We start from the raw sequence: 115,343 nt of genomic DNA, 5'->3' as shown, positions 1-115,343 counted from the left end.
AATTTTTACTGATTTTATTTGCTTGAATTAGCATGATCTCACTCCTTGAGACCACTCAAAAAGGCCATGGAAATCCATGGCCTGCGTTATTTTTATCTGATGTTGTTCGAGATAAACACCTTGAGATGGCCATTGATTTTACGAATATTCAACTGTTTTAGACAGACTCGTCCCTAAAACGGTTTTTGTAAAACCAATTGCATGGCTAAATGCGATATGGTAACGCTGATAGTTGACGTTACATGTTATTTTAGTCATGCGCATCATGGTGTTTCCTCCTTTTGCTTATTTGCCAATAGTGTACCGCAAGTGACCTTACTTTGCAATTAGTCAGTTAGTTTTTTCTTGACTGGAACAATTTCAGAAAGGTTACTTGCCTTCGGTTGCCCAATCACTAATGGAACGGTCTCATGGACCACGTCACTGTAAGTGAGTCCAAACCAACGTTCCGGAGAAATAGTATGCCGTTTGATAAAGAGTTTGGTTAACATTACTTGCCGCTCCCATCGGGTTAATGAGGTGACATTCGACAACTCTTCTTCGATCAGAACAAACTGGAAGTCGCCAACTTGACGTCCCGGGGTCAATGAGTATTTTTGCGGCTGTTTTGGTAAGCGACCATCCTTCATCAATTCTTGAATGATTTGTCGGATGTAGACATTGACTTCTTGAGAAACCCGAAAGCCCAAGTAGAGTTTCAATTTTACGATGAAATCTGTCTCAGCCATCGAGACTTCGTACTGTTTTGTATAAGGTTCATCTGTGACTTCCACATTTACAAACCAATACACTTTGGCGCGTTTCGGCCGTTTATCAAGGATCGAATAAATAAACTGACGGCCAATCGTATTTCCTTGCAGTTTTGGAACTAAAAAGACGACATTGGTCTGAGAAAATGGCAATGTCTCATCATTCCGCAATTCCTGTAGTTGGGGAATGTATTCGGTCAAGTCAACTTCTTCGGCAGCTTGTTCTTGAATGTGGTTGCCCCATTCCCAAATGAGCATGATGGCGATAATCAAAGCGGCCATCAAAACCGCAACGAACCCACCGTGGAAAAATTTTGCGGCACTCGAGATGAAGAAGATGCCTTCGATAGCTGCAAAAAATAAGGTAATAAATGGAGCGATAAATCGCGCTTTTTTGAATTGACGCAAAAAGAAATATAACAAGACTGTGGTCATCAGCATAGTTACTGTAATCGCTAAACCATAAGCGGCCTCCATTCGCGTGGATGTCCGGAATAAGAGAACGACACCGGAACAAGCGATCCACAGCATCAGGTTAAGCGCGGGGATATACATTTGTCCGATGGAAGAACCAGGATACATGATCTGCATCCGCGGCAACAAACGCAACTTGATTGCTTCCGAAACTAACGTGAAAGATCCGGAAAGTAAAGCTTGGGAGGCAATGATTGCAGCCAACGCAGAAAAGCCGACGCCAAAAACGGTCCAACCTTGAGGCAAAGCCTGGAAAAAAGGGTTTAGGTTTTCAATCTGTTGATAGGCAGGATCTTGATAAACCTTTAATAACCAAGCAGCTTGACCTAAGTAATTAAGCATCAAACAGATTTTGATGTAAGGCCAGCTGGCATAAATATTCTTTTTGCCCACATGTCCTAAATCGGAATATAGTGCTTCAGCACCAGTGGTTGCCAGAAAGATATTCCCGAGAATGAACAAACCTGAGGTGTTATCAGGGCTAAACAGTAGCCCGATGGCATAACGGGGATCCAACGCACGAATGACAGACAGATCACCGGAAAAGTTGATCAAACCGACGATCCCCAAAAAAGTAAACCAACCAAGCATGATCGGTCCAAATGCTTTACCAACGAATTCTGTCCCAAAGCGTTGCAGGCTAAAAAGAACGAAAAGGATCGTTAATGTAATCCAAACAATAATGGATTGATCATTCCCAAAATGATCATAAAACATCGGAATGCCCCGCAACCCTTCAATGGCTGTCGTGACAGTGACGGCAGGAGTTAGTACACCATCTGCCAATAACGCAGCGCCACCAATGATTGCCGGAATGATCAAGTAGCGGCTTTGCTTACGAACAAGTGTGTATAAGGAAAAAATTCCGCCCTCACCGTGATTATCAGCGTTCAAAGCGATTAAGACGTACTTAATCGTGGTAAGCAGAGTCAGAGTCCAAAAAACGAGGGAGACACTTCCCAATACAAAGTCCGGGGAGAGTGTTTTCAACCCGCCGTTGTCTTCAACGATTGCTTTCATCACATAGAGTGGGCTGGTCCCGATATCTCCATAGACCACACCCATGGCGACCAAAAGGCCTCCCGCGGTTAATTTTTTCATTTTACTCATAGATTTTCCCTCCAAATTGAACTGCAAAAAGACCCAAGAGGCCCTTTGCCACTTAGGTCTTGCAAGAAACATCATAGACCAGCGGATTCCCGCTTGCTGTTGATCTATGATCATGGAAAAACCCATGTGCTACTCCCCTAAATTGCTATAATTATCTTTGTTTTGCTGATTCCTGTCAACTTTTTTCATTTAAAATGTAAATAAACATTTTAAATTTTCTGTTTATTCACGTAAAATTACGTTAAGTCTTATTTCTAAGGGGGATAGTAAATGATTGAATTGAAACATGTAAGTAAAACGTACGGAACAAAAAGAGCATTGAAGGACCTTTCTTTGACGATTCAGCAAGGTGAGATCTTTGGTTTTTTAGGACATAATGGTGCGGGAAAATCAACGACCATCAAGAGTCTAGTTAGTATTTTACAGCCGACGAGTGGCGAAATCGTTTTTGATGGCAAAGCATTAGCCCAATACCGAGAAGAAATAAAAAAACAGATTGCTTATGTCCCGGATTCACCGGACATGTTTTTGCAGTTGACCGCCGGAGAATATTGGGATTTGATCGCAGCTGCTTATGAAGTACCGGGAACCCAAAAAAAGGTACGCTTAAATGAACTGGGCCAGTTATTTGATATGACGACGCATGCAGAAGAAACGCTAGCCAGTTTTTCCCATGGTATGCGGCAAAAAACCATTCTAATTGGAGCATTACTGCCGGATCCGGATATTTGGATCTTAGATGAGCCTTTGCAGGGATTAGACCCGCAGGCAGCGTTTGATCTAAAAGAAATGATGAAAGCACATGCTGCGAAAGGCAAAACGGTTATTTTCTCGACGCATGTCTTGGATACTGCCCAACAGCTTTGTGATCAGTTAGCTATTTTGAAAAAAGGCGAATTGCTTTATAACGGTTCTGTCGATGAATTGCTTGCACAAAATCCAGATCTTTCTTTGGAAGCGATCTATTTAAAAATGACAGGTAGAGGCGCGGAAGAGCCATCGTTGACAGAAAATGGAGGCGAGTTCAGATGAACAAGCGACAGTTATTGACGTTGACAAGCGTCAATCTTCGGTACGCCAATCCGCAAGTCACAGACAAAGCCCGTAAAAAAGGAAAAAGCGGGACACAATTGACTCGTTATTTGATCCAACAATATGTATTATCAGGTTTCGTTTTTTTAGTGATTTACGGCCTAACAATGATCGCACTGGATTTCAGCCGTTTGCCAGGTTTTTTCACTTATTATGTTGCTCTTTTTGGCGTTCTAGGATTTTCTCAAGGAATCTCATCCATTTTTAATGTCTTCTTTGAGAGTCAAGACTTGCCTGCATATTTGCCATTGCCTTTCCGGCAAGCAGAAATTTTCACCGCCAAGATTCTTGTTGTCTTTTTAACAGTGGCACCATTTGTTTTTCCGTTATTTGTCTTATTTCTTTTAACGGGAATGCGTTCACAGGTCTTTATTCTGCTCACGCTTTTGTTAGCGATTGTGCTCTTTTTATTATTTCTGGTGATTGTTTTTAGTATTTGTAGTTTGATCGTTTTTGGATTGGCTCGAACAAAATTGTTTCGTGAACATAAAAAAATGATGACCAGCTTGTTGTTGGGAATTTCTATGATCGTAGTAGTGGTAGGGATCTTGATGATGAATCAAACCAGTTCCTACGATACACAGATCATGGATCGCGGGGCCATTGCCTTTTTACTGCCATTTTTCTATATCATGCACAGTCCCTTTGCAGTTGCAGGAATCGGGAGCTTTGCTATTGTTCTAGTGGTTTGTTTGTTGCTGCTAGGAGCGATTCGGTTCTTTATTTTACCGAAGTTTTATGATCAGGTGGCGATGGCTGTGCCCGACCATGGAAGCGTGCGACGGAAGCAGAAATCCGGGCAAGGATTGTCGCAGATGTTATTCAGTTATAATTCCCAGCTGGTTCGTGATCCCAACTTGATTATGCAAGTATTGTCCACTTCACTGATGACACCGATCATTTTTATTGTGACATTTGCATTGAGCGGTACGTTTGATCTAGGACAAATGGATGCTCGTTTTTGCGGAGTGTTCTTTTTGGCAGGTATCGCATTAGCTGTGATGATGGTCAATCCAACTTCTTTTATCAGTACCTTGATTTCATTGGATCAGCAAAATTTTCTGTTTGTTCGTTCATTGCCGTTGTCTATGAAAAAATATTTACAAGCAAAATTCCGATTTGGCCTAATGCTTCAAATGGTTTTGACTGGCGGGATTGCCTTATTGGCGATTTTGCTCTTTAAGATGCCGATCCTATTGGCAACGACTTTCTTTCTAGGTACGTTACTTGGTTGTTACTTGCTATGCTTAAAATATTTTGCTCGTGATTATCGCTTGCTTTTGCTTGATTGGACCAATGTCAGTCAATTGTTTACCCGGGGTGCCGGAAGTGTGGGAATGATCGTCGGCATGATGGTGGCACTTCTCCTTAGTATTCTGTTACTCGTCGGTTACGGTTTTGCAGCAACGATGATTCCATTTTGGCTCTTGAATGGTCCAGTCTTGCTGGTTCTGTTGATTGGTAGCGTGCTATGGCACAACTACTATCAAAGAAAATTTTGGCAGTTGATTCACTGAGTCTAGTCGCCATCAATAGCGCATAGAAAAAGAAATAGATTTAATCAGAAAATTCAGAAAAAAGACTTTACAAGTATTCAGAAACATGATTAGATAATAAATAACCTATTACTTTGCTTTCATTTTTTGCTGGCAAGCTTGCTCCACAGGCTTGTTGCAAGAGACTGTGCCAAATGTCAGAGTTATTGATCAGAAGGAACCAGAAGTTGTCCGCTTCAAGAAAGACAGCTAGGTCATTTTGAGCTGAGACGGATGGCGCAGTTTTTTTAATGGCTAAAACTAACAAATCGTGAAAAATAGAAAAAAAACACTCTGACAAGCACCTTTTTGTCAGAGTGTTTTTGTTTTTGATTTGAGTATGTGTTGGTTCATTCAGAGATTATGCTTCCTCTTTTTCGTTGGTTGTTGGCAGATGATTGTCAAGGTCTGTCCGTACGACCAATACGTCACAAGAGGCATGACGGATTACATACTCAGAGACTGAACCAATAAAAATTCGTTCGACGGCATTGAGACCAGTAGCGCCGATCATGATTAAATCGATTTGATTATCTTCTGGTAATTGTTTCGCAATGATTGGTTTTGGCGAACCGTATTCGATGACAGTCTTTACTGCAGTTACTTGGTTCTTACGGGCATAGTCTTCATAATCTTTCAATGTTTGCTTAGCCATTTCAGTCGCTTGCTCAGCCAACATGCCATCAAAGGAAGAAACAGTTTGAAAGGCACGGGTATCGATTACATGGGCTAGTACCAGTTCAGAATTGTTCCGTTGGGCCACATTGACCGCTTTTTTAAAAGCTAATTCTGACTCACTTGAGCCATCGACTGCAACCATGATTCGTTGATATTGTTGTAACATATGAAACACTCCTCTCAGATAACTTCATCTTTATTGTAAAACTTTTTGACTAAAAAGAAAAACCTAATTATCTGTTTTTTTCATCTTACGGGCAAACAGCAAACTGAATGAGGCAGAAGTAATCATTAACACTGCTAAATAAACGAGGGCAATCAACTTTTTGTCTAAAAAAGCAACGATGATCGCAAGAATACCTAAAATACCATGAAGATAGCCATAAATGGTCAAAAAAGTTTGATTTTTAGTATTTTCAGGAATAAGGGAAAAGAAAATGGCATGTTTTGTTAACAGTAAGTAGCAGACGCCAAACAACAAAACAGCAGCAATCAAAAATAATAGAAAAATCATCCGTGAAATCCGTCCTTCTCTTATAAGATAGTTTTAGTATAGCGAAGTGCTAAAGGAATAGCAAAAAGCACAAAAAAGCCACCTGTCTAAAACAGATGGCACATTCAATAAAGAATGGGTAATATCCGTAGATGCCGTTCTTTTTCCCGTAGTATTGATCCCGCAAATTCTAGCAGGTGGGTTCCACGGTCTAAGCATCGAACTACCAAATGAAAAGGCATGTTACCAGCTTTGACACAAGACGGATCCCAATATATCAATAAAAATGTTCGGTCAACACACAGATGGGACAACTCGTACATCACAGAATTCCCACCTTCATAGTAGCATAGGACAACAAAAGTAGCAATAAAGAAGATTGAAAACGGTGACAAAAATCTTTCTCGCTTCCATGAAGCGGCTGCTGAGGGTTAGGTCTGTTTTTTTCGTTGCTGCAATTGTTGATATCTTTGACCCAGAGCTTGCTCGTATTTTCCGGTAGCCTTTGGCTGATAATAGTGAGCTTGCTTGATTTTATCGGGTAAGTATTGCTGATCGACCCACGCATCATCAAAGTTGTGCGGGTATTGATAACCGACGCCTCGGTTCAAGGCTTCAGCTCCTTTGTAATGACTGTCTCTTAGATGATCAGGGACATCCCCGGCATTGCCTGCACGAATATCTGCGATGGCAGCGTCTAGTGCCATATAAGCCGAGTTGGACTTAGGGGATAGACAAAGGTCGACCACAGTATCTGCTAAAGGGATCCTCGCCTCAGGTAAGCCTAATCGTTCCGCTGCTAAGACAGCATTGACTGTTCGAGCAGCTGCCGCTGGATTGGCCAACCCGATATCTTCATAACCGATCACCATCAAACGCCGGCAGATGATTGCCAAGTCTCCTGCTTCTACCAGACGACCCAGATAATGGAGTGCCGCATCAACATCACTGCCGCGGATCGATTTTTGAAAAGCAGAGATGACATCGTAATGGGCATCGCCATCTTTGTCATGGGTCAATGCTTTGCGCTGAACACACTCTTCAATAATTGGCAAAGTCAAATGGATTTTCCCATCAGAACTTGGCGGCGTGGAGCGAGCAGCGAGTTCTAATCCATTGAGTGCACTGCGGAGATCCCCATTGGTCGCTCGTGAAAGATGGAGACGAGCTTCTTCTGTCAACTGGATCGATTCTGTTCCCAAGCCACGTTCTTTATCAGCTAAAGCCGCATCAATGGCGGCTAAAATATCTGATTCTTGCAATGGTTTTACTTCAAAAATCTGTGTACGACTACGGATGGCTGGGTTGATAGTGATATAAGGATTTTCAGTTGTGGCCCCGATCATAATGATTTTTCCGCTTTCTAAATGAGGCAGTAAGAAATCTTGCTTTGTTTTATCCAGACGATGGACTTCATCCAAAAGTAAAATGACTGTGCCGCTCATTTTGGCTTCTTCGGCGACGATTTGAAGGTCTTTTTTCGTATCAGTCGCAGCATTCAGCATGCGGAATGCGTAACGTGTCGAACCGGCGATTGCACTAGCGATACTTGTTTTTCCGGTCCCTGGTGGACCATACAGGATCATGGAAGAGAGCATCTTGGCCTCAACCATCCGGTGAATGATCTTTCCGGGTCCAACTAAATGCTGTTGACCTACGACTTCATCAAGGTTGCGGGGACGCATGCGGTACGCAAGTGGTTGCTGCATAATAAGCTCCTTTCTTTTTTCTTTAGTATATCATAAGAACGTATATTCCCATAAGGAAGCGGGTATTTTGCTATTGAAACTAGTCAGTGGCGATAGAAAGGTCAAACAATTGATAAGATGGTCGTAATCAATAGTAAGTTCCTTGAGAATTGTGTAAAATAAAGAAGGTGAAGAAAATGAATGAAATTGAACAATTATTTGCACAACAATCAACAACAGCGATTGCCCGGCAATTATTAGGGATGTATCTGGAACATGAGACGCCCAGTGGGAAATTAGGCGGTTATATCGTCGACTGTGAAGCTTATTTAGGACCAGAAGATCTGGCTGCTCATAGTTTCGGGATGCGTAACACGCCACGAGTTCGAGCAATGTATGAAAAGCCGGGAACGATTTATTTATATACGATGCATACTCATTTGATTTTGAATTTTATCACACAGCCTGAAGGCATTCCCCAAGGGATCATGATCCGCGGCGTGGAGCCCGTCGAAGGAATCGCACAAATGGAGATAAATCGCGGTAAATCCGGTCCTGATCTCTCGAACGGACCTGGAAAGCTCGTGAAAGCTTTGGGAATTACGCCTGATTATTATGGCCATTCAATTTTTACAAGTCCACTGCATCTTGTCAACGAGAAACGGCGAACACCGAAAGAAATACTCGCTGTTCCCAGAATCGGTATCCCGAATAAAGGGGAGTGGACCCATAAGCCGCTGCGGTTTGTCGTAGCAGGTAACCCATATATTACCAACAGCAGAAAATCTGCTGTTCAGCCAGATCACGGCTGGCAATAGGAAAGAAGGAACGTATAATGGCTAAAGAAACAATGCTGACTTATTTGGACAGACAATTAACAAAAAAAATCCCTGAGTACGATGTTGCCCTTGATTGGGATGCAAGAAACCATACCATCGAACTTGTTTTACGCTTATTTGCAGAGAACCCGAATCATTTGCAGGTAGATGATGCCCAAGGAGTAGCCTCTGAAGAAGAGATCATCGAATTTGAAGACGGTATCTTATTGTTTGATCCCCAAAAGTCTTCCTTTGCAGAAGAGGACTTTTTGGCAGTCATTCCCTACGCAGGCAAAAAAGGAATCCAAAAAGCGTTGCTGGATGCTTTGGTTGATTACATCAAAGAGATTCTGACGGAGGGAGAAAGTGATTTACTAGATTTTCTAAACGATGAGAGTGAAGAAGCGGTCTTCGAACTAGTTTTCGATCAAGATCAGTTGTTAGACCGTATGAATACTTACCAAGAAAGCGATGGGGAATCGTATATTCCTTATCCAAGTTATTAAGGAGCAGATAGATGAAATGGAATGAAGTGAAAGTAGCTACTGCAAGTGAAGCAGTTGAAGCGGTCGCCAACATTTTGATGGAACAAGGGGCCAGTGGTGTAGCAATCGAAGATGTTCTTGACATTGAAAACTTTAAAAGCGATGCCTATGGTGAAGTGTTAGACAAAGAAACCTATACAACGCTGGATGAAGGCGCCCAGGTAACGGCTTATTTCCCCGAGACTATCTTTTTACCTGAAATTTTGCCATTTATTGAGGCGGCGATCGCTCGTTTACCGGAATATGGGTTAGCAATCGGCAAAAATGAGATTACCTCCAGTGAAGTAGTAGAGGAAGAGTGGGCGACTGCTTGGAAGAAATATTATCATCCAGTACGGATCACTCGCTATTTGACGATTGTTCCCAGCTGGGAACTATATGAAACGACGGACCCTGCCGAGAAAATCATTACGCTAGATCCAGGAATGGCTTTCGGAACTGGTACCCATCCGACGACGCGCTTGACGTTACAGGCGTTAGAAATGTATTTACGAGGCGAGGAAACGGTCCTGGATGTTGGAACCGGATCAGGGGTTTTAAGTATTGCCAGCCGCCACTTAGGGGCCAATCAAGTATATGCCTATGACCTTGACGAGGTGGCTGTTCGGGCGGCAAAAGAAAATATGGCACTAAACCCAGTTGCCGAAGCAGTGAATGTTGCTGCCAATGACCTTTTAACAGGTATTGAAATCGAAGCAGACATTATTGTAGCGAATATTTTAGCTGATATCATCTTACTGATGATCCCAGATGCTTGGCGGTTGCTGAAGCCTACCGGAACATTAATTGTTTCTGGAATCATCGAAGCGAAAAAACAACTTGTGATTGATGCCATGACAGAGCAAGGATTTGTTGTTGACCAAATCTTGAATCAAAAAGATTGGTATGCGATCGCACTAAAAAAACCAGAGTAGGGAATGTCATATGCAGCGATATTTTTTGAATGAGGATTATGAGGCGAAGCCTGTTTATGTAGTAGAGGGAGAACCGTTTCATCACATGGTACGTGTGATGCGGATGGTTCCGGATGATTGTGTCTACTTGGTCTTTCAAGACCAAGTAGCGATCCTCGCGAAAATCCAGCAGATCGATGAACAAGCGGTTCATTTGATTGAAGTAGAAAAGGAACAGCAAGACAAAGAATTACCGATTCATGTTACGATCGCCAGCGGGTATCCTAAAGGAGATAAATTGGAATTGATCGTCCAAAAAGGGACAGAATTGGGTGCCGCTAAATTTATCGGTTTTCCCGCCCAATCCTCGGTAGTTAAGTGGGACCATAAGAAACTCCAAAAGAAACAGCAGCGGCTGCAAAAAATTGCCCAAGAGGCTGCTGAACAAGCGCAGCGGCAACGAGCACCGATCATCCAACTGGCTGCTTCGGACAAAGAGTTGTGGGATAGTCTTTCAAACTATGACTATGTGATCGTTGCTTATGAGGAATCTGCTAAAAGCGGCGAGAATGCCAAACTGATCGATATTTTGTCCAAAGCAGCGCCCGGCAGCAAAATCTTAGCAATTTTCGGACCCGAAGGTGGGCTGACACCTGCTGAAATCACTCGTGCTGAATCTCAAGGTGCTGTGATCTGTGGGTTAGGGCCACGTATTTTGCGAACCGAAACCGCCCCATTTTATTTTTTGAGTGCTGTCAGCGTACTAACTGAATTAGTAAGGAAGTGATCAAGTGACGCAATTCAAAGACAAGCTTAGTTTTCGATTTTTACAAGCTGGACTGACGGATTGGTTGTTAAAAGATACGTTTACTGAATTTAACACACTTGGTGTCCAAGAAGTCATCGTGTTGCCTAGTGATTTGCGCAGAGCGAAGCAGTTAACTGAAGGCTCCGAGATCCAAGTCGGCTGTGCAGTTGATTTTCCCTTGGCACAAGGAACAATCGCTAAGAAAGCTTTTGAGATCGGTCATTCCTTTATGGATGGCGCTGATTTTTTAGAAGTCTGGCTACCAGCGGCTTTGTTGGTGGAAAAAGAGCGGACGGCTGATCTGGCGGAGTTAATGGAGACAAGCCGGTCACTGGCTTTGTCTGGTGGTGAGATCCGCTGGGCTGTCAATACTTCACTTATGAATGAGTTGACAAAGATCCAAGTAGCACAGCGTTTGAAAGCATGGGACTGGCCTAGTATTACTCTTGGTCAGCAGTTAACTGTTTCAGATGCGTTGCATGATGTCTCGATTTTTGCTCTAGATGGAGGACCGCAACTGACGATCCAAGTCAACACGGCAGCGTCTGTTACGGATCAGAAATCACTTGCAGAACTTTTACAGGCAGGGGCGGCAAAAATCGGCGTGCCCTTTACAGAGTCAGCGTTACTGTTGAATGAATAAACCGGTATTTTGTCTCGCTTAACCAGAATAGAGAGAATTGAAAAAAACAAGAAAAATTTGTATAATGACACTAATCATAAAAGAAGATGGCCAGGCAGAAGCGCATTGCTTCAAGAGTTCTGCTATTCAGAGAGTTGGGGATAGCAGAATTCTTTAGAAGCGGCTTCTGTCTTGCTTTTTGAAAATAGGAAAAAAGGAGGCGCGTTTCATGGCAAAAGAAGTGATATTATCCGGACCTGGTGTGATCAAGCTCGTGGCCCATTATATGAGTGAAGAACATGTTGCATTTGTACAGAAAGCTTTAGATTATGCGACAGAAGCCCACAAAGATCAGTTTCGCAAGTCCGGCGAGCCTTACATCATCCATCCTATTCAAGTAGCAGGGATTTTAGCGGAACTACAAATGGATCCTCATACAGTCGCCACTGGTTTTTTACATGATGTGGTAGAAGATACGGAAGTGACCCTAGCAGATCTAAAAGAAGTCTTTGGTGCAGATGTAGCGATGCTGGTCGATGGTGTGACAAAATTAGGGAAAATCAAATACAAATCCCATGAAGAACAGCTAGCAGAGAATCATCGCAAAATGCTGATCGCGATGGCTCAAGATTTGCGCGTGATCATGGTCAAATTAGCGGACCGCTTACATAATATGCGTACATTGAAACACCTGCGGGAAGACAAACAACGGCGAATCGCCCAAGAAACGATGGAGATTTATGCACCATTGGCGCATCGTTTAGGGATCAGCCGTATCAAGTGGGAGCTAGAAGATATTTCACTACGTTATTTGAATCCACAACAATATTATCGGATCGTTCACTTGATGCAAACCAAGCGGGAAGAACGGGAAGCTTATGTGTCGGAAACCGTTGAACAGATTCGACTTGCAACTGAAGAACTAGATATTTTTGCTGAGATCTATGGTCGTCCGAAACATATTTACTCCATTTACCGCAAAATGAAAGACCAGAAGAAACAATTCAATGAAATCTATGATCTTTTGGCTATTCGGGTAATCGTTGATTCAATCAAAGATTGTTATGCTGTTTTAGGAACGATCCACACAAAATGGAAACCAATGCCAGGTCGATTTAAAGATTACATTGCGATGCCTAAAGCGAATATGTATCAGTCACTACATACGACAGTGATCGGTCCCAAAGGCAATCCAGTAGAAATCCAGATTCGTACCCATGAGATGCATGAGATTGCTGAATTCGGGGTTGCTGCTCACTGGGCATATAAAGAGGGTAGAACCGAGAAAGTCAAAGCAGACAAAATGACCCAGCAAGTCGGTTGGTTCCGCGAAATTTTGGAACTGCAGGATGAAAGCTACGATGCTTCTGAATTTATGGAAGGTGTCAAAGGGGATATTTTCAGTGACAAAGTATATGTATTCACACCGAAAGGCGATGTCACAGAATTGCCTCAAGGTTCAAGTCCGCTGGATTTTGCCTACAGTATTCATACCGATATCGGGAACAAAACCACTGGTGCAAAAGTGAATGGCAAGATGGTCCAGTTGGATTACAAATTGAAAAATGGCGATATCATTGAAATTTTGACATCACCAAATTCATTCGGACCAAGCCGCGACTGGATCAAGCTTGTAGCTACCAGCAAAGCTAAAAACAAGATCAAACGTTTTTTCAAGGCCCAAGATCGTGACGAAAACATCATCAAAGGGCACGAAGCAGTGGTCAAAACATTGCAAGACATGGGCTTTGTACCAAAAGAATTTTTAACGAAAAGCAAGATGGCAGAAGCCTGCGAACGATTTAATTATCAAACAGAAGATGATTTATTTGCTTCTGTCGGTTTTGGCGAAGTGAGTCCAACTACACTGGCCAATCGTTTGACGGAAGAAGAACGCCGTGAGAAGCAGATCGAAAAACAAAAACAACAAGTACAAGACATGATCAATCAGCCAGCGAAGAAAGAACCAGAGAAAATGAAAGTTCGCCATGAAGGCGGGATCGTGATCGAAGGCGTGGACAACTTACTGATCCGAATCTCTCGTTGCTGTAATCCAGTTCCTGGTGATGCCATTGTCGGGTATATCACGAAGGGCCGCGGCATCTCGATCCATCGCAGTGACTGTCCGAATGTCCAAAGCAAAGAGATCGTCAATCGTCTAATCGATGTCGAGTGGGAAGATACTTCTAACAGCGGCAAAGAATACGATGCAGATCTGGAAATCTATGGTTATGATCGTTCCGGATTGTTGAATGATGTCTTGCAAACAGTCAACGCTGTTACTAAACGATTGGTCAGTGTGGAAGCGAAAACCAACAAAGACAAAATGGCCACGATTAGAATCACGGTCTCAATCCAGAACCTAACACATCTTAAGTCAATCGTGGACAAAATCAAACAAATCCCAGAAGTATATAGTGTCAGAAGAACAAAGGGGTGAGACGCGAGACATGCGAGCAGTCATTCAACGTGTAAGTGAAGCCAGTGTTGCAATCGATGGAACTACTGTAGGAGCAATCCAAAAAGGTTTTTTAGTTCTCTTGGGAATCACTCATGAAGATAGCCAAGAAGATGTGGATTACTTGGTTCGAAAAATCAAAAATTTGCGGGTGTTTGAAGATGAAGCGGGAAAAATGAATCAATCGATTGAAGCAATCGAAGGTGCTATTTTGAGTATCTCGCAATTCACATTGTATGGCGAGACCAAAAAAGGAAACCGTCCAAGCTTTATTCAAGCTGCCAGACCTGAAGTGGCTACACCATTGTACGAAGCTTTCAATGCGGGTCTGCACGCTGCAGGTATCGAAGTGGCTACGGGTCGCTTTGGCGCAGACATGCAAGTGTCATTAATCAATGACGGTCCTGTAACGATCCTGATCGATACGAAGGAAAAATAGGCTGCGTTCACAACGACTGCCTATCCAACATGCCAAAAGAACCAAAGCAAATAGTTTAAAGAGGACTGCCAACATGCAAGTTGGTAGTCTTTTTTAGTGGAAATAAGTCCATCTTGTAGCACTTCTGGTACCAACCCTTTTGTCTTTGGACTATCTTACAAAACTGTAAGATAGTTCTTTCTGATCAGAAATAGTTATTTAAGAGCTGAATCTATTCCTTTTCGTAATGGTAGCAGTTACAAAAAAGTTATTTATTTTTATCCATCTCTAAAAAACTTTCAATAAATTAGATTGTCCTTAAAGCGCAAATGTGAAATAATAGTTAAAAAATAATGTCACTGGAGGAAATGACAATGAATTTTTGGCAGCGTGCATTAAAAAGTGTTACTCGCAGGAAAGGGAAGTCGTTTATTTTATTTTTAGTCATCTTTATTTTAGGTAACGTGATCGCAGGTGCGGTAGCTGTGCAGCAGTCTACTATGAATGTGGAACGGGAAACGAAAAAGAAAATGGGCAACGTTGCTACAGTCGAGTTTGATTATGAGCAGTTTGAGAAAGACAATTCAGGAAAATCAGATGAGGAAGTTTATTCTGAAGAAAATAGTCCGAAAACGCCAAAAACGGCGGACTATGACAAAGTGGGAGAATTAGATTACGTCAAATATTACGACTATACCATGATGGGTTGGTTAGAGACCAAGAAATTCAAAGCCTATACACCAGAAGATGAATCTTTTGGCATGGCGGGCGGCAATTATTTTAATTTAAAGGGCGGCAATCGACCACAGCCATTAGATATGGAAGAAGGCAACATCAAGCTGATCGATGGAGAAGTGTTTAGTGAAAAAGACTTGTCAGAAACCACTAACTCGATTTTGATTAGTAAAGAAGTCGCTGAAAAAAATAATTTGTCGGTTGGCGATCAATTTGTTTGGGATATGTATAGTGAAGTCCCTCAAGATCCGATGGGTGACAGTGATGATAGTACGGCTACTTCAGATGATGAAGATGCAGAGAGTGAAAGTGCAGAAATCCAAACAAAAGTTGTCACAGCTGATTATCCTGTCAAAATTGCAGGGATTTTTAGTGTAGTTAAAAAGGAATCGGCCAATAGTAATCCTTCGCAAGAAGAAAAATCCAATCAAATCTGGCAAGCTGTTGAACAGATCAATACGATTTATGCTGCCAATCAGTTGGTGAAAGATTTTAGTAAATTCCAAAACGAAAAATTGTGGGGAGATACGGTAATGGCCGAAGATACGGAGGCCGAACCGGAAGAGTATTATCAAGCGATGTATGTTTTGAACTCTACCGACGATGTTGAAGCATTCAAACAAGAAGCCAATCCATTATTACCGGATTACTATCATGTGGTAGCTTCCACAGATCAATACGATCAGATTGCCGGAGGAATGAATCGTCTGGGAACGATTTCCCGCTATATCGTGATTGTTGCTGCTATTGCTACGGTCTTTATCATTTCATTAGTCGTTCTATTGTTTTTGCGAGACCGCAAGCAGGAATTAGGGATCTATCTATCTTTAGGAGAAGGCCGTGGGAAAGTGATTGGGCAAATCGTTATTGAAGTGGTGCTCGTCAGCTTAGTCGCTCTAATCTGCTCATTGGTGACGGGAAATTTATTAGGAAGTGCGGTTTCTCAAACATTGATGCAAAGTGACTGGATGACGAATCTGTCCCAAACGGATACCTATTCCATTTCAAGCACAATGATGACAAATACTCTCAGCTATGCGGATGTCCAAAGTGCTTATAAAGTCACTTTTTCTATGGGGTATGTCATCACCTATCTTTTATTGGGATTAGGTACAGTCTTATTGTCTGCAATCTTGCCGTTGTTGTATATTCTACGGCTGAATCCAAAGAAAATCATGATGTAGGGGGAAGAAAAAATGGCTTTGTTGGAAACAAAAGAAGTAGATTACTATTATCAAGATGGCGATCAGCGGCGCTATATTTTGAAAGAAACATCGGTGGCGTTTGAAAAAGGCAAGTTTTATGCCATTTTAGGACAGTCAGGGTCAGGAAAAACCACATTTCTCTCTTTGATCAGTGCGTTGGATACACCTAAAAGTGGCGCTGTTTTCTTTAATGGAGAAGATATTCAAAAAATCGGACATGAGAAATATCGCCGAGACGATATCAGTATCATCTTTCAAAGTTACAATTTGATTCCGTACCTGTCTGCGGTAGAAAATGTTCTAGTCCCAATGTCGATCACGGATAATCAATTGCCGGAGAACCAGCGGGAAGTCGCATACAATTTATTGGACTATATTGGGATCACGAAAGAAAAAGCAGATCGTTTAGTCAATCAGTTGTCTGGTGGGGAACAGCAACGGGTGGCAATAGCTCGTGCACTGGCGACGAATGTTGATATTATTTTGGCAGACGAACCAACGGGAAATTTAGATGAAGAAATGGAACAGGAAATCATCGATATTTTTAAAGATTTGGCTCATATGCATAACAAATGTGTGATTGTTGTGACCCATGCGAATGAAATCGCCCAACAAGCAGACGAAGTACTCTATTTGCGTAAAGGTGTGTTGAATAAAGATGAGTGATTTTTTATCAAATTTCAGTCCTGGTAATTACGATGGCAAGAAACAAAGCTCTCCTAAAGAAACTGAGTTTGACGAAAAAACAGAGCGTAAAGCAGAACCAATTCCAGATTCTCAGACATCTGATCAGGGCGCAGGAGAGAGTAAAGCTGCAGCAGCATCGGATCCGAAGGAAATGAAGCGAAGAACGCGCAAGGAAACTAGCTCTTCTCAACCGGTCAGTCGGTTCGGAAAAGAAGAGACAGAGTTTGATCCAACTTATCGCAAGCGGCAGCGTAAAAAATACGCGCTGATCGCTGGTGCTGTCATTGTGCTGATTGCCATCAGCAGTGTGGTGTATTATCAATTGACTCATGTGAAGGTTCCTGATTTTGCTAAGAAAGATTTATCCGAAGCCCGAACATGGGGCATGGAAGAAGGCGTGGCGATCAAAGTCGATCAAGTGTATGATTTTGAGGTAGAGACCAATCGAATCGTTAGTCAAAGTGTTGCTGCAGATCAGAAGATCAAAAAAGGCAAGACTTTGACAGTCAAAGCAAGCCTAGGTCCTGACCCAGAAGAAATGATCGAGCTGCCCGACTTTTCGTCACTGACTACCGAAGCGGCAAAAGAATGGATCGAGAAACAAAAGGCAGAAAATATCTCGTTGATCGAACAGTATGACGACAAAGTCGAAGCAGGTGTATTCATCAAACAAGAAGCAGCAAATAAAGAGCAAGATCTCAAAGCTTATAAGCGCAAAGATCGCTTAAGCATCTATTATTCAAAAGGAAAAGAAGTCTTCGAGAAGAACATCGAAGTTCCTGATTTTACAGGGAAAAACAAAGGTGAAGCTCAAGAGTGGGCTAAGAAAAATGAATTGAAGTACAAAGAAGAAGCTGTTTTTTCTGATACAGTTGCTTTAGACGTCGTGGTTTCCCAAGAACCAGTCAAAGGCAGCAAATTGGCCAAAAAGGATCAATTTCTTGTCAAAGTTTCTAAAGGGAAAGCATTAGTTGTTCCTGATTTCTCACAGTATACCATCGAGCAAGCAGAGGGGCTAGAATCGAAGATACCGATTCAAGTCAAGACAGTTTATTCTGATCAAATCGGTTATGGCAATTTCATCAATCAGTCGGAAGAGGCGGGCAAAGAATATAGTGACAGCGATACATTGCCAACAGTGAAAGTGGTTTATTCACTGGGGCAACCGTATTTGAAGGATATCCGGCACCAAGCAACGGAAGGCGATCTGCCAAAAATGTTCTTTGATGAGTACAAATCGAAAGGTGCTTCTGTATATTATGATGTCTATTATGTAGATTCAGCAGAACCAAAAGGAACAGTTGTGGAGATGAGCCGTTATGGTGAATTTATTCCATTGGAAGTATCGATCACCATCGGGATTAGTCGCGGAAATCTGCAAGGCGAGACCGAATCATTACCGGTCAGTCCTGAGACAGAAAATGTAAAGGATCCGCTAGAAACAGTCAACAGTGCCACTACCGAATGAGACATTTAGCAATCGGGCCCGTAACAAAGCTACAGAACCCAAGCAATAAGTAAGTGAACTATCTAAATGAAGTGTGTCTTCTGTTTGTCGACAATGACAGACTGAAACAGAAGGATCTACCTACATTTAGATAGTTTTTCTGTTTTTTTACTTGGATTTTGAAAAATGGAGAGAGGTTTTTTGTTATCAAGTAATCACAGGTTTTCAAGCATGCATGCTTGAAAACCTTTTATCGATACGGTACAGTTGAATTGATAACTAGTCAATAAGCAGTATTTTACATAGAGAAGGGACGAAAGAAATGATCAAAAAATTACTAGCAAATGTTGGCGATTATAAAAAAGCCAGCCTATTGACACCGGTCTATGTTGCCGGCGAAGTGGCGCTAGATGTCATTATGCCACTGATCATGGCAATGATGATCGACCAAGGAATTGAAAAAGGACACGCGGGCGTCATTTTGCGCTATGGCGGTCTGCTTTTTTTGTGCTCATTATTGGCACTGATGCTAGGAACTTTAGGAGGACGAACAGCTGCGATTGCTTCTGCCGGTTTTGCTCGAAATCTTCGCCACAACCTTTTTAGCAAGATTCAGGATTTTTCTTTTTCCAATATCGACCGTTTTTCTTCCTCTAGTTTGATCACGAGAATGACCACCGATGTGACTAATGTGCAAAATGCTTACCAAATGATTATCCGAATCTTGGTGCGCAGTCCATTGATTCTGGTTTTCTCACTGATCATGGTTAGCACGATCAGTCCAGAATTGATGCTGGTTTACCTAGTCGTCTTGCCAATTCTAGCCATCGGACTCGCTTTAGTGATTCGCTTTGCTCATCCGCTTTTCTTGAAAGTATTTCGGATCTATGACCGTTTGAACAACGTAGTCCAAGAAAATCTTCAAGGAATCCGTGTGGTCAAGTCCTACGTCAGAGAAGAGCAGCAAGAAGAACTTTTTGACGAGGTGTCAAATGATGTCTACCGCAACTTTACGCTAGCACAACGAATCGTCTCGTTCAATATGCCTTTGATGCAATTCTCGATCTATAGCTGTATGTTGCTGTTGTCTTGGTTCGGTGCCCAACTGATCGTTGAGCACAGCAGCTTGACGACAGGGGAACTGGTTAGCATGTTCAACTATACTATGCAGATCTTGATGAGTTTGATGATGATGTCAATGGCTTTTGTTCAGATTCTGATTGCTCGTACTTCCGCACAGCGGGTGGTGGAAGTTTTGGATGAAGAAAGCGACTTGAAAAATCCGGCATCGCCATTGACAGAAGTCAAAGATGGTTCAATTGTCTTTGAAAATGCTTGTTTCAGTTACGCAAATGATCAAACGAAATTGGCATTGGAAAATGTTAACTTACGAATTGAATCCGGAGAGGTAATCGGGATCATCGGCGGAACCGGAAGTGCAAAATCAACGCTGGTCCAATTGATCCCCCGTTTGTACGATGTAATTGACGGTCGTGTTCTCGTTGGGGGACAAGATGTTCGTGCCTATGATTTGGCAGCATTGAGGGATCAAGTCAGTATGGTTTTGCAAAACAATGTCCTTTTTAGCGGGACGATCAGTGAGAATCTTCGCTGGGGAAACGCGGAAGCAACGGATGAAGAGATTCAGCGGGTAGCAAAAATTGCCCAAGCGGATCCTTTTATCCAAGAATTTCCTGATAAATATGACACGTTGATCTCTCAAGGAGGAAATAATGTCTCCGGTGGACAAAAGCAGCGGTTAACGATCGCGCGAGCGCTGTTAAAAAGACCGAAAATTCTGATTCTAGATGACTCTACTAGTGCTGTTGATACAAAGACAGACCGTAGTATTCGAGCAGGATTGAAACAAGAAATCCCGGGAACGACAACGATCATCATTTCCCAAAGGATCAATTCGATCGAAGATGCCGATCGAATCATTGTGATGGATGATGGGAAAATCAACGGAATCGGAACCCATGAAGAATTATTAACTAGCAATGAAATTTATCGTGAAGTCTACGACTCGCAGCAGAAAGGATTTGGTGAAGGTGAAGAATAGACAAGCAGCAAATCCCCAGAGAACCTTGAAACGGCTGCTGGCGACTATGTTTGGCGATTACAAACTGCAGTTGATTATCGTATTGTTCATGATCTTGTTAAGTGCTTTTGCCAATGTTCGCGGCTCACTTTTTTTGCAAGTGGTGATCGATGACCATATAACTCCGCTGCTGGGACAAAGCAATCCTAACTTCAGCGGTCTGCTGGCAGCTATTATTCAGATGGCAATTATTTATTTAATTGGGATCATTGCTGGTTTGACTTACAACTTTATGATGGTCAAAATCAGTGAGGGCACTCAGAAAAAAATCCGCGATCAGATGTTCAAACATATGCAAAAATTACCGATTGGTTATTTTGATGGCCATTCTGATGGTGATATGATGAGTCATTTCACCAACGATACGGATACATTACGGCAAATGATTTCTCAAAGTATTCCCAATTTGATGATGGCTGCCGTCACATTTTGCTCGGTTTTCATTGCGATGTTTTCCATTAGTATCCCATTGACTTGCTTTGTACTGGTTTCGGTCATTTTGATGCTGAATGTGATTCGGATCATCTCCCGCAAAAGCGGCCGCTTCTTTGGCGCACAGCAACGGGATCTAGGCGCAGTCAATGGCTATATTGAAGAAATGATGCATGGACAGAAAGTTGTCAAGATCTTTAACCATGAACACGTTGTCATGCAGGAATTTGATGCTTTGAATGACCAGTTGCAATCCAGTGCTACAAAGGCCAATGTCAATGCCAATACATTGATGCCGATCATGATGAACTTGCTGAATGTTCAATACGTGCTGATCGCAATTATCGGCGGGCTCTTTGCCATCAATGGTGTCTCGGGACTAACCGTAGGGATGATTGCTTCTTTCTTACAGCTTAGCCGTTCGCTGAATGGACCGATCAGCCAAATTTCACAGCAGATCAACTTTGTGATCATGGCTTTGGCAGGTGCAGAACGTATTTTTCATTTGTTGGATGAGACCCCAGAGATTGATACAGGGTATGTCACGCTAGTCAATGCCAAATGGGAATCTGGCCATTTAGTGGAAACAACAAATCGTACAGGACTCTGGGCTTGGAAACATCCTCACGAAGATGGAACTGTTACGTACACAGAATTGACTGGAGATGTTCGTTTTGAAGCAGTTGATTTTGGGTATGTGGATCATCAAATGGTTCTGCATGACATCAATCTTTTTGCTGAACCGGGACAGAAAGTTGCTTTTGTGGGAGCAACGGGAGCCGGTAAGACGACCATCACTAACTTGATCAATCGTTTTTACAATATTCAAGAGGGAAAGATCCGTTATGATGGCATCAATATTCAAAAGATCCAACTAGAATCTCTGCGGCGCTCATTAGGGATCGTCTTGCAAGATACACATTTATTCACAGGAACGATTCGAGAAAATATTCGTTTTGGTAAACTGGATGCCACGGATGAGGAAGTAGAAGCGGCAGCAAAACTGGCGAATGCGGATATGTTCATCAATCATTTACCTGAGAAGTACGATACCGTAATCACGGGGGATGGCGAAGGGCTGTCACAAGGACAGCGACAGCTACTAGCAATTGCCAGAGCGGCGATCGCCGATCCGCCTGTTATGATTTTAGATGAAGCGACTTCCAGCATTGATACGCGAACAGAGCGGATCGTCCAGTCTGGAATGGACCGGCTGATGCAAGGACGGACAGTTTTCGTGATCGCTCACCGTCTTTCGACGATTCAGAATTCAGATGTGATCATGGTGATGGATCATGGTCGAATCATTGAACGAGGTACTCATGATACGTTATTAGCAGAGAAGGGGACCTATTACCAACTGTATACAGGAAAAATTGAGTTAGACTGATTTTTTCCCAGGAAACGAAGACCGGATTTAAGGGTCTTCGTTTTTTTTCTTGCTGCTGTGCTATACTAAAGAAAAACTATGAGGAGTAAGTGGATAGATAGGAGGAAATAGGATGCATTTAACGGTTTCACAGATCCAATTGAATGAGGAAATGTATGAACTGGGTGTCACTAATCAGGGGGCAGCTTATTTTGGTCGTTTAGCAGAACATGCAGAGTTGGCTCTTTTTTTCCCATATGCAGAAATTCGTGAATGTTCTCAGACACCAGAAAGGTATGCAAAGCCGCTGAAAGCCTATTTCGCCGGGGAGCCAGTAGCCTTCGATTTTCCTTTTGACTTTGTCGGTACACCGTTCCAACAAACTGTTTGGCAAGCGTTAACTGAAGTCCCTTATGGAACGACTGTCAGCTATAGTGAATTAGCGGCGAGAATCCAACGTCCTAGTGCCGTCCGAGCGGTTGCCAATGCTGTCGGACGCAATCCGATGATGATTATTGTCCCTTGCCATCGTGTCCTGGGAAAAAATGGTCGATTGACTGGTTATCGGGGAGGTTTGCCGATCAAGCGGAAACTATTACAGCTGGAAGGGATTCCTTTCAAGGACTGAGCGCATTTTTTCTGCAAAAATTTACTAGGTCTTCTTCTCGAATTTAGTGCTTCATAAATTGTTTGTTTAAAAGTAAAAAATACTAAAAAGGCGTTTCTTTTTATGCTACCTTTGATATAATGGAGTTGTTTCCGTTTACAAAAAAGGAGTGGAGAAGATGAAGCGAATGAAGTTGCAAAATGGTTCAGATATCCGTGGAATCGCGCTTTCGACAGCAGATCTTACAGCGGATTTAACAGAAGATGCAGTGAAAGAAATTGCTTCAGGTCTGCGGACCTGGTTGCTGCAGCGATATACGGAACCCTTAAAAGTGGCAGTTGGTCGTGATAGTCGTTTAAGTGGTGAAACGCTGCAGCAGGCGTTTATGAACCAATTGCGAATAGAAGGGATTACGGTTATTGATTGTGGGCTGGCTACAACACCCGCGCTATTTATGAGTACCCAGTTTGCTGATTTTGATTGTGATGCCGGTGTGATGCTGACAGCCAGTCATTTGCCCTATTACTTTAATGGAATCAAGATTTTTAGTAAATCTGGTGGTGCAGAAAAAGAAGATATCTCGTTTATCTTAGCACATCCTGAAGCTCATCCAGCTGACCAACTCGGCGAGTATTACCAACGAGACTTACTTACTCCCTATGCAGCAGATATGGTGACGAAAATTCGTCATGGGATGCAGACAGAAGAAGAACAGCCATTGGCTGGAATGAAAATCATTGTGGATGCTGGAAATGGCGCAGGTGGTTTTTTTGCAGAGCAAGTTTTAGTGCCGTTAGGGGCAGATACGAATGGTTCACAGTTTCTGGAGCCAGATGGACACTTCCCTAACCACATTCCTAATCCGGATAATAAAGAAGCGATGGCTAGTATTACGGAAGCCGTTTTACGAGAACAAGCAGACTTGGGGATCATCTTTGACACCGATGTCGATCGATCCGCTGTGGTGACCAAAAGCGGACAGCCGCTGAACCGCAACAACATGATTGCTGTTTTGAGTAAAATCGTCTTATCTGAACATCCGGCTGCGAGTATTGTCACGAATTCCCCGACCTCCACTCATCTAAAGTCATTTATTGAATCGCTAGGTGGTCATCAAGTGCGTTATATTTCCGGGTATCGTAATGTCATCAACAAAGCGATCGCTCTTAACGAAAAAGGCATTAATGCTCAGTTGGCGATTGAAACTAGTGGACATGCAGCATTCAAGGAAAACTATTTTTTAGATGATGGTGCATATGTTATTGCGAAGATCTTGATGTTGCTGCCAACACTTCGTGCGCAAAATATCAGTTTGGAAGACTTGATCGCGGCGCTGAAACAGCCAGTTGAAACCCAAGAATTGCGTTTCAAGATCAATGATTCAGATTATCGCGCAACCGGGGAGAAGGTTATCGCATCGCTAGCGCATCATCTCCCATCGGGGTGGCAGATTGACAATGAAAATGAAGAAGGCATCCGTATACAGGTTTCTGCACCTTATGGACAAGGGTGGTTTTTGTTGCGGTTGAGTTTGCATGAACCATTATTGGTCTTGCAGATCGAAAATGACCAACCTGGACATTTGCCGGCGATCGTCCGCGAAATCAGTGAACGTTTGCTGCCGTTTGAAGCGATCGATCAGTCTGCAATCAAACAATTTTTAGAAAAATAATGAATAGAGAATGAAGGGTTAATGTTGGTATTTATTATGTTAGTGATCATGGCTGTCACTTATGGTGTGAATCTTTTTCTGATAGCATACATGAGAAAACGGCCGCAGATCGATGTGGTAGAACGATTGTCTATGTTACTGGGCGTCAATATGAGTGTCTTGTTTGTAGATGGGATCGTTTTATTTGTTGGAAAGTTATTATTAGAAGCAGCGATGATTATTGAATAGACAAAGAAACTCTTAGAGAGTCAGAGAAAAAGAACTTTTTGATCTGGCGGATTTGAGAGTTTTTTTAGCTTTTTTTAAAGCTGGGATTATCATTCGCTTTCGATTTAGATATTTGTTAAAGTAAAGAAAAGAAGTGGAGGGGAATATTCAGATGGCAAAAATCATGGTAGTAGAAGATGAAGCAGTTATTCGCCAGCTGATCATCGAAGAACTTGAAAAATGGCAATTCGAAACATTTGGAACAACTGATTTTCATCAGGTTTTTGACGATTTTGAAGAGCAAGAACCGCAATTGATTTTGTTGGACATCAATTTGCCGGTTTTTGACGGCTATTATTGGTGCCAGAAAATCAGAGAGACATCGAAAGTACCGATTATTTTTATATCAAGCCGTAATACGAATATGGATATGATCATGGCGATGAACATGGGGGCAGATGATTTCGTGACGAAGCCATTTGAGATCGATGTCTTGATTGCAAAAATCAATGCACTGCTGCGCCGTTCCTATAACTATGTCGAAAACAACAGCGAAACGCTGGTTCACAATGGGCTTACTTTGAATATCGACAACAGCAGCATGCAGATCAATGATGAGGTAATTGATTTAAGCAAAAATGAGTATCGATTATTATATATATTGATGAAGAATCACGGGAAGATCCTTAGTCGAGAAAAGCTGTTGCGAGCGCTCTGGGATGATGAACGTTTTGTTGACGACAATACATTGACTGTCAATATCAATCGCTTGCGTCGGAAGATTGAGCAAGCCGGTATGGATAATTACATCGAAACCAAAGTTGGACAAGGGTATATTGTGCCATGAACAAACCGATGTCATTCATTGCCTTCTTAAAAGACCGCTGGTTACTTCTGATTGGTTGGGTGATTTTTTTCTTGCTGATGATTCTAGTGATGTGGCTGACACCTGATTTCCCCATCGACTGGGGAACTGTTGGCTATCTTTTTTTGATGGAATCAGTCGTTCTACTGCTTTTTTTGGGCGTTTTTTATATTACTAAACGTCGTTTCTGGCAAAAGCTCACATTCCATGAGTCAGACAGTGTCTTACAAAACTATATTCATGGTGCGCGTTCATCAGAGGAAGAACTGGTTCAAAACTATATCAATCAGCTGATTCGCGAACACCAAGACTTGATGCAGCAAGTGATAAGCAATCAAGAAGAGCAAAAGGAATACATTGATTCTTGGGTCCATGAGATTAAAGTACCTTTGGCAGCGACGCGCTTACTGTTAAATTCGATTGAATTTGATATTCCAGATGAAAAGTATATTTTACTGGAAAACGAAGTGAATCGGATCAATGAGTATGTGGAACAAGTGCTGTATGTGGCACGTTTGGACAGTTTTTCCAAAGATTACCTTGTTCAAGAAGTGTCATTGAAAGCAACGATTCAGCCGGTTATTCGCAGTCAAGCCAACGTGTTCATTCAGAAGAATATTCACTATGCGATTAAAGGGGGAGACCAGCAAGTATTAACTGACGGCAAATGGCTGAGTTTTATTTTTCGGCAAATCCTCAGTAATGCATTGAAGTATACTCCGGAAAATGGGCGAATCATTGTCCAAATCCAAAAAGATGGGCAAGGAACGCGTCTTTCGGTAGAAGATTCTGGAATCGGTATTCCGGCAGAAGATCTAAGGCGAGTCTTTGATAAGGGATTTACTGGTGAGAATGGTCGGAAGACGGATATGCACTCGACAGGGTTAGGGCTCTATTTAGCCAAGAATCTGGCCAAAGAATTAGGAATTGAGTTAACGATTTCATCGGTTGTAGGAGAAGGGACAACCGTCACGCTTTACTTCCCTCTGCTAAGCTACTATCAAGAAAATCGCTAATGATTTTTTGAGAAATACCATTTAGTTCTTGTCTCTATACCGTTTTCACTGATACACTGAACCTTGTGTGTCAAATTGAATGATAAGGATGGATAAGATGAGTATAGTATTTGCTTTAATACCGATGTTTGCCTGGGGCAGTATCGGATTGGTCAGTGGAAAATTAGGTGGGGATGCGAATCAACAGACATTAGGAATGACAATTGGTGCATTCCTTTTTTCACTGATTGTTTTCTTTGTCACTATGCCTACGATTGATGGCTGGATCGTAGTGATTGGTTTGCTGTCAGGACTTTGCTGGTCAGTTGGTCAAAATGGTCAATTTCATGGAATGAAATATCTGGGCGTTTCGGTGGGGCTTCCGTTATCTACTGGTATGCAATTGATCTTAAATACAATTGCTGGAGCCCTTTTTTTTGGCGAATGGACGCAATCACGAGACTATTTGTTGGGAATCACCGCATTGATTTTATTAGTAACTGGTGCCTATTTGACCGCACGACAAGACGGGGAACAAATGCCTGAGACAGAAAACAAGATGTTGGATTTTCCTAGAGGCTTTCGTTCGTTGATTTCCTCAACAATTGGCTATGGTGCTTACACAATCATTATTACTTGGGCGGGAATTGACCCATTGGCAATTATCTTGCCTCAGAGTATAGGCATGCTGATTGGCGCTAGTTTCTTTGCTCTAAGAAAAACCAAAGTCAATCGGGCGGTCTGGAAGAATACATTATCAGGATTGTTGTGGGGAATAGGAAATGTTTGTATGTTGATAACAGTTCAACAGATCGGACTGGCCGTGGGTTTCTCGCTGTCACAGATGGGGATTATTATCTCTACACTGGGAGGCATATTCTTATTAGGGGAGAAAAAAACCAAAAAAGAGTTCAAATATGTGGTTTTTGGTTGCTTGCTTGTTATTTTTGGTGGTATCCTTCTAGGGTATATGAAAGCTGCATAAGTAGTGAAATTTAGGAGGATTTATGGATTTATTTCGTAAAAAAACTATTGAAGCCAGTCCCGTTAGTCATTTGAAAAAAGATTTGAAATTGAAAGACTTGATCATGTTGGGTATTGGCGCAATCATCGGCACAGGGATTTTTGTTGTGACCGGTGTGGCTTCTGCTGTATATGCAGGGCCAGCATTGATCTTGTCATTTGTCTTAGCGGCTTTTGTCGTTATCTTATCAGGGCTCTCTTTTGCGGAGTTTGCTTCCCGTATCCCTGTATTAGGCGGTGCCTATTCGTATGTGTATGTTGTATTTGGCGAATTTGTTGCATGGCTCGCTGGCTGGTTTCTGCTATGCGAGTTTATGTTGGCAGTATCTTCGGTGGCCTCTGGCTGGTCCGGTTATGTCCAAGGGTTCTTGACAAGTATCGGTGTGCATCTGCCAAAAGCGCTGACTGCTGGCTATAATCCTGGCGAAGGAACGTACATTGATCTGATTGCAGGATTAGTGATCATTTTTGTGACGATTTGGGTAAGTCAAGAAGCCAAAAAAGCCTTGCGATTGAACAATGCTATGGTTTGGGTCAAATTCGGGATCATTGCGCTTTTTATCTTTTTTGGGGTATTTTTTGTGAAGCCAAGCAACTGGCAGCCGTTCATGCCTTTCGGATTTTCGGGCGTCTTTAATGGGGCGGCACTTGTTTTCTTTGCTTTTTTGGGCTTTGATGCGGTCGCAATGGCTGCGGAAGAAGTTGAAAATCCGAAAAAAGATGTGCCCCGGGGAATTATCGGTTCAATTGCGATCGCTACCTTATTGTATATCGTGGTCACGCTGATTTTGACTGGAATCGTTCCCTTTACAGAATTGAATGTCAATGATCCGGTAGCTTTTGCCATGCGATATATCGATCACGGCGTAGTTGGTTCGGTGATTTCGGTGGGTGCCATTTTAACGCTGCTGACAGTGACGATTTCCATGATGTACTCATTAGCACGTTTGCTTTATGCTATCAGTAAGGATGGCTTGTTGCCAAAATCATTGCAAAAAATTGATCCTAAGCATAAGACACCGAAAAAAGCGACTTATGCAGCTGGAGTCGTCGCCTTCTTTTTTGCCGCAGCTTTTCCATTGAATATTTTGGCAGAATTAACGAATATCGTGGCATTGGCCTACTTGATCTTAATGTCGTTGGGGATCATCAAGCTGCGTAAAATGATGGGCATGCCCAAAAAAGGGGAATTCAAGGTGCCGCTTGTGCCAGTCTTGCCATTAGTTTCTGTTGCTAGCTGTTTGTTCTTGATGACGCGATTGCAGACAGCCACTTGGATCGTTTTTGGTATTACGATCGTCATTGGTTTGCTGATCTATTTTATCTATGGGTACCGCAATAGTGCATTGAATGAAGAAAACCAGCAAGAGCGTTAGTGTTTGCTAACGCTCTTGTTTTTGTTCATGTCTTGGCAGGAAACCAAAAGTGATGACACTGTAAAAAACGAGCCCCTGAGAGATTCCCAGAGTCTCGTTCAGCTAATAGAAAACAGTATTGCGTCTGCCTGAATTATTTGTTTCCAGTCAAGTCTAACAAGCGATCTTTGAGGTCTTCTTCCAAGTGACCCAATTCCACTTCGGCCGCTCTGCGTTTTTCTTTTCCTTCTTTTTGGATACGCAATGTTTCCTGAATTGTTTCGACAAGATCGTTTTGCGTTTTTTGCAGCGTTTCGATATCAACGATTCCTCGTTCGTTTTCTTTAGCTGTTTCGATCGCAGAGACCTTCAGCATTTCAGAGTTCTTACGTAAGAGATCATTCGTTGTTTCCGAAACTTGGCGTTGTGCAGTAACCGCATCTTTTTGACGCAATAAAGTCAGTGCGATAACGACTTGGTTTTTCCATAAAGGAATCGCTGTATTGACAGATGCCTGAATCTTTTCTGCTAATGCTTGGTTGGTATTTTGGATCAAACGGATCTGTGGTGCTTGTTGGATCGTGATCTGACGGGCCAAGCGCAAGTCATGGGTCCGCTTATCTAAGCGATCCAAAAATTGCGTATAGTCATTGGCGATCTGTACATCCATCTGATCATTCGTTTCTTGTGCTTTTTTCATTGCTTCAGGAATAATCGTTGTTTGTAGTTCTTGCATTTTTAACTCACCGGCAGCAATATAGATATTCAATGCATCGAAGTAATCTTTGTTTTTTTGGTAAAGCTGTTCCAACATCAAATTGTCTTTTAACAGACCGTCTTTTTCTTTGTCTAATTTAACAGCGATTTTATCGATTTGAGCACCGATTTTTTGGTATTTAGCGGTGATCTCAAAAATCGATTGTTTGACTTTGCCAAACATCCGTTTGAAGAGATTGCCTTCTCCTGCCCGTAATTCATCTGGATTAGCTTCTTGCAGACGATACATCAACTCTGTCAATGAATCACCAACAGGTCCGATATCTGCTGCTTGCACATGATTCAGCATCGATTGAGAGAATTCTCCCAGCTTGGTTTGAGCAGCTGCGCCATAGGTAATGACTGCTTGTTGGTCGGTTGGATCAATCTTATTCGCTAACTCTTGTGCCTGTGCTTGTCGCTCAGGTGGTAATTTATCAATTAAGCGAGAGGCTTTTTGTTGTTCTTGCAAGGCATTGATCTCTGCCTGCTGGGTTGTCGTCAATGTATCGACAGGGGTTGCAAATGGATTATTCAATAGATCATCAAGAGTATCGTTTACTGGTTTAACTTGATTTGGTGTCTCCGTCATTCTAACTCCTCCTAAGTCTTGTTTCGAAAAAAATCTAGCCTGGGCTAGATTTTTTTTTGGATCGCTTCATTCGAAGATCGAGCAAAGGAATCCATCCCTATTCATTATCTCGTTTTATGCTTTGTTTGGCAATGGATAACTCGATATCAAGATCATCTAAATCATCTGCCACAAACTGCTGATAATCTTTAGCGATCAACGAGGCCATTTGTTCAATGATTTGAGTGCTTTCTTCGATTTTTTCATAGGTTTCACGGCTTTTGATCTCATGTTCATTGATCTCAATGAATTTGTCTGTCAAATCAACCATGTTCGGCAAATGGGTGTAAAGAAAATGACTCGCCGAATGTAATTTCGTCGGTTCTTTGACCAACTCTTTGAACAGTGCTTTCGAAGCGCGTAATGCATCATGACGCAAGTCGATCGCTTTTAATTTATTGCTGCGGTTGATGTTTTTTTGTAAATGCTCGATCTGTTGTTTGGTTTGATTCATGGTTTCTCGGAACAGTTCGATTTCACTTGGAGACATACCGCTTTTCAAGTAATGCGCTTCTTTTTCTTTCGTCAGTATAGGTAACACATTGGGATTTGCTTCTACCTTACGCCCCTTCAGACCGATAAATACCAGAATCGCGCCAACGATCAGCAACAAGACAGTAAATAAATCAGTGCCTGTGGAACTGATAAAGGCAAAAAGTGTGATTACAGCGATCGCAGAAACGATCAGCCAAATATTTTTTTTCATTTTTCCTCCTCCTAAAATTCTTTGGACAAGTAATATAGGGATTGTTCGACATCCTTATTTTAGCATGTTCACTAGTAGAAAAATATCAGACTTGGGGTGGATTTTCCGATATTTAGTAAAATCATAATCTTTCTTGCTCTTTCTTAAGGAGATATTTTTGAGAAACTATGCTAAAGTATTTTGTAGAAAAGACGTTAAAGGTCAGGTGAAAAAATGTTAACCTATAAAGATTTTGAAGAAAAAACGATTGCCAGAAACGAGATTTTTCATGGAAAAATCATTGATGTCGTTGTTGATGATGTCGCATTACCAAATGGCGGTACTAGCAAACGAGAGTTGGTCTTTCATCCAGGCGGTGTTGCAGTGATCGCTGTGACAGAAGAAAATAAAATGATTTTTGTCCGCCAGTTTCGCAAGCCATTAGAGAAAGTCATTTTAGAGATTCCGGCAGGCAAGATCGATCCAGGAGAAGGTGCACAGCCCGAATTAACTGGTGCTCGTGAATTAGAAGAGGAAACCGGCTACCGAGCATCAACGTTGGAACATGTGCATTCGATGTACCTTTCCCCGGGCTTTGCTAATGAAGTGCTGCATTTGTTTCACGCGAAACAATTACAAAAAGTAGAGAACCCGCTGCCTCAAGATGAGGATGAAGTATTGGAAGTGTATGAATTGACAATGAAAGAAGCCAAAGCAGCAATCGCAGATGGAACGATCTGTGATGCAAAAACGATTTTTGCGATTCATTTTTGGGAGCTTTTAGAATTGAAACGGAGGAACAGCCGTGCCTAAAGAACCACTGATCACCCGCTCTGAATTGCGTCGACGTCGTGAAGAAGAAATGGCTGCTTCTGAGCGAAACCAAAAGATCGTTGCTAAGCAAGCAAACAAAGAGTGGAAGCAAAAAGAAAAGCAAATCGACAATCATTATCGGAAAGTCCGTAAAAAAAATAAAGCGATCACTAAAACGAGAGCAGGAGAAAATCAGAAGTCCCGCAACTTGAATACTTTTTTGATCAAAGCAATCGTGGTAGTGGCATTGCTGCTGATCGTAGTTGCATTAGCGATCTTTTTGCTTTAAGGAACACGATTAATCGGGTTTAATTCGTTGATCAGCACATGTATCTAATCAAAAACCAGCACGCAGAGCATCAGCGCTCAGCATGCTGGTTTTTTTGTTTTATGGCTGGGATGGCTTAGCAGCGCTATATAGAAAAAGAGCAGCATCTTGCCCCATAAACAACTGTGGACCTTCAAAAAATGTTTCATAACTTACTGAATCAAAACCTACTGATTCTGCTAGTTGGAGCAGCGTGTCTTGCTCAAATCCATTGTGTACTTTAGGATGTGAGACGGATTGGTTTTTATTGAAATCAACGATGAACAAACGTCCGCCGGGTTTTAACAATTGATAAAGTTGCTGCAGTAAATGTTCTGTGTCGGGAATATGAAGCATTACCAGCGATAACAGAACGATATCTGCTTCTTCATGAATGGACTCCTTCGTTAAATCGTGGAGTGATCCAGAAACATTTGTCAGCCCTTGCTGGGTGACCTTCTGATCAACGATCGCCAGCATGCCCTCCGCAGTATCCCAAATCTGCAGTTGCTTGACTAAAGGGGCCAGCGGTAAACTAACAAGACCTGTTCCGCCGCCATAATCAATAAGAATTTGTTCACGGGCATTCATCAGTTGGGGTCTTACTGCTGCTGTAATCTTTTCAGCTAGAGCAATCCTTGGGGGTGTATCGTAATGGTCGGCCATTTTATTAAATATCTCAGACATAAAAACCTCCTTAATGGTCTGACAAAAAACTGTTCCTTTGAGTAAAACTAGTTTATCATAAAAGGAGAAAAAATGATCTTTTATTAAGATATAATGTATAGGATCGTCAGGAGGCTACAAGATGAAAATTGGTATTATCGGTGCAATGGATGAAGAAATCAAGATCTTGCGGGAAGCATTGGAAGCTCCCTTATCTTGGGAGCGAGCTGGAGCACTATTTATTTCCGGCAGTATCGGCAATCATGAAGTGATCGTTGTTCGATCTGGAATCGGGAAAGTTGCCGCTTCACTGACAACAAGTTTGCTGATTCAGCAATATGGGGTCAACATGGTGATCAATACTGGATCTGCTGGGGGAATCGGTGCTGGTTTAGCCGTCGGCGACCTTGTGATTTCAGAAAAACTAGCTTATTTCGATGTAGATGTTACTGGATTTGGGTATACATATGGGCAACTCCCAGGGGGAATGCCTTTGTATTTCGAGGCCAGTCGTTACTTGATCGGCGAAATGACCAAAGCCGCAGAAGCAACGAACCACAATGTAAAAAATGGCTTGATCGTAACAGGGGACAGCTTTATCAATGACGGACGTAAAGTACAAGAAATCCTAAGGCACTTCCCAGACGCTTTGGCTTGCGAGATGGAAGGTGCTGCGATCGCCCAAACAGCGAAGCAATTCAATATTCCTTTCCTTGTCGTAAGAGCCATCAGCGACACTGCGGATCATGCTGCAACAGTTTCCTTTGACGAATTCATTTTGGAAGCCGGCAAGCGCTCTGCAGAAATGGTGCTCGCCTTTGTTAAAAAGCTGAAATAAAATTGGAGGAGATCACAAATGAACGCATTACTCTCAATTGATTATACGGTCGATTTTGTAGCTGATACTGGTCGTTTGACGACCGGTCAAGCGGGTCAAGCGATTGAAACAACATTAGTAGATCATACCCAACGATTTATCGATCAAGGGGATTTTGTTGTCTTTGCCATTGATCGCCATGAAGCAGAAGATCCTTATCATCCAGAAAATCAGTTGTTTCCTCCTCATAATCTGGCAGGGTCAGAGGGACGGAATCTCTACGGGACACTAGCTGCAGTGTATGAAGATCACAAAGAAAAAGAAAATGTTTACTGGATCGATAAGCGCCACTACTCGGCGTTTAGTGGGACAGATCTTGACATTCGTTTACGGGAACGGGGCATTACTGCACTTTATTTGACTGGTGTCTGTACAGATATCTGTATCTTGCATACGGCTGTCGATGCGTATAACCTTGGGTATCGATTATTTATTTTCAAAGATGCTGTCGCAAGTTTCGATCCAGTCGGTCATGAATGGGCGTTGCGCCACTTTGAGCAGACATTAGGGGCTACTATTCTTTAAAAAAAAGGAGCTGAGTGTAATGGGATTTATGGATCAATTAAAAGAACAGTTTAGTTTCAGTGAATTGACAGGATTGTATCAGTCCTATAAAAGCGGTGAATTGGATGTTGACAAGATTTTGAATGATACGTTCATGCAAAAGTATACCGATTTTGAAAATGTGGAAGCATTGATGACAAAACTAGGCATTCAAGATAAAGATCAACTCATGGACTTTATGAAAGATAGAAGCAACCGGCATCATGCTGACCAAGTCGTAAAGGACCATTCCCAATTCGATTCTCTAATCGAAATGATCAAAAAAGCACTAGGAAAATAAAATCACCGCCCCCGAAAAGTTAGCTGTTTGCTGCTAACTTTTCGGGGGCGGTCTTAATATTGTATCTTTTGATGAAGGTGGCGGCTGATTGTATTTCTGAACTACTTTGGCTAATGATGTGAGGTGAATCCTCTTTTTTTAGAAAAGTTGCATCAACAAATGGACCAATGATTCATAACCAAACAGTTCGTAACAAATGCCTCGTAGCAAGCTGTATCTTACCAGATTTGAACACGGTCTTCAGGAGCCCGGTACATGCCATCTCCTGGTTCAATACCGAAAGTGGTGAAGAAGGAATCGATGTTTTGAACTTGGATGTTGGCCCGTAACTTGGCAGGGCCATGAACATCAATGGCTAGCAGCAACTGTTGATATTGTTCTTTGGCTTTTGTGCGCCAAATTTTTGCCCAATTGATAAAGAAGTCTTCTAGTGAGACGTCAGTTTCTTTTTCTGCTGCTTCTAGTGCACAGCTTAATCCACCAGCATCGGCAATATTTTCCGATACTGTCAAGGTGCCATTGACCGTTCCACCAGCAAATGGCAAGCCGTCGAATTCATTGATCATTTCTTGAGCCAATGTCTCAAAATGGGCCAGGTCCTCTGCTGTCCACCAATTATTCAGGTTGCCGAATTCATCAAATTTGGCTCCGTTATTATCAAACGCATGGGAAATCTCATGAGCGATCACTGCACCGATCCCGCCATAATTGGCACTTGCTGATTGAGACAGACTGTAAAATGGTGCTTGTAAAATAGCTGCTGGGAAGACGATCACATTCTTGAAAGGATGATAGTAGGCATTGACTGTTGCTGCAGACATTTCCCACTCCTCGCGATCGACCGGTTTTTGCCATTTGCTAAAAAGATCTTCCCGGAAGATACGTCCAAAACGTAGTGCATTTTGTAACAATGATGCATCAGGATCTGTGTGCAGTCGATCATAGATAGCTGGGATTTTGTCTGGATAACCGACATGGATTCCTAGTTTATTTAATTTAACGATTGCTTTTTGTTTGGTATGCTCGCTGAGCCAAGTATTGCTGGTCAAACGATCTTGATAGACGCCGATCATCGTTTCCACCATATGTTTTACATTATTTTTTGCTTTTTCACCAAAATACTTGCGACCATAATAATCACCGACGACTTGACTAAATTGGCCAATCGTCAGATAATAGGCGGCTTTTTCTTTAGGCATCGCTTCATCAACGCCAGAGAGGTACCGATTGTAGGCTCCGCCGAGTTGGCGTAGTTCTTCACTAAGATATCCAGTGTAGCGCAAACTTTGATGAACGATCATCCAGCTTTTCAATAAATCAAAGTGGGTAGGAGAGACAATGATATCGAATGCCTCAAAGTACTCAGGCTCAGTCACGATCAGCTCTTCTGGTTCGGCATTTAATAAAGCGGTTAATGTCTTTTTGAAGTCGAGTTGCGCCGAATGCTGTGCAAAGGTATCTAGACTTTGCGGATTGTAATTTTTGCTGTAATCGGCATTTTCTTCCGCACTGCGAACATGAGGAGCAATCAATTTATCAAAAGCCAGTGTTTGTTCTACCAGCGACTCTGCTTCGGATTGTGATTTCCCTAATTTCGTTAAGAGCGCAACAGCATTGTCGAAGAAAACTTGTAGTAACTCTTCTGCCTGCGGGTGGTCAGTATAATATGTTTTGTCAGGCAAGATCGTTGCTGGCGGATAGGCCAACAGTGTATTCATTTTCGCGTTTTTCATATCGGAGTCGATATCGAAAGCAAATGGTAGTTGGATGCCGTTAAGAATGAATTCAGGTAGCTGTGCATTTAACTCGTCATAAGACGCAAGGGTTTCGATTTTTGCCAAAATCGGCAAAACTTCTTGACCTGCGTTTTCATCACGGGTAGCAAAATCGCTTGCTAAGCGATAGAAAGCAACGGCGTCTTTCATTTTTCCTTTAGGAATTGCTAAAGGATCTGCCGCCATATTCTTGAACTCAGCCATCATCAACTGATCGATTCCGTCTACCAGATCTTGAAAACCTCCAGTTGCCGGTTTATCCGCAGGGATCACCGCTGATTCCAACCAATCGCCATTCACATAATCATAAAAATCATCTTTTAATAATGTTGTCATATGCTTCGCTCCTTTTTATGCTTTCTCCTATTATGGAACAAAATTTTCCAGTACGCAAAAAAAGTTTGTTTTTTTCTTAACGAAAAAGTTCCTTAGTGTCTAAACCGGCTGATTCCCGTGGTACTATTAAGATATACTTTGGTAAGGAGGAATGGCGATGGAAGAAAGAGAGAACATAGATACTTGGCAGGGAATACCAGAAGAACGATTCCGACGCTACAAATCTTGGGTAACACCTTCCGGCTATTTGTGCGGAACTTATGCTGCCACCGTGTTTTTGGCTTATTATCAAGATTATATCGATGAGCAGATCATCCCTAAAACAGTGAGAAGGAAAAATCAGCTGCAGCCGGGCGCACTGACTGACATCTTGCGGCTCTTGATTCAACCTCATGGATTGCCAACGATTGCTTGGCAGGTGGCTCATGGACTATCACGCTTTTTCACTCATTTTGATCTACCTTATCGGGGGCGTGCCACAGTTTTCGGCGGCTGGCAGCGAGCCTGCAAACGGATCGATCAAGGCAAACCGGTGATCGTTGGTCTCTTGAAGCCTTTAGGAAGTACCTACGGCAATCACTGGGTAGTCGCATATGCTTATTTAGAAACAGAGACCGGACGTTATCTAAAAGTTCATGACAACTGGGGGAATTACAATCAAGTGATTCCAGCCAGCTGGATTAACGGAACCGTCTCGTTACCTTAAATTAATTTAATGAAAAAAGCACCTATAATGTGCTAGAATAAAAGAAACAATTCACTTCACTTGGAGGCAGACATGGGCGAAAGTTATAAAGATAGTTCATTGAAGATTTTCAGTTTGAACGGTAACAGACCGTTAGCCGAGAAAATTGCAAAAGTTTTCGGTACAGAGTTAGGTAAGTCAAAAGTAACACAATTTAGTGATGGAGAGATCGCGATCAATATTGAGGAAAGTGTTCGTGGCGATCATATTTTTATCATTCAATCAACCAATGAACCAGTCAATGATCACTATCTTGAATTGTTGATCATGATCGATGCCATGAAACGTGCAAGTGCCAAAACGATTAATGTGGTTTTACCGTACTATGCGTATGCAAGACAAGACCGGACGGCAAATCCTCATGAACCGATCACGGCAAAATTGATTGCCAATATGTTAGTGGAAGCTGGGGCGACACGGATCTTGACATTGGATCTGCATGCCGTGCAGGTGCAAGGCTTCTTTGATATTCCTGTTGATAATCTATTTACGATTCCGCTTTTCGCGCATTATTATCGCGAGAAAAAAATGATCGGAGACGAATATGTCGTTGTCTCTCCCAAAAATAGCGGAGTTCAGCGGACCCGCAGTTTAGCCGAATATTTAGATACAGCGATTGCGATCGTTGATCAAGATGAGGCAGATGGTGGCTATGTGATTGGAGATGTTGCCGGCAAAAAATGTATTTTAGTAGATGATATTTTGAATACAGGCAAAACATTGTCAAAGGCAGCAGATTTGCTAAAAGAAGCAGGAGCTAGTGAGATTTATGCGTGCGTCTCTCATGCGTTATTGTCACCACCAGCCAAAGACATTCTTGATCAATCTGTCATCGAAAACATTTGTGTCACAGATTCTTGTTGGACTGCCGAAGAACGGCATCCAGAACGGTTGTCTTACCTTTCTTGTGCAGAACTGATGGGCGAGGCTGTCAAACGAATCCACGAAAATACACCGATGAGTCCCCTGTTTCGGTTAGAAAGCAAAGAATACAAATAAGAAGCAAGAGAGTCCGGTTATTCTGGACTTTCTTGCTTCTTATTTGTCATGAGACAGTGCAATTTATGCTAAGTTATTGAGGTTCAAGACAGTCTCTCGTTTAATCAGCTTATGCGGGACGACAAGCTGAACCGCATTTGAACCTTCATGGTTTAATTGTGCCATCAAGCTTTCTGTGGCGATTTTTCCTAAGGATAAGACGTTGATGTCAATGCTGGTCAAGTAAGGATGGGTCAATGTAGCAAAAATCGAGTTATTAAAGCTGATCACAGATAGATCATCCGGAACTTTATACCCGAACATCGTTGCCAGTTGGATGATCCGAACTGCAAAAAGATCATCGATTACTACGATTGCCGTTGCTTCGGTCTCTTTGATCGTTGTCTCGAAATTGACATAGTCTTCTGCCTGTTCAAATGTCAATGCCGGATAAAAAGGCAGGTTGGCTAGCATCATTGCTTTTTGATAGCCAAAGAAACGTTCGAAATAGAGATTTTCGTGAGTTGTATTCGTAGCAAACAATATCTTAGAGTGTCCTTGGGAGATCAGATACTCTGTCGCTTGTTTTCCCAGCATTTGGTTGTCATTATCAACAAAAACGATATTTTCTTCATTGCTGTAAGGATGTCCAATCAATGTGAAAGGAACTTTTTTACGAACTAAATAATCAATGATTGGATCTTTTTCATCGGAATAGACTAAGATAAAACCATCCACTTGTTTTTGAAGGTGCATACGTTCCACATTTTTCAATAATGTATCAAAATCACGGGCAGAGGCAACCGCAACCGTCATTTGGTGGTGGCGAGCTTCTTCGTTGATGGCTTCGATCGTTTCTAAATAGAAAGGATTTCCTAGCCGTTCCTTTGAATCCAAAGGCGGCAAGATAACACCGATCGCGCTTGAAATCTGCTTGCCTAGATTTCGCGCAGCCAAATTTGGCACGTAACCCATTTCAGCCATGATTTTGCGTACTTTCTTTTTTGTGTCTTCAGAGATACTAGGGTGATCATTCACGACCCGAGAAACAGTTGAAGTAGCGACGCCGGCTTTTTTGGCGACATCTTTGACAGTTACGCTCACTGTTTTCCCTCCTTTTTTAGCTTATAGTATCATAAAGTTGTGTTATTTTGGTAGCCGGAAAGAAAAGAAAGAAGAAATGCCTTCATTTCTTCTTTCTTGGTTTCTGATCAATAATTAAGCAATAGTTACTGAGACTTCTTCTTCCAGCAGATGCTCTTTTCCATAAAGCTGAACCGTCAATGGCTCACCACTGATTTTCTTTAGTGTGACAGTTTCTTCTTTAACAGAAATGAATAATAAGCGTCCGCGATAATTGATATGGAAAGCATAGCTGTTCCAAGTCTTCGGTAGAAACGGGGCAAAACCTAGATGGGCATGGTCCGTCTTCATTTGGGCAAATCCTTGAACGATCGCTAACCAACTGCCAGTCATTGAAGTGATATGCAAACCATCGTCGGTATCATTGTTGTAGTTATCCAAATCTAGCCGAGCCGTTCGTTCATACATTTCCAGTGCTTTTTCTTCCATTCCCAGCTCGGCTGCTAAGATGGCATGGATACTAGGAGACAGGGAAGACTCGTGCACTGTCATTGGTTCATAGAAGTCAAAGTTGTTTCGTTTTTCCTCTTCTGTAAATTGATCCCCAAAGAAATAGATTCCTTGTAAGACATCCGCTTGTTTGATAAAGCAAGAGCGCAAGATTCGGTCCCATGACCAATTTTGATTCAATGGCAAGTTTTCTGGATCTAAATCAGTGACTGGCATCAAATCTTTGTCTAAGAAGGTATCGTGCTGAACGAAAATTCCTAAGTCTTGATCTTCTGGGAAATACATATTGTCAATGATATCCTGCCAGTAGTCTTGCTCTTTTTCTGGGATCGTTACGGTTGCTTCTGTGGCATATTCTTTATAACTTTGTAAAGTATAGCTCAAGACCCAGGTAGCCATCTTGTTTGTATACCAGTTATTGTTGATGTTATTCTCATATTCGTTGGGGCCGGTAACGCCATGGATCATATATTTTTGCTGACGTTTGGAATAATGGACACGATCTGCCCAGAAACGAGCGATGGCCGTTAATACTTCCAAGCCTTCTTTTTTCAGATAGCTGGTATCACCTGTGTAATTCGTGTAGTTATAGATGGCATAAGCGATTGCACCATTTCGATGGATCTCTTCAAAGGTGATTTCCCATTCATTGTGGCATTCGATCCCTGTAAATGTCACCATAGGATAAAGCGCGCCAGCCAAGCCTTGTTTTTGCGCATTGATATGGGCTTGCGGCAATTGATTGTGGCGATATTTCAACAAATTCCGAGTGATTTCTGGTTTCGCTAATGCCAAATAAAGAGGCACAGCATAGGCTTCTGTATCCCAATAAGTAGCGCCACCGTATTTTTCACCGGTAAATCCTTTAGGTCCAATATTTAAACGTTCATCTTCTCCATAATAAGTCGAGAAGAGTTGGAATAAATTGAAACGAATTCCTTGTTGCGCAGCAGCATCGCCTTCAATGATCACATCAGCTAATGCCCAGCGATCTTTCCAAGCATTGACTTGTTCTTGCCGTAAGTCTTCGTAAGGTGCGCTGTACACTTGGAAAAGCTCTGCAATTTTTGTTACTTGATCATGAGGATTGACATCACGACTGGTAACGATAATCACGTCTTTTTGTAAATGAAAGACAGCTCCTGTTTCTCCTGTAAAAGTAAACGCGTCAGCAATCGTCAATTCACTCGTCTCTGTGGATGCTGGCTCTTGACTATGACGCATTGCGGCAGTGACCGTGAATTGCTCAATGTCAAAGTTGTTTTCAATGGTACGGGTGGTCAGATAACGATAGTTGCCTGAGCTGCCGTGGTCTAATTCTTCCCAGAAGCGTTCTTCGTAATTACTATCTTCATTGCGGACATTATTGTCTAGTTTAGAAATGACTGTGATTTCTGCTGATCCTTCAAGGATTTCTGCCTGCATCGTGATTACCGCCATTTCTCGCTTGACGATACTTAAAAAGCGCTCAAAAGTAAATTTGACAGTTGCGCCAGCTAATGAAACCGTAAATGTCCGGCGTAAAATTCCTGTTTGCATATCCAGTTCCATATAAAAATCGCTCGGACTGATTTTCGCAAGATCAACAGCCTGATTGTTGATGAAAAGATCCATTGCAATGAAGTTAACAGCATTGATCACTTTTCCAAAATAATCCGGATAGCCATTTTTCCACCAGCCAACACGAGTTTTGTCTGGATACCAGACCCCTGCCAGATAAGTCCCTAGATGGTGATCGCCACTATATTGTTCTTCAAAATTACCCCGCATCCCCATGTAGCCATTTCCAATACTTGTAAGCGACTCTTGTAGTCGGCGATTTTCTTTATCTAAAGTAGTTGTTGCGATTTTCCAAGGATCGATATCGAACAAACGCTGGATTTTTTTCATAGGTTTTTCCTCCAAAATCTTTTTGATAACTCTATAATAAATGCAAACGATTGCGTTAGTCAAGCGTAAATCATTGGTTTCTATGCTTTTTTAAATAGAAGTGTGACAAAGAGCTGTTTTTGCGCATTTTTATAAATTAATGACTGAGGAGAATGTAAATTGAAATTTCTCGGTTTACAAAATTTTCAATCTCCGCTACAATGTGGTTATTAAGAAACCGATTGCGTAAAACGGTGGAGGAGGAAGAAAGAGGATGAAAAAATTACTAAGCTTTGAATTCTGGCAGAAATTCGGAAAAGCACTAATGGTTGTGGTAGCTGTTATGCCTGCCGCCGGATTGATGATCAGTATTGGGAAGACGATCCCCATGATTAATGCCGATTGGGCATTTTTGGTAACGACTGGTGGTGTGATCGAAAATATTGGTTGGGCAATTATTGGGAATCTGCACTTATTATTTGCATTAGCTATCGGTGGTAGTTGGGCGAAAGAACGCGCAGGCGGGGCATTCGCTGCGGGGATTGCATTTGTATTGATCAATCGAATCACAGGTTCGATCTTCGGGGTCACAAGCGCCATGCTGACGGAAGAAGGGGCTTTTACTCATACATTGTTCGGTACGAAAATTATGGTGGACGGCTTTTTTACAAGTGTCTTAGAAGCTCCGGCACTGAACATGGGTGTTTTTGTAGGAATCATCGCCGGGTTTGTTGGTGCGACTGCTTATAATAAATACTATAATTTCCGCAAACTGCCCGATGCGCTTTCGTTTTTTAATGGCAAGCGCTTCGTCCCGTTTGTTGTAATTGCTCGTTCCGTGGTTGTTGCGATCGTGTTAGCGATCGTTTGGCCTTACATTCAAGCAGGAATCAATAACTTTGGCTTGTGGATCGCACAATCGCAAGAAAGTGCGCCGATTTTAGCACCTTTCTTGTTTGGAACATTAGAACGATTACTATTGCCATTTGGGTTGCATCACATGCTGACTATTCCCATCAATTATACTGAATTGGGAGGCACCTATACGATCTTATCTGGTGCACAAGCGGGGACACAAGTTTTCGGTCAAGATCCTCTATGGTTAGCTTGGGCAACTGATTTGGTCAATATGCGAAATGCAGGGGATACTTCACAATACCAATTCTTGATAGAGAATTTTGTGCCTGCACGTTTCAAAGTCGGACAAATGATCGGTTCTTCTGGTATTTTGATGGGACTTGCCTATGCAATGTATCGCAATGTCGATGCAGACAAACGCCATAAATATACCTCGATGTATTTATCCGCTGCCATCGCGGTTTTCTTGACAGGCGTGACAGAGCCATTGGAATTTATGTTCATGTTTGCGGCTGTACCGTTATATGTTGTTTATGCAGTCGTTCAAGGGGCAGCATTTGCTATGGCGGATATCGTTCACCTGCGTGTTCACTCCTTTGGAAATATCGAACTATTGACTCGGACACCAATGGCGATCAATGCAGGTCTGGGTCAGGACTTGATCAATTTTGTCCTAGTAACGATCGCATTTGGGGTCGGCATGTATTTCTTGGCTAACTTCTTAATCAAAAAATTCAATTTTGCGACGCCCGGACGCAACGGCAACTACGAAGTAGAAGGAGCTGACGAAAACGTAGCAACAACTGCCTCTGACGGAACGTTAGATCCAAACTCTCAAGTGGTTAAGATCATTCATCTGTTGGGAGGACGTGAAAACATCCGCGATGTAGATGCATGTATGACTCGTTTAAGGGTCTCTGTCAAAGACCCTAGCTCAGTAGGAGACGAAAAGTCTTGGAAAGGTGCTGGCGCATTAGGTTTGATCGTAAAAGATAACGGAGTGCAAGCGGTATATGGGCCTAAAGCCGATGTACTTAAATCAGACATCCAGGATATCTTGGATTCCGGTGTGGCGATTCCTGAAGCAGTCATAAAAGAAGTCACTAATGAGACGAATCACGAAAGCCAAGGGATAACCGCTGAGGTTGTTTCAGTAGCCGATGGGCAAGTGATTCCGATCACGGAGGTCAGTGATCAAGTCTTTGCAGAGAAAATGATGGGGGACGGATTTGGCGTGATTCCCGATAACACGCAGGTGTATTCACCTGTTTCTGGGAAAGTGACGAATGTTTTTCCTACGAAACATGCGATTGGGTTGCTATCTGATGAAGGAGTCGAAGTATTGGTTCATATGGGCTTGGATACTGTTGAACTTCAAGGGGCACCATTCACAGTTTCTGTCACAGAAGGGCAGCAAGTCACAAAAGGTGACCCGTTGGCTTTAATGGATCTCGCAGCTATCAAAGAAGCGGGTAAGGATACAACGATCGTTGTAGTAATGACAAATACCGATCAAATCGATTCCTTTGAATTGTCCCAAACTGGTCAGCAAAAAGCTGCAGCAGTTGTTGGAATCGTCAAACTATAATAAAATGACTAAGAGCTGTGCCATAAGTATTTTACCAAACTGAATATCCAAACGATCGTGGGGTTGCTACAGTCTGGTAGTTTCTCGTCGCAATTCACGAGAAGTACAGCTGATCTCATACAGTGCGGATAGTTTCGTCTGGTTCATACTTATGGCACAGCTCCGTTCTTTTATTTACATTTTGAAAGAAGATAATCAAACGCAGAGGAGCGTTATTCATGAAAGTTTTAACATTAAACACCCATAGCTGGTTAGAAGACGATCAAGAAGCAAAATTAAAAGTGATCGCACAAGAAATCGCAGCAGGAGATTATGATTTGATTGCGTTGCAAGAAGTCAATCAATCGATTGCTGCTACAACGATCGTTCCGGATGGTCTTTATTGTCCGACAGAGGCGATCCTTGAGATCAAAGAAGACAATTTTGCTTTGCGCTTAGTAGAAGAACTGCAGATTCTGGATCACGATTATTATTGGTCATGGACTTACAGTCATGTGGGTTATGATGTCTATCATGAAGGGAATGCCTTACTGTCCAAAAATCCAATCATTGCCAAAGAATATTTGGCTTCTGAGACAACCGATGTCTGGGACCATACTACGCGAAAAAATCTTAGCGGTCTCACAGAAGTAGACGGCAAAATGATCCAAGTGTTAAGCTGCCATTTTTCTTGGTGGAATGACGGCAAGTTTGCCTATGAATGGCAGCAAACCGAAGCGTTTTTGACTGAGCGAGCAGCATCGCTCTTGCTTTTAGGTGATTTCAATAATGAGGCAGACAGCTTGGGTTATCAGCTGGTTAAAAACAGTTCATTGCAGCTGCAGGATAGTTTTCTTGCCGCAACAAAAACGATCGGTGAGGCTTCGGTTGTTAAAGCAATCGATGGCTGGCAAGACAATCAGACAGCCTTGCGTATCGATTATGTCTTTGCCTCACAGAATGAACAGCCCGTAGAGTATGAAGTGGTCTTTGACGGTCAGCGGCTGCCGATAGTCAGCGATCATTTTGGTATCTGTGTGGTTTTTGAATAACCAAGAATAGAGACGACTTCGATTATTCGCTTGCTATCGCTTGAATCGGCTAGAGATTCAGGAAGCAGACAATCGATTAAAAAAAGGATGAGACCAGAAACGAATTTCTGATTTCATCCTTTTTATTTTGATCAAATGTCAATCGAACCATAGCGGTTTTTTAAGGCAGTGCGTATTAAGCGTTCTGCCAAATGTTCATTCCGGGCAAGCAGTGGACCATGGAAATAGGAACCAAAAACATTGCGGTAGACCACGCCTTCTGTTTGGTCCTCGCCATTGTTTCCCTGCCCTTCTACGACTTTACCTAGTGGTTTCTCACCTTTGCCAAGAAACGTCCGACCATTGTGATTTTCAAAACCATAATAGGTCTCATCGAATTCTTCATTATGGATAACGATATCTCCGATGAAGCGATTGTTTTCTTGACTCAATGTGTAATGATCCAATGCGCTAATTCCTTTGATTTTCTCTCCGTTAGCTCCCATGTAGTAATGACCTAACAACTGATACCCGCCACAAATGGCCAACATGACTCCATCGTTCTCGATGTATTCCGTCAATGCTTCTTTTTTTGTTTGGATATCTTCAGAAACGATCAGCTGTTCAAAATCCTGTCCGCCGCCAAAAAAGACTAAGTCATACTTCTTCGGATCAAATGGTTCATGGATGCTGACGACTTCCGAAATGAATTCTACACCCATTTTTTCGGCTACATAACGCAACATCAACAAATTGCCATTATCCCCGTAGGTGTTCAGCAAATTCCCGTAAAGATGAGCAACATTCAAACGATAATTAGCCACGATCCATCCCCCCTTTGATATAGCCTTTTTCTGCCAATTTTTTGCGTAGTTGCAAAACAGCAGTATAGGTTGCTAAGATATAGACTTTTTCAGTTGGTAGATTGGCGATATCTTTAATGACCTCATCAAGATCTTTTGTTTCGGTGATCTTTTCTTCGGGAATTCCCGCTACTTTTAAACGCAGCGCCATATCTTGATGGCGGTCGCCGCCAGCAATGACTTGAGGAATCGCCATTTCGGCAAATGCTTCATGATTTCCATCCCAGATCCAGCTAACATCAATGCCGTCCGCATAATTTGCATTCAAGAGACTGACGAGAGAAAAAGGATACGGAGATAAGCCGATCATATCGATCACTTGATTCAGTCCTACCGGATTTTTGACTAACACGAGTGTACACTCTTTGCCATCGATGGTAATGACTTCTTGACGGCCAAAGACTTTTTCATCATAGGCCAATCCAGCTCTGATTTTTTCAGGTGCGACTTGATAATATTCCGCTACAGCGGTCGCTGCCAATGCGTTATAGACATTGTACATGCCGCCAACTTCGATTCCATATGAATTCCCATCAATGACAAAGTCAGCAGAAGTATTGTCCATTGCTGTGATGGCTGTCAGTTTGTAGTCTAGTTCTGGACGTTTGAAGCCGCAGTTCGGACAATAGTATTTGCCTAGATTCGCATAGGTAATCATTTGGTAATGTAAGATGTGGTGGCATTCTGGACAAAGAACCCCGTCTGTATTGTAATGGGCCATCTGTTCCTGATCAGGTAAGTGATCAAAGCCATAATACTTTCTTGGATTAACAGTAGTGACAGAATTGAACAACGGGGAATCACCATTACATAGAATTGTGGCCGTCGGTGAATTTGCTGCTCCTTCAACGATCATTTTATATGTTGTATAGATTTCACCATAACGGTCCATCTGATCGCGAAAAATATTCGTGAAGACAAATAGTTCAGGTTTGATATACTTCGTTACTTTGCTAAGACTAGCTTCATCGATCTCTAGTACTGCAAACTTTTTGCCGCCTTTTGGTTTGGCAGATAAGAAAGTAGAAACGATTCCTTGGACCATATTGGCACCTGTTGGATTTGTCAGCACATCATCAAATTCTTGCCTTAAAATATTCACCGTCAGTGCAGTAGTCAAGGTTTTTCCGTTCGTACCAGTGATAACGACAACTTGATAATCTTTTGCTAGATGATCTAAAATATGCGGATCGATTTTTAATGCTATTTTCCCAGGCAGACTTGATCCGCCTTTAAAAAAGTTTTTTAATACCCACTGAGAGGTCTTACCGACTGTGACAGCCAGTTGACTTCTTAACCCCATAGTTGAACCTCCAAACGAGATGATTGTCTTTTTAGTTTAAATTCAATTTATCATACCATATGTTCTAAAAAAGGTTAAACGGCTTTTCGATTTCTTTAAGTTTCTGCAAAGAGTTCAGTTTATTGAACCAAAAAAGGCAGAGACATTCGTTACAAACAAGATGTCTCTGCCGCTTCAAAACGCTTGTGGAAGGCTCGCGACTTTAAGATACAACGCTTAGAACCTTCAATAGCGCCATTTTACTGGCTGTTTAACCAATAATAATCTTCTCGGTTGGGTATTCATAACCTAAATCTCGGGTTTCTTTTGGCACAAACAACAACAACGTATAAAGCATACCTACACGTCCAATGAACATCAGTAAGGCTATCACTAACTTACCCACACTTGAGAGATCATCGGTGATCCCTAACGATAAACCGGTGGTCCCAAACGCAGAAGCTACTTCGACAATGATGGCGATCAACGGGATATCTTCAGTGGCAGTCAAAAATAATACGCAGAAAAAGCACATTCCTAAGGATAACATGAAGACAACAACAGACTTACGCACATCGTCTTCATCGATCCGTCGGCCAAATATGTTGATATTGTCTTCACTCTTTAAGAAGGCATAAAGATAAAGACCAATAATGGCGATCGTTGTCGTACGAATCCCGCCACCAACTGAACTTGGGCTGCAACCGATAAACATTAGTAACGAAAAAACGATCAATGTCGTAGTCTGAAAGTTCCCTAAATCATGGATCTGCAGTCCAGCATTACGGGTAGTCATGGAATAAAACATACTGTTGATCCAGGTGCTGCTAAAGCCGTAATCTTTGAACAGATGGTCTTTCTCTAGGAAATAAATGGCGATCGTTCCACCGATAAACAAAATCACAAAAGCCAACATCGCGATTTTTGTAAACAATGAAAAGCGAAAAGGCAGTTGTCGGCGATTTTTTTTCAGCTTGAAGAGGGCCCATTCTCGGAAATCCATAATCACTGGAAACCCAATCCCACCGATAAAAATCAAAAACATGATACAAATCAAAAAGAAATAATCATGTGCGAAAGGTAAAATGGAATTTCCTGTCACGTCAAAGCCAGAGTTTGTGACCGCGGAAATAGCTTGGTAAAAACCATAAAATAGGGCATCCCGCCAATTGTCATAATAGCCATTAAAATAAAAATAAATAGAAAAAATAGCGCCAGAGATGGCTTGGCAAAGTAAGATGATCGTAAACGTGATTCGAATCATCCGCACGATTCCGCTTAGCTTTGGCTGATTCATATCCGTCATAATCAACTGACGCTGCTTCAATGAGATCTTTCTCCGAGAAACGATCGCAAAGAAAGTGGAGATCATCATAATCCCTAGTCCACCCACTTGAAAAAGAACTTCAAGAAGCACTACACCGCGATCATTGAACACATCATCGATAGGGAATGTCGTCAATCCGGTGACACTGACCGTGCTGACTGCCATAAAAAACATATCGATGAAGGAAGCATGAGAATGAGGTTCACGAAAAAAGGGAAGGTAAAATAAACCTAAGGAAATAATCGTCATCAGAATATAGTAAAAAACGATCACTTGGATCGAAGAAACATTTTGGGCAATAAAATATTTGCTTTTGCGTTGTGTCAGACGAGCAAACCGCGTGAAATTCATAACTAGTCTCCTCACTAAATAAACTACCCACAGTATACCAAAGAACCAAGCAGTTTCAAAAGAAAGCAAGATTGAAAGTAAGTAGCAGCCAATATCATCAAAGAAACGCTCTGCAAAAATATGAGATAGTGCCGCAAAACAATTAATGGAACAGAGAAGACGATAGCCTGTCATTGAGAGAGTACTAGAAGATAGCGGTGAGTCGGACAAAAAACTGTAAGCCCAACAGACTTATCGGGCATACAGTTTTTTTGAAGAGATCGGTTAGTTAGAGTGCTTCCACCGCTTCGATTGCGCGAAAGACTTTTTCTGGAGTGATCATTGGGTCGATCAGGACAAATGTTTCTTCTTCTTTAACGGCATAAGTCAAAACAGGCGCAAAATAAGCGCGATCCACACGAGTGACATGCAAGTCTTTTAGTTTCATAGGTAAGTGCAATGCTTCGTAGAAAGGACGCAGTTCCTCGATAACAGCAAAATCGTTGGTGTAGGCAAGCTGTACCCAGATGCAGTAGGCCACTTTATTGCCATGGAGGACACTGTGGGTTTCGCTCAGATAAGATAAGCCGTCATGTAATGCGTGGGCGCCAGAAGTTCTGCCAAACTCTACAGCAAATCCACCAACTTCTCCTGCTAAAGCGATGATGGCATCTGTGATTCGCGCAAGAGCTGGCGTCAAGCGCCCGGCTTTTAAATCAGTGACTGCTTGGATGGCATCTGCGATCAAGAGTTCTTTGATTAGTTTTGCACTTTGAAAACCGAGCCGAACCAAGGCTGTTTTATCTTCTTCTGCCATCGTGCGTACAATGGCTTCCATTTCATAATACTTGGCTAGCGTGTCTGCGATGCCTGCAATGAAATAATCCACGGGTGTTGCTAGCAAGAATCGAGTATCGACGATCGTCATATAAGCCCCTTTTTTGGCGTAATCGATCTTGCAGATTGTGTGGTCTGGGTAATAGGCGACAATCACAGGAGTAAAGGGTGCACAGTTGGAAATCAATGTAGGGATGACGATCAGCTCCGCTCCCATTCTTTCTGCAGTAATTTTTGCGGTATCTGCGACACGTCCACCACCGATCGCAAGCAGGACATCTGTGTGTTTGATCTTATCCGCTAACTCCTGAGCATTCTCATAACTTGAGGAGCCATCATAGCGATAAACAGGATAGTCAAATGGATGCGGATAATAGGTTTTAAAAACGTCAAATGATTGATCGCCAGTAATGACAGCAACCTGATCAAAATCATTGAGATACTCTGGTAGATCAAAAAGCACTCCTTCACCAGTAATATACCGGTTTGGTCCAGGGCGGACTTCATTGGCTAACATAACACAACACTCCTTTGCAATCGTCAGAATTTTCTAATTAGTGTAACGTGGAATAGCGCCTGCTGTCAATTTTTCTTTTGAGCAGTTTTGTTCAGATCAGCCAGGCCAAAGCCAATCGGCGCAAGCAGGCGTAAAGAGGGCATAAAAAAAGACCCTAACAAAGGAGAGTTTGTTCTTGCTAGTCTTCGTATAATCAAGACTGTTTTGCGAAGATCCTCTCCTTTTGAGGGTCAGTTGTTGGGCGAGACAACAGTACTATTTCTATCTCAGAAAACTAAAGGAATATTCAAACTGCCGCTTCTCAAAATAGGTTATGTCCAGTTTTGACGGATGAAACCAGCTCGTCCTGAACCTTCACGGTAGGCGTTGTAATGCGCCGTATTTTTCTTATAAAAATCTTGATGATAGTCTTCTGCTGGATAGAAAGGTTCAGCAGGTTCGATTGTTGTCACGATTGGATCTGTAAAGCGACCGCTTGCTTGCAAAGCGGCTTTTGAAGCTTCTGCGATTTTTCGTTGTTCTTCACTATTGTAATAGATGACTGGACGGTAAGAGTCTCCACGGTCTGCGAACTGACCAAAGGCATCTGTAGGATCGGTTTGTTGCCAATAGATAGCCACGAGTTCTTCATACGTTATTTGTTCAGGATCGAAAGTGATTTCTACGGCTTCTGTATGTCCTGTGGTTCCAGTTGTTACTTCTTGATAGGTAGGATGAGGGACATGTCCACCGGTAAAACCTGAGACTACCGAAAGAATTCCTGGTAAAGAATCGAAAGGTTTGACCATACACCAGAAGCAGCCGCCGGCAAAAATTGCAGTATCTTTCATTGTGATTCCTCCTTTGGTTTTATGGTATGCTTCTTATAGAGAAAGACAAGCGATATGCTTATAAGAAACGGCCAAAGAAAGCGAGGTTTGCTGTGGATACGATCATCATTTTATTGCGGGGGAATTCTGGCAGCGGAAAAACGACAGTAGCAAAAGCGCTGCATCAACAATTAGGGGCAGAAGCGGTGTTGATCTCACAGGATGTATTTCGCCGAGAAATTTTTCACGTGAAAGATACGCCTAATAATCATGCTGTAGGTCTAATGATGGAGGCCCTTTTATATGCGCGAGGGAAGGTTCCTTTCATCATCGTTGAGGGAATTTTTGCCCGTGAAAAATACCAGGACTTCTTGCTCTTTTTACTAGAATCCTTTGAGAAGTGTCTCATTTATTATTTTGATGTGTCTTTTCAAACAACGATTGAAAGACACCGAACACGGCCACAACGGGCATTTTTTTCCGAATCATCGCTACAAAAGTGGTGGCTCGAAAAAGACCTTCTCTTTGGGGAAAACGGCATAGCGTCCAAGAGCAATGATACGAGTAATAAATCAGTCCTCTTAAAAGAGAAGATGTTTACAGAGAAGCAGACAATATCTGAAATGATCACGATGATCTTGGAGGATACGAAACAGTTTCAAAAATAGCCTTGAAGCAAACGATCTGTTTTCCAAAAAAACTAAAGTGAGGTATCTCTATGTTAGACAAATCAATTCCTTATGCAGAAATTTGGATGGAGCGCATGGCTGCGGATGAAGTAGCACCGGTCCCTGCCTCAAATAACTATATCATTCAACCTTATCAATCCGGTGATGCGAGTGAGTGGGCGCGGATTGAGACAGCGGTGGGAGAATTTGATACAGAAGCCGCGGCACTTGCGTATTTTGAAAAAGACTTTCTCCCCTATGAATCTCAATTGCCGCAACGAATGTTTTTTGCAGTGGATCCAGAAGGAACAAAGGTAGGAACAGCGACTGCTTGGTGGAAGAAGAAGCAAGATGGCAACATTGTGCCGCTCGTTCATTGGGTAGCAGTCATTCCCAGCGCTCAAAGACAAGGGATCGCTCGCGGCTTGGTAACCAAAGTTATAGAAACATGCCAGAACCAAACGGCAGATTCCGAAGAATCTGCTGCCGCTATTTTTCTCCATACGCAAACATGGAGTCATGCTGCGATTGGACTGTATCAACAACTAGGCTTCAAACTTATTGATACAGACTATCAGGGACAGATGAATCCCGAGTACGAACAAGTATTGACTATTTTGAGAGACGTGGCGCAGAAGGAAAACGGGCAGTAAAGCCAATCATTTGCAGGCATCGTTCTGTTCAGTACCCCTCTTAGCGACTTCTGAATTTAAACCTGTAAAAATTCCTTGTTTTCAAGTATAATACCAAAGGAGTATCAGGAAGGATGGGCAAGATGGCACAACTTTTTTTTAAATATGGCGCGATGAATAGTGGCAAAACGATCGAGATTTTAAAAGTTGCACATAATTATGAAGAACAAGACAAGCCGGTCGTGATTATGACCAGCGGCATCGATACCCGAAGCGGGATCGGAACAGTTTCCAGTCGTATTGGGTTAGAGCGTGACGCCATTCCGATTTTCGATGAGACCGATTTGTATCATTTAGTAAAAGATCTAGGATATCAACCCTATTGCATTTTGATTGATGAGGCACAGTTTTTGAAAAAACACCATGTCTTGGCGTTTACTAAAATCGTAGACGAATTAGGCATTCCTGTGATGGCATTTGGTTTAAAAAATGATTTTCGCAACGAATTATTCGAAGGTTCTAAATATCTGCTTCTTTATGCAGATAAAATTGAAGAAATGAAAACGATCTGCTGGTTCTGCCACAAAAAGGCGACCATGAATCTGCATTACATTGACGGTAAACCAGTCTATGAAGGCGATCAAGTTCAAATTGGCGGTAATGAAGCCTATTACCCTGTTTGTCGCAAACACTATTTTCACCCTGGAATCAAAAAAGAAGGAGAATAAAACATGTACGATCAGTTACAAGCGATTGAAGACCGTTATGAAGAACTAGGCGAACTGCTTAGTGATCCCGCTGTCATTTCAGATACGAAACGGTTCATGCAGTTGTCCAAAGAAGAAGCAAATACCCGAGAGACTGTCGAAGTGTATCGCCGTTACAAAGAAGTCGTTGAAGGCATCAAAGATACAGAGGAACTATTGGGCGAAAACTTGGATGCAGAAATGGCAGAAATGGCTAAAGAAGAACTATCTGACTTAAAAAAAGAAAAAGATGTTCTTGAAGACCGCATCAAAATCTTATTATTACCAAAAGATCCCAATGATGACAAAAACATTATCATGGAAATTCGCGGGGCTGCGGGTGGAGATGAAGCGGCACTATTTGCTGGAGATCTCTTTAATATGTATCAGAAATATGCGGAAACACAAGGTTGGAATGTCGAAGTGATGGATGCCAACGTTACCGGTATCGGCGGCTACAAAGAAGTCATCATGATGATCAGCGGTGAGAATGTCTATTCAAAATTGAAATATGAAAGTGGCGCGCATCGGGTACAGCGCGTGCCGTCGACAGAATCTCAAGGACGAATCCACACATCTACGGCAACCGTAGTCGTGATGCCAGAAGCAGAAGAAGTAGAGATCGATATTGCTGATAAAGATATCCGAACAGATATCTATCATGCTTCAGGCGCTGGTGGTCAGCACGTCAACAAAACGGCATCAGCTGTCCGCTTGACACACTTGCCGACTGGTATCGTCGTTGCCATGCAGGATGAGCGTTCACAGTTGAAGAACCGTGAGAAAGCGATGAAAGTCTTGCGGGCAAGAGTATACGACCAAATCCAGCAAGAAGCACGAAGCGAATACGATGCAAATCGTAAATCAGCAGTGGGAACTGGGGATCGTTCTGAACGGATCCGTACGTATAACTTTCCGCAAAATCGGGTGACGGACCACCGCATCGGGTTGACTATCCAAAAATTGGATCAAATTTTGGCTGGAAAACTTGATGAGATCATTGATGCATTGATCATGTACGATCAAACATCAAAATTGGAAGAAATGCAAAATGGGTAAAACCTATCGAGAAGTCCTTTCACGGGCTTCTTCTTTTTTAGAAACAAAGGGACTGGAAGGGTATGCGATCCAATACCTTTTTCTGGCTCGTAAAAATTGGCAAAAACTAGATTGGTTGCTGCATATGGATCAGCAAATTTCGCCAGCTGATAAAGTGCAAATTGAAGCAGATCTGCAGCAGCTTTTAGCGCATCGTCCCCCCCAATACCTTTTAGGCTATGAAGAGTTTTATGGCCATCGCTTCAAAGTAACAGAAGACACATTGATTCCTCGACCGGAAACGGAAGAATTAGTCGCTTTATGTCTGGAGCAAACAGAACCTGCAGAGAATTTGCGGGTCGTAGATATTGGGACAGGGACAGGTGCGATCGCGGTCTCTTTGAAATTGGCACGTCCTCACTGGCAGATCGCTGCTGTTGATCTTTCAGAGGCCGCATTGGCGGTAGCTAAAGAGAATGCGGCGCAATTAGGTGCGGAGGTCGCTTTTTATCAAGGCGACACGCTGACACCAGTGGGGGATCAATCATGGGACATCATTGTATCAAACCCGCCTTATATCAGTGAGCAGGAGTGGGAGCTGATGGATGCCAGTGTGCGTCAGTTTGAACCCCAAATGGCCCTTTTTGCAGCGGAGAATGGTCTAGTGATGTATCGTAAGATTGCAGACCAGGCAAAGAAGTTATTGACACCTGACGGAAAAATCTTCGTCGAAATCGGTTTTCAACAAGGTAAATCTGTCCAGCGTATTTTTGCGGAAGCTTTTCCAGATAAAAAAGTTACGGTCATTCAAGATTTATCTGGAAAAGATCGGTTGGTCGCAGTACAATAATCCACAGCATGTGGACAACCATTTTTTTGAAAAATTTTTTTGATAAAAAACAGTGATAGAGTAAGACTTACTTGCGAATAAAAGTTATAAACAGGGTTATCCACACTTGACAAACGATTTATCCACAAAATGTGGATAAAAACCGAAAAAATGTTGATAAGTGTGGAAGTCCTCAAAAAAAGGATGTGGATAAACTGTGGAAACAAAAAAATTTAGTGAAGAACAATTATCCGAAGCAGCAAAAATTTTAGCCGCGGGTGGATTAGTTGCTTTTCCTACAGAAACAGTGTATGGCTTAGGCGCTAACGCTCTTTTGCCTGAAGCGGTAGCACAAGTCTATGCCGTCAAAGGAAGACCTAGTGACAACCCATTGATCGTCCATCTCGCCGACCCGGAACAACTGAAGGATTATGTGGATAACTTGCATCCAGCAGCGGAAAAATTGATGGCAAAGTTTTGGCCTGGCCCCCTAACATTGATTTTTTCTATCAAAAATAACAGTTTACCGTCTATTGTGACCGGGGGGTTATCCACAGCGGCATTCCGTATGCCAGCGAATAAAAAAACACTTTCAGTCATTAAACAGGCACATGTCCCACTAGTCGGACCTAGCGCAAATACCTCTGGCAAGCCAAGTCCGACCTCAGCTGAACATGTATTGCATGATTTGAAAGGAAAGATAGCTGGTGTGATCGATGATGGGACTACTAGGATCGGAGTTGAATCAACAGTCTTGGATTTAAGTGATCCGACAGCAAAACCAATGATCTTGCGTCCAGGAGCCGTGACCAAAGAACAATTAGAAACGGTTTTAGGCAGTGAAGTCGAAATAGATAAACACCTAGTATCTGAAGGTGAAAGACCCAAAGCACCGGGAATGAAATACAAACATTATGCTCCGGATACAAAGGTTGTGATGGTTCGGTCAGAGGACTGGCCAGCAGCACTCGATTGGGTCAAGCAGCAGCGATTGCGAGCAGGTGTCTTGGCAGGCCCATCAATTTGTGAGACAGCCAGATTTGAAACAGCAGCTGTTTACATGTATGCGGACGACACGGTTGAGGCAGCAGCAAAAGGACTTTTTGCAGGTTTGCGAGCCTTAGATGAATCGATCGCTGGCTTGGAGATCATTTTAGCGGCCGCTTTTCCTGAGACAGGGATGGGCAGCGCCTATATGAATCGCTTGAAAAAAGCAGCCAATCAAAATTTTTTTCAGGTAAAATAGAAAAAACGCTGCTTTGATCATAGGTAGTGCTTAGGAAATATGATACAATGCTAGCATTAAGGTAAAGGGGTGTTGTATGAATGGACTATCAAACGTTTGATCCTGATTTATGGCAAGCCATTGAAAAGGAAGCGGATCGCCAACAAAACAATTTAGAATTGATCGCATCTGAAAATATCGTTTCCGCAGGTGTAAGAGCGGCTCAAGGCAGTATTTTAACAAATAAATATGCCGAAGGATATCCAGGTCGCCGTTACTACGGTGGTTGTGAATTTGTCGATGTTGTTGAAAATTTAGCAATTGATCGTGCCAAAGAACTTTTTGGTGCGGCCTATGCAAACGTACAGCCTCACTCAGGCTCACAAGCCAATACTGCAGCATATCTAGCGTTGATTGAACCAGGAGATACGGTGATGGGCATGGATCTATCCGCAGGTGGGCATTTGACCCATGGCTCTCCAGTCAATTTTAGTGGGAAAACCTATCACTTTGTTAGCTATGGCGTAGACCCAGCGACTGAAGTGATTGATTATAATGTCGTACGGATCTTAGCGAGAAAGCATCAACCAAAATTGATCGTTGCTGGTGCAAGTGCGTATTCACGAACAATCGATTTTGCCAAATTCCGTGAAATTGCTGATGAAGTCGGTGCTAAGTTGATGGTAGATATGGCACATATCGCAGGATTAGTTGCTGCTGGTCTGCATCCAAATCCAGTTCCTTATGCAGACATCACTACTTCTACGACCCACAAAACCCTTAGAGGGCCTCGTGGCGGCTTGATTTTGACCAATGACGAAGACTTAGCGAAAAAAATCAACAGTGCAGTCTTTCCTGGCATTCAAGGCGGACCTTTGGAACATGTGGTCGCTGCCAAGGCAGTCGCATTCAAAGAAGCATTGGATGAAGACTTCAAATCCTATTCAGAGCAAGTGATCAGAAATGCGCAAGCAATGGCAAAAGTGTTCAATCAAGCACCGCAAGCACGGCTTGTTTCTGGTGCAACGGACAATCATTTATTGCTGATTGATGTGCGAGGATTTGAGCTTAACGGAAAAGAAGCCGAAGCATTGCTTGACCAAGTCAACATCACAGTCAATAAAAATTCGATTCCATTTGAAACCCTTAGCCCATTTAAAACGAGCGGTATTCGTGTCGGCACACCGGCAATCACTAGCCGTGGGTTCAAAGAAGAAGATGCTGTGGAAGTAGCAAAACTGATTGTCAAAGTGTTGGAACACCCTGAAGATACGGCTGTTTTGGAAGAAGCAAAAGCACAAGTGAAAGAGTTGACGGACAAGTATCCGTTGTATTAAGATGTAGCAGGAAAAGGGTTTGAGCCGATGCTCAGATCCTTTTTTGAAGGAATATGGCTATGACGTGATGCAAGGTTGTATCAATCGTTGATTTGCTTTAAAATAAAAGAAAAACCAAAGGAGACTTTTAAAATGGGTAAATTCCAAGTAATTGACCACCCCTTGATTCAACACAAATTAACAATGATCCGCGACAAGAACTGTGGAACGAAAGTGTTCCGTGAAGTTGTCGATGAAATCGCCATGTTAATGGCGTATGAAGTATCACGGGATATGCCCCTCGAAGATGTAGTGATCGAAACACCGATCGAAGAATCGACCCAAAAAACACTTAGTGGTAAAAAAGTAGCAATCGTACCGATTCTACGGGCCGGACTAGGCATGGTCGACGGTATTCTAGAGTTGATCCCAGCGGCTAAAGTAGGACACATTGGTATGTATCGTGATGAAGAAACCCTTGAACCACATGAGTATTTCGTTAAATTGCCTGAAGACATCGACACTCGTCAGTTATTTATTGTTGATCCAATGTTAGCAACTGGTGGTTCAGCGATCATGGCCATCGATGCGTTGAAAAAACGCGGTGCTTCTAACATGAAGTTTGTTTGCCTAGTTGCTGCGCCAGAAGGTGTGAAAGCATTGCAGGATGCCCATCCTGATGTGGATATCTACACAGCAAGCTTAGATGACCGCTTGAATGAACATGGCTACATCGTTCCTGGATTAGGCGATGCTGGTGACCGTTTGTTTGGAACAAAATAAAAGAAAGAGCGTGGAACAAAAGTGAAAAACACTTTTGTTCCACGCTCTAAACACGTCTAAACGCTGGGAGCAGGAGCAACTCCTTCGGAAATAAATCGAACTACTCAAAAACTACTCAAACATTTGAAAAGCAATTTCCGTGTATTCCTCCTTATTTCTTGGAGATTACCACTTTTGTCCCAGTCTCCTTTTGAACGAACTACATTTTCGTTAACTGTTTATAATTAATGATCAATACACCATTACTTTGTGTAACAAGCTTTTGATTCTCCGCTGTCTGATTCAATTCAACAACCGCAGAGTTCTTAAGCTGCTTAGTGACTGTACCGGTTTGTTTTATTCCATGGATCGTAAACATGACAGGAGTAGCGACCTCAAAATTTGCACCTTCAGCTGACGGGACAACGGTTGTTTCGAACTTACCAAATGTTGCCATGTAAAAACCTCCTTGATATAGTTAAATTATACCACATTTTTTGAAAATTTTCAGTAATCCTATTTTTTCCCTAAACTTCTCTTTACAAAGTTGTGTTTTTTTCTTATAATCTTCTTTGTGTTAGTTGCCAGCTTAGCTCAGTTGGTAGAGCAACGCACTCGTAACGCGTAGGTCACAGGTTCGAATCCTGCAGCTGGCATTGAAGCAGTCTAATTAGACTGCTTCTTTTTTTAGATGATTTTTTTAGAGAAAACTTTAAAGTTTCTAAATTTTTTCTGAATGAGAACGGGGAATCCTTTCTTTTCTGCGCAAACATCACTATAATGGATAAAGATTCTACAGAAGAGAGTGTGGGCATGGAAAATACACGAATAAAAAAGAATGATAATCGAATTGACTACGGTGTGATATTACCCGTATTTTTATTGTGCTTGATTGGGTTTGCGTCATTGTATGTCGCATTGACGAATGATCCAAGGAATCCATCCGTGGGAAAAACCTTAGGATTTCAAGCTTTATGGTATGTATTAGGAGTTATCGCAATTATAGTGATCATGCATATAAAATCCAAGTGGTTGTGGAAGTTGACTCCCTATATTTACGGAGCAGGATTGCTGGTAATGCTGGGTCTCTTGAAGTTCTATGATGCAGGGTTAGCCGACTCTACGGGCTCGCGAAACTGGCTGCGTTTTGGCTCCTTTACGATCCAGCCTTCGGAATTGATGAAGATTGCCTTTATCATGATGTTGGCGCTGGTGGTCACCCATCACAATGTTCGTCATCGAGATCGAGATTTAAAGACGGATGGCTTATTGATCGCTAAAATGTTAGCTGTAACCATTCCGGTCCTAGTTTTAGTCATGCTGCAAAAAGACTTTGGAACGATGTTAGTTTTCTTAGCTATTTTTGGTGGGATCTTTTTGATGTCGGGGATTTCTTGGCAGATCGTGATCCCAGTTATCGCCGCTTTTGTTTTGATAGGGGGCGGGACCATCTTTTTAGTTACAACAGATATGGGACGAGAGTTTCTCTATAATGTCGGCTTTAAAGAATATCAGTTTGCACGTATCGATTCTTGGTTAGATCCGTTTCACGATACTCAAGGCCAGTCTTTCCAACTAGCTTATGCTTTAATGGCTATTGGGTCTGGTGGGATGTTCGGTAAAGGGTTCAATGTGAGTGATGTCTACGTGCCAGTTCGTGAATCAGATATGATTTTCTCTGTGATCGGAGAGAACTTTGGGTTTGTCGGCAGTGCCTTTGTGATTTTATTATATTTCATTTTGATTTACCGAATGATTCGGGTTTGTTTTGATACAAACAATGAATTTTATGCCTATCTTGCTACCGGGATCATCATGATGATCTTGTTCCATGTCTTTGAAAATATCGGTGCTAATATTGGCTTATTGCCTTTGACAGGTATTCCATTACCCTTCATCAGTCAAGGGGGATCGGCATTATTAAGTAACATGATCGGCATTGGCTTGATTTTATCGATGCGCTATCAGGCTGAGAGTACACCAAAAACCTTGTAAGGAGATAGCTATGATCACATTTTACTGGTATCCGAAATGCAGTACATGTAAAAATGCGAAAGCTTGGCTAGAAGCAAATGGGATTCCCTATGAGGCCATTGACATGATCAAAGAGGTGCCTACGAAGGCGCAATTGTTACAATGGATCACCTCTAGCGGCTTGCCAGCTCGCCGCTTTTTTAACACAAGCGGAATGAAATATCGTGAATTAGGTTTGAAAGAGAAAGTACCAACGTTGTCGAATGAAGAAGCCGCAACTTTGTTGGCCACAGACGGCATGTTGATCAAACGCCCATTGTTGATTAGTGAAGATCGCTTTTTGATCAATGGGTTTAAAGAAAAAGAATATGAAGGAGTCTTGTTAGAATCATGGAAAAGAAATGCTTGAGAAAAAAAGATAATTTGTGGGTACTGTTCAATGGCAAAGAATACTGTGTTGGTTTGACAAAAGAAGCACAAGAAGAATTAGGTGCTGTGTCTTTTGCTTCTTTGAAAAAAGTTGGTACAGCCTTGAAACAAGGAGATACGCTAGTGGAGTTGGAAGCAGAAAAAGCTGTCAGTGAATTTCCAAGCCCATTAACAGGCGTGATTTCTTCTGTAAATGAAAAAATCGATCAAAACGTTGATATCTTAAACGACAGCGATGAAATGAACGCTTGGCTAGTCAGCTTTAAAGATGTTGATCCAAGTCAATTTGACGAATTATAAAACAAGATCCAACCACTGATTTACAAAAAGAATTGACAGCAGATTGAGACGTTGCTATAATTTGCTCAATAAATGAATGCTTTGAAAAGAAGAGTACATGTTCTTGACGTACACAGAGAGCCCTGTTTGGTGTAAATGGGCAACGAAGAGAAGATGGAAGATGGTCTTTGAGCAGGATGGGTGAGTCTAAGGACAAGCCTATCACGGGATGCACCCGTTACTGTGCAACAGTATGCGAAGAAATTCAAGTACTGGAAGAGGCTGTTGATGCGAGTCGACAGTAAATCAAGGTGGTAACACGGAAGTTGTGCTTTCGTCCTTTGTAACAGTATAATGTACAAAGGATGAAAGCTTTTTTTGTGTTTAACTAGTGAATGAATAAAGAAAGATGGGAAATTTATGGCATTAATCGAATTGACCCACGTAAAGAAATCCTTTGACGGTAAAAGTGGCGCAGTCCATGCCGTCAATGATGTTTCTCTGCAAGTGGAAAAAGGCGATATTTATGGCATCGTTGGTTATTCAGGTGCCGGCAAAAGTACATTGGTTCGTCTATTGAATGGATTAGAACTTCCTTCAGCTGGTGATGTAGTGATCAATGGTCAAAATATTTTAGCCTTGAAGAACAAAGAATTACGAGATTTTCGTAAAAAAATTGGAATGATTTTTCAACACTTTAACCTCTTGTGGTCACGAACAGTATTGGAAAATATCGAATTACCATTAGAATTGGCAGGGATCCCCAAAATCAAACGCCGCGAGCGGGCACAAGAACTGGTAAAACTTGTCGGGTTAGAAGGACGCGAAAAAGCTTACCCTTCCCAATTGTCAGGTGGCCAAAAACAACGGGTAGGAATTGCCCGTGCGTTAGCAAATGAGCCAGAAATCTTGCTATGCGACGAAGCAACCAGTGCACTTGACCCTCAAACAACCGAAGAAGTTCTGGATTTACTGCTGTCCATCAACAAAAAACTGAATTTGACGATTGTGCTGATCACCCATGAGATGAATGTGATTCGCAAAATCTGCAATAAAGTAGCTGTAATGGAATTAGGCAAAATTGTTGAAGAAGGTTCCGTACACTCGGTGTTTCGTCATCCGCAACAAGCTGTGACTAAGCGCTTTGTGCAGCAAGATTTGGAGCCAGAAGAAGATCCCGAGGAATTGCGTCAAGCCTTTTTAAGAGAAAATCCCCATGGCCGCTTAGTGACATTGACCTTTACGGAAGACAATGCGAATGAACCAATCATTTCGCAAGCGATCCGAAAGTATCTGATTGATGTCAATGTTGTTTATGGCAAGATTCAGCAAACGAATGAAGGCTCTTTTGGCGCATTAACCGTTCTATTGACCGGTGAAACACCAGAAATCGATAAAGCATTGCGCTTTTTTGCGCAAGAACAAGTAGGCGTGGAGGTGATCGAGCGTGGGTAAATCATTTTCAGAAACCTATTTTGATTTTGAAAAAATCGATTGGGCAAACATGCAACAAGCGACGATCGATACGTTATTTATGACATTCTTCTCTATGGTACTAGTCATTGTGATTGGACTAATACTAGGATTGGCTCTTTATTCATTAGGTCGCAAGCAAACATTTGGATCACGCTTTGCCTATACCTTAGTCTCGATTATCAGTAACGTGTTTCGTTCAACTCCGTTTATGATCTTGATGGTTTTGATTATACCGTTTACGACACTATTGGTAGGATCCTTCTTAGGGGCAAAAGCTGCGATTCCAGCATTGGTTCTATCAGCAGCTCCTTTTTATGCACGGTTAGTAGAGATTGCCTTTCGAGAAGTAAGTCCAGGTGTGATTGAAGCTGCCGAGGCGATGGGGGCAAGTTACTGGGAGATTATTTATAAGATTATCATTCCTGAGAGTGTCCCAGCATTGATTTCGGGCATCACTGTCACCACTATTTCAATGATCGGTTACACAGCTATGGCAGGGGCGATCGGTGCCGGAGGCCTTGGTTCATTGGCTTGGCAAGAAGGCTTTCAACGGGGAAATTACACTGTGACGCTTGTAGCAACAGTGATTATTTTAATTATTGTCTTTATCTTACAAGCAATCGGCGACTTTTTGACAAAAGCAACAGACAAACGCTGATTGGCTGAAAAAGAAAAACATCAAATAGAAAATTGGGAGGAATAAAAATGAAAAAGATTTTTGGTTTTGCAACAACAGTATTGTTAACAGTCGCTTTAGCAGCCTGCGGTACAGGTTCAAATAACAGCGCCGATTCAACATCAGCTAGTGGAGAAAACACGAAATTGGTGGTGGGAGCATCTGTCACACCCCATGCAGAAATTTTAGAACAAGCAAAACCATTGTTGGAAAAAGAAGGAATCGATTTAGAAATCAAAACCTTCGATGATTACATCTTGCCAAACAAAGCTTTAGAAAATGGCGATATCGATGCCAACTATTTCCAACATATCCCTTACTTGAACAAGCAAATTGCCGATAATGGCTATGACTTTGTTAATGCAGGAGCGGTTCATATCGAACCGATGGGGTTGTATTCAAAACGGATCTCTGACATTTCTGAATTAGCTGAAGGTGCAACCGTGATTACTTCAAATTCGGAATCCGATTGGGGCCGTATCTTAACGATTTTACAAGATGCTGGTGTGATTAAGTTGAAAGATGGTGTCGATGCTGAAACAGCAACATTTGATGATATTGCTGAAAATCCAAAGAAATTAGAATTCAAGCATGATATTGATCCTTCATTATTGGCAACGGCTTACCAAAATGATGAAGCAGACCTAGTGGCCATCAATGCGAACTTTGCTTTTGGGATCGACTTGAATCCAGCAGATGATTCTGTTTTATTAGAAGCGGATAATTCACCATACGTCAATGTGATTGCCGTACGCAGTGGCGACGAAAGCAGCGATAAAATCAAAAAATTGGTTGAAGTGCTTCACTCTGACGAAATCAAAGACTTTGTCGAAAAACAATGGCAAGGTTCTGTGAAAATCGTTGATGCGGACGCTAAATAGTTTCCTTCATTAAGCAGTACAAACAGAGCAGTGACCTAAGTTAAAAACAGACGAAACTTACTAAATGATAAAGAGATTTGACCTTCCTCGCAATCTTGCGTCGAAGACCTCCTGAATCGCAGGAGTACTCTCTTTACGTTTCGGTTAGGTGGTTTGTTTCATACTTTTGTCACTGCTCTTTTTTAATTCCAATCTAGCAAAACAGAACGGTTATGCCAAATCATTTCATACAGCAGCGGCAATTCAGGGTGCTTTTTTAATAATTGATCGTAGTGGGGGAGCTGGCTAAGAAACAGACGAATGAGTGTGAGGGTATCAGGTGAAAGTGATCCACTCCCTTTAAACAAGATCAGATTGCCTTCCAATAAAGCACAGAGCAAGTGGATTTGAGTGATTTTGACAAGACAGATTTGAAAGGAGTCACTTCCCAGACGTTCTTTGAGCAGTTCTGCAGCAAATATTTGGTTCAGCAAGTAGGTATCTTCTTCAGATAAATAGAAGGCTTCAAGTCCAAGTAATTGTTTCCATAAGAAAAGATAGTTGCGTTCATGGCGCAAATAAAAGGCAGGGACAAAGTTTTTTGGAAAAACTGTAGCTAATGCGATCCCATTTTCCAGCGGATAAACCGCTTTTCTTTTTTCATGGATTGTTTTGATACAAAAGAAGGCCTCACTGGAACTTTTTATCAAGTGTGGACGCATCCAGCGCAACAATTGATAATGGAAAAAACGGATTTGTATTTCGTTCCCTTGTAAAAGTGGAAAATGCTTGCGATTCAGAGATAAGTGATACGCTGCCAAAGAGGATGATAGAGCAGTGAAACGTCGATTGACACTGGAAGGGCTCAGGTGACATTTTCTGCATAATAATGGATAAGTCAACGAAGGTTCTTCCAGCTGGGTGTTAAGAATACGGTAGTTACTGCTCTTTTTTACAAGAGAAGCGATGACTTTTTTTGTAACTCAGTAACCGACATTGCTTCCGTCTGTAAATAATCAAGTTGGCCTTTTTTAATCAAAAATTTGATTGGTAACTTGATACCTAACTCGTTGGCGATCATCCGTCTAATAGTCTTGACGGAGATCCCTTGTTGCAGGGCTGCTTGTTGGAGGGGGAGCGGACTTTCTTTGAAAAGACTACGGATCAGACGCAACATGCGCAACACTTCTTTCTCGAGAAAATCCTCCAAGTTGTGAATCACCTCTTTCGGATGAGATTACATTTATTATAGTGGATAACTAGTTTCTTGGTTTTTTTAGAAAAGAATAATCATCAAAGTTTAATAAATAATTTTCACTACAAAGAGACAGATGTGGAGCTAATCAGCTTAAAAGAGAAAAAAATGAAGAAAATAAGGAAAAAAACAGGGATTCTGGATTCATAGTAGGGAATGATGGAAGGGGAAATTGGGTGATCCTGCAAGCAGTGTCGGTTAAAAGCAGACTCAAAAGAACCGCACAACTGAATAGCTGAAAAATAGTAGGGCAACACTAAAAAACTACTAGGCTAAGAATACCTTAAGCCTAGCAGAAAGTGTCTAGCTATCCCTCACTCGCTGGAGATTTGGTACGTAATGCAGAGAAATAAATTATAGAAGATCAGCTTGCTTCACTAGGCAATAAAATGGTTTGGCGCTGACCATCATCATAGGCATAAACGGTTTGAGGCAAATACTCATTGTAAGCAATCGGCAGATCGATACACATCCCAGCACGGCGATCATCTTGTGAAAAATGAATACTAACACGGCCGTCATTATTTTTTACGTGAAAAGTTAATAGATTTTCTAACGGAATAACGCCTTTCAGATCCAAGTCAATGATCAGCCATAAACTATCGATCAATTCTCCCGGCATGGTTTGGACGATACCACCAGAAGCATAGCGGCTGCGGCTACTGTCAAATGGTTCAAACATGGTTGTTCCCTCCTTGAGGATAAAGTCGGTCGTGGGTCGGCAATCGAAAGATAGAATCAACTTGTTTAAAATAAGACCACTCCTCAAGGAATGGTCTTATTCTTTACTTGTAGCAAAAATTATTCTTGATCTTCACCAATAACAGCTGGTTCTGCTGCTTCACCGTTTTCGTCATCTTCTGAAAGTTCTTGTGCTTCAGCAACAGCAACGATTTGTTCTTCGGCTTCTGTGACGATCGTATAATCATCATTTTTCTCTAAATCGCCTACAGTCAACGCGTCACCAATTTCAAGTCCAGTGACATCAACTTCAATACGTTCAGGTAATTTATCTGGTGTTGCGGATACAACGACACTGTATAAGTTTTGTGTCAATACGCCGCCGGCTTTCACCCCTGCTGCATCACCAACTAAGGTCAATTCAGCTTCTACCTCAGTTTCTTCATTCATATCGACTGAGATGAATTCAACATGGGTCAATGCACGAGTGAACGTGTCTGATTGAAATTCTTTGATCAGTGTATTTACTTTCTTGCCTTCTAAGTTCATAGTGATTACGGTATTCAAACCATTTTCACGTAGCAGTCTTTCTAATTCCGCTGCATTGACTGCAATCGGAGTACTGTCTACTTGATAACCATTCACGATAGCAGGTACTTTTCCTTCGTGACGCAATTTGTTCCGTAATGAACGGGGGCGAACTTCTCTTTTCGTAACTTCTAATGATACTGACATAACTCAATTCCTCCTAAAATTTCCCGAAAAAAACGGGATGTTTTTAAGCAAATTTTGTTAACTCTGCACATTAAGTGGTACGTGAGTAAAAACACGCAAAAGGGCAGTTGTTTACACAACTGCCCCAGAAAGTTTTGGTTCAACTTTTCTCCACCAGGTCGTAACGCTGTGTATGAGAAACTTTATTTACTTTACTCTTTAACCTTACGTGGAAAGTCGAAGAAAGTCAAATGAAATGATGAGTCGAGGATTTGCAAGCAATTAAATCTGAGCTATAATAGCCAAGATGGAGAGAAAACAATGCGTTTAGACAAACTGATAGAAGAGCGGTTAGCGACCTCTCGCAAAGAAATGAAACGTCTTTTTCAACAAGGGAAAGTCTTGGTGGATCAGCAAATCGAACGGAACCCATCTCGAAATGTCGACAGTCGATTGCATGAAATCAAGGTTGCTGGGGTACTGCTGCAAACAAGAGATGTGTATTACTTACTCAATAAGCCAGCGGGGGTGGTGACAGCAAATAAAGATCACCAGCACCCCACAGTCATTGATCTTTTACAGCCAGAAGACCGACAGGCGACACTTTATGCAGTGGGACGTTTGGATCGCGATACAGAAGGATTGGTATTGTTGACGACGAATGGGCAGTTAGGCTATGAATTATTGCACCCAAACAAGAAAGTGCCGAAACGATACGATGTTATTGTCAATGGTCCGGTAACAGCGGAAGATGTGGCTGCTTTTGCTCAAGGCATCGTTTTTCATGGAGGTGTCGTTTGTCAGCCTGCCAAATTGACCATAGAGATGACTTCAGGTAGGCGGTCCTTTGTTCATCTAGAGATTGCTGAAGGGAAGTTCCATCAAGTGAAGAAGATGTTTTTAGCAAGAGGGAAAAAAGTGATTGCCCTAAAAAGAGTTGCAATTGGTCCTTTGGAACTAGGGGATCTATTGTCCGGAGAATACCGGAATCTCACCCAATTTGAATTAGAAAGCCTAGCGAATTATTTTCGCTGAGAAAGAGGAGACTATGACTTATAAAACACTGTTATTTGATGTCGATGATACGATTCTTGATTTCCAAGATACTGAACATGAAGCGCTGACAGCTCTTTTTGCGGAACAAGGTCTGACGATGGATCTCGAAATGAAACAGACTTATCAAGCGGTTAATCACGGACTGTGGCAACAATTTGAACAAGGGAAGCTGTCTAGAGACCAAGTAGTCAATGAACGATTTGGCTTATTTTTTAAAAAGTATGGGCGAATCGTCGACAGTGAAGCGATGGAAAAACACTATCGCTCTTACTTGGATCAAGGGCATAAATTATTAGGCAATAGTCAGCTAGTGTTGGCCGAATTGGCTGACAAGTTTGATTTATATGTTGTGACTAATGGTGTCTCTAAAACCCAATACCGCCGGTTGTCAGATGCTAAGTTGATGCCTTATTTTCGGGATATCTTTGTATCAGAAGATACAGGTTATCAAAAACCAATGAAAGAATTCTTCACCTATGTTTTTGACCGGATTCCTAATTTTGAACAACAAAAAACAGTCATTATTGGTGACTCATTGTCTTCAGATATTTTGGGCGGACACTTGTCAGGGATCGATACAATCTGGCTGAATCCTAACAAAAAAGCGGCTTCAACAGTTCTCCCAACCTATGAGATCCAGTCGTTGGATCAATTGCCATCGTTATTAAAAGACTGATTTCTTAGAAATGAATAGTAATTTTTCAGAATTTCGCTATAATAGAAACAGTGTAAATTTTAGAGACGAAAGAGGTTAATTGAATGACGAATGGCAAGCCCATTATTATTGGTGTGACTGGTGGTTCTGGTAGTGGAAAAACAAGTGTGAGCCGAGCGATTTTCAATCACTTTCCCAATCATTCCATTATGATGCTTGAACAAGACTCTTATTATAAAGATCAAAGCAACTTGAGCTTTGAAGAACGGTTGAACACAAACTATGATCATCCGTTTGCCTTTGATACCGATCTATTGATCGAACATCTGCAGAAACTCCTTGCCTACGAAACGATCGAAAAACCGGTCTATGATTATGTGGCACATACTCGCAGTGAAGCAACGATCATTCAGGAACCAAAAGAAGTGATCATCCTTGAAGGAATCTTGATTTTGGAAGACGAACGTTTGCGAGACTTGATGGATATCAAACTGTATGTAGATACGGATGATGATATTCGAATCATTCGTCGGATCAAACGAGATATGGAAGAACGCGGACGAACGCTGGATTCCGTTATTGAACAATATTTGACAGTAGTCAAGCCTATGTATCATCAATTTATCGAACCTACGAAGCGCTATGCAGATGTCATCGTTCCAGAAGGCGGCGAGAACCACGTAGCGATTGATTTGATCACAACGAAAGTTGCAACATTCTTAACCGAAAGCTGAGCATCTTTTCTTTCGAAAACACTTATTAAAGAATTTTTTTGATAAAGCAGTAGTTTTTCTTTATCAATTATGGTAAAGTATACCTCATGCGACGAGTCGAGATGGTCTAGCTTTGACTGACCAGATTGATAACAGAGGCACAAGGAGCGATCCACCTGCCGGATGCAGGGTGTCGGAATATTCCTTTTGTGGAGATAGGGTATTCTACTAGTAATAGTACTGTGAATAAAAAACAGCTTTGAACATTCGTGTTCAAGGCTGTTTTTTTGTCTATTTCTGTAGGGGATAGCGATAGATCATCGATTCTTCTCCCCAAGGATGATAGCCTGTACCCATCAGCTCAAAACCAAATTTTTCATAAAACGAAACAAGATCTGTACATAAATAAAGGGTCGAGAAACCAGCAGTAGCGGCAGATTGCTTGATAGTATTGATCAAAAGCTGAGCACCACCTTGTCTGCGATAGTGAGGATCGACATAGAGGGCGCACAGCCAAGGCATCAAATCCATTCGGCTGATAAAATCATTCGTGATCAGTCCACCACAGCCAATGATCGAGGGGACAGCAGCGGCTTGGTTATCCACGAGTAGGACCCATTGCGGTAGATCGGTATCAGCAAAACTGTGGGTCAAGCTATCTTCATACACTTTCATGGATGCGGGACTCGCCCATTTTGATTGAAAATAAGCGATCGCTTCCTGTAAATATTCAGGATGTTCTCTTAAATGAATGACTTTCATTTTTATCCCTCCTTTGGCAAACGGATTTGAAAAATAACGCCTTTAGGTTGTAGATCACGTACACTGATTTGCCCTTTGTGTTCCTCCACGATTTGTTTGGCGATGGCCAAACCGAGACCATAGCCGCCGGTTTCTTTTGAACGGGAGCGATCTTCCCGATAAAAGCGTTCAAAAATATGTTTCTTGTCTTCATCGCTAATAGATGGACCTGTGTTTCTAACTTCGAGCAGCCAATACTTGTTGGAAATTTCTGACAGCAGTGTGAGCTTATCTCCTTGACTTGTATATTTCAGGGCATTATCCAATAAAATTACTAATACTTGATGTATTTTTTTTGGGTCGAAGACAGCAGTTGTCGTAGCTAGGTTTTCCAAGACAAATTGTTTATTATTCATTTTGGCAATCTCTTGAAACGGTTTTGCCAGTTCTTGAATGAAAGGAGCGATGGCAATGGTTTCCTTGGCTAACATCTGCTGGTTGGAATCGCTGCGGGCAATCGTCAATAAATCCGCTGTCAATCCAGTCAACCTCCGGGTCTCTGCTAATGCTTGAGCAATACTTTCTGATTCCTCAATGATCGTATGATTGGGCTTAGTGAAGGTGCGCTCTAAACTGTTTTGGATGATCGTCAAAGGCGTCCGTAATTCATGAGAAGCATTTTCGACAAATTCTTGCTGTTTTTTCCACGAAGCGAGGATCGGCCGCATTGTCAATGAAGAAAGGTAGTAGCTGATACCGATTGACAAGATCCAAAAGAAAATCATCGATAAAATCAAAATTGTTTGAAAGTTGTTCATTGCATTATTGATTTGGTTGGTATTGGCCAACACTTGAACATAGGCTACCCCTGATTGGTTCGTAGGCGCGGCAACCGTGATCGAGTGAAACAGCAAAGTCTCCGCTTCATTTTGATCGCTTACGGTCAGTGATTGAATCGTATTTAAATGTTCCGTATCTAATTTGAGTGAAGCTAGCTGAGAGAAACGTCCGCCTAATGATTGTTTGTTTACTATCGTACCGTCTTCTGACCAAAGAATAAATTGGGTGTTGAAACGATTGGTTCCAGGAATCTTTGGCATTGCTGTATTTGGCGGTAAGGCAATGGCTTCGTTTTGATTGGCGTTGTTGATCTCTGCTTGGACCAGACGTGTATCTTGGACGGCTTGTTCAAGGGCAATATCGGTTTCTTGATATGCAGATTGATCAAATAATTCTAGTACAATGATTCCGAGCAATGTAAAGATCAATGCAAAAGCGCTGATATTGATCAAGAACAATTTAAGTCGCTGTTTCTTGGAGAGTTCTTTGTTCATTCGCTAATCTCCTTGCATAATATAGCCTACATTGCGCAGTGTCCGGATCTCTTTATCAATACCAGTATCCCGAAGATGTTTGCGTAAATTGCTGATGTAGACCTCGACTACTGTGATCGTTGTTTCTGAATCAAATCCCCAAATACGGTCAAAAATTTGTTCTTTCGTCAAAATAATGCCTCGGTTTTGCAAAAAATAAACGAGTAATGCAAATTCTTTTCCTTGGATAGGTAATAGCTTTTCGTCAATCGTTACCTCATTAGTAGAGAGATTGCAGGTCAATCCTTTATAGACCACTTGGTTTTCATTAAATAAACCCAATGAACGTTTTAACAAGGCTTTGCAACGCATCAATAATTCTTCCCGATAAAAAGGTTTTGTCAAATAGTCATCGGCGCCCTTTTGAAAGCCAGCGACCTTATCCTCTAATCCATCTTTGGCGGTTAAGATCAAGACTGGTGTCTGAACAGTGTGCTGTCGTAATTTTGCCAATACTTCATAGCCATTCATTTCTGGAAGCATCAAATCTAGAATGATCAAATCATAAATCCCACTTTGGGCTTCATACAGACCTTCACTCCCATCAAAAGCTTGGCTGATTTCACCAATTTCTGCAACGATTTCTTTAATATTTTCTGATAACGTTCTGTCGTCTTCGATCAGTAATAACTTGATCATTCTGTCACCTCTTTCATTATAAGCATAGCATGAGTAACATAAAAAAAACTTAAAAAAGTGATTTTTGCTTAAGCTGTCTTTAAGTTTCAGCGTCTTAAATAGGGACTATAGCAATCAAAGGAGGAAAATACCATGAAATTAAAAAAGGTATTTCAACGAAAAGAAACCAAGTATCTTTTATCGTCTGAGCAGTTTCAGCCGTTTCTGGGTGCGTTGCAGCAGAGGATGAAGATTGATGAATATGGCCAACACACGATTCTATCTCTTTACTATGACACGGATGATTTTCGTTTCATCCGTCATTCGATGGATAAGCCAAAGTATAAAGAGAAATTTCGCATCCGGAGTTATGGTGTTCCATCTCAGGACAGTTTGGTGTTCCTAGAAATCAAGAAGAAAGTCAATGGCATTGTATATAAGCGGCGTGTTTCTCTAAGCTATTCAGATTATCAATCATGGATACGAAGCGGGGAATTTCCTACCACTATTCAACCACTTCAAATTGCCGCCGAAATTCGTTGGCTATTTAAACAAAACCATGACTTAAGTCCGCGCGTTTTGATTGCCTATGACCGCCTTTCGCTTTTTGCATCAGAAGACAGTGAATTTAGAGTGACCTTTGATCAAAACATTCGTTATCGGGAAAACAATCTGACATTGTCTGAAGGGAGTTATGGACAATTGATAGCGCCAGAGATTGGTGTGTTGATGGAAGTTAAAGCAATGGGGGCCTATCCCCTTTGGTTTGTTGAACAATTGAATCAGTATGGTGTGCGCAAAGCTAGTTTTTCCAAGTATGCTCAAACCTACCAACGTCATTTGTTTAAAAAGGAGGATATTCAGAATGTTATCTAGTTTGTTAAGTGATACCGCTACTCTTGAATGGGATGGCTTGATTATTTGTATTAGTGCCTCACTGATTCTGGGTCTCTTAGTTGCCGGAGTGCATATGGTAAAGAATGTTTATACAAAAAATTTTGTCATTACGTTGGCAGTACTGCCGGTTCTAGTACAATCAGTGATTATGCTGGTCAATGGGAATTTAGGAACTGGGGTAGCGATTTTGGGCGCATTCAGCTTGATCCGCTTCCGTTCCGTTCCAGGAGGTTCTCGCGAAATCACCAGTGTGTTTTGGTCCATGGGGATCGGCTTAGCCACCGGTATGGGTTATGTCGGTTATGTGGTGGTTTTTTCATTCGTGGTAGCTGCCTTTTTATTGATGCTGTATACCGTACCCTTTGGCGAACGACGTAAGACGAGCGAACGGGAATTGAAAATAACTATTCCAGAAGACTTAGATTATCCCCAACTGTTTGATGACATTTTTGAGAAATTTACTCATACAGCCAAGTTGGATTCGGTACGCACAACAACCATGGGTAGTCTCTACGAGTTACGCTATCACTTAGTATTGAAGGATCAAACACAAGAAAAGGCTTTGATCGATGATGTACGGACGCGTAATGGCAATTTACCTGTTGTACTCGGTAAAGTTGCGGCTAATCGTGATGAATTATAAGGAGGAAGACCAATGAAAAAAATCTACCCATTGTTTTTGGCACTATTACTGGTAGCTTGTGCGCAGCAATCTGAAACAAATTCTTCAAGTTCTGCCACTGGAACTTCGGAAGCAACGGTTACGAATGGATCTACTTCTTTGGAAGATACAGATTATTATGGAAAGTATGAAGAAGAGGATTTGGATGCTTCTTATGAGTCATCTTCAGCCATAGCGATAAAACTGGCGGGTGCACAAACGGAAGCTGGAGAAGGATTTACAGTTGATGATCAAACAGTAACGATTACTTCGGCAGGGACATATATGGTCAGCGGTTCTTTGACAGATGGTCAGTTGAAAATCAACGTCGACAAAGAAGCCAAAGTTCATTTGATCTTTGCTGGAGTAAGTATCACGAATGCTAACAGTTCAGCAGTTGTTATCGAGCAGGCAGAGAAAGTCATTACGACATTAGCTGCGGATACAACAAATACGTTAACGGATGGAACGAGTTATACCTTTGCAGAAGGAGAAACCGAACCGGATGCTGCTTTTTATAGCAAAGACGATTTGTCGATCAATGGAGAAGGGAAATTGGTCATTGAAGGCAATTATAGCAACGGCATCCGCAGCAAAGACGATTTAGTCTTGGCAAGCGGCACCTATGAAATCACAGCAAAAAACAATGCGATCAAAGGAAAAGATTCGGTGTCGATTCGAGATGGGAATTATACTCTGACGACTTCTGAAGGAGATGGTATCCAAGCCAACAATACCGAAGATGCTACAAAAGGCTATATTGGGATTGATGGTGGTATATTTACGATCCAAAGTGGTCGGGATGGTATCCAAGCTGAGACAAATCTTAGTATTCAATCAGCAGAAATGACCGTTAAGACAGCTGATGGTGCAGATAGTCAATCGGTCGTCGCTGATGAAAGTTATAAAGGAATGAAAGCAGGTGGATCCATCCTACTAGCAAGTGGTTCCTATACTATCGATAGTGCGGATGATAGTATCCACGCCAATGATTCAGTCACCATCAATGGCGGGGAGATTTCAGCAGCGACTGGAGATGATGGCATTCATGCAGACAATGGTTTAACCATTAATGATGGGACGATTACTGTCAACAAATCCTATGAAGGCTTAGAAGCAAGCGTCATCACCATTGCTGGTGGAGATATTCAAGTGCTAGCAAGCGATGATGGGGTAAATGCCGGCGGCGGCAGCGACACGACGGATAGCGGACAATTTGGACAAGATAGTTTTGGAGGAGGACCAGGCGGTGGCGATCAAGCAGACGATAGCAAAGAAGTTGTCATCACAGGTGGAACCTTGTCAATTGATGCTGAAGGAGATGGATTGGACAGCAATGGCAATGTCACAATGAGCGGTGGAATCGTGATTGTCAATGGACCGACGCAAGGCGGGAATGGCGCTTTAGATTATAATGGAACCTTTGAAATTACAGGTGGGACCCTCGTCGCTGCAGGAACCACTGATATGGCAATGAATGTGAGTGGCGGAACACAACGATCAGTGGCGATTACTTTCGATCAATCTCAGGCAGCAGACACGTTGATCACCTTGCAAGATACTGAGGGCAATACGTTATTATCCTATGCACCTAGTAAGGATTTTCAACATGTGGTGATTTCAAGTCCAGATTTACAATCAGCAGACTATACACTACTTAGTGGCGGCAGCAATAGTGAAACTTCTGTTTATGGTCTTTATCAAGGAGGAAGTGTGAAGGATGCTTCTGAATTAGGCACATTATCTTTAACAGATACCCTTTCAAATTTGACCCAATCTGGCGCAACTGCCACGACAAACCAAATGGGCGGATTTGGACGCTGATCAATTCTAGTAGCCCTCGTTGGAGGAACCAAAGAAAGAATACTACGAACGATGACCGCTACAACTTAGTTTATTTTTGCTATACATGATTGGTGAAAAGCCATTAAAGTGTAACATTCTGAAAGGATATTCTAGCCCTCCATTTCCGAGATTGAAGCAGACAGTGTCTAAAGATATCGTGGATAGACCATGCCTATTTTAAGGTGTACTTAAGCTAGTAAACATATAGTCAAGCTACGTTTAGTAGAGGAGGATATGAGATGAATTTTATGAAACGCGGCTTACAAAGTTTGTGGGCAAAGAAAGGTCGAAGTTTGCTGCTGATTGCTGTTTTTTCGGCAATTTTGATTTTTGTTTTAGCAGGATTGACAATCCGCAGTGCTGCTTTAGTCGCAACCGAAAACGCACAAAAAAGCGTGGGAGCGACGGTGACGCTGCAAGCCAATCGGGAGTCTCTTCGACAAAACAGCCAAACAGCTTCTTCAGATACTTCAGAGGGGGAGTCGACACCGCCCGATCCAGGCAGTTTCCAGAATACACCGGTAAATCTTAGTGATGCTCAAGCAATTGCAGCGTTAAGTGGGGTAGCATCCTATAGCTTTGAAGCGAGTACATCAGCCGATGCTGTCAGTGGCATTGAAGCTATTTCAAGTGAGGATGACGAAAGTACAGCGACAGAATCTACGGAGGATTCATCTAGAGCAACGAATGGCCAGCCAAGTGGGATGCCTAATATGCAAGAAGGCAGAATGAGCAGCGGCGATTTTCAAATCACTGGTGTTTCCGAAAGTACGAACTATACAAGTTTTTCAGAAGGCACCGCGAAAATTACCGATGGTGAAGCCATCACTGCAGGAGATGAAGGGACGAATCATGTCTTGATCGAATCAGAATTAGCAGAAGCAAATGGGCTTTCAGTTGGCGACAAATTTGTTATTTCTGATAGTGAAGACAATGAAGTCGAAGTAACGATCAAAGGGATCTATGAAACCAGTGAAGTTGTGAACAGTATGAGCCAAATGTTCAATTTTTTGAACCCAGCCAATACATTGTTTGCATCCTATACTCTCGTTAATACATTGGCGGGTAATGAGGATACGTTAGATTCGGCGACTTATACGTTGAGTGATCCTTCAGAAATGGACAGTTTCGTTGCTCAAGCTGAAAAACTGATTGATACCGATACCTACAGTATCCAAACGAATGATCAAATGTATCAGTCGATGTTGACACCATTGAATAATGTTGCAAGTTTTGCCAAAAATATAATTGTGCTAGTTGCGGTTGCCGGTGTCATCATATTGACATTGATCGTAATGTTGTCGATCAGAGAACGCAAATATGAGATCGGCGTTCTGTTATCTTTAGGCGAATCGCGAATAAAAGTCATTTTACAGTTTTTTACTGAGATTGCTATCTGTATGTTCTTTGCATTGGGAATCGCTGCAACTAGTGGCAATGTTGTAGGGAATATCGTGGGCGAGCAGCTGTTGGCTCAACAAACGACAACGGAACAAGCGGACGCAGGGATGAATGGTCCGGAAGGAATGCCAAGTATGGGCAACGGCGGTCCTAATGGCAGAAGCGGGCTATCCGCTTTTACACCCTCGGCAGAAGTACAAGAGTTAGCTATTACGGTTTCATTCCAAGAAATCGGCTTATTGGCATTGTTAGGTGTAGGGATCAGCTTTGGGTCCATTCTATTATCTTCAGCTGGAATTTTGCGCCTCAATCCAAAAAAAATATTGGTTTCCTAGGAGGGATAGCATGACGTTACAAACAGAAAAATTAGGTTATTGGTACCAAACAGAATCTGAAGCCCTTTTTCGAGAAGTAGATTTGACCTTTGATTCTGGAAAAATGTACGCGATCCTTGGTTCCAGCGGTTCTGGTAAAACGACCTTTCTCTCATTGATCACGGGGTTGGACACACCAAAAGAAGGGAATATTTATTACGATAACGAACCGTTGAACAAAATTGGATTGCGAGAATACCGTCGTAAAGATGTTTCTATCGTCTTTCAAGCTTATAATTTGTTGCCCTATATGTCGGCACTGGATAATGTGACTACCGCAATGGCGATTGCCAAGTCACAACAAACAGATAAAAAGGCATATGCTTTGGCAAACCTGGCTAAAGTTGGGATAACTGAAGAATTAGCTATGAAGAAAGTTACCCAGCTTTCCGGTGGACAGCAACAACGAGTGGCCATCGTCCGGGCTATATGCTGTGAACATGAGTTGATCGTGGCAGATGAGCCCACCGGTAATTTAGATGAAACGACCTCAAAAGATATCGTTCAACTGTTTCAAGAAATTGCCCATGAACAAAAGAAATGTATCATCTTAGTGACCCATGAACAAGAAGTAGCGAAAGTCTGTGATGTTGTTTATGAACTAAAAGAGCGTCAATTTGTCATGCGGGACTCCTAATAAACTTGTTACTGAAAGACTAAACTCAAGGCTGTATTTTCTCATCAGAGAGGATGCAGCCTTGTCTTGCATCTTGCAGCAGAAACTTCTACAATAAAAGGAAGGGGGCGAGACGATGCGATTACTGATCGATGGGGATGGTTCCCCAGTAAAAAACGAAGTCATTGAATTAGGTGCGCAGTTTGCATTGCCAGTAGTGATCGTCACTAGTGTCGATCACTATACGGCCAAAGAATATCCTGATTTTGTTCATTTTGTCTATGTGGATAAGGGGGCCGATCGAGCCGACTATGAGATTGTTAAAGAAATTCAACCGGGCGATTTTTTAGTCACACAAGATTATGGCTTAGCTTCACTTGTATTACCAAAAAAAGCCCGTGTTTTTCATCATAACGGCACAGAATATTTGCCAGAGACTATCGACTTTTTATTAGGGCAACGGTATTTAGGAACACAAATGCGTAAAGCCGGCAAGCGGACCAAAGGACCGAAACCATTCACGAAAGAGGATCGTCAACAATTCAAACAAGTTCTAGAGCAAGAAATTAAAAAAACGATCCAGCAGTAACCATCATTGAGGAGACTGCTGGATCGTTTATTTTTTTCGAAAACGATCATAAAAATATTTTCCGGCAACGGTGACGATGGCCACAAAGGCTATACAATAGCCAAAGATACCCATTTGATGAACAAAGCCGCCCTGTTGGGGACTTGCAACGACTAAAAGAGAGGAACCTAAAATCACTGCTGCTAAGATAATGCCAATCACTAGCCGATTGATCATTTGATCAAAACGGTCCAGCAGCTGTTTTTGATGGCGGATCTCAATATTCAGACGATGCTTGCCAGTAGCTAGTGTGTTGACAGCAGCTAATGTTCGATCAGGGAGTCGACTGAGTGCTCGGAGACTTTTGGCACTGGCTAACAAACTTTTTTTCATTTCTTCTTCAAGATCCAGCTGCTGCAAAAAGTATTTCTGAGCAAATGGCTGTGTCACTTCCATCATCGATAATTGAGGGTCAAGTGCCTCGATTACTCCTTCAAGCGTTCCGAAAGCTTTAATCAGCAGCGTGATGTCACGGTGCATCTGCAGATGATTGTCATGACAGATAGTGATGACTTCAGCTAATACTTTTTGCAAATCAATATCTTTGATCGGCATGTTGTAATAATTTTCAACAAAAGACTGAAGATCTTGATAGAAATCCACTTCATCGAAGTTTCTTTCCCGACGGCAAAGGCGTAGGACAGCTCTACCAACTTGTTGGGTATCTTGAGTGTACAATGCGATCAAGGCATCTGCCAGCCGACTGCGAAGGGTCTGGTCCAGATGTCCCATCATTCCGAAATCTAAAAAGATCAAGCGATAAGGCGGCAGTGTCTCCTCATCCTGCCATTTTAAGGAGTAATCAACACCGCCTAAAACACCAACTTTCTTTTTTACATGGAAAGGAGCTGTTTGCTGATCGGGGTCCAGTGGTTGCAAGAAGAGATTTCCAGGATGAGGGTCTGCATGGAAAAAGCCGTCTTCAAAGACTTGCTTCATAAAGTTCTCTACCAGCAGGGTACCGACCTCTTTCTTGATTTCTTTTACTGTCCGGTTGGGAAAAAATTGTTCATTGTTTTTTCGAGCAAGCAAACAGTTTAGGTTTTCTCCTTCCATATAGTCCATGACGATGACTTTACGTGTACACCACTGAGGATAGACTTTAGGAATCTCGATCTGCTGCCAGTGGTGATTGAAGTGATAAAACTCTTGCGCATTTTTCGTTTCTTGCAGAAAGTTTGTTTCATTATCCAATGAGCGTCGAACTTCATGCAGAACGCTTTTAAGATCCACCACATTCGTTTCTGGAATATAGCGAATCAAAGGAATCGCTTTTTCAAACAAATCGAGATCTACTTGGATAGCGGAAATAATGCCGGGATGCTGTACTTTGACAACAACTTCTTTGCCATCTTTTAGAGTCCCACGGTGAGCTTGACCGATAGATGCCGAAGCTAAGGGCTTTTCTTGCAAAGTTGTAAAAATGGCTGTCAGAGGTTGTTCCCATTCTGCTTCTAACAGCGCTTGGACTTGCGGAAAAGGATCGCTTTTGACATTGTCTTGCAAGTGTTTGAATTCATTGATAAAAGCGTCAGATAATAAGTCGCTACGGACGGAAAGCATTTGTCCGATTTTAATGAAGGTGGGTCCTAATTCTTCAAAGGCTTTGCGTACAGCGAGGGGATCTTGCTGCTTACTTAAATTTTGAATCACTTTGTATTTGAGAAACACTTGAACGATCTGTCTGAGTCTTTTTTTCTTAGATGGTGATTCCTGTTCCATACGGGCACCTCTATTCTTTAAGTTTCGCTAGTCTAATAGTACGAAGAAATCAAGAAACATTCAACTACGGATGATTTCAGTTGTTAAAATCGGCAAGAAATAATGTCGCAGCTTTGTTTTTGTGCTAAAATGTGGAAGAATTAGTTTTGGTAGAAACAATGAATACAGGAGGAATTTCTTTTGAAAATTATTTTATTATATGGCGGACGCAGTGCAGAGCATGATGTATCGCTTCTATCCGCTTTTTCAGTAGTCAATGCTGTATATTATAATTACTACCAAGTACAATTAGTAATGATCACGAGAGATGGCCAGTGGCTAAAAGGCTCTTTATTGACTGAAGCCCCTACATCCAAAGAAGTGTTGAATCTGACGGATTCGGCTTACCAAGGGACGCCGATCCAACCTGGTGAGATCAAGGAAGAGGATGCGATTGTTTTTCCGCTGCTCCACGGACCAAATGGAGAAGATGGAACGATCCAAGGTTTTCTAGAGACCATCGGCATGCCTTATGTAGGCGCAGGGGTTTTAACTAGTGCCTGTGGCATGGATAAGATTATGACCAAATATATCTTGCAGGCGGCGGGGATTCCGCAAGTTCCTTATGTACCCGTTCTTAAAAACTATTGGAAAGAAAATCCTAAAAAAGTATTTGAACAATGTGAAGGTAGTCTTTTGTATCCAATGTTTATCAAACCTGCCAATATGGGTTCAAGTGTTGGGATCACAAAAGCTGAAAATCGGGAAGAATTGCAAAATGCACTTCAAGAAGCCTACCGTTATGATACACGAGCGATCGTAGAACAAGGGATCGAAGCTCGCGAAATCGAAGTCGCTGTTCTTGGAAATGAAGATGTGCGTACAACAATGCCCGGCGAGATCGTTAAAGATGTAGCTTTTTATGATTACAATTCGAAGTATCTTGACAATAAGATTGAGATGCAGATCCCAGCTCAAATTCCTGAGGAGACACAAGCGAAAGCGCAAGAGTTTGCCAAAAAGGCTTATACGATGCTTGGAGGAAGCGGCCTCAGCCGCTGCGACTTTTTCTTGACGAACAAAAACGAATTATTCCTGAATGAATTGAACACGATGCCTGGTTTTACCGAGTTTAGTATGTACCCGCTGTTGTGGGAAAAAACCGGTCTGCCATATGGTGATTTGATTGAGGAATTGATTCAATTAGGAGTCAACCGTTTTAAACAGCGTCAAGCCTTTTTAACCGATGTCGAATAATCACAAACAGGGAAATCAGTTCAACTCAAGGTGAAGCTTGAAAGGACCATGATCTTCCCTGTTTTTAACTTAAGGAGATAAATAAGATGAATCTATCGATAAAAGAAGTTGCCGCTTTATTTGGCGTAGAATGTGCCGATCAGACAATGATCAGCAGTGTAGAATTTGACAGCCGCTTGGTCACTACCGATAGTTTGTTTGTGCCGTTGGCCGGAACGAGAGATGGCCATGAGTTTGCTCAACAAGCACAAGAAAAAGGAGCAATCGCTGCTTTTTGGAGCCATCCGACAATCCAGCCGCCAGAAGGACTAATGATCATCGAAGTATCAGACACCCTAGCTGCCTTTCAAAAGCTGGCAAAATTCTATAAAGAAAAACTGGCGCCAAAAGTAATTGCTATTACAGGTAGCAATGGTAAGACTACTACAAAAGATATGGTAGATGCGGTGGTGGCACAGCAGTTCAAAACCTACAAAACACAAGGAAATCACAATAATGAAATTGGTTTGCCACTAACGATTCTGCATGCCCCAGCGGATACAGAAGTTCTTGTATTGGAGATGGGGATGGATCATGCGGGGGAAATCGAGGCCTTGTCACACTTGGCTCAGCCAGATGTTGCAGCGATCACATTGATCGGTGAAGCCCATATTGAGAATCTTGGTTCTCGTGAAGGAATCGCGAAAGCCAAGATGGAAATCACTGCCGGCTTAGACCCAGCAGGATTTTTCATGATACCAGCAGACGAGCCTTTATTGACCCCCTACCTTGCAGAGTTGACTCAGCAGGTAGAAACCTTTGGTTTGGGTGAAGGCAATCTTAAAGGAACGATCCAAGAAGAAACCCAAGAACAAACAGCTTTTACGGTAGCGGATCAAGTCTATACGATTCCAGTGATCGGCGGCTACAATGTAAAGAATGCCTTGATCGCGATTGGCATCGGCCGTTATTTGGGGATTGAAGAAGAAAAAATCAAAGCAGGATTGGCTGATTTTCAACTGACAAAGAATCGTACACAATGGTTGAAAGCTGCGAATGGCGCCGCTATTTTAAGCGATGTCTATAATGCAAACCCAACAGCGATGGGATTAGTCTTAGACAGTTTCAGAAAATTGCCTCTGACTGGCAGACGGATCGCTGTGCTAGCAGACATGTTGGAGTTAGGTCCTGATTCAGCGAAGATGCATGCCGGGATGGCGGATCATTTAGATGAAAGGTTCGATTTGATCTTTTTGTACGGTAGTGAGATGCAAGCGTTGAAACGTGCATTGGATCAAAGTCGCTTAGCCGATCGAGTCCATTTCTTTAGCAAAGAGGAAAAAGCGGCGCTGATCACACAACTACAAAAAGAACTGCAGCCTACGGATAGCATTGTTTTAAAGGGGAGCAACGGAATGGGCCTGGTTGAGGTAATTGATTCTCTAACAGCAATGTAAAGTAAGCGTGAAATCTTGCTGAAATTTTCATTCTGTGCTATACTTATTTAATGCCGAAAGATGAAGCACAGAATGATTACTGTAAATAAACATTGACGTTTTGAGATAAAATGATGGCTGAGACAGAAAGATTTGTTTTAGCCTTTTATAATGCCTTCGTGAAGCGGTTTTTCGGTAACAAGAGAAAGATAAGAGATGGGACTGCTCTTGTGTTTCTGAAGAAAGTACGCTTCGATTAAAGAAAACAGGCATCATGATGATGACCAAATTAGGAGGATCCATTTGAAATTTAAAGATCTAGAATTATCAAACGAATTATTGACTTCTGTTGAGCGTGCCGGCTTTGAAGAAGCAACACCAATCCAAGAAGCAACAATTCCCCTTGCGTTGCAAGGAAGAGATGTCATCGGTCAAGCACAGACCGGTACCGGAAAAACAGCAGCATTCGGCTTGCCAATGTTGGAAAAAATCGACCCAGCAAATCACCAACTACAAGGATTAGTGATTGCACCTACTCGGGAATTAGCGATCCAAACCCAAGAAGAACTATATCGTTTAGGAAAAGACAAAAAAATCCGGGTTCAAGCGGTTTACGGTGGTGCGGATATTGGTCGTCAAATCCGTCAACTAAAAGATCGTCCCCATATCGTTGTCGGTACACCAGGACGTATGTTAGACCATATCAACCGCCACACATTGAAACTTGGTACAGTGGAAACACTTGTTTTGGATGAAGCAGACGAAATGTTGAACATGGGCTTCTTGGAAGATATCGAGAAGATCATCAGCCAAGTACCTGAAGAACGTCAAACCTTACTATTTTCAGCAACAATGCCTCCTGCAATCAAGAGCATTGGCGTAAAATTCATGAAAAACCCTGAACATGTTCAAATCAAGGCGAAAGAAATGACGGCTGATTTGATCGATCAATATTATGTTCGTTCAAAAGACTATGAAAAATTCGATATTATGACTCGTTTGTTGGATGTACAAACACCTGAGTTGACGATCGTTTTTGGTCGGACAAAACGTCGTGTCGATGAATTGGCACGAGGACTAGAAGCTCGAGGCTACAAAGCGGAAGGGATCCATGGAGACTTGTCTCAACAAAAACGAATGAGCGTATTACGATCATTCAAGAGCGGTCATTTAGATATTTTGGTTGCTACAGACGTTGCAGCTCGAGGATTAGATATTTCTGGTGTGACTCACGTCTACAACTATGATATTCCTCAAGATCCAGAGAGTTATGTTCACCGTATCGGACGGACGGGCCGTGCAGGTAAAGGCGGAATCTCCGTAACTTTCGTTACACCAAACGAAATGAGTTATTTGCATGTTATTGAAAATCTAACTAAAAAACGGATGTCACCAATGCGTCCACCAACCGAAAAAGAAGCTTTTAAGGGGCAATTAGGTGCAGCAATTGAACAAGTAGAAGTGAAAATGGATGAAAACGGGTTGGATAAATACCTCCAAGCTGCAGATGATTTATTGGAACGCTACTCAGCACAAGACTTGGCTGCTTTGCTTCTTAAAACAATCGCGAAAGATCCATCTGATCTTGTCCCTGTGAAGATCACACCAGAAAGACCATTACCGCAAGGAAAGAAATCTTTCAATAAAAATGGTCGTCGCAGCAACAACAGCAACAACCGTAACCGTAAAGACAACGGCGGCAACCGCAGCGGCAAAGCTCGAGGAAATTACAGCAAAGACGGCGCTCGCAAAAATAACCGTCGCAGCAATGACAAAAAACGCGGCTTCGTTATCCGCAACAATCAAGACTAGTCCTTAGAGGTCGCTTTCAGCACCTTTTTCGACACAAAATTATCTGAACTTTTTTCGATCAACCTGCCAATGTGTGCCACTGACCAAGAGGCCACTTGGCGTGATCGATCATTGTTCGGATATTTTTTTTGCCCTTTTTGAGAAAAGACGGTATAGTCAAGGAAAACTGGAGAACGAGCCTCTCAAAAATTTCTTAACCATCCATTAAACCCTTTAGTTTTGAGTGGTAATTCCCTTTTTTTTTGGTAGAATGAAACTAAAATAAATGCAGCTGATGTATTTAATAGATAGATATAAAATCGTAATGAACAGTCATGGAATAAAGGTTCTTGCTGAACAGAAAAGGATAGAAAATGATCAAAGGTATCGGGATCGATGCAGTAGAATTAGCCCGCATCAAAGAATTGATTGAAAACAAACCGCAATTTATTCAGCGTATTTTAACTGAGAAGGAATCTGAACTGTTTTTCAAGCTGCCAAAAAAAAGGCAGATTGAATTTCTTGGGGGACGGTATGCTTGTAAAGAAGCTTTTTCGAAAGCTTGGGGAACAGGAATTGGGAAATTGTCTTTTCAAGATATCGAAGTTCTGACCAACGAGGCTGGAGCGCCCGTTGTTACAAAGGCACCTCACCCTCTACATCAGACGTTTGTCAGTATCACTCATACCAATGAGACTGCCTTTGCGCAAATCTTGTTGGAGAATGAATAATGCCAGAGATAGCGATTCGTTAAGGGAATCACTAGAGAAAGAAGGAAAGTGGAATGGTCGTTTCAATCCATAGACCAACGAAAGCCATTATAAATTTAGAGGCAATCAAAGAAAATGTTGAAAATGAAGTGGCGCGTTTGCCAAAGGCAACGGATTTATTTGCTGTGGTCAAAGCAAATGGCTACGGACATGGGGCTATTGAGACAGCAACAGCAGCTCTAGAAGGGGGCGCTTCCGGTTTTTGTGTTGCGACAGTCGATGAAGGTATCGAGTTGCGGGAAGCTGGATTCAGTGAACCAATATTGGTGTTGGGGATCGTTTCTGTGTCAGATATCGGGTTGCTGAGCTACTACAATCTTTCATTTCCAGTAAGCACGAACGAGTGGTTGCAAGAAGCGGCTGCTTTCTTGCAAAAAAATCCTGTCACCAATCCGCTGAAGGTCCATTTGAAAGTTGATACAGGAATGGGGCGAATTGGCTTTATTTCTAATGAAGAGTTACTCTCGGCTGTCAAATGGCTCCAAGAGCAGTCTTTGTTCACATGGGAAGGGATTTTCACCCATTTTGCGACAGCCGATCAAGCAGATGATACGTATTGGCAAGAACAAAATCAACGGTTTCAAACCGCATTGGCATGTCTGCCTGAATTGCCAAGGTATGTCCATGCCGGCAATAGTGCTACTGCTTTGTGGCATGCAGAAGCCGTAGGGAACATGGTTCGCTATGGCATTGCGATGTATGGATTGAATCCTTCAGGAACGGCATTGCCAGAAACATATCCATTGAAACCAGCCTTGTCTCTTGTTTCTGAATTGGTCCAAGTGAAATTACTTGAAAAAGGAGCCGGAATTGGCTATGGTGAAACATATATCACGCCGCAAGCAGAATGGATCGGTACGGTACCGATTGGTTATGCGGACGGCTGGTTGCGAAAAATGCAAGGATTTTCTTTATTGGTAGCTGGTGAGTATTGTGAAATCGTTGGTCGTGTATGTATGGATCAGCTGATGATCCGTTTACCCCGGTCATTTCCTGCGGGAACAAAAGTCACATTGATCGGCGAAGATAACGGACAGTGCATCACTATGCAAAAAGTAGCGGAACAATTAGAGACGATTCATTATGAAGTGGCATGCACGCTTTCTGCAAGGGTGCCGCGAGAATATAAAAGTTAGGGTGGTCCTATGGTAAAAAGGGGAGACATTTATTTTGCCGATCTGTCACCGGTCGTTGGATCGGAGCAAGGAGGGATTCGGCCAGTATTAGTGATTCAAAATGATTTAGGCAATCATTTTAGTCCAACGGTGATCATTGCCGCGATCACGGCTAAAATGGCTAAGCCAAAACTGCCGACCCATATTGGGATCTCAGCGACTTGTACAGGGATCGGTAAAGATTCAGTGATCTTGATGGAGCAGATTCGGACAATCGACAAAAGTCGACTAAAGGAGAAGGTTTGTCATCTAGATGAATCAATCATGTGTGAAGTCGATGCGGCATTAATGATCAGCGTGGGAGTCGAGACGGCTTATTCCACGTCGTCGATTCATTCATGATGCTAGGGTATTTGTTATTAGCGGCAACACTGATACTATTTTTATTTTATACTTATCAACACTTGCGGCGCTTTTTACGAGAAACTAAAAAGAAACAAGAAGACGTTGAAAAAGGGTATTATTTATTGAGCCATACATATGAAGATCAGGAAAAAGCAAGTTACTATGGTGTCTTTCAGCAAGGAGAAAAGACATTGACATTGGAGATGCCATTGCAGCTTTACCTGCACACAAGCCCACCGCAACGTGGCGAATTAGTCGCGAAAGATGGCAAAGTCATTGAATTCAATACGTGAATACAAAAAAACTTTCCATCACTATATGTGATACGTGAGGAAAGTTTTTTGCATTAGCAGGGAAAATTTTAGCAGAAACGATAAATTAGGAAAAAGAGCCCAGTGTCTAGAACAAGATCGTTCAGTCTTTTATCTTTTTTTATATTCTGAGATCAGAGTGTTGCATTCGTAGTTCTGCTTTCAACAAGCCTCGGAGATGAGTTGCTTTATACGCAAAATTCAGTTATAGTATGTAGCGACTATTTTGAAAAGAGGAAGTAATGTGAAACCTTCAATTTATGGATTAACCAAAGAGTCCTTATCTTTGTGGATGACTGAGCAAGAAGAAAAGAAATTCCGCACGAATCAAGTGTGGGAATGGTTATATGAGAAACGAGTAGCGACATTTGAAGAAATGACCAATTTGCCTAAATCATTGGTAACTAAGTTAAATGAATCGTTTGTGATCAATCCTTTGAAACAAATCGTCTTACAAGAAGCCAGCGACGGCACAGTCAAATATTTGTTCCAGTTACCCGATAATCATATGATTGAGACCGTCTTAATGCGTCAGGAATATGGTATGTCAGTCTGTGTGACGACACAAGTCGGCTGTAATATCGGCTGTACATTTTGTGCGAGCGGTCTGCTAAAAAAACAACGAGACCTAACTGCTGGAGAAATTGTCGCTCAGATCATGCTGGTGCAACATTATTTCGATGAATTGAATGCTGGAGAACGTGTCTCCCATGTGGTGGTGATGGGAATCGGCGAGCCTTTTGACAATTACGAGAATGTCATGCAGTTTCTGCAGATTATCAATGATCCGAAAGGGCTAGCGATTGGTGCGCGCCATATCACTGTTTCAACCAGTGGTTTAGCTCATAAAATCAAAGAGTTTGCTGAAAATGGCTTACAAGTGAACCTTGCGATTTCACTCCATGCTCCAAATAATGAAGTACGAACTTCGATGATGCGGATCAACCGCAGTTTCCCGATTGAAAAACTAATGGAAGCTATTGACTACTATTTGGAAAAAACCAATCGGCGAATCACGTTTGAATACATCATGCTGGATCATGTCAATGATCGACCAGAGCATGCGCGGCAATTGGTCGAATTGCTCAAGAATAAACGCAAGCTTTCTTATGTGAACTTGATTCCTTACAACCCTGTCAGTGAACATGATCAGTATGCTCGCAGTAAGAAAGAAGATGTTTTAGCATTTTATGACATCTTGAAGAAAAATGGTATCAATTGTGTGATTCGTAAAGAACATGGGACGGATATCGATGCAGCTTGCGGTCAGTTGCGCAGCAAACAGATGAAAAAGCAAGTCACTGCCTAGAAACAAATCAAGTCTGACCATGAAGGCGGGAAAGTCGCTCATTGAACAGACTTTTATCAAAAAACGGTACAGAAGACCGTTTTTTCAAAATCAGAAAAGTAGGTGAACGGCACTCTTTGTTGACAGACCGCTGAAAAAGGCCAGATCTAAGACAAAGACGGGTGCGATTCCTGCTTTTGCTGATTTTTTTATTTCAGAAAAGAACTGTTTTGGATAACAACAAAGGAAAGCGGTTTCTCTAGATTTTTTCAAAATTCCGATACTCATGGCTTGAAAAATCGTCTATACTATAAGAATTGATAGAAATAAAAATAACATACATGATGAAAGGATGATTCCATGGAATGGATCAAATTGATTGGTATTTTGGTAATTCTTGTCGGCTTTTTGCTGAAACTCGACACGATCGCCGTTGTTTTGATCGCAGGATTAGCAACCGCATTAGTTTCGGGGATAGATTTTACTGATTTCTTATCAATGTTAGGAAAGGCATTTGTAGACAATCGTCTCGTGACCTTATTCCTACTCACACTACCAATGGTAGGAATCTCAGAACGCTTTGGATTGAAACAACAGGCCGTTGTTTTGATTGAAAAAATCAAAGGATTGACCCCAGGCAAGTTTTTAAGTTTGTATTTGTTTATTCGAGAACTAGCAGGTTTCTTCTCGATTCGGATCCAAGGACACACGCAATTTATTCGTCCAATCGTAAACCCAATGGCGCAAGCCGCAGCGGAGAACAAGTATGGCGAACTAGAAGAAGCAGATCAGGAAAAAATCAAAGCTCGGGCGGCAGCTAATGAGAACTACGGGAACTTTTTTGCCCAAAATACGTTTGTGGCGGCTTCGGGTGTTTTATTGATCACTGGAACGTTAAAATCATTGGGTTATGACGTAGCCGCCAGTGCAATTGCACAGGCTTCAATCCCTATCGCGCTGATCGTTTTAGTCATTGCTACCCTTTCAAATCTGGCTTTCGATCGCAAATTGTCTAAAAAATATGGCGAAAAGGAGGAAAAGTAAATGGAAGCAATCATCAATAATATTTTAGAATTCTTTTATATTTTGATCGGTCTCTTGTCAATCATGACTGCTGTTCGAGTCTTTAAAGATGCGACCCATCCAACACGACTGGGTACAGCAACATTTTGGCTTTTACTTGGTATCGTTTTTGCTTTCGGAAACTTTATTCCTTACATCATTGATGGGATCATCATTATTTGTATGGGCGTATTGACGTTCTTCAAGCAAGTTCGAATTGGTAAAATCGTGGATGTCGATGAACAAAAAGCAGAACAAGCCGCCGAAAGAATCGGCAGTAAGATTTTTATCCCTTGTATCTCACTAGCAGTCATCGCAGTTGCGATTTCCTACACACCTTTAGGCGGACAAGTTGGGATCGGGATCGCTTCTGTTTTGGCGTTGATTTTAGCAATGGTATTGACCTCTGCTAAACCAAAAACAGTGCTGGATGATTCCGATCGTATGTTCCAACAAGTCGGTACTGCTGGTATCTTGCCACAATTACTAGCGGCTCTAGGCGTGATTTTTAATGCTGCTGGTGTTGGAGAAGTGATCTCCCATGGTATTTCAGGTGTAGTACCCGAAGGCAATCGTTTGATTGGTGTGATTGCCTATTGTTTAGGCATGGTTTTATTTACAATGATCATGGGAAATGGCTTTGCGGCATTTACTGTCATTACTGCCGGAATCGGTGTCCCATTCGTAATCGCTCAAGGGGGAGATCCCGTTGTAGCAGGAGCACTGGCGATGACTGCCGGTTTTTGCGGAACATTGTTGACACCGATGGCAGCCAATTTCAATGCATTACCCGTCGCATTACTCGAGATGAAAAATTCGAATGCAGTAATCAAAACCCAAGCACCGATTGCCGTGCTGCTAATTGTGATCCATATCGGATTGATGTACTTTTGGGCATTTTAGTGGTAAAAAGGAATAGAAAGGATGATCAATATGAAATGTTTAGTCACAGGATTTGATCCATTTGGCGGAGAAGAAATCAACCCAGCGTTGGAAGCTGTTAAATTATTACCAGAAGAAATCAACGGAGCAAAGATAGTTAAATTAGAGATTCCTACTGTTTTCGGCAAATCAGCTGAAGTCGTACAAGCTAAAATTGAAGAGATCCAACCTGATGTTGTTTTGAATATTGGACAAGCAGGCGGACGTTTTGCTATTTCACCTGAGCGAGTGGCGATCAATGTCGATGATGCACGTATTCCAGACAACGAAGGCAATCAACCAGTAGATGAAGCCATCCAGCCTCAAGGTCAACCTGCTTATTTCAGTCAGTTGCCGATCAAAGCAATGGTAGCTGCGATGAAAGAAGCCGGGATTCCTGCTGTTGTTTCAAATACTGCCGGTACATTTGTCTGCAACCACATCATGTATCAAGTACAATACATGATCGATACAAAATACCCAACGCTTAAAGGAGGCTTCATTCATGTCCCATTCATTCCGGAGCAAGTTGTTGACAAGCCTGGTCAACCGGCTATGAGCTTACAAGATATTGCGAAAGGATTGGAAGCGGCAATCGGTGCAATTGTCGATTATCAAGGAAAAGAAGACATCAAAGCAATCGGAGGCGCCATTCATTAAGCGGCACGAACAGATTGTCAATTAAAACGAATTGATTTAACGATAGATAGATCAGACAACTAGGAATATAACTTGTAAGAGGATAGGTTGCTTGCGAGAATAGGCCGATGTTGTCTGGTCTTATTTATTTCAAGTAACGAGCAAGTATGAAGCGCGGAAAGTCATTTATTCGTCTTTTTATCGATTTATTGATAGAATTCATCTAGTGGAACACGCGAAATGCGAAGGGGGCAAATCATGATCATTACTGAATTTGATAGAGAGAATTATATTTTACGTGATCAGCTGATCGACTTAGCCGTTCTAATTTATCCGTCTACCTATCAAAAAGAGCAGCGGACAGCAGAAGAATTACTGCAGCCGAATAAAGTTGTCATTGCAGCTATTGAAGGAGAGCAATTGGTCGGCTTTGTGAGTGCCTTCCAAAAAAGCGACACTATCTGGCAGCAAGAGATCAGCTTAGTTGATCCCCGTCATCCAGATGAACAAATAGGTGAGCGTTTGACTGCCTTTTTGCGAGACGAAGTTGTTGCTGCTGGCGGAGAATCGCTAGTTTCTTAAGTCTTCTAGTTGAACATTGCTTGTCAAAACGGACACAGACAGTTATAGTGGCTAAGATGTTTCTTAAAACTAGTCAAGAGTTGGAACATAAGTTAAAACAAATGATATCCGAATGATCAAAAATGAAGGTCGCAAGAATCATCAAGATTAGCGACAAGACACGGCTGTAAAGTGAGTGTCTTTCATTGATTGTTCGGATATATGCTTGTTTTTTGTAACTTATGACACAACTCTTTTTGTTTTTTTTAAAAGAAAAAATGGTCTTTAAAATAAAAATGAGAAGAAGATGAAAGTAGCATATTTATTAGTTTTCTAGGAATATTTAGTAGAAATTCTTCAAAGTTATTGTCTTTTATCGTGTTTTTTAATGCTAAAAATTGCAAAAAAAGATTGCTTTTTTAATAATTATTAATTAAAATCTAATCTAACTTCAGAAAAGAGCGATTATTCTGAAAATTAAATCAATTAAGGAGTAGTTCAGGATGAAAAATAAATGGACATATGGATTGGTTGCTGTGTGCGGCTTAGTTTTAGCAGGCTGTACCACAGGTGGTTCAAATAATTCAAGCAGCGGATCAGCTGCCAGCAGCGAAAGCAATGCGGAACAGGTATTCAATGTTGTGGTTCAACAAGAAATGCCAAGTGCCGATTTGTCCCTTGCGACAGATACAATCAGTTTCAGTGCGCTAAATAATGTATATGAGGGGTTGTACCGCTTAGACGCTGACAGCAAACCGCAGCCAGCTGGAGCAGCAGAAGAAGCAGAAGTCAGTGAAGATGGATTGACTTATAAGATCAAATTGCGTGATGACGCAAAATGGTCAAATGGCGAACCTGTAACAGCAGCTGATTATGTCTATGGTTGGCAACGAACAGTCAAGCCTGAGACGGCTTCAGAGTATGCCTACTTGTACGCACCAGTAAAAAATGCGGAAGCTATCACAGCCGGAGAGAAAGATCCGTCTGAATTAGGAATCAAAGCAGTTGGCGATCATGAGTTAGAGATCACATTAGAAAAGGCCACTCCTTACTTTGACTACTTGCTGGCATTCCCATCTTTCTTCCCACAAAGTCAAGCGGTTGTTGAAGAACACGGGGATCAATATGCGGCAACGAGCGACAATGCCGTTTATAATGGACCTTTTGTTCTTACCGGATTTGATGGACCAGGAACCGATACCGAATGGGCATACGAAAAGAATGATCAGTATTGGGATAAAGATACAGTGAAATTAGAAACCATCAATGTGAGTGTTGTTAAAGAATCAGCGACTGCATTGAACTTGTTCCAAGATGGTCAAGCTGATGATGTCATTCTTACAGGGGAACTTGCACAGCAAATGGCCAATGATGAAGCGTTTGTCTCTCAACCAGAAGCAACGACCTATTATTTTGAAGTCAATCAACGCGATGAAAAATCACCATTCCGCAATGAAAATTTACGTAAAGCAATTTCGTATGCCATTGATCGTGACGCTTTAGTGACATCGATTTTAGGGGACGGCTCAATTGCTTCGACAGGACTAGTACCAGAAGGGATGACCTTTAGCCCATCCGACAATACTGATTTTACTAAATCAGCAGGCAGTGTTTTAGAATATGATGAGGCCAAAGCCAAAGAGCATTGGGAAAAAGCTAAAGAAGAATTGGGAATCGATTCTCTTGAATTTGATATCTTAGCCTCTGATACAGATTCTACGAAGAAAATCATTGAATATGTACAAGATACATTGCAAAAAACATTGGATGGTTTGACAGTAACGTTAAGCCCCGTACCATTCTCTGTTCGTTTGGATCGTTCCAACGCTGGAGACTTTGATATGTTGATGGGTGGTTGGGGAGCTGACTATGCAGATGCTAGCAGTTTTACAGACTTATTCACGACTGGCAACTCATATAACCGTGGTCAATGGAGCAATGAAGAGTATGATGCCTTGATTAAATCGGCAAGTACGACTAACGTCAATGACCCAGAAAAGCGTTGGGAAGATTTAGTCAATGCGGAAAAACTAATCATGAGTGAACAAGGAGTAATCCCAGTTTACCAAAAAGCAGAAGCTCATTTACGTGCACCAAATGTAAAAGGTGTCGTTGCTCATGCAGCAGGCGCACAATACGATTACAAGTGGACATCGATTGAATAACCACTTGAATGCCTAGCGGCTGGGACAGTAACTGGATACAAGATGACGATTATCGATGAATAGCTGGAATAACAGGCATAACAAAAATGGAGAAGCTGCTGCTTCTCCAAAATGCCAAGTGCTTCACTATTTGTCACGTATGGAAATCTTCTCTTGAATACAGTCTCAGCCGGCTTTTTTTTTCTAAAGCAGAAAGGCAGTCGACAAAAGACACGAAACGATAGGTTACTAAATTAAAGAGTATTGATTAATAAAAAGAGCAAAGAAAGTAGCAGTAAAAAAATTCCTGGCCATAGCCAAAAGCCGTAGCTTTGTTTACCAACATCGGAGAGTTTAAGGTAATCGGTTTTATTCTTGGAAAAAGCTTTTTTCATTGAATATTGGAAATGATCAAAGAAGCCAGAGGCAAAGACCCAAAGAAAACCGCCGATGATCAAGAAGAATAAAGCCCAAAGAAATAGTGCATCCGAGATAGTTGACAGGGTCAATTCCTTTTTGAAAAACAACCAGCTAATGGAAATAAGGGTACATATGAGGGCGATCAGCCCACTACTTTTTTTTATCCGCATAAGTTGACTCCTTTTTAATGATTCGTACTACTTAATTTACATAATTATTGATAAGAAGTCAAAATACCTAGGGGGAAGACGCGTGAACGGTTTTTTGAAATATTTATTGAAACGGATATTCTATATGGTATTGACCTTATGGTTGATTGCCACGATCACATTTTTCTTAATGCAATTTTTACCAGGAACACCTTATACCAATGCAGAAAAACTGAGTCCCGAACAGATTGCCTTATTGAATGAACAAGCAGGTTTAGATAAACCGATGATTACTCAATATGGGCTGTACTTGACGAATTTAGTTAAAGGCGACTTTGGGATTTCATTCCAATTCAAAAATCAACCGGTAGCGAATCTATTATCTGGTCGGATTGGTCCTTCTTTACAATTGGGGCTGCAGGCAATTATTTTTGGGACTTTTTTCGGTATCATTTTAGGGACGATCTCCGCTATGAAACAAAATACATGGATTGATACGACGTCAACGCTAGTAGCGATCTTGGGACGTTCGATTCCGAACTTTGTCTTTGCCGTTTTGCTGCAATACATTTTTGCCATCAAATTAGGTGTCTTGCCAATCGCCAAATGGGAAACTTTTGCAAGCACGATTTTGCCAACGATCGCATTAGCCATGTCGCCACTGGCAGACTCTGCCCGCTTTATTCGAACCGAGATGGTCGAGGTGCTCCACAGTGATTACGTTGAGTTGGCTCGTGCCAAAGGGCTGAGCCGCTGGGAGATCGCCTTCAAGCATGGTTTGCGGAACAGTTTGATCCCGCTGCTTACCTTGTTAGGACCTTTAGCCGTTGGATTGATGACGGGTTCATTAGTTGTTGAGAATATTTTTGCGATTCCGGGGATTGGCGAACAATTCGTAAAATCAATCATGACAAATGATTATCCAACAATCATGGCAGTCACGATTTTGTACTCTGCCATGTTAGTATTTGTGATTTTAGTGGTAGATATTTTGTATGGTATCGTTGATCCGCGTATCCGTGTGTCAGAAGGGAGCCGTGGCTAATGGAAGAGAAAACAATCAATCAAGTAGCTGCCATTGATGCAGCCAAATTTCAGCCGTTACAAAAAAATACCAAAGAAGAACGAGAAGCAATTGCTGCGCCATCGCTGACCTTTTTCCAAGATTCATGGCGCCGTTTGAAGAAAAACAAAGCAGCTGTATTTTCGATCGTACTATTGCTGATCATTATTGCAATCTCGATTATTACGATCTTTGTTTCTCCCCATGACCCTACTGCGCAAAACGTGAAGTTCACGAATCTGCCTCCCAAAATTCCCGGACTCAATCTCCCAGGATTAAATGGGTATGCAATGGTTGGTGGTGAATTGGTTGATAAATATGCTGCTGCCAATGTTCCAGAAGGCACTTACTATCTACTAGGAACCGACGGACTAGGACGGGATCTGTTGAGCCGTTTATTTGTCGGAACGAGAATCTCGCTATTGATTGCCTTTATTGCCGCTTTGCTAGATATCATCTTTGGCGTGACCTATGGATTGATTTCCGGTTTATTAGGGGGACGAGTGGATAATATCATGCAACGTTTCTTAGAGATCCTTTCTGGGATTCCGAATCTAGTGGTGATGATTTTGATGCTGGTCGTCTTCAAACCAGGAATCTTTTCGATCGTAGCTGCGATGGCTATCACCAACTGGATTCCAATGGCTCGGATCGTTCGCGCGCAAACAATGAAATTAAAAGATCAAGAGTTTGTGCTAGCTGCTACGACATTAGGTGAGAGCCGTATGAAGATTGCGATGAAGCATATCTTGCCGAATATTTCGAGTGTGATTATTGTCCAAATGATGTTCAGTATCCCATCAGCGATTTTCTTCGAGGCTTTTCTAAGCTTTATCGGTTTGGGCTTAAAGCCGCCTTCAGCATCGCTAGGGATGTTACTGAGCGACGGGTACAAGACCTTTTTATTCTTGCCTTACCAAATGTGGGTGCCGGCGGTTACGTTGTCGGTCATTATGATCGGATTCAACTTACTTGCTGACGGACTCCGTGATGCCTTTGATCCGAAAATGAAAGAGTGATTGCTATGGAAAAAGTGTTAGAAGTGAAAAATTTAGAGATCTCCTTTGATACCTTTGCAGGGAAAGTCCAAGCGATCCGCGATGTCAGTTTCGAACTATACAAAGGCGAAACACTAGCGATCGTTGGCGAATCCGGTAGTGGGAAATCAGTAACTACCCGCAGTATCATGGGATTATTAGCTAGTAACGCCAATATAGATAATGGAGAGATCCTATTCAATGGAACGGATATTCTCAAGAAATCTGAGAAAGAACTACAAAAGATTCGCGGAAAAGAAATTGCGATGATCTTCCAAGATCCCATGACTTCTCTGGACCCGACGATGCCCATCGGCAAACAAGTGGCCGAATCTTTGATGAAACATAACAAACTTAGTAAAAAAGAAGGACTCCGACAAGCCTTGGATCTTTTGAATCTGGTAGGGATTCCGAATGCTGAGAAGCGTTTGAAAAATTATCCGCATCAATTTTCAGGGGGACAACGGCAACGGATCGTCATTGCCATCGCATTAATCTGTTATCCACAGATCCTGATTGCTGATGAGCCGACTACGGCACTGGATGTAACGATTCAAGCCCAAATCCTTGAGTTGTTGAAAGATATCCAACAAAAAATCAATTCATCGATCATTTTTATTACCCATGATTTAGGAGTAGTAGCAAACGTGGCAGATCGGGTAGCCGTCATGTATGGCGGCAAAATCGTAGAGGTGGGAACAGCAGAAGAAATATTCTATAATCCACAGCATCCTTACACTTGGGGGCTGTTAGGTTCCATGCCTACCTTGGAGGGGACGGGGGATCGTCTTTATGCGATTCCTGGCTCACCACCAGATTTGTTGGATCCGCCGACTGGGGATGCTTTTTATCCTAGAAATGAGTTTGCTTTGCAGATCGATGCCGAACAGCAACCACCATTCTTTGATGTTTCACCGACCCATAAAGCAGCTACGTGGCTTTTAGCTCCGCAAGCTCCTAAGGTTACCCCTCCGGATGAAATCTTGATTCGTTGGAAAAAATTCCAAGAAAAAACTAGACAGGCATCTGTATAAAGGAGGAGAACCCATTGGAGAAAGTGTTGCTTGAAGTAAAGAACTTAAAACAATATTTTAATGTCGGCCGCAAAGACGAAGTCAGGGCTGTAGATGATATCTCCTTTCAGATCTATGAAGGAGAAACCTTTGGACTAGTAGGAGAATCCGGTAGTGGGAAGTCAACGACTGGTCGAACGGTCATTCGACTGAATCATCCCACGGCAGGAGAAATCTTGTTTGATGGACAAGATGTCATGAAAATCAAAGGCAAAAAAGATTTAGCTGATTTCCGTCGAGAAGTACAAATGGTTTTCCAAGATCCGTATGCATCATTGAATCCTCGAATGAAAGTTCGCGATATCATTGCTGAAGGGATCGATATCAACGGATTGGCAAAAAACGAAAAGGAACGCAACCAGCGCGTAGATGATTTGTTGAAAACTGTTGGTTTAAACCCAAGTCATGGAACTCGCTATCCCCACGAATTTTCCGGAGGACAGCGGCAACGGATTGGGATTGCCCGAGCACTAGCGGTAGATCCCAAGTTCATCATCTGTGATGAACCGATTTCGGCTCTGGATGTTTCGATTCAGGCCCAAATCGTCAATTTGCTGCAAGATTTACAGCAAGAACATAAGCTGACTTATCTATTCATTGCCCATGACCTATCAATGGTCAAACATATCAGCGATCGCATCGGTGTGATGCATAATGGTAAACTTTTGGAAGTAGGTTCTAGTGATGAAATCTATCATTATGGGGTCCATCCGTACACAGAGAGTCTCTTGTCGGCGATTCCACTGCCAGACCCAGATCATGAACGAGAACGGAAGCGCATCAAATACGTCAGCGAACCAACAGATGACAAGCCTCGTGCCATGGAAGAAATCGCAGAGGGGCATTTTATTTATGCTACGAAGGAAGAAGCGGCACAGTATCAGAAAAAATTGGCACAAAAAAAGGGGTAGACCTGTTTAGGAGGAGATGAAACTGAGTGTTTTAAAAGCATACAAATTTCGGATCTATCCTACAGAGGAACAAAAGCAGTTCTTTATCCAAACGTTTGGTTGCGTACGCTTCACCTATAATCAATTGCTAAAAGCAAAGATGGAAGAACTTACTACAAATGCAGAAAAAGAAAAACTAACACCTGCAAAATTAAAAAAAGAGTATCCTTTTTTAAAAGAGACCGACAGTTTGGCACTGGCCAACGCCCAGCGCAATTTGGAACGGGCTTTTCGCAACTATTTTCAAAAGCGAGCAGGCTTTCCTAAACTGAAGACGAAAAAGAATATTTGGCAATCGTATACGACAAACAATCAACAACATACGATCTACTTGGTCGATGATCAGTTGAAATTGCCTAAATTGAAATCATTCGTTGCAGTCAAGCGTCATCGGCCAATCAATGGTCAGATTAAATCGGCGACGATTTCTGCAAGAAACAATACTGAATTTTATATTTCGATTCTTTGCATCGAAGAAATTCAGCCCTTGCCGAAGAACCAACGAAAGATTGCCTTGGTTTATCATCCAGAAGTGTTGGTAGAGGCCAATGCACAGTTACCCTTTATCAGTACCAATGCCATCAAATCTCAACAAAGGCTGGCCCGTGCAGAACGAAAACTAAATGTGAAAGCAAAAGCTGTCAAACGAAAAAAAATGGTGCTTAGTCATGCTCGTAATTATCAAAAACAAAAAGGAAAAGTTTCTCAGCTATATCGAGCGCATCGTGATCAAAAAAAAGAATACATCGATCAAGTAACCTTTCATCTGGTCAAACAATACGATACGATTTTTTTGGAACGGCTGATCGATGAGACTTGTAGATCTACAGGGAATTTTTCAGTCAGCGACTGGCATCAGTTTATTCGTAAAATCACGTACAAAGCAGAGTGGTACGGCAAAGAAGTCCGATTTATTTCTTTGTCGGCCAAAGAGTGTCAAAAAATGACGCAAATGTTGCGTGTAATCGAAAGTGAAACGAACTGGGAGGAGCGCCAGGGATCGCCTAGGGGATAGAAAAAATCTTTGGATTTTTGTTTCTAGGAATTCTGCTCACTAATTATGATTAACCAGCGAAGAGGCTGTGACGTCAGGCAAAACAAAAAATACCCAAACGATACACAAACCCACAGACGCTGGCTTTATGCTCAGCTGAAAGTGATTCGTCTATCGTTTCGGTTCTTGTTTGCTTGTGTTGCAGCCTCTTTGCACGGCCTACATTTTGTCGCCAAGCACATCAGCATTCAATTCATAGATTTTCGAAGGTCGTCCAATACCGACGGGCTTTTCACCGATTTCCGTGAAATATTGAAGCATGGCTTTTTTGAAATTTGAATGGTCAATCAATTTAAAATCGATCCCCAAAAATTTAGCGAAGACTTTACGTGCTTCAGTGATCGTGAAGCTTTCGCCGAGAACCAGCAGTACTTGTGGTTCGTGTTCCATTTTGTTTGCCACTCGTTCAAATGCTTTCAAAATAATCGCGCTATGGTCAAAAGCCAATGTATCCTTACCGACAGATTGTCCCGAGAGTAGGTCCAAGATAATCTCAACATCGCCACTAGATAAAAAGATTTGGTTCGCCTTTCTCTCTAATGAAAACCAGCGGACTTGATTGGCATCATCCCCAGCGCTCAAAGGTTCTTCGCCGATAAAAGCGAGATAACTGACCGTAATGACCCAGCCCCGCGGGTCTCGCCCTGGTGTGCTGAAGGTATGGAGTTGTTCGATGTTTTGCTTTGAGATGGTTACGCCGATCTCTTCTTGCGTCTCGCGAATGACACTTTGACCAGTTGACTCATTCGGATTGACGAAACCACCCGGTAAAGCCCAAGAATTTCGAAAGGGATGCCCTTTTCGCTGAATCAGTGCAATCTTCAGTTCTTCTTCTTCTTTGTTGTAACACATCAAGACCATATCGACTGTCACAGAAGGCTTCTCATATTTTGGCTGGTCCTGACTGCGATACCAAGTTAAAAATTCTGCTTCAGAAGCTTCTTTTTCATAATACTCTTTTTCTGTTGTTTTTGAGGTGAATTCTTTCATTCCTGTCTCCTACTCCTGATATGATGAAATAATAATGATGATGGATTAGTTAAAAAAATAGGGAAAAATCAAATTGATAAAAAAGAGTGCTAAATAGAAGAATGCCGCTTTTTGTGTGTGCTTCATGGCTAAATATCCCCACACAGCGATCCATAGCAGGAACCCATAACGAAGCAATGATGTGATGACCACAAAGAAGCTAGCTAGATTTTGCCCATTGAAATAGCCGTAAAAATACAAATAAAAACTAGAAAAAATCAAATGGATGATCGTTAAAACAGCTAAGATCATGAAGCGCTGTTGTTGTTTTTTCAAGCGAAAAACCCTCTCTTTCAAACGTTCATTCCTATTATAGCAAAAAAACAGCTCATAAACCAAAAGGAGCTGATAGTAAAATTATCTCATCAATTTGGTCAAAAGAAAAAAGGAAAAACTCACAGAAAATTATGGTATACTACCTTAGTATACACTTTACAGGTGAAAAGGAGGACGTACGCCCATGGCTGAAAAAGAAACATTTTATATTACGACGCCAATCTATTATCCAAGCGGCAAATTGCATATCGGAAATTCTTATACAACGATAGCTTGCGACGCAGTAGCACGTTATAAACGTCTAATGGGCTTTGATGTGTTTTATTTGACTGGTGTTGATGAACACGGGCAAAAAATCGAAAAAAAAGCGGAAGAACTAGGTGTTGATCCACAAGAATATGTAGATAAAATGGCTGCCGATGTCAAAAAATTGTGGAAAACATTGGACATCAGCTACGATAAATTTATCCGGACAACGGACGACTATCACAAAAAGGCAGTCCAAAAAATCTTTCAACAATTATTGGACCAAGGAGATATTTATCTTGGCGAGTATGAAGGCTGGTACTCTGTCTCTGATGAAGAATACTTCACAGAAACGCAATTGGCAGAAGTTTATCGTGATGAAGAAGGACATGTGATCGGTGGGAAAGCACCAAGCGGCCACGAAGTAGAATTAGTAAAAGAGTCTTCGTACTTCTTCCGCATGAGCAAATATGCAGATCGTCTGGTGCAATATTATGATGAGCACCCAGAATTTATCCAACCTGAATCCCGTAAGAATGAAATGATCAATAATTTCATCAAGCCAGGTTTAGAAGATTTAGCTGTCTCCAGAACAACTTTCAAGTGGGGGATTCCAGTAACGGCGAGTCCTGAACATGTGGTCTATGTTTGGATCGATGCTTTATCAAACTATATTACAGCACTAGGCTATGGTTCCGATGACGATTCATTGTTCCAAAAATACTGGCCGGCAGATGTTCATATGGTTGGGAAAGAAATCGTTCGTTTCCATACGATCTATTGGCCAATCATGCTGATGGCATTAGATTTGCCATTGCCTAAAAAAATCTTCGGTCATGGTTGGCTGATGATGAAAGACGGCAAAATGTCGAAATCTAAAGGCAATGTCGTTTATCCAGAGATGCTTGTTGAGCGCTATAGCTTGGATGCTTTGCGCTACTACTTGCTGCGGGCAGTGCCTTTTGGCAGTGACGGCGTCTTTACACCAGAAGACTTTGTTTCCCGGGTAAACTATGATCTAGCCAATGACCTGGGTAATCTATTAAACCGCACTATCGCTATGATCAATAAGTATTGTGAAGGAATCGTTCCTAAATATGCCTCAAAAGTAACTCCTTACGATAGTGAGTTGTCAACAACCGCAGCCAACGTCGTAGGTCGCTACCATGAAGCAATGGACAAGATGGAATTCAGTACTGCATTGTCGGAAGTATGGACGTTGATCTCTCGTGCCAACAAATACATCGATGAAACACAACCGTGGGTATTGGCCAAAGATCCTGAGAAAAAAGCAGAATTAGACAGTGTGATGGTCCATCTTGCAGAAAGCTTGCGAATCGTAGCAATCTTGCTGCAACCGATCATGACCGAAACACCGGCAAATATTTTCCATCAGTTAGGCTTAACTTCAGAAGCCATGGACTTGAAAGACTTGCGGTTCGGTGAATTTCCTAGTGATACCAAAGTAGTGGCTAAAGGAACGCCAATCTTCCCTCGTTTGGAATTAGAGACGGAAGTCGCTTATATCCAGAAGAAAATGGCGGAAGGAACGCAAAGCACTGCTGAAACAGTCAAATGGAACCCAGAAGAAACGGTTCTTGCTTCTGAAAAAACAGAGATCAAATACGATGATTTCGACAAGATCGAATTGAAAGTAGCTGAAGTGATCGACTGTCAAAAAGTCAAAGGAGCAGATAAACTGCTTCAATTTCGCTTAGCTGCGGGTGATGATCAAGATCGACAAATCTTGTCAGGAATCGCTGAGTTTTATCCAGAGCCGCAAGATTTGATTGGTAAGAAAGTCGTAATCGTAGCTAATCTGAAACCACGTAAGATGCGGGGGCAAATCAGTCAAGGGATGATCCTTTCCGCGGAAGATACCGAAGGACGATTAAAAATTGTTGAAGCTCCAAAGGGAATGCCTAACGGATCAATCATTGCCTAAGCGAGACAGTATTTAATCATTTCTGTTCTTTTTTCAGAAAATGAAATTGCAACCGAATGAAACATTTTGTATAATGGTCTTTATTGAGATGATCATGAGGGAGTAACTGGCAGCTTATCGTTGCGGCAACATCACCATCCTGAAAGAAATTTCTGGTGTTGCCTTAAATAGTGAGACTCGTGTATGTGTTTTAGTGCATACATGAGTCTATTTTTTTTCATTTCATGTACAATAAAGAAGGAAGAAGAATAAAGGAGGAAAAACATGTCTGAAGAGAATAAAAAAGAGCAACTCTCGCAAGCTTTTTATGCACAAGAAGCTGAGGCTGTTCTGAAAGAGCTGCAAACCGATGCCAACGGTTTGACAAATGACGAAGCCAAAAGTCGTCTGTCACAATATGGCGCCAATGAATTAGAAGAAGGTAAGAAAAAATCGATGGCTCAAAAATTCTTTGAACAATTCAAAGATTTGATGATCATCGTCTTGTTAGCCGCTGCGATCATTTCTGCTGTCGTGTCACATGAAATCGTCGATTCAATCATTATTTTAGCCGTTGTTATTATCAATGCGATCATGGGCGTGGTTCAAGAAGCGAAGGCCGAACAAGCCATCGAAGCGTTGCGGGAAATGTCAACGCCCAATGCCAATGTATTACGAAATGGGCACACGGTGACGATCAAAAGCGATGAACTGGTTCCCGGAGATATCGTTCTTTTAGAAGCCGGCGATGTGGTACCAGCTGATTTACGCTTATTAGAAGCTAGTTCTTTGAAAATCGAAGAAGCGGCATTAACTGGTGAATCGGTACCCGTAGAAAAAGAATTGACTGTGATCGATGCAAAAGATGTTGGGATCGGTGATCGTGTCAATATGGCTTACTCCAACAGTAATGTGACTTATGGACGGGGAAAAGGGGTCGTTGTCAATACAGGGATGGCGACAGAAGTCGGTAAGATCGCTGGTATGTTAGCAAGAGCCGAAGAAACGGAAACGCCGTTGAAACGTAACTTGAATGAACTTGGTAAATTCTTGACGATCGCCATCATCGTGATCGCCGTAATTATGTTCTTTGTTGGTACGATCTTCAATAATACTTCTTGGGTCGACATGTTGCTGACATCAATCTCTCTTGCGGTTGCTGCGATTCCAGAAGGATTGCCAGCGATCGTAACGATCATCTTAGCACTAGGCACGCAAGTCATGGCCAAACGAAACGCTGTTATTCGTAAATTACCGGCAGTAGAAACATTGGGTGCGACAGACATCATCGCATCAGATAAAACAGGTACATTGACACTAAACCAAATGACAGTTGAAAAACTTTATGTCAATGACAAGCAACATGCTGCTTCTGAAGACATTCCATTGGATACAATGGCTCTGAAAGTCATGAACTTCGCGAATGATACTAAGTTCGGTGAGGAAGGCAACTTGATTGGTGATCCTACTGAAACAGCACTTGTTCAATTCGGGATGGATCAAGGCTTCCACGTGAAAGATCAAGTGAGTGCAGAACCTCGTGTAGCGGATCTGCCATTTGATTCGGATCGTAAATTGATGAGTACGATCCATGAACAAGAAGATGGTCGTTACTTAGTTGCAGTGAAAGGCGCGCCTGATGTCTTATTGGGACGTGCGTCAAAAGTCTTGTTGAACGGACAAGAAGTACCAATGACTGAAGAAGAAAAACAAAAAATCTTGTTCAACAATACAGATATGGCCAAACAAGCGCTTCGTGTCTTGGGAATGGCATACAAGTATGTAGATGCAGTACCAGAAAACTTGGAATCAGAAATCGTAGAAAATGATCTAGTCTTTGCTGGTCTTGTAGGGATGATCGACCCTGAACGGGCTGAAGCAGCCGATGCTGTGCGAGTAGCTAAAGAAGCTGGTATTCGTCCAATCATGATCACAGGAGACCACCGAGACACAGCAGAAGCAATCGCTGGACGTCTAGGAATCATCAAGCCTGGTGATGACGCAGCTGTATTGACGGGTGCTGAATTGAACAAAATGAGTGATGAGGAGTTTGCACAAAAAGTGACTCATTACTCGGTTTATGCACGGGTTTCACCTGAACATAAAGTTCGGATCGTGAAAGCATGGCAACATGAAGGCAAAGTCGTCGCTATGACAGGTGATGGTGTCAATGATGCGCCAGCACTGAAACAAGCTGATATCGGTGTTGGTATGGGAATCACTGGGACTGAAGTATCTAAGGGTGCTTCGGATATGGTTCTGGCTGATGATAACTTCGCAACAATCGTTGTGGCTGTTGAAGAAGGACGCAAAGTTTTCTCAAACATCCAAAAAGCGATCCAATATTTGTTAGCGGCTAACTTAGGTGAAGTTTTGACATTGTTCTTAGCTACCTTATGGGGCTGGGATACACTGTTGCCGATCCATCTGTTGTGGATCAACCTTGTAACAGATACTTTCCCTGCAATCGCATTGGGAATGGAGCCAGCTGAGAAAGATTTGATGAAGCATGCCCCTCGTGGCCGGAATTCGAACTTCTTCTCTGGTGGAGTCATGAGCAGTATCATCTATCAAGGGATCTTGGAAGCTGCAACGGTCTTGTTCGTCTACTGGTCAGCAATTCAATGGCCGGTACACGATACCTATGATGCAATCCATGCGGATGCATTGACAATGGCGTTTGCTACACTAGGATTGATGCAACTGTTCCATGCCTTTAACGTTAAGTCTGTTTACCAATCATTATTCAAAGTGGGACCTTTCCGCAACAAAACCTTTAACTGGGCAATCTTGCTTTCCTTTGCATTGATGATGGTCATCATTGTTGTTCCTGGATTAAATGACATCTTCCGAGTGGCTCATTTAGATCTCTATCAATGGGGAATCGTTCTAGGTGCATCCTTCGCGATCATCCCGATCGTTGAGATCGTTAAAGCTGTCCAACGTGCAATGGGCAAAAAATAAGCAGTCTCTAAATTTATTCCGCAGGCAGAGTATTCTGACTGCGGTTTTTGTTCACACCAATCGTCGTAAATGAATAATAGGAGCGAATGAACAATCTGCTTTTGCCGACCTTTTCATTTTTGGCAATAAACGGTAAAATAAAAGATAGCTAAGAAGAAAGTAGGGGAATGAATCGTGCGACCGAATTTAGGTTTTTATGTACAAACAATCAATGATCTAGTGAAAGAGACAGAGAAAATCGGGGAAACCATGAATCCGAATTATGAAGAGATTCGTCAGGCTCTCGATAAAAAAAAGGAATCTGAACTATCACCAGAGCGTCTGGAAACAATCGAAGCGTCCTTTAAAAAAGGAACGGACAAATATCGTTTGATGCTGGAACAGATCTCTAAATTACGCCCGCCTGCAACGGTCATGGGGATCCACAAAAAATTTGAACGAGCATATACGAAGTATGTTGCTGGCTGTGAAGAAATGATTCTAAGTATTGCTGATGGGGTCGATCGGGAAGCTTTCGATGCGTCAGAGAAAAAACAAGACGAAGCCACTGATGAAATCTCTTTTGCAATTCAGCGGATGACAGCTCTCTTGTTAAAAAAATGATAAAGTTCGTTTCTTAAACGAGAGTTATTTAATTTAAATGTTATGTTATTCTTATGTAAAATGATGATGGTGGATGTATAATGAATTCACAACCAACAACCTTTTTATTTTTCATTTTACTCCTTTTGCCATCAGGACTAACCAACCTGATGGTTTTTTTATTTTTATAAATGTTTTTTTACTCAAAATAATAAAATAACTGCAAAAGACATTGTGAATAAATTTACCTAACAGTTTGTTAGTATCGTTTCACTGCTAATCTAAAAACAAGTATCGCCAATTGCGGTTTTTCGCGGTAGATGCTATACTGAAAACAACTTATAAACGAAATGAGGGATCCTCCATTGAAAAACTAACCAATTTGTTGGAAGCTGCATAGAATCATGTTCTCTAGGGAGCAGTGTGCAGATTTTCAGGATTGGTGTGTTTTTCTGGAGGGTCTTTTTGTGTACTTTTCTGGAACCTGACCTGAAAATAGGCGCGGTTTTTGTCTAGAGATAGACAGGAGGTACAAAAATGTCAAATATAAAAATAGATCAATTAAGTTTTGGCTTCGATACTCAGAATCATCTGCTGTTCGATCAAGCTGATTTGGTGATCGATACCCAGTGGAAATTAGGTTTGATCGGTCGAAATGGTCGGGGGAAAACTACTTTACTCAAATTACTGCAAGACCAATTGCCTTATAGCGGGACTATCACCCATCAGCAAGCATTCGTTTACTTTCCTCAACCAGTGGCAGATCCGCAACAACTAACCTATGATACATTACAAGATCTGTGTGACTTTGAGCAATGGCAGATCGAGCGAGAGTTAAATTTGCTTCAGTTGGATCCAGATGTCCTCTGGCGTCCATTTGAGACATTGTCTGGTGGGGAACAAACCAAAGTTTTACTTGCACTACTGTTCATCGATGAGGAACACTTTCCGTTGATCGATGAACCCACCAATCATTTAGACATTACAGCTCGTGCTCATGTAGCTGCTTATCTAAAACGGAAAAAAGGCTTTATCGTCGTCAGCCATGATCGACACTTTGTTGACGAAGTGGTGGATCACATTTTATCGATTGAAAAAAGCCGACTAGTGATTTATCAGGGGAACTTTTCTGTTTACGAAGAACAAAAGCAACGGCAAGATCAGTTTGAACAGGAGCAAAATGTTAAACTGAAAAAAGAGATCGGCCGTTTAAAGCAAACGGCTGCCGAAAAAGCAGAATGGTCACGAGGACGGGAACGAGATAAACTGGGATCACCAACAAAAAAAGGCAGTGGAGCAGTCTATGACACAGGGGCGATTGGTGCTCGGGCAGCCAGAACGATGAAACGATCCAAAGCAATCGTCAAGCGGATGGAAGATCAAGCACAAGTCAAAGAACAGTTGTTGAAAGACATCGAATATATCGATCCCCTTTCTATGAATGTTAAAGCCACGCATCACAAAGTTTTGCTGCGAGTGGAAAATTTGCAATTGACGTATGAGCAACCGTTGTTTGATCCGTTGAATTTTACCATCGAAGCTGGTGACCGGATTGGTATTTTGGGTGCAAATGGTTCTGGCAAATCGAGTTTAGTGGCTGGCCTATTAGGTCATTTTACTGGAACTGTCACCGGCTCTGTTTGGATGCCGCAACATTTGTCCATCAGTCGTGTTCGCCAAAATTACGAGGATAATCGAGGCACCTTGACTGAGTTTGCTGAATCCCACCGATTGGATTATCAAGAATTGTTGAATAATCTGAAGAAATTGGGCGTGGAGCGAAATGTCTTTCAGACCCGAATCGAAGATATGAGTATGGGGCAGCGTAAGCGTGTGGAATTGGCAAAATCGTTGGCAACCCCTGCTGAGCTGTTTATCTGGGATGAACCCTTGAATTATCTGGATGTCTTTAATCAGAATCAGTTAGCTGAAGTGATCCAACTTGTCCAACCGACGATGTTGATCATTGAACATGATCGCCATTTTCTGGATCAAGTGTCTACACAACAATTTTTGCTTGGACATACAGATCTAGCGCGTCCATAAATCGAACCGGGATAGGATTTTTTAAAATCTTATCCCGGTTTTGTTATTTTAAAGTGGTGGGTTTTTGAGAAAGCTACCCTATTTTGATCGTTAGTCTGTTTTTTTGATTTGAGTGGTCTAGATAAAAAATAATAAATGGGTGCCTGTTTTTTCTTTTTTTATTTATTTTAGCTGGATTTTTTATTTATTTTGCAAGAAAAAAAGCCTTACAATGCAATATTCTGTCGTTCAACAATCTCATTTTTTTCTCATCGTTCTGCTAGTTAATTAAAATTTCTATCATAATTACCAAAGGGTTTTACAAAAGATTTACAATAACAGTACCGAATAAAAATATTCATTTGTTATCATAAAAATCGAATTTCTTTGAGCGTTTGACAACAGCCTGTAAGAATTCAGCTGTTTTTGTGTTCCTATCTTGCTGGTCGAACAAAAGCGGCAAAGAGAAAAATAATGGAGGTTCTTTTTTTGATAGAAGTAGTTGGGTTGAAGAAGGTCTTTGACAACAAGTTTGAAGCTTTGAAAGCGGTGGATTTTACGATCGAGAAGGGCGATCTTGTTTGTTTACTTGGGCCTAGTGGCTGTGGGAAGTCAACGATTTTGAATTTGATCGCTGGATTGTTGAGTCCGACAGATGGGGATATCCGCTTTAACGGAAATTCCGTGGTGAAAACGGAGCCAAAGGATCGCAATATCGGCTTTGTTTTTCAAAATTATGCCTTGTATCCTCATATGACCGTTTTAGAAAATGTCATGTTTCCACTGACTGTTGGTGATAAAAAAATCAAGAAAAACGAAGCGCAGCAAATTGCTGAAAAATATATGCAGCTGACCAATATTGAAGAATTGAAGGATAAAAAACCTGGTACATTGTCTGGTGGGCAGCAACAGCGGGTTGCCATCACTCGTGCGTTAGTCCAAAATCCTGAAGTACTATTGCTGGATGAACCATTGAGTAATTTAGATGCGCGTTTGCGTTTAAAGATTCGCGAGGAGATTCGTCGCTTAGTCAAAGAAGTTGGGATCACGACGATTTTTGTGACTCATGACCAAGAAGAAGCGTTGTCTATCAGTGACAAAATCATTTTGATGAATGAAGGCGTGATCCAGCAAAATGATGATCCGCAAAATCTTTATTTAGAACCCAATAATTTATTCGTTGCAAAGTTTATCGGAAACCCAATTATCAATATCTTGCCAGTGGAAGTGACAGATGGTGTCATGCATCATCCAGAATTCACGATCCCTACAGAGTGCTTCGTGGATATCCGCTTCAAGAAACCGTTGACAGATGGTCATTATACTTTAGGGATCCGTCCAGAAGATGTGTTAACGACGACCCAAACACCATTATTCAATACCGAGATAAAAAGTGTTGAACTAATTGGTCGTGAACGGATCTTGAACTTTGATCTGGCTGACATCCACGTTAAATCGATCGTTAGCATCGAAGAAATCATTGAAGAAGGAGCACACTTAGCTTTTGACTTCAATTACAAAAAAGCGTTCATCTTTGATGAAAAAGGGGAGCGAGTTTATTGATGTTCAAGAAAAATTATAATCCCGAAAATCAACCCAAAGCTTGGCTGTTCTTATTGCCCTCACTAGTCATTATTTTGCTCTTTAGTGTGTATCCATTATTTCGTTCATTGTTTATGAGTTTTCAAAAAGGATCATTGATCAATCAGCGATATGCCGGATTAGAAAACTACCAAAAAGTGCTGACGGATCCAGTGTTTTTCAAGGCGCTAAAGAATACAGCTTGGTTTGCATTCGCTGTGGTTCCTATTGCATTAGTGATTTCACTAGCGATCGCTTGGATCATCTTTGAAAAGGTGAAACATAAGAGCTTTTTTGAGACGATCTTCTTTATGCCGTATGTCACCAGTACCATCGCCATTGGGATCGTGTTTCGCTATTTCTTTAATGGGTCTTATGGGATCATCAACTACTTGCTGGGCTTAGTGGGGATTCCCGCCGTCAATTGGCTGGATAATGTCAATATGAGTATGCCGACACTGATCATTTTTGGGATTTGGAGCAGTTTGGCCTTCAATATTATTATTCTCTTAGCAGGGATGCGTAACATTGACAAAGAACATTATAAGATCGCAAAAATGTTTGGCGCCAATAACTGGGAGATTTTTCGCAAGATTACTTTTCCGCAGTTGATTCCGACATTTGCCTTCTTGTTGACCGTTAATATCATCAGTGCCTTTAAAGTCTATACACAAGTCTATGCCTTGTTTGGTGGTCAACCCGGTATCGCCAAAAGCGCAACCACAGCTGTCTATTATATTTATGACAAATTCCATATTGCGGGCCGTCCTGGGATCGCAATGGCTGCGACTGTGATTCTCTTTGTTATTATTTTGGCGGTGACCTTTATCCAAAATAAAATTTTAAAGAAAGTAGGGGAATAAGATGAAAAAAGTCGTAACCCTCATCTCTCTGATTTTTTTGGCGCTCTTAGCGATCATCACGATTTTTCCGTTTATTTATATGATTCTCGCGGGACTGATGACTTATAGTGAGGCCACCAGTATTCCGCCTACGATTTTGCCGGAGTCCTTTCAATGGAGCAACTATGCCGAAGTCTTTACCAAAGCACCATTTCTTCGTTACTTTCTGAATACAGTCTTTGTTTCAGCAGTCACGACTATCGCCACATTGATTACTGCTATTCTGGCAGCTTTTGCATTGACTAGTTTGGAATTCAAATTCAAAGGGCTTGTGATTGCTCTAATGATTTCCTTATTGATGGTTCCTTATGAATCAATCATCTTTACCAACTACAACACGATTGCTCAAATGGGGTTGTTGAATACTTACAGTGCGTTGATTATTCCCTTTCTGACGAGTATCTTTTATATTTATTACCTGAATGGCTATTTGAAAAGCATTTCGAATACCTTTTATAAAGCAGCAAAAATCGATGGTGCAAGCGATATGGCTTACATACGGCGGATATTGATCCCAATGTCTAAACCGGCACTAGTGACTGTTGGCATCTTGACCTTTATCTCGAGCTGGAATTCTTTCTTGTGGCCATTGTTAGTCACGAATGAAAAAAAATATCGGTTGTTGAACAATGGGCTAGCGGCCTTCACATCAGAAAGCGGTAGCGATGTTCATTTGCAGATGGCAGCTGCGACATTGACTGTCATTCCGATTTTGATCATTTATTTGATTTTTAGAAAAGAGATTATTAAAGGAGTGGCAAAAGATGGCATCAAAGGCTAAAACAACAGTTACATTTCACAGTGGTATTCTCACGATCGGCGGCACCGTCATCGAAGTGGCATACAAAGATGCCCATATTTTCTTCGATTTTGGTTCGGAGTATCACCCAGAGCAGCCATTACCCGACGAAGCATTACAGACCTTAGTGGATCATCGCTGGGTCCCGCAATTGCGCAATGTCTATGATCCTCGTCTGTCTTATACGTATCATGGATCAGAACAAAAGGACTATCAAGAAACAGCTGTTTTTCTATCTCATGCCCATCTTGATCATTCAAAGATGGTCAATTATTTGGACCCTGCAATCCCTTTGTATACCTTGAAAGAAACCAAAGCGATCCTAAAAGCATTGAATCGCACCGGTGATTTTTTGATTCCTACTCCTCATGAAGCCCCTGCCTTTGTGCGGGAAATGATTGGCTTGGAACCCCACGATGTGATCAAAGTTGGTGAGATCGAAGTAGAGATCGTTCCTGTGGACCACGACGCCTATGGTGCCGCGGCATTGCTGATTCGAACACCGGATCACTTTATTGCCTATACGGGCGATTTGCGGTTGCATGGCTATCATCCAGAGCGGACAAAAGAATTTTGTCAGTTAGCCAAACACACGGATCTATTGATGATGGAAGGAGTCAGTATCAGTTTTCCTGAAAGAGAAAGCGATCCAGATACTATCGAAGTAGCCAGTGAGAAAGAATTGGTAGCGGCTTTTGTCGAGTTGGTCGAAAAAAATCCACAACGGCAAATCACTTTCAACGGCTATCCTGCCAATGTAGAGCGCTTTTTAGCTTTGGTGGATGCTTGTCCTCGAACGATCGTCCTTGAAGCACACCAAGCAGTATTACTGAAAGAAATCTTTGACAGAGAAGTTCCCTATTACACGGTTGAAGGCGGAGCTTCCTTAGCAGAGTTAGATCCTGCGCTAGAAATTGATTATCGTTCTTTATGTGTCGACACTGGCCAGTATGTCTGGCAAGCAGTTGACCATTTTGAAAATTTACAACCAGGCAGTCTGTATATCCATAGCGATGCACAACCGTTGGGGGCTTTTGATCCTGCCTATGAAGAGTTTCTCGCTTTGTTAGCAAAGCTGGAAATTGAGTTTGTACGGCTGCCGGTTTCGGGACACGCAGTTCCTGAGGATCTTGATCAGATTATTGCGTGGATCGAACCAAAAAGATTGGTTCCAATCCATACCTTGAAACCAGAGAAACTGGTGAATCCGTATGGCGAAAGAATATTGCCAGAACGTGGCGAGAAAATAGAACTATAAAAGGATAGAGGAGAGTAAAGAATGAAATCAAAAAAACTAGCATTTGCAGCAGTGGCTGCGGCAACTTTAGTGTTAGGGGCATGCGGCAACAATGGCTCAAATGACAGTGCAAAAGGCAGCGATGAGATCGTTACAGAGGTTCCTAAAGATACTACTGTCACATTCTGGCATGCAATGAATGGTGCACAAGAAGAAGCACTGACGAAACTGACAGATGAGTTTATGGAAGCAAACCCAAATGTGAAAGTAGAACTGCAAAATCAATCTCAGTACTCCGATCTGCAGGCGAAAATCAATTCGACACTACCTTCACCAAAAGATTTGCCAACCATCACACAAGCGTATCCAGGTTGGCTTTGGAATGCAGCTCAAGATGAAATGCTTGTTGATTTAGGCGAGTATATCGATAATGATACGATTGGTTGGGGTGACCAAGAAGAAATTCGCTCTTCATTATTAGAAGGTGCACAAATTGATGGTGTCCAATATGGTATTCCTTTCAACAAATCAACGGAAATGTTATTCTACAATGCAGATCTTTTAAAAGAATATGGTGTAGAAGTACCGACAACATTAGATGAGTTAAAAGAAGCTTCAAAAACAATTTACGAAAAATCAAATGGCAGCGTTGTTGGTGCTGGCTTTGATTCATTGAATAACTACTATGCTATTGGCATGAAAAACAAAGGTGTTGATTTTAACAAGGATTTACAGCTAGACAGCGATGAATCGAAAGAAGTCATCAATTATTATGCGAAAGGTGTGAAAGACGGCTACTTCCGTATTGCTGGATCCGATCAATATCTTTCAGGACCATTCGCAAACGAACAAGTTGCGATGTTCATCGGCTCGATTGCTGGAGAAGGATATGTCAAAAAAGACACCGAAGGCAAATTTGAATATGGTGTCTCTGCCCGCCCAGAAAAAATCAATCTACAACAAGGAACAGACTTATATATGTTCACAAGTGCATCTCCAGAGGAACGTACCGCTGCTTTTGAATACATGAAGTTTTTGACTTCTCCTGAGTCACAATTAGAATGGGCAGTTTCAACAGGATACATGCCAGTTGTTCAATCTGTTTTAGATAGTGATGAATACAAGAACAATCCAGATACGAAAGTTGCTTCTGAGTTAAGTGAAGCAACAAAAGAACTTTTCTCGATCCCAGTAATTGAAAATGCAGACTCAGCTTACAATGAAGTTCGTTCCATCATGGAGAATATTTTGTCGAATACTGACAAAGATACCGACAAATTGATTAAAGATTCCATTCCACAACTTGAGGATGTTTGGAATCAATAGTTCTGCTCGTAAAAGGGCCAGACAATGACCCTATCAACCCGAAAGAGACCGTCAGATATCCCTGCGGTCTCTTTTACATAAATGTTAGAGGAGTAATGAGAAAATGCAAATCACCTTTCTTGAAACCAGCGACATGCACGGCTATGTCTACCCAACTAATTTCGCCGACGACCACGATCTGGCTATTGGGGCAGCGAAAGTCGCAACGAAACTAAAGCAGTTAAAAGCCGAAGCCGATGGTCCTGTTGTAATGATCGAAAATGGCGATTTTATCCAAGGATCCCCACTGAGTTATTATATTGCCAAAAGCCAGCATCCGGTAGCAGAATTGACCAAAGTGATCAATCACATGGCATACGATGTCCATGTTTTAGGAAACCATGAATTTAATTATGGATTAACGTATCTTCAAGAGGCAATCGCTAGTTATCAATCCCCTGTTTTAGCAGCGAACATCTTAAATGAAGAGGGACAGCCCTATTTCGGCAAAGCCTATACGATCCTTGAAAAAGATGGGATTAAGATTGCGGTGTTGGGATTGGTGACCCAGTATATTCCTCATTGGGAACAACCAGCTACCATCAAGGGGATGCGGTTCGAAAGCATTATCCAAACGGCAAAAAAATATGTGCCAGAGCTAAGAAAACAAGCAGATCTTGTCATCGTCAGCTATCATGGCGGTTTTGAGAAAGATTTGGTAACCGGTGAAGCCACCGAATTGTTGACCGGAGAGAATGAAGGCTATGAGTTACTGCAAGAGGTGCCGGGGATTGACGCTTTCTTTACTGGACACCAACATCGGGAAATCGCC

The 115,343-nt window shown here is 41.9% G+C and carries 110 protein-coding genes, 1 tRNA gene, 1 other RNA gene and 1 other annotated feature (2 of these 113 cut by a window edge); of the genes, 82 read left to right on the top strand and 30 right to left on the bottom strand.

All coding sequences use genetic code 11. The features are described 5' to 3' along the window. The 3 genes from abc-f (HED61_RS01565) to HED61_RS01560 form a co-directional block, all read right to left on the bottom strand. On the bottom strand, positions 1-34 hold the beginning of the coding sequence (gene abc-f, locus HED61_RS01565; RefSeq protein WP_138371448.1) for a ribosomal protection-like ABC-F family protein. The gene continues 1,550 nt to the left of window position 1, outside the view; the window shows 34 of its 1,584 coding nt (coding positions 1-34); the start codon lies at positions 32-34; its stop codon lies off the left edge, out of view. 104 nt (positions 35-138) lie between these two features. Next, positions 139-267, bottom strand: coding sequence for a hypothetical protein (locus HED61_RS16885; protein ID WP_005472862.1), 129 nt, complete (start codon positions 265-267; stop codon positions 139-141). 59 nt (positions 268-326) lie between these two features. After that, complete coding sequence (locus HED61_RS01560; RefSeq protein ID WP_005472860.1) at positions 327-2,333, bottom strand: KUP/HAK/KT family potassium transporter; 2,007 nt, start codon at positions 2,331-2,333, stop codon at positions 327-329. A gap of 270 nt (positions 2,334-2,603) precedes the next feature. Here HED61_RS01560 and HED61_RS01555 point away from each other — a divergent pair, with 270 nt between their 5' ends. Together HED61_RS01555 and HED61_RS01550 are read left to right on the top strand one after the other, a co-directional pair. Continuing rightward, the gene (locus HED61_RS01555) at positions 2,604-3,365 is read left to right on the top strand and encodes an ABC transporter ATP-binding protein (RefSeq protein WP_219645415.1); all 762 of its coding nucleotides are present in this window, start codon (positions 2,604-2,606) and stop codon (positions 3,363-3,365) included. Next, positions 3,362-4,942 (top strand): hypothetical protein, encoded by a 1,581-nt coding sequence (locus HED61_RS01550; RefSeq protein WP_003128454.1) that lies wholly within the window; start codon positions 3,362-3,364, stop codon positions 4,940-4,942. The genes HED61_RS01555 and HED61_RS01550 overlap by 4 nt, the downstream gene beginning before the upstream one ends. Before the next feature lie 379 nt (positions 4,943-5,321). On the opposite strand, the gene HED61_RS01545 is transcribed toward HED61_RS01550, so the two are convergent. The 4 genes from HED61_RS01545 to HED61_RS01530 all read right to left on the bottom strand — a co-directional run bounded on the left by HED61_RS01545 (position 5,322) and on the right by HED61_RS01530 (position 7,840). Continuing rightward, a complete protein-coding gene (locus tag HED61_RS01545) occupies positions 5,322-5,804 on the bottom strand; it encodes a universal stress protein (protein ID WP_003128457.1) in 483 nt (160 codons plus the stop codon). Positions 5,805-5,867: 63 nt separating this feature from the next. After that, the gene (locus tag HED61_RS01540) at positions 5,868-6,152 is read right to left on the bottom strand and encodes a hypothetical protein (RefSeq protein ID WP_003128458.1); all 285 of its coding nucleotides are present in this window, start codon (positions 6,150-6,152) and stop codon (positions 5,868-5,870) included. A 118-nt stretch (positions 6,153-6,270) separates the two neighbouring features. Then, a non-coding RNA gene (gene ssrS / locus HED61_RS01535) (6S RNA) lies at positions 6,271-6,465 on the bottom strand. 97 nt (positions 6,466-6,562) lie between these two features. Then, positions 6,563-7,840: a replication-associated recombination protein A gene (locus HED61_RS01530; RefSeq protein WP_113850252.1), complete on the bottom strand. Its 1,278-nt coding sequence runs from the start codon at positions 7,838-7,840 to the stop codon at positions 6,563-6,565. Between the two features lie 176 nt (positions 7,841-8,016). Between HED61_RS01530 and HED61_RS01525 the strand changes: the two genes are divergently transcribed. From HED61_RS01525 to HED61_RS01435, 19 genes are all read left to right on the top strand, one after another. Continuing rightward, positions 8,017-8,637 carry a DNA-3-methyladenine glycosylase gene (locus HED61_RS01525; RefSeq protein WP_219645414.1) on the top strand — a complete coding sequence of 207 codons (621 nt, stop codon included), beginning with the start codon at positions 8,017-8,019 and terminating at the stop codon, positions 8,635-8,637. A gap of 17 nt (positions 8,638-8,654) precedes the next feature. Then, positions 8,655-9,143, top strand: coding sequence for a DUF3013 family protein (locus tag HED61_RS01520; RefSeq protein WP_003128461.1), 489 nt, complete (start codon positions 8,655-8,657; stop codon positions 9,141-9,143). 11 nt (positions 9,144-9,154) lie between these two features. Then, on the top strand, positions 9,155-10,096 hold the full coding sequence (gene prmA, locus HED61_RS01515) for a 50S ribosomal protein L11 methyltransferase (RefSeq protein ID WP_219645413.1): 942 nt from the start codon (positions 9,155-9,157) through the stop codon (positions 10,094-10,096). 10 nt (positions 10,097-10,106) lie between these two features. Beyond that, positions 10,107-10,862, top strand: coding sequence for a 16S rRNA (uracil(1498)-N(3))-methyltransferase (locus HED61_RS01510; RefSeq protein ID WP_005472847.1), 756 nt, complete (start codon positions 10,107-10,109; stop codon positions 10,860-10,862). Positions 10,863-10,866: 4 nt separating this feature from the next. Beyond that, the gene (locus HED61_RS01505) at positions 10,867-11,526 is read left to right on the top strand and encodes a beta/alpha barrel domain-containing protein (RefSeq protein ID WP_005472845.1); all 660 of its coding nucleotides are present in this window, start codon (positions 10,867-10,869) and stop codon (positions 11,524-11,526) included. Positions 11,527-11,734: 208 nt separating this feature from the next. Beyond that, on the top strand, positions 11,735-13,945 hold the full coding sequence (locus HED61_RS01500; protein ID WP_003128466.1) for a RelA/SpoT family protein: 2,211 nt from the start codon (positions 11,735-11,737) through the stop codon (positions 13,943-13,945). A 10-nt stretch (positions 13,946-13,955) separates the two neighbouring features. Beyond that, positions 13,956-14,402 (top strand): D-aminoacyl-tRNA deacylase, encoded by a 447-nt coding sequence (dtd, locus tag HED61_RS01495; protein WP_003128467.1) that lies wholly within the window; start codon positions 13,956-13,958, stop codon positions 14,400-14,402. Positions 14,403-14,755: 353 nt separating this feature from the next. Then, a complete protein-coding gene (locus HED61_RS01490) occupies positions 14,756-16,300 on the top strand; it encodes an ABC transporter permease (protein ID WP_005472842.1) in 1,545 nt (514 codons plus the stop codon). 12 nt (positions 16,301-16,312) lie between these two features. Next, positions 16,313-16,987, top strand: coding sequence for an ABC transporter ATP-binding protein (locus tag HED61_RS01485; protein ID WP_003128471.1), 675 nt, complete (start codon positions 16,313-16,315; stop codon positions 16,985-16,987). Further along, positions 16,980-18,476: a PASTA domain-containing protein gene (locus HED61_RS01480; protein WP_176333075.1), complete on the top strand. Its 1,497-nt coding sequence runs from the start codon at positions 16,980-16,982 to the stop codon at positions 18,474-18,476. The genes HED61_RS01485 and HED61_RS01480 overlap by 8 nt, the downstream gene beginning before the upstream one ends. 301 nt (positions 18,477-18,777) lie before the next feature. Then, complete coding sequence (locus HED61_RS01475; protein WP_005472838.1) at positions 18,778-20,517, top strand: ABC transporter ATP-binding protein; 1,740 nt, start codon at positions 18,778-18,780, stop codon at positions 20,515-20,517. Beyond that, positions 20,456-22,378 (top strand): ABC transporter ATP-binding protein, encoded by a 1,923-nt coding sequence (locus HED61_RS01470; protein ID WP_197081171.1) that lies wholly within the window; start codon positions 20,456-20,458, stop codon positions 22,376-22,378. Before HED61_RS01475 ends, HED61_RS01470 begins: the two co-directional genes overlap by 62 nt. A 112-nt stretch (positions 22,379-22,490) precedes the next feature. After that, positions 22,491-22,985, top strand: a complete 495-nt coding sequence (locus HED61_RS01465) for a methylated-DNA--[protein]-cysteine S-methyltransferase (protein ID WP_171917771.1) — start codon at positions 22,491-22,493, stop codon at positions 22,983-22,985. Between the two features lie 157 nt (positions 22,986-23,142). After that, positions 23,143-24,636: a phosphohexomutase domain-containing protein gene (locus HED61_RS01460; RefSeq protein WP_171917770.1), complete on the top strand. Its 1,494-nt coding sequence runs from the start codon at positions 23,143-23,145 to the stop codon at positions 24,634-24,636. 21 nt (positions 24,637-24,657) lie between these two features. Further along, a complete protein-coding gene (locus tag HED61_RS01455) occupies positions 24,658-24,864 on the top strand; it encodes a hypothetical protein (protein ID WP_003128478.1) in 207 nt (68 codons plus the stop codon). Positions 24,865-25,015: 151 nt separating this feature from the next. After that, the gene (gene sapR / locus HED61_RS01450; RefSeq protein ID WP_003128479.1) at positions 25,016-25,690 is read left to right on the top strand and encodes a two-component system response regulator SapR; all 675 of its coding nucleotides are present in this window, start codon (positions 25,016-25,018) and stop codon (positions 25,688-25,690) included. A gap of 8 nt (positions 25,691-25,698) precedes the next feature. After that, complete coding sequence (gene sapS / locus HED61_RS01445) at positions 25,699-26,724, top strand: two-component system sensor histidine kinase SapS (RefSeq protein ID WP_041119852.1); 1,026 nt, start codon at positions 25,699-25,701, stop codon at positions 26,722-26,724. A gap of 97 nt (positions 26,725-26,821) precedes the next feature. Further along, positions 26,822-27,688 (top strand): GRP family sugar transporter, encoded by an 867-nt coding sequence (locus HED61_RS01440; protein ID WP_003128481.1) that lies wholly within the window; start codon positions 26,822-26,824, stop codon positions 27,686-27,688. 22 nt (positions 27,689-27,710) lie between these two features. Continuing rightward, on the top strand, positions 27,711-29,102 hold the full coding sequence (locus HED61_RS01435) for an APC family permease (protein ID WP_081131424.1): 1,392 nt from the start codon (positions 27,711-27,713) through the stop codon (positions 29,100-29,102). 133 nt (positions 29,103-29,235) lie between these two features. Here HED61_RS01435 and HED61_RS01430 read toward each other — a convergent pair whose 3' ends face one another. Both HED61_RS01430 and HED61_RS01425 read right to left on the bottom strand, forming a co-directional pair. After that, the gene (locus HED61_RS01430) at positions 29,236-30,429 is read right to left on the bottom strand and encodes a toxic anion resistance protein (protein WP_003128483.1); all 1,194 of its coding nucleotides are present in this window, start codon (positions 30,427-30,429) and stop codon (positions 29,236-29,238) included. Positions 30,430-30,526: 97 nt separating this feature from the next. Next, the gene (locus HED61_RS01425) at positions 30,527-31,174 is read right to left on the bottom strand and encodes a 5-bromo-4-chloroindolyl phosphate hydrolysis family protein (RefSeq protein WP_003128484.1); all 648 of its coding nucleotides are present in this window, start codon (positions 31,172-31,174) and stop codon (positions 30,527-30,529) included. Positions 31,175-31,387: 213 nt separating this feature from the next. Here HED61_RS01425 and HED61_RS01420 point away from each other — a divergent pair, with 213 nt between their 5' ends. Together HED61_RS01420 and macP are read left to right on the top strand one after the other, a co-directional pair. Next, a complete protein-coding gene (locus HED61_RS01420) occupies positions 31,388-31,966 on the top strand; it encodes an NUDIX hydrolase (RefSeq protein ID WP_219645412.1) in 579 nt (192 codons plus the stop codon). Next, complete coding sequence (gene macP, locus HED61_RS01415; RefSeq protein ID WP_003128486.1) at positions 31,959-32,255, top strand: cell wall synthase accessory phosphoprotein MacP; 297 nt, start codon at positions 31,959-31,961, stop codon at positions 32,253-32,255. The genes HED61_RS01420 and macP overlap by 8 nt, the downstream gene beginning before the upstream one ends. Positions 32,256-32,354: 99 nt before the next feature. Here macP and HED61_RS01410 read toward each other — a convergent pair whose 3' ends face one another. Continuing rightward, a complete protein-coding gene (locus HED61_RS01410) occupies positions 32,355-32,975 on the bottom strand; it encodes a class I SAM-dependent methyltransferase (protein ID WP_255200725.1) in 621 nt (206 codons plus the stop codon). A 106-nt stretch (positions 32,976-33,081) separates the two neighbouring features. Here HED61_RS01410 and HED61_RS01405 point away from each other — a divergent pair, with 106 nt between their 5' ends. Genes HED61_RS01405 through HED61_RS01395 form a run of 3 tightly spaced genes read left to right on the top strand, consistent with a single transcriptional unit; the run spans position 33,082 to position 34,660 of the window. Continuing rightward, complete coding sequence (locus HED61_RS01405) at positions 33,082-33,777, top strand: 5'-methylthioadenosine/adenosylhomocysteine nucleosidase (RefSeq protein ID WP_003128490.1); 696 nt, start codon at positions 33,082-33,084, stop codon at positions 33,775-33,777. A gap of 18 nt (positions 33,778-33,795) precedes the next feature. Beyond that, positions 33,796-34,341, top strand: a complete 546-nt coding sequence (locus HED61_RS01400; RefSeq protein WP_003128491.1) for a cysteine hydrolase family protein — start codon at positions 33,796-33,798, stop codon at positions 34,339-34,341. Between the two features lie 19 nt (positions 34,342-34,360). After that, complete coding sequence (locus tag HED61_RS01395) at positions 34,361-34,660, top strand: hypothetical protein (RefSeq protein ID WP_081131421.1); 300 nt, start codon at positions 34,361-34,363, stop codon at positions 34,658-34,660. A 218-nt stretch (positions 34,661-34,878) separates the two neighbouring features. Here HED61_RS01395 and HED61_RS01390 read toward each other — a convergent pair whose 3' ends face one another. Beyond that, entirely contained in the window at positions 34,879-36,771 is a 1,893-nt protein-coding gene (locus tag HED61_RS01390; protein ID WP_176333068.1) for a M13 family metallopeptidase, read from the bottom strand. A gap of 157 nt (positions 36,772-36,928) precedes the next feature. Here HED61_RS01390 and HED61_RS01385 point away from each other — a divergent pair, with 157 nt between their 5' ends. Then, positions 36,929-37,477, top strand: a complete 549-nt coding sequence (locus tag HED61_RS01385; RefSeq protein WP_005472825.1) for a C39 family peptidase — start codon at positions 36,929-36,931, stop codon at positions 37,475-37,477. Between the two features lie 72 nt (positions 37,478-37,549). Then, positions 37,550-38,515, top strand: a complete 966-nt coding sequence (locus HED61_RS01380; protein WP_005472824.1) for a ribose-phosphate diphosphokinase — start codon at positions 37,550-37,552, stop codon at positions 38,513-38,515. A gap of 63 nt (positions 38,516-38,578) precedes the next feature. Here the strand turns inward: HED61_RS01380 and HED61_RS01375 are convergent, their stop codons facing one another. Further along, positions 38,579-39,598: a LacI family DNA-binding transcriptional regulator gene (locus tag HED61_RS01375; RefSeq protein WP_081131419.1), complete on the bottom strand. Its 1,020-nt coding sequence runs from the start codon at positions 39,596-39,598 to the stop codon at positions 38,579-38,581. Between the two features lie 114 nt (positions 39,599-39,712). Then, entirely contained in the window at positions 39,713-41,977 is a 2,265-nt protein-coding gene (locus HED61_RS01370; RefSeq protein WP_005472823.1) for a glycoside hydrolase family 65 protein, read from the bottom strand. A 253-nt stretch (positions 41,978-42,230) separates the two neighbouring features. Here HED61_RS01370 and HED61_RS01365 point away from each other — a divergent pair, with 253 nt between their 5' ends. Then, complete coding sequence (locus tag HED61_RS01365; protein WP_005472822.1) at positions 42,231-44,402, top strand: PTS transporter subunit IIBC; 2,172 nt, start codon at positions 42,231-42,233, stop codon at positions 44,400-44,402. 218 nt (positions 44,403-44,620) lie between these two features. After that, on the top strand, positions 44,621-45,433 hold the full coding sequence (locus HED61_RS01360; protein WP_003128501.1) for an endonuclease/exonuclease/phosphatase family protein: 813 nt from the start codon (positions 44,621-44,623) through the stop codon (positions 45,431-45,433). Positions 45,434-45,564: 131 nt separating this feature from the next. Here HED61_RS01360 and HED61_RS01355 read toward each other — a convergent pair whose 3' ends face one another. The 5 genes from HED61_RS01355 to msrA form a co-directional block, all read right to left on the bottom strand. Then, a complete protein-coding gene (locus HED61_RS01355; RefSeq protein ID WP_003128503.1) occupies positions 45,565-46,236 on the bottom strand; it encodes a type 1 glutamine amidotransferase in 672 nt (223 codons plus the stop codon). After that, entirely contained in the window at positions 46,229-47,578 is a 1,350-nt protein-coding gene (locus tag HED61_RS01350) for a Mur ligase family protein (protein ID WP_060813132.1), read from the bottom strand. The genes HED61_RS01355 and HED61_RS01350 overlap by 8 nt, the downstream gene beginning before the upstream one ends. A gap of 250 nt (positions 47,579-47,828) precedes the next feature. Further along, positions 47,829-49,235 (bottom strand): TrkH family potassium uptake protein, encoded by a 1,407-nt coding sequence (locus tag HED61_RS01345; RefSeq protein WP_103300307.1) that lies wholly within the window; start codon positions 49,233-49,235, stop codon positions 47,829-47,831. A 268-nt stretch (positions 49,236-49,503) separates the two neighbouring features. Then, the gene (locus HED61_RS01340) at positions 49,504-50,568 is read right to left on the bottom strand and encodes an iron-containing alcohol dehydrogenase family protein (RefSeq protein ID WP_156248030.1); all 1,065 of its coding nucleotides are present in this window, start codon (positions 50,566-50,568) and stop codon (positions 49,504-49,506) included. Positions 50,569-50,879: 311 nt separating this feature from the next. Then, positions 50,880-51,398, bottom strand: coding sequence for a peptide-methionine (S)-S-oxide reductase MsrA (gene msrA, locus HED61_RS01335; RefSeq protein WP_003128511.1), 519 nt, complete (start codon positions 51,396-51,398; stop codon positions 50,880-50,882). 92 nt (positions 51,399-51,490) lie between these two features. On the opposite strand from msrA, the gene HED61_RS01330 reads away from it, so the two are divergent. The 8 genes from HED61_RS01330 to upp all read left to right on the top strand — a co-directional run bounded on the left by HED61_RS01330 (position 51,491) and on the right by upp (position 58,614). Beyond that, the gene (locus HED61_RS01330; RefSeq protein ID WP_176333067.1) at positions 51,491-52,045 is read left to right on the top strand and encodes an AAA family ATPase; all 555 of its coding nucleotides are present in this window, start codon (positions 51,491-51,493) and stop codon (positions 52,043-52,045) included. A gap of 50 nt (positions 52,046-52,095) precedes the next feature. Further along, positions 52,096-52,698 (top strand): GNAT family N-acetyltransferase, encoded by a 603-nt coding sequence (locus HED61_RS01325; protein ID WP_081131414.1) that lies wholly within the window; start codon positions 52,096-52,098, stop codon positions 52,696-52,698. A 122-nt stretch (positions 52,699-52,820) separates the two neighbouring features. Next, positions 52,821-53,405: a thymidine kinase gene (locus HED61_RS01320; protein ID WP_029487305.1), complete on the top strand. Its 585-nt coding sequence runs from the start codon at positions 52,821-52,823 to the stop codon at positions 53,403-53,405. A 3-nt stretch (positions 53,406-53,408) separates the two neighbouring features. Then, positions 53,409-54,482, top strand: a complete 1,074-nt coding sequence (prfA, locus tag HED61_RS01315) for a peptide chain release factor 1 (RefSeq protein WP_176333066.1) — start codon at positions 53,409-53,411, stop codon at positions 54,480-54,482. Continuing rightward, positions 54,475-55,311 (top strand): peptide chain release factor N(5)-glutamine methyltransferase, encoded by an 837-nt coding sequence (gene prmC, locus HED61_RS01310; RefSeq protein WP_003128516.1) that lies wholly within the window; start codon positions 54,475-54,477, stop codon positions 55,309-55,311. The genes prfA and prmC overlap by 8 nt, the downstream gene beginning before the upstream one ends. 196 nt (positions 55,312-55,507) lie before the next feature. Then, positions 55,508-56,536 (top strand): L-threonylcarbamoyladenylate synthase, encoded by a 1,029-nt coding sequence (locus tag HED61_RS01305; protein WP_171917760.1) that lies wholly within the window; start codon positions 55,508-55,510, stop codon positions 56,534-56,536. Between the two features lie 80 nt (positions 56,537-56,616). After that, positions 56,617-57,852 carry a serine hydroxymethyltransferase gene (gene glyA, locus HED61_RS01300; protein ID WP_005472813.1) on the top strand — a complete coding sequence of 412 codons (1,236 nt, stop codon included), beginning with the start codon at positions 56,617-56,619 and terminating at the stop codon, positions 57,850-57,852. A 132-nt stretch (positions 57,853-57,984) separates the two neighbouring features. Continuing rightward, positions 57,985-58,614 (top strand): uracil phosphoribosyltransferase, encoded by a 630-nt coding sequence (upp, locus tag HED61_RS01295; RefSeq protein WP_005472811.1) that lies wholly within the window; start codon positions 57,985-57,987, stop codon positions 58,612-58,614. Positions 58,615-58,813: 199 nt separating this feature from the next. On the opposite strand, the gene HED61_RS01290 is transcribed toward upp, so the two are convergent. Beyond that, a complete protein-coding gene (locus HED61_RS01290) occupies positions 58,814-59,050 on the bottom strand; it encodes a hypothetical protein (protein ID WP_003128523.1) in 237 nt (78 codons plus the stop codon). A 126-nt stretch (positions 59,051-59,176) separates the two neighbouring features. On the opposite strand from HED61_RS01290, the gene HED61_RS01285 reads away from it, so the two are divergent. The 7 genes from HED61_RS01285 (at position 59,177) to HED61_RS01255 (ending at position 64,308) form a co-directional block, all read left to right on the top strand. Further along, positions 59,177-59,249 (top strand) — tRNA-Thr (locus HED61_RS01285). Positions 59,250-59,406: 157 nt separating this feature from the next. After that, on the top strand, positions 59,407-60,588 hold the full coding sequence (locus tag HED61_RS01280; protein ID WP_005472807.1) for an FtsW/RodA/SpoVE family cell cycle protein: 1,182 nt from the start codon (positions 59,407-59,409) through the stop codon (positions 60,586-60,588). Between the two features lie 10 nt (positions 60,589-60,598). After that, entirely contained in the window at positions 60,599-60,976 is a 378-nt protein-coding gene (locus HED61_RS01275) for an arsenate reductase family protein (protein ID WP_003128525.1), read from the top strand. Next, a complete protein-coding gene (locus HED61_RS01270; RefSeq protein WP_003128526.1) occupies positions 60,958-61,296 on the top strand; it encodes a glycine cleavage system protein H in 339 nt (112 codons plus the stop codon). Before HED61_RS01275 ends, HED61_RS01270 begins: the two co-directional genes overlap by 19 nt. A gap of 72 nt (positions 61,297-61,368) precedes the next feature. Continuing rightward, positions 61,369-61,620: a binding site (T-box leader), on the top strand. A gap of 75 nt (positions 61,621-61,695) precedes the next feature. Continuing rightward, positions 61,696-62,730, top strand: a complete 1,035-nt coding sequence (locus HED61_RS01265) for a methionine ABC transporter ATP-binding protein (protein WP_060813125.1) — start codon at positions 61,696-61,698, stop codon at positions 62,728-62,730. Beyond that, complete coding sequence (locus HED61_RS01260) at positions 62,723-63,409, top strand: methionine ABC transporter permease (RefSeq protein WP_003128528.1); 687 nt, start codon at positions 62,723-62,725, stop codon at positions 63,407-63,409. The genes HED61_RS01265 and HED61_RS01260 overlap by 8 nt, the downstream gene beginning before the upstream one ends. A gap of 47 nt (positions 63,410-63,456) precedes the next feature. Continuing rightward, a complete protein-coding gene (locus HED61_RS01255) occupies positions 63,457-64,308 on the top strand; it encodes a MetQ/NlpA family ABC transporter substrate-binding protein (RefSeq protein ID WP_003128530.1) in 852 nt (283 codons plus the stop codon). A gap of 182 nt (positions 64,309-64,490) precedes the next feature. On the opposite strand, the gene HED61_RS01250 is transcribed toward HED61_RS01255, so the two are convergent. From HED61_RS01250 to HED61_RS01235, 4 genes are all read right to left on the bottom strand, one after another. Further along, entirely contained in the window at positions 64,491-65,204 is a 714-nt protein-coding gene (locus HED61_RS01250; RefSeq protein ID WP_228074035.1) for a helix-turn-helix domain-containing protein, read from the bottom strand. Positions 65,205-65,239: 35 nt separating this feature from the next. Next, entirely contained in the window at positions 65,240-65,497 is a 258-nt protein-coding gene (locus HED61_RS01245; RefSeq protein WP_234981410.1) for a hypothetical protein, read from the bottom strand. A 409-nt stretch (positions 65,498-65,906) separates the two neighbouring features. Beyond that, positions 65,907-66,224 carry a DUF960 domain-containing protein gene (locus tag HED61_RS01240; protein ID WP_003128534.1) on the bottom strand — a complete coding sequence of 106 codons (318 nt, stop codon included), beginning with the start codon at positions 66,222-66,224 and terminating at the stop codon, positions 65,907-65,909. A gap of 119 nt (positions 66,225-66,343) precedes the next feature. Continuing rightward, complete coding sequence (locus HED61_RS01235) at positions 66,344-66,958, bottom strand: 50S ribosomal protein L25/general stress protein Ctc (protein WP_003128535.1); 615 nt, start codon at positions 66,956-66,958, stop codon at positions 66,344-66,346. A gap of 300 nt (positions 66,959-67,258) precedes the next feature. Here HED61_RS01235 and HED61_RS01230 point away from each other — a divergent pair, with 300 nt between their 5' ends. The 3 genes from HED61_RS01230 (at position 67,259) to udk (ending at position 69,382) form a co-directional block, all read left to right on the top strand. Continuing rightward, positions 67,259-67,972, top strand: coding sequence for a pseudouridine synthase (locus HED61_RS01230; RefSeq protein ID WP_138371466.1), 714 nt, complete (start codon positions 67,259-67,261; stop codon positions 67,970-67,972). Positions 67,973-67,985: 13 nt separating this feature from the next. After that, positions 67,986-68,669 carry a YjjG family noncanonical pyrimidine nucleotidase gene (locus HED61_RS01225; protein WP_081131406.1) on the top strand — a complete coding sequence of 228 codons (684 nt, stop codon included), beginning with the start codon at positions 67,986-67,988 and terminating at the stop codon, positions 68,667-68,669. Between the two features lie 83 nt (positions 68,670-68,752). Continuing rightward, the gene (gene udk / locus HED61_RS01220) at positions 68,753-69,382 is read left to right on the top strand and encodes a uridine kinase (protein ID WP_003128539.1); all 630 of its coding nucleotides are present in this window, start codon (positions 68,753-68,755) and stop codon (positions 69,380-69,382) included. Positions 69,383-69,652: 270 nt separating this feature from the next. Here the strand turns inward: udk and HED61_RS01215 are convergent, their stop codons facing one another. The 3 genes from HED61_RS01215 to HED61_RS01205 are packed head-to-tail and all read right to left on the bottom strand — an operon-like array spanning position 69,653 to position 72,114. Next, the gene (locus HED61_RS01215; protein ID WP_219645410.1) at positions 69,653-70,123 is read right to left on the bottom strand and encodes a GNAT family N-acetyltransferase; all 471 of its coding nucleotides are present in this window, start codon (positions 70,121-70,123) and stop codon (positions 69,653-69,655) included. Positions 70,124-70,125: 2 nt separating this feature from the next. Next, positions 70,126-71,436 carry a sensor histidine kinase gene (locus tag HED61_RS01210; protein WP_219645409.1) on the bottom strand — a complete coding sequence of 437 codons (1,311 nt, stop codon included), beginning with the start codon at positions 71,434-71,436 and terminating at the stop codon, positions 70,126-70,128. A 3-nt stretch (positions 71,437-71,439) separates the two neighbouring features. Next, the gene (locus HED61_RS01205; RefSeq protein WP_003128546.1) at positions 71,440-72,114 is read right to left on the bottom strand and encodes a response regulator transcription factor; all 675 of its coding nucleotides are present in this window, start codon (positions 72,112-72,114) and stop codon (positions 71,440-71,442) included. A gap of 132 nt (positions 72,115-72,246) precedes the next feature. Here HED61_RS01205 and HED61_RS01200 point away from each other — a divergent pair, with 132 nt between their 5' ends. The 6 genes from HED61_RS01200 (at position 72,247) to HED61_RS01175 (ending at position 78,476) form a co-directional block, all read left to right on the top strand. Next, a complete protein-coding gene (locus HED61_RS01200; RefSeq protein ID WP_219645408.1) occupies positions 72,247-72,969 on the top strand; it encodes a polyphosphate polymerase domain-containing protein in 723 nt (240 codons plus the stop codon). Beyond that, positions 72,959-73,633 (top strand): DUF4956 domain-containing protein, encoded by a 675-nt coding sequence (locus HED61_RS01195; RefSeq protein WP_003128549.1) that lies wholly within the window; start codon positions 72,959-72,961, stop codon positions 73,631-73,633. Before HED61_RS01200 ends, HED61_RS01195 begins: the two co-directional genes overlap by 11 nt. A gap of 12 nt (positions 73,634-73,645) precedes the next feature. Next, on the top strand, positions 73,646-75,475 hold the full coding sequence (locus HED61_RS01190; protein WP_103300319.1) for a carbohydrate-binding domain-containing protein: 1,830 nt from the start codon (positions 73,646-73,648) through the stop codon (positions 75,473-75,475). A gap of 260 nt (positions 75,476-75,735) precedes the next feature. Next, positions 75,736-77,232, top strand: coding sequence for an ABC transporter permease (locus HED61_RS01185; RefSeq protein WP_219645407.1), 1,497 nt, complete (start codon positions 75,736-75,738; stop codon positions 77,230-77,232). A gap of 10 nt (positions 77,233-77,242) precedes the next feature. Further along, positions 77,243-77,908 carry an ABC transporter ATP-binding protein gene (locus tag HED61_RS01180; RefSeq protein WP_003128554.1) on the top strand — a complete coding sequence of 222 codons (666 nt, stop codon included), beginning with the start codon at positions 77,243-77,245 and terminating at the stop codon, positions 77,906-77,908. 115 nt (positions 77,909-78,023) lie between these two features. Then, on the top strand, positions 78,024-78,476 hold the full coding sequence (locus HED61_RS01175) for a YaiI/YqxD family protein (RefSeq protein WP_003128555.1): 453 nt from the start codon (positions 78,024-78,026) through the stop codon (positions 78,474-78,476). A 27-nt stretch (positions 78,477-78,503) separates the two neighbouring features. Here the strand turns inward: HED61_RS01175 and HED61_RS01170 are convergent, their stop codons facing one another. Continuing rightward, positions 78,504-80,237: an ABC1 kinase family protein gene (locus tag HED61_RS01170; RefSeq protein WP_081131398.1), complete on the bottom strand. Its 1,734-nt coding sequence runs from the start codon at positions 80,235-80,237 to the stop codon at positions 78,504-78,506. A gap of 180 nt (positions 80,238-80,417) precedes the next feature. Between HED61_RS01170 and HED61_RS01165 the strand changes: the two genes are divergently transcribed. The 13 genes from HED61_RS01165 (at position 80,418) to HED61_RS01105 (ending at position 93,916) form a co-directional block, all read left to right on the top strand. After that, entirely contained in the window at positions 80,418-81,473 is a 1,056-nt protein-coding gene (locus HED61_RS01165) for a D-alanine--D-alanine ligase (RefSeq protein WP_003128558.1), read from the top strand. 86 nt (positions 81,474-81,559) lie between these two features. After that, positions 81,560-82,909 carry a UDP-N-acetylmuramoyl-tripeptide--D-alanyl-D-alanine ligase gene (locus HED61_RS01160; RefSeq protein ID WP_219645406.1) on the top strand — a complete coding sequence of 450 codons (1,350 nt, stop codon included), beginning with the start codon at positions 81,560-81,562 and terminating at the stop codon, positions 82,907-82,909. Positions 82,910-83,191: 282 nt separating this feature from the next. Beyond that, positions 83,192-84,700 carry a degradosome RNA helicase CshA gene (cshA, locus tag HED61_RS01155; RefSeq protein ID WP_003128560.1) on the top strand — a complete coding sequence of 503 codons (1,509 nt, stop codon included), beginning with the start codon at positions 83,192-83,194 and terminating at the stop codon, positions 84,698-84,700. Between the two features lie 353 nt (positions 84,701-85,053). Further along, a complete protein-coding gene (acpS, locus tag HED61_RS01150; protein WP_003128562.1) occupies positions 85,054-85,410 on the top strand; it encodes a holo-ACP synthase in 357 nt (118 codons plus the stop codon). Between the two features lie 53 nt (positions 85,411-85,463). Beyond that, complete coding sequence (gene alr, locus HED61_RS01145) at positions 85,464-86,585, top strand: alanine racemase (protein WP_219645405.1); 1,122 nt, start codon at positions 85,464-85,466, stop codon at positions 86,583-86,585. A gap of 9 nt (positions 86,586-86,594) precedes the next feature. Next, the gene (locus HED61_RS01140; RefSeq protein WP_003128565.1) at positions 86,595-86,966 is read left to right on the top strand and encodes a type II toxin-antitoxin system PemK/MazF family toxin; all 372 of its coding nucleotides are present in this window, start codon (positions 86,595-86,597) and stop codon (positions 86,964-86,966) included. Further along, on the top strand, positions 86,963-87,262 hold the full coding sequence (locus HED61_RS01135; protein ID WP_081131396.1) for a hypothetical protein: 300 nt from the start codon (positions 86,963-86,965) through the stop codon (positions 87,260-87,262). Before HED61_RS01140 ends, HED61_RS01135 begins: the two co-directional genes overlap by 4 nt. 262 nt (positions 87,263-87,524) lie before the next feature. Then, positions 87,525-88,589, top strand: coding sequence for a 23S rRNA (adenine(2503)-C(2))-methyltransferase RlmN (gene rlmN, locus HED61_RS01130; protein WP_005472777.1), 1,065 nt, complete (start codon positions 87,525-87,527; stop codon positions 88,587-88,589). A gap of 339 nt (positions 88,590-88,928) precedes the next feature. After that, positions 88,929-89,612, top strand: coding sequence for a DUF969 domain-containing protein (locus HED61_RS01125; RefSeq protein ID WP_103300327.1), 684 nt, complete (start codon positions 88,929-88,931; stop codon positions 89,610-89,612). Next, a complete protein-coding gene (locus HED61_RS01120) occupies positions 89,613-90,533 on the top strand; it encodes a DUF979 domain-containing protein (RefSeq protein ID WP_003128573.1) in 921 nt (306 codons plus the stop codon). A gap of 30 nt (positions 90,534-90,563) precedes the next feature. Beyond that, complete coding sequence (pcp, locus tag HED61_RS01115; protein WP_113850328.1) at positions 90,564-91,211, top strand: pyroglutamyl-peptidase I; 648 nt, start codon at positions 90,564-90,566, stop codon at positions 91,209-91,211. A 237-nt stretch (positions 91,212-91,448) separates the two neighbouring features. Beyond that, complete coding sequence (locus tag HED61_RS01110) at positions 91,449-91,772, top strand: hypothetical protein (protein ID WP_021149088.1); 324 nt, start codon at positions 91,449-91,451, stop codon at positions 91,770-91,772. 482 nt (positions 91,773-92,254) lie between these two features. Then, positions 92,255-93,916, top strand: a complete 1,662-nt coding sequence (locus HED61_RS01105; protein WP_103300328.1) for a peptide ABC transporter substrate-binding protein — start codon at positions 92,255-92,257, stop codon at positions 93,914-93,916. Between the two features lie 233 nt (positions 93,917-94,149). On the opposite strand, the gene HED61_RS01100 is transcribed toward HED61_RS01105, so the two are convergent. Next, a complete protein-coding gene (locus HED61_RS01100) occupies positions 94,150-94,485 on the bottom strand; it encodes a DUF3899 domain-containing protein (protein ID WP_003128577.1) in 336 nt (111 codons plus the stop codon). Positions 94,486-94,567: 82 nt separating this feature from the next. On the opposite strand from HED61_RS01100, the gene opp3b reads away from it, so the two are divergent. The 5 genes from opp3b to HED61_RS01075 are packed head-to-tail and all read left to right on the top strand — an operon-like array spanning position 94,568 to position 99,602. Further along, positions 94,568-95,509, top strand: coding sequence for an oligopeptide ABC transporter permease (opp3b, locus tag HED61_RS01095; RefSeq protein WP_003128578.1), 942 nt, complete (start codon positions 94,568-94,570; stop codon positions 95,507-95,509). Continuing rightward, positions 95,509-96,546: an oligopeptide ABC transporter permease gene (opp3C, locus tag HED61_RS01090; protein WP_003128579.1), complete on the top strand. Its 1,038-nt coding sequence runs from the start codon at positions 95,509-95,511 to the stop codon at positions 96,544-96,546. The genes opp3b and opp3C overlap by 1 nt, the downstream gene beginning before the upstream one ends. After that, positions 96,546-97,598, top strand: coding sequence for an ABC transporter ATP-binding protein (locus HED61_RS01085; protein WP_029487296.1), 1,053 nt, complete (start codon positions 96,546-96,548; stop codon positions 97,596-97,598). Before opp3C ends, HED61_RS01085 begins: the two co-directional genes overlap by 1 nt. Before the next feature lie 14 nt (positions 97,599-97,612). Then, positions 97,613-98,548, top strand: coding sequence for an ABC transporter ATP-binding protein (locus tag HED61_RS01080; RefSeq protein ID WP_103300329.1), 936 nt, complete (start codon positions 97,613-97,615; stop codon positions 98,546-98,548). Between the two features lie 16 nt (positions 98,549-98,564). Next, positions 98,565-99,602: an RNA-guided endonuclease TnpB family protein gene (locus tag HED61_RS01075; RefSeq protein WP_003128583.1), complete on the top strand. Its 1,038-nt coding sequence runs from the start codon at positions 98,565-98,567 to the stop codon at positions 99,600-99,602. 198 nt (positions 99,603-99,800) lie between these two features. On the opposite strand, the gene HED61_RS01070 is transcribed toward HED61_RS01075, so the two are convergent. Further along, complete coding sequence (locus HED61_RS01070) at positions 99,801-100,631, bottom strand: NUDIX domain-containing protein (RefSeq protein WP_219645404.1); 831 nt, start codon at positions 100,629-100,631, stop codon at positions 99,801-99,803. Between the two features lie 45 nt (positions 100,632-100,676). Next, the gene (locus HED61_RS01065; RefSeq protein WP_005472766.1) at positions 100,677-100,946 is read right to left on the bottom strand and encodes a hypothetical protein; all 270 of its coding nucleotides are present in this window, start codon (positions 100,944-100,946) and stop codon (positions 100,677-100,679) included. Between the two features lie 184 nt (positions 100,947-101,130). On the opposite strand from HED61_RS01065, the gene metG reads away from it, so the two are divergent. The 10 genes from metG to HED61_RS01015 form a co-directional block, all read left to right on the top strand. Beyond that, positions 101,131-103,137, top strand: a complete 2,007-nt coding sequence (metG, locus tag HED61_RS01060) for a methionine--tRNA ligase (protein ID WP_003128586.1) — start codon at positions 101,131-101,133, stop codon at positions 103,135-103,137. Between the two features lie 264 nt (positions 103,138-103,401). Next, entirely contained in the window at positions 103,402-106,080 is a 2,679-nt protein-coding gene (locus tag HED61_RS01055) for a cation-translocating P-type ATPase (RefSeq protein WP_176333059.1), read from the top strand. A gap of 174 nt (positions 106,081-106,254) precedes the next feature. After that, positions 106,255-106,683: a hypothetical protein gene (locus HED61_RS01050; RefSeq protein WP_003128588.1), complete on the top strand. Its 429-nt coding sequence runs from the start codon at positions 106,255-106,257 to the stop codon at positions 106,681-106,683. A 516-nt stretch (positions 106,684-107,199) separates the two neighbouring features. Then, entirely contained in the window at positions 107,200-108,708 is a 1,509-nt protein-coding gene (abc-f, locus tag HED61_RS01045; protein ID WP_156248043.1) for a ribosomal protection-like ABC-F family protein, read from the top strand. Between the two features lie 468 nt (positions 108,709-109,176). Continuing rightward, complete coding sequence (locus tag HED61_RS01040; RefSeq protein WP_081131448.1) at positions 109,177-110,250, top strand: ABC transporter ATP-binding protein; 1,074 nt, start codon at positions 109,177-109,179, stop codon at positions 110,248-110,250. Then, positions 110,250-111,131, top strand: coding sequence for a carbohydrate ABC transporter permease (locus tag HED61_RS01035; RefSeq protein WP_029487291.1), 882 nt, complete (start codon positions 110,250-110,252; stop codon positions 111,129-111,131). Before HED61_RS01040 ends, HED61_RS01035 begins: the two co-directional genes overlap by 1 nt. Position 111,132: 1 nt before the next feature. Continuing rightward, positions 111,133-111,951: a carbohydrate ABC transporter permease gene (locus HED61_RS01030; RefSeq protein ID WP_041119808.1), complete on the top strand. Its 819-nt coding sequence runs from the start codon at positions 111,133-111,135 to the stop codon at positions 111,949-111,951. Continuing rightward, positions 111,935-113,227, top strand: coding sequence for an MBL fold metallo-hydrolase (locus HED61_RS01025; RefSeq protein WP_103300331.1), 1,293 nt, complete (start codon positions 111,935-111,937; stop codon positions 113,225-113,227). The genes HED61_RS01030 and HED61_RS01025 overlap by 17 nt, the downstream gene beginning before the upstream one ends. A 21-nt stretch (positions 113,228-113,248) precedes the next feature. Next, positions 113,249-114,532 carry an ABC transporter substrate-binding protein gene (locus tag HED61_RS01020; RefSeq protein ID WP_219645403.1) on the top strand — a complete coding sequence of 428 codons (1,284 nt, stop codon included), beginning with the start codon at positions 113,249-113,251 and terminating at the stop codon, positions 114,530-114,532. Between the two features lie 103 nt (positions 114,533-114,635). Beyond that, positions 114,636-115,343, top strand: the beginning of a protein-coding gene (locus tag HED61_RS01015; RefSeq protein WP_219645402.1) for a bifunctional metallophosphatase/5'-nucleotidase. 840 nt of this gene lie beyond the right edge of the window; 708 of the gene's 1,548 nt are visible here — the first part of the coding sequence; the start codon lies at positions 114,636-114,638; the stop codon falls past the right edge of the window.

Source organism: Enterococcus gallinarum, assembly GCF_021496385.1.
GTDB classification, from domain to species: domain Bacteria; phylum Bacillota; class Bacilli; order Lactobacillales; family Enterococcaceae; genus Enterococcus_D; species Enterococcus_D gallinarum.
This window is presented reverse-complemented; position numbering and strand designations above follow the sequence as displayed.

What these genes read in the sequence shown, in the direction of transcription:
- HED61_RS16885 (WP_005472862.1), bottom strand. Translation starts at nt 267, where the DNA reads ATGATGCGCATGACTAAAATAACATGTAACGTCAACTATCAGCGTTAC.
- HED61_RS01560 (WP_005472860.1), bottom strand. Translation starts at nt 2,333, where the DNA reads ATGAGTAAAATGAAAAAATTAACCGCGGGAGGCCTTTTGGTCGCCATG.
- HED61_RS01555 (WP_219645415.1), top strand. Translation starts at nt 2,604, where the DNA reads ATGATTGAATTGAAACATGTAAGTAAAACGTACGGAACAAAAAGAGCA.
- HED61_RS01550 (WP_003128454.1), top strand. Translation starts at nt 3,362, where the DNA reads ATGAACAAGCGACAGTTATTGACGTTGACAAGCGTCAATCTTCGGTAC.
- HED61_RS01545 (WP_003128457.1), bottom strand. Translation starts at nt 5,804, where the DNA reads ATGTTACAACAATATCAACGAATCATGGTTGCAGTCGATGGCTCAAGT.
- HED61_RS01540 (WP_003128458.1), bottom strand. Translation starts at nt 6,152, where the DNA reads ATGATTTTTCTATTATTTTTGATTGCTGCTGTTTTGTTGTTTGGCGTC.
- HED61_RS01530 (WP_113850252.1), bottom strand. Translation starts at nt 7,840, where the DNA reads ATGCAGCAACCACTTGCGTACCGCATGCGTCCCCGCAACCTTGATGAA.
- HED61_RS01525 (WP_219645414.1), top strand. Translation starts at nt 8,017, where the DNA reads ATGAATGAAATTGAACAATTATTTGCACAACAATCAACAACAGCGATT.
- HED61_RS01520 (WP_003128461.1), top strand. Translation starts at nt 8,655, where the DNA reads ATGGCTAAAGAAACAATGCTGACTTATTTGGACAGACAATTAACAAAA.
- prmA (WP_219645413.1), top strand. Translation starts at nt 9,155, where the DNA reads ATGAAATGGAATGAAGTGAAAGTAGCTACTGCAAGTGAAGCAGTTGAA.
- HED61_RS01510 (WP_005472847.1), top strand. Translation starts at nt 10,107, where the DNA reads ATGCAGCGATATTTTTTGAATGAGGATTATGAGGCGAAGCCTGTTTAT.
- HED61_RS01500 (WP_003128466.1), top strand. Translation starts at nt 11,735, where the DNA reads ATGGCAAAAGAAGTGATATTATCCGGACCTGGTGTGATCAAGCTCGTG.
- dtd (WP_003128467.1), top strand. Translation starts at nt 13,956, where the DNA reads ATGCGAGCAGTCATTCAACGTGTAAGTGAAGCCAGTGTTGCAATCGAT.
- HED61_RS01490 (WP_005472842.1), top strand. Translation starts at nt 14,756, where the DNA reads ATGAATTTTTGGCAGCGTGCATTAAAAAGTGTTACTCGCAGGAAAGGG.
- HED61_RS01485 (WP_003128471.1), top strand. Translation starts at nt 16,313, where the DNA reads ATGGCTTTGTTGGAAACAAAAGAAGTAGATTACTATTATCAAGATGGC.
- HED61_RS01480 (WP_176333075.1), top strand. Translation starts at nt 16,980, where the DNA reads ATGAGTGATTTTTTATCAAATTTCAGTCCTGGTAATTACGATGGCAAG.
- HED61_RS01475 (WP_005472838.1), top strand. Translation starts at nt 18,778, where the DNA reads ATGATCAAAAAATTACTAGCAAATGTTGGCGATTATAAAAAAGCCAGC.
- HED61_RS01470 (WP_197081171.1), top strand. Translation starts at nt 20,456, where the DNA reads ATGAAATTTATCGTGAAGTCTACGACTCGCAGCAGAAAGGATTTGGTG.
- HED61_RS01465 (WP_171917771.1), top strand. Translation starts at nt 22,491, where the DNA reads ATGCATTTAACGGTTTCACAGATCCAATTGAATGAGGAAATGTATGAA.
- HED61_RS01460 (WP_171917770.1), top strand. Translation starts at nt 23,143, where the DNA reads ATGAAGCGAATGAAGTTGCAAAATGGTTCAGATATCCGTGGAATCGCG.
- HED61_RS01455 (WP_003128478.1), top strand. Translation starts at nt 24,658, where the DNA reads ATGTTGGTATTTATTATGTTAGTGATCATGGCTGTCACTTATGGTGTG.
- sapR (WP_003128479.1), top strand. Translation starts at nt 25,016, where the DNA reads ATGGCAAAAATCATGGTAGTAGAAGATGAAGCAGTTATTCGCCAGCTG.
- sapS (WP_041119852.1), top strand. Translation starts at nt 25,699, where the DNA reads ATGTCATTCATTGCCTTCTTAAAAGACCGCTGGTTACTTCTGATTGGT.
- HED61_RS01440 (WP_003128481.1), top strand. Translation starts at nt 26,822, where the DNA reads ATGAGTATAGTATTTGCTTTAATACCGATGTTTGCCTGGGGCAGTATC.
- HED61_RS01435 (WP_081131424.1), top strand. Translation starts at nt 27,711, where the DNA reads ATGGATTTATTTCGTAAAAAAACTATTGAAGCCAGTCCCGTTAGTCAT.
- HED61_RS01430 (WP_003128483.1), bottom strand. Translation starts at nt 30,429, where the DNA reads ATGACGGAGACACCAAATCAAGTTAAACCAGTAAACGATACTCTTGAT.
- HED61_RS01425 (WP_003128484.1), bottom strand. Translation starts at nt 31,174, where the DNA reads ATGAAAAAAAATATTTGGCTGATCGTTTCTGCGATCGCTGTAATCACA.
- HED61_RS01420 (WP_219645412.1), top strand. Translation starts at nt 31,388, where the DNA reads ATGTTAACCTATAAAGATTTTGAAGAAAAAACGATTGCCAGAAACGAG.
- HED61_RS01405 (WP_003128490.1), top strand. Translation starts at nt 33,082, where the DNA reads ATGAAAATTGGTATTATCGGTGCAATGGATGAAGAAATCAAGATCTTG.
- HED61_RS01400 (WP_003128491.1), top strand. Translation starts at nt 33,796, where the DNA reads ATGAACGCATTACTCTCAATTGATTATACGGTCGATTTTGTAGCTGAT.
- HED61_RS01395 (WP_081131421.1), top strand. Translation starts at nt 34,361, where the DNA reads ATGGGATTTATGGATCAATTAAAAGAACAGTTTAGTTTCAGTGAATTG.
- HED61_RS01390 (WP_176333068.1), bottom strand. Translation starts at nt 36,771, where the DNA reads ATGACAACATTATTAAAAGATGATTTTTATGATTATGTGAATGGCGAT.
- HED61_RS01385 (WP_005472825.1), top strand. Translation starts at nt 36,929, where the DNA reads ATGGAAGAAAGAGAGAACATAGATACTTGGCAGGGAATACCAGAAGAA.
- HED61_RS01380 (WP_005472824.1), top strand. Translation starts at nt 37,550, where the DNA reads ATGGGCGAAAGTTATAAAGATAGTTCATTGAAGATTTTCAGTTTGAAC.
- HED61_RS01370 (WP_005472823.1), bottom strand. Translation starts at nt 41,977, where the DNA reads ATGAAAAAAATCCAGCGTTTGTTCGATATCGATCCTTGGAAAATCGCA.
- HED61_RS01365 (WP_005472822.1), top strand. Translation starts at nt 42,231, where the DNA reads ATGAAAAAATTACTAAGCTTTGAATTCTGGCAGAAATTCGGAAAAGCA.
- HED61_RS01360 (WP_003128501.1), top strand. Translation starts at nt 44,621, where the DNA reads ATGAAAGTTTTAACATTAAACACCCATAGCTGGTTAGAAGACGATCAA.
- HED61_RS01350 (WP_060813132.1), bottom strand. Translation starts at nt 47,578, where the DNA reads ATGGGGTTAAGAAGTCAACTGGCTGTCACAGTCGGTAAGACCTCTCAG.
- HED61_RS01345 (WP_103300307.1), bottom strand. Translation starts at nt 49,235, where the DNA reads ATGAATTTCACGCGGTTTGCTCGTCTGACACAACGCAAAAGCAAATAT.
- HED61_RS01340 (WP_156248030.1), bottom strand. Translation starts at nt 50,568, where the DNA reads ATGTTAGCCAATGAAGTCCGCCCTGGACCAAACCGGTATATTACTGGT.
- msrA (WP_003128511.1), bottom strand. Translation starts at nt 51,398, where the DNA reads ATGAAAGATACTGCAATTTTTGCCGGCGGCTGCTTCTGGTGTATGGTC.
- HED61_RS01325 (WP_081131414.1), top strand. Translation starts at nt 52,096, where the DNA reads ATGTTAGACAAATCAATTCCTTATGCAGAAATTTGGATGGAGCGCATG.
- HED61_RS01320 (WP_029487305.1), top strand. Translation starts at nt 52,821, where the DNA reads ATGGCACAACTTTTTTTTAAATATGGCGCGATGAATAGTGGCAAAACG.
- prfA (WP_176333066.1), top strand. Translation starts at nt 53,409, where the DNA reads ATGTACGATCAGTTACAAGCGATTGAAGACCGTTATGAAGAACTAGGC.
- prmC (WP_003128516.1), top strand. Translation starts at nt 54,475, where the DNA reads ATGGGTAAAACCTATCGAGAAGTCCTTTCACGGGCTTCTTCTTTTTTA.
- glyA (WP_005472813.1), top strand. Translation starts at nt 56,617, where the DNA reads ATGGACTATCAAACGTTTGATCCTGATTTATGGCAAGCCATTGAAAAG.
- upp (WP_005472811.1), top strand. Translation starts at nt 57,985, where the DNA reads ATGGGTAAATTCCAAGTAATTGACCACCCCTTGATTCAACACAAATTA.
- HED61_RS01290 (WP_003128523.1), bottom strand. Translation starts at nt 59,050, where the DNA reads ATGGCAACATTTGGTAAGTTCGAAACAACCGTTGTCCCGTCAGCTGAA.
- HED61_RS01280 (WP_005472807.1), top strand. Translation starts at nt 59,407, where the DNA reads ATGGAAAATACACGAATAAAAAAGAATGATAATCGAATTGACTACGGT.
- HED61_RS01275 (WP_003128525.1), top strand. Translation starts at nt 60,599, where the DNA reads ATGATCACATTTTACTGGTATCCGAAATGCAGTACATGTAAAAATGCG.
- HED61_RS01270 (WP_003128526.1), top strand. Translation starts at nt 60,958, where the DNA reads ATGGAAAAGAAATGCTTGAGAAAAAAAGATAATTTGTGGGTACTGTTC.
- HED61_RS01265 (WP_060813125.1), top strand. Translation starts at nt 61,696, where the DNA reads ATGGCATTAATCGAATTGACCCACGTAAAGAAATCCTTTGACGGTAAA.
- HED61_RS01255 (WP_003128530.1), top strand. Translation starts at nt 63,457, where the DNA reads ATGAAAAAGATTTTTGGTTTTGCAACAACAGTATTGTTAACAGTCGCT.
- HED61_RS01240 (WP_003128534.1), bottom strand. Translation starts at nt 66,224, where the DNA reads ATGTTTGAACCATTTGACAGTAGCCGCAGCCGCTATGCTTCTGGTGGT.
- HED61_RS01235 (WP_003128535.1), bottom strand. Translation starts at nt 66,958, where the DNA reads ATGTCAGTATCATTAGAAGTTACGAAAAGAGAAGTTCGCCCCCGTTCA.
- HED61_RS01230 (WP_138371466.1), top strand. Translation starts at nt 67,259, where the DNA reads ATGCGTTTAGACAAACTGATAGAAGAGCGGTTAGCGACCTCTCGCAAA.
- HED61_RS01225 (WP_081131406.1), top strand. Translation starts at nt 67,986, where the DNA reads ATGACTTATAAAACACTGTTATTTGATGTCGATGATACGATTCTTGAT.
- udk (WP_003128539.1), top strand. Translation starts at nt 68,753, where the DNA reads ATGACGAATGGCAAGCCCATTATTATTGGTGTGACTGGTGGTTCTGGT.
- HED61_RS01215 (WP_219645410.1), bottom strand. Translation starts at nt 70,123, where the DNA reads ATGAAAGTCATTCATTTAAGAGAACATCCTGAATATTTACAGGAAGCG.
- HED61_RS01210 (WP_219645409.1), bottom strand. Translation starts at nt 71,436, where the DNA reads ATGAACAAAGAACTCTCCAAGAAACAGCGACTTAAATTGTTCTTGATC.
- HED61_RS01205 (WP_003128546.1), bottom strand. Translation starts at nt 72,114, where the DNA reads ATGATCAAGTTATTACTGATCGAAGACGACAGAACGTTATCAGAAAAT.
- HED61_RS01200 (WP_219645408.1), top strand. Translation starts at nt 72,247, where the DNA reads ATGAAATTAAAAAAGGTATTTCAACGAAAAGAAACCAAGTATCTTTTA.
- HED61_RS01195 (WP_003128549.1), top strand. Translation starts at nt 72,959, where the DNA reads ATGTTATCTAGTTTGTTAAGTGATACCGCTACTCTTGAATGGGATGGC.
- HED61_RS01190 (WP_103300319.1), top strand. Translation starts at nt 73,646, where the DNA reads ATGAAAAAAATCTACCCATTGTTTTTGGCACTATTACTGGTAGCTTGT.
- HED61_RS01185 (WP_219645407.1), top strand. Translation starts at nt 75,736, where the DNA reads ATGAATTTTATGAAACGCGGCTTACAAAGTTTGTGGGCAAAGAAAGGT.
- HED61_RS01180 (WP_003128554.1), top strand. Translation starts at nt 77,243, where the DNA reads ATGACGTTACAAACAGAAAAATTAGGTTATTGGTACCAAACAGAATCT.
- HED61_RS01175 (WP_003128555.1), top strand. Translation starts at nt 78,024, where the DNA reads ATGCGATTACTGATCGATGGGGATGGTTCCCCAGTAAAAAACGAAGTC.
- HED61_RS01170 (WP_081131398.1), bottom strand. Translation starts at nt 80,237, where the DNA reads ATGGAACAGGAATCACCATCTAAGAAAAAAAGACTCAGACAGATCGTT.
- HED61_RS01160 (WP_219645406.1), top strand. Translation starts at nt 81,560, where the DNA reads ATGAATCTATCGATAAAAGAAGTTGCCGCTTTATTTGGCGTAGAATGT.
- acpS (WP_003128562.1), top strand. Translation starts at nt 85,054, where the DNA reads ATGATCAAAGGTATCGGGATCGATGCAGTAGAATTAGCCCGCATCAAA.
- alr (WP_219645405.1), top strand. Translation starts at nt 85,464, where the DNA reads ATGGTCGTTTCAATCCATAGACCAACGAAAGCCATTATAAATTTAGAG.
- HED61_RS01140 (WP_003128565.1), top strand. Translation starts at nt 86,595, where the DNA reads ATGGTAAAAAGGGGAGACATTTATTTTGCCGATCTGTCACCGGTCGTT.
- HED61_RS01135 (WP_081131396.1), top strand. Translation starts at nt 86,963, where the DNA reads ATGATGCTAGGGTATTTGTTATTAGCGGCAACACTGATACTATTTTTA.
- HED61_RS01125 (WP_103300327.1), top strand. Translation starts at nt 88,929, where the DNA reads ATGGAATGGATCAAATTGATTGGTATTTTGGTAATTCTTGTCGGCTTT.
- HED61_RS01120 (WP_003128573.1), top strand. Translation starts at nt 89,613, where the DNA reads ATGGAAGCAATCATCAATAATATTTTAGAATTCTTTTATATTTTGATC.
- pcp (WP_113850328.1), top strand. Translation starts at nt 90,564, where the DNA reads ATGAAATGTTTAGTCACAGGATTTGATCCATTTGGCGGAGAAGAAATC.
- HED61_RS01110 (WP_021149088.1), top strand. Translation starts at nt 91,449, where the DNA reads ATGATCATTACTGAATTTGATAGAGAGAATTATATTTTACGTGATCAG.
- HED61_RS01105 (WP_103300328.1), top strand. Translation starts at nt 92,255, where the DNA reads ATGAAAAATAAATGGACATATGGATTGGTTGCTGTGTGCGGCTTAGTT.
- HED61_RS01100 (WP_003128577.1), bottom strand. Translation starts at nt 94,485, where the DNA reads ATGCGGATAAAAAAAAGTAGTGGGCTGATCGCCCTCATATGTACCCTT.
- opp3C (WP_003128579.1), top strand. Translation starts at nt 95,509, where the DNA reads ATGGAAGAGAAAACAATCAATCAAGTAGCTGCCATTGATGCAGCCAAA.
- HED61_RS01075 (WP_003128583.1), top strand. Translation starts at nt 98,565, where the DNA reads ATGAAACTGAGTGTTTTAAAAGCATACAAATTTCGGATCTATCCTACA.
- HED61_RS01070 (WP_219645404.1), bottom strand. Translation starts at nt 100,631, where the DNA reads ATGAAAGAATTCACCTCAAAAACAACAGAAAAAGAGTATTATGAAAAA.
- metG (WP_003128586.1), top strand. Translation starts at nt 101,131, where the DNA reads ATGGCTGAAAAAGAAACATTTTATATTACGACGCCAATCTATTATCCA.
- HED61_RS01055 (WP_176333059.1), top strand. Translation starts at nt 103,402, where the DNA reads ATGTCTGAAGAGAATAAAAAAGAGCAACTCTCGCAAGCTTTTTATGCA.
- abc-f (WP_156248043.1), top strand. Translation starts at nt 107,200, where the DNA reads ATGTCAAATATAAAAATAGATCAATTAAGTTTTGGCTTCGATACTCAG.
- HED61_RS01035 (WP_029487291.1), top strand. Translation starts at nt 110,250, where the DNA reads ATGTTCAAGAAAAATTATAATCCCGAAAATCAACCCAAAGCTTGGCTG.
- HED61_RS01030 (WP_041119808.1), top strand. Translation starts at nt 111,133, where the DNA reads ATGAAAAAAGTCGTAACCCTCATCTCTCTGATTTTTTTGGCGCTCTTA.
- HED61_RS01025 (WP_103300331.1), top strand. Translation starts at nt 111,935, where the DNA reads ATGGCATCAAAGGCTAAAACAACAGTTACATTTCACAGTGGTATTCTC.
- HED61_RS01020 (WP_219645403.1), top strand. Translation starts at nt 113,249, where the DNA reads ATGAAATCAAAAAAACTAGCATTTGCAGCAGTGGCTGCGGCAACTTTA.